The sequence below is a fragment of the Pseudoalteromonas luteoviolacea DSM 6061 genome, assembly GCF_001625655.1.
GTDB classification, from domain to species: Bacteria; Pseudomonadota; Gammaproteobacteria; order Enterobacterales; family Alteromonadaceae; genus Pseudoalteromonas; species Pseudoalteromonas luteoviolacea.
On the sequence record NZ_AUYB01000125.1, the window covers coordinates 1 to 115,343 of the forward strand.

Below are 115,343 nucleotides of genomic sequence, written 5' to 3' on the forward strand. Positions count from 1 at the left end.
CGGTTTAATTAAAGCAGTTCACTTGGCAATAAGCTGCATTTAGACTTCCTATAATGGAATCTTGTTTAATAAAGGATTTGATAGTTTCTTTACCATTTGCCGTGACATAAAATGCTTTTAGTAATCCACTTTCTACCCAATATACATAGTCGCAGTTGTCTCCCTGATTAAATATTCGTGTACCTTTGTCAACCTGACACTGAGTACCATGTGATGCTATAAGCTTTTGAAGTTCCATAATTATTTTCGTTATTTTTGTGTTTAATACGCGTCTAACTGAGTTTTGGTTTCAATTACTCAATTAAGTTGCTCACCTTCAATGGCAATTTGCTTCCACCATTTCCTGACACTTTTAACATAGGTTAATGCGTCACTCGTTACCGCTGCGATAGATTAGCCACTACTTAATGAAATGGAGGCTAACTTTTGAATCTCAAAGACAAGATTATTGTAATAACTGGCGGCACATCTGGTGTCGGTCGTCAATTAGTTGCATCGCTATGCCAACATAACACGGTAATTGTGATTGCTCGACCTAGTCATAGATTAACGCAGCTAGCTAAAACTCATCACAACATCAATGTTTACTCTGCTGACTTAGCAGACCCTTGCCATTATCAACCCTTAGTTGCGAGCATAAAACAAGAGTTTCCTGCAATTGATATACTCATAAATAATGCAGCAATTCAACACACTGCTACTTTTACGGAGCCTAATTTTGATTATGACACTATCTCGCAAGAGATAAACGTCAACTTCAATGCTATTTGTTCACTTTCTTACCTTTTCATTCCGGTACTAGCGAAGGCTAAAGAAGGTGCTGCGATTTTAAATGTCAACTCTGGCCTTGCGTTAGTTCCTAAAAAAACATCCGCCGTTTATTGCGCTTCTAAAGCTGCAATGAATATATTTTCACAAAGCTTAAGTTATCAGCTTGAAGATACACAAATTGATGTATTACAAGCATTTCTTCCCTTAGTAAATACACCTATGACGCAAGGCCGACAATCATCAAAACTGACCCCAGAACAAGCCGCAGAAAAGATCATTGATGGCCTGAAGCGCAGAGTTCCCATAAATAACATCGGAAAAATTAAACTGCTTCGAGCTGTAAATGCATTTGTTCCCGGTTTAGCAAAAAATCTCTTGAAAAGGTCTTAACTATGAAAAACAAAATACGCTACTCAACATTCGCAGGAGTTATGCTAACTATGGCAAACACAGTACACGCTCATTCTATTGAAGTGAAAATAAACGGTATTGATACTGAACGCTCAGGGCAAATCATGGTGATGTTATTTGCGCAAGAAGGGTTCCCCATTAAACATGATAAAGCGATTCAAACGCGCTACCTAACGCCCGATACGCCAAGTCATCAAGTCACATTTACAAGACCTAAGACCAATTTTGCTGTTAAAGTGCTTCATGACGAAGACAACTCCGGTAAAACATCAAAAAACTGGACTGGGATAATTCCTTCGGAGGGGCTTGGTTTTTCTAATGGCGTCACCATATCTTGGCGCGGCGCCCCAAAATTCTCAGACGCAAAAATCCACCCTGACTCTGTCTCAGAACCAATAGAAATTACCATTCGCTATCCATAACTTAGGCAAGGAAAGTCAAATGAAATCAATTTTAAAGCTGATGTTGGTGCTGGCTTGTTTTTTTGCGAGTACGTTCATAGTCCTAAAACTGACTGGCATACTTAGTATTGAAGCCATCGAAAGCTGGTTGCAATTTGCTCAGTCACTGAATACGTTTCTCGTCGCATTAGTTGTCATAACGTTGTTGTTTTTAGATTTATTTGTCGCGGTTCCAACTCTTACACTTGCCTTACTTGCAGGTTATTTTCTCGGCCCTTTAGCAGGGTCATTCAGTGCGATCATAGGGATGTTGCTGGCAGGCTTAGCTGGCTACTGGATAAGTTTCTATTTTGGCGATGGGCTATTAAACAAACTGCTTAAAACTCAAACTGAGCGTGCGTCTGCTGTTTCGACCTTTAAAGCTCGTGGCCCCGTTATAATCTTATTATCTCGAGCGTCTCCCATTTTACCTGAAGTATCAGCGTGTATGGCTGGTTTGACGAAGATGCCATTCAAAGCATTTATACTCTATTGGTTATTAAGTATTGTTCCGTATGCAATCATTGCCGCCTATGCTGGCTCGGCAAGTACACTCGAAAACCCAAAACCGGCAATATATGCAGCGATTGGGTTAGCGGGATTTTTCTGGACAAGCTGGTGGATATTTAGAAGAACCACGTCAAAAAAGATAAAAACACTGTCTATGTGATTTACATTTAGTTGCGACGATTTAGAGTAAAAAAGCTGGTCAATATTGACCAGCCTTTAAATAATTTTTGAGATACCGCGTAGATTTAAAAAGTTAAACTTGAGTACCAAAAATTTTATCACCCGCATCTCCAAGCCCAGGTACAATATAGCCCTGCTCGTTTAAGTGACTATCCAATGCGGCCGTATAAACATCAACATCTGGATGAGCTTTCTCTACCGCAGCGACCCCTTCTGGCGCAGCGACTAGAACGATTGCTGTGATGTTTTTGCAGCCAGACTTCTTGAGTAAGTCGATAGTCGCGATTAAAGAACCGCCTGTTGCAAGCATCGGATCTATCACTAATGCTCTTCTAGACTCAAGGTTGCCGACTAACTTTTCAAAATAAGACACTGGCTCTAGAGTTTCTTCGTTACGTTGCAAACCGACAACACTTATTTTTGCAGCCGGTAGTAATTGCATAACCCCATCTAGCATACCAAGACCAGCTCTTAAAATTGGAACTAGGGTTATCTTCTTCCCTTTGATTTCTTGCACATCCAAGTCTTCGCCTGTCCAGCTTTTAATGGTCGTTGTCTCAGTAGGCAGCTGCCTTGTTGCTTCATAAGTCAATAAATTGCCAACTTCTGAGACTAGCTCTCTGAACTTTTTAGTCGAAATACCATGCTCTCGCAAAAGACCAATTTTATGCTGTAATAAAGGGTGTTCAACAACATGAAGTGCCATAAGTTGCCTCTGTATTATAATTCTGTGAAAAATGAAGAAGGTTCATGACGAACGGGTTTAGTACACTGTACAATCGGCGTTCCTAAGTATAAATATCCGACTATTTCATCTTTTTCGTTGAGGCCTAACTCTCTTTTTACGGTGCCACTTTGCGCGAAAAAGCCAGTTCTCCAAACACCAGATAAATGCTGTGCAAAGGCTGCTTGTTGCATTGCAAAACACGCACATCCAGCACTTTCAATTTGCTCGATTCTAGGAACTTTTGGGTGCTCTTGGTATGGTGACACTGCGATGATCATCATTGGTGCACGATGTGGTAACTCTTTGGCTCGTGAAATCGTGCGCTCGTCTTGGTTTTCTTCGACCGCTGCTTTGTAGTAGATCTCCCCAAGTTTATCGCGCGCATCTTCATTAACAACAATAAACTTCCAAGGTGCTAGTCCACCATGATCAGGCACTTTCAATGCCGCTTTTTTTATTATCTCTAATTGGGACTCTGTAGGACCAGGAAAAGACAATTTGCTATCTGATTGTCGAGTCAGCAATAGCTCTATTGCATCCATTTGAAATTCCTTACTAATAAACAAACACTTGCTATTCTAACGTGAAGTAAAAGGGAAAGTTTAGTCCTTTCCCTTATATTTTTCAGCTATCGTTACTTGCTTTCCTAGCAAACCAGTAATCTAGGCTGAAGAAACGTCCACCCCCAGTGAAGAAGAGACTGAGTAACATCGCAAAATAAATTGCGGCAAATTCAATACCATTATTTAAAATCACAATATTCCCTTTCTCATACAAATATTCGGGAAAACCATGCTTACTAACAATCGATTTGATGCGCTCCAATCGCTCGGCCACTTCAAGACTATTTTCTAAGCTCTTTTGCGCAGTATCACTACCCATCCATGCAAATACTTGAGCAGCACTCGTATCTGGGTTTGCAGGTGCAACTGAGAACCAACCATTGTGCCAATGTACCTGAGTCGCAGCTACAAACATAGTAACCATAAGGGGTACAGACACCAGCCTAGTCAACAGGCCAAGCAATATTAACCAGCCTCCTAAAAACTCTGTCCATCCAGCTAGGAATGCCAACAAGTCGGGAAAAGGTAAACCAAGCCCCCAATCAGCATTGCCAAACCAAGCAACTACATTTTCATCTGCCAAAAGGCTTTCGAAAAACCCAACGCCCTCTTTACTCAGGTTAAGCTTGTTGTAACCTGCAATAATCATAACAGGCGCAATGATTAATCTGAGCAGTAAAGGTGCTAAGCCGCTCATTACTTCAGTTTTTTCTATGCTAGTTTGATAAATAGATTGGATTTTTTTAATCATATGGAGATCTACACATTTTAGGATATTCATAGAGTGTAGACCGAACCACATTAAGTTTTATTGCAGGATAAAAAAATCGGCATTTAACTACCGATTTTTTATTACTTGTATGTTTAAATTTTACGCGCTACTTGAAGCGCTTCAAAAATAGCCCTTTTAGCATCAATTGCGCTGGCAAGTAAAGCACCTCCAATTACGTGGTGGTTTTCTGGCAGCTGTGCTTTGTCAAAAAGGTCTTCGTTTGAAGTTTGCCCAATGCACGCTATCACAGTATCCACATCGAGCATTTGCTCTTTCCCATCGATGCGCACTACTAGCCCAGCATTAGAAAACGACACGTACTCGCAGCCTGCTATCTGCTCAACTTGGTGATGTTTAGCTACCGCGCGATGTATCCAGCCCGTCGTTTTACCCAGACCCGAACCAAATCGTCCTGCGCTACGTTTAAGCATGTAGAGTTTGCGCTTTTCTGTCGATGGCGTAACGTCCTGCTCGATCCCCCATTGACTCTTAAAATCATCAATGGATTGATTTTCAGGTTCAGTCAAAAAAGCCACCATATCGAACCCAATTCCGCCAGCACCTAAAATCGCGATCTTATCTCCGACTTCAACTTCTTTACGGATAACCTCGTCATACGCTAACACCCGTTTGCCATCGCTACATTCAATATTTGATAAACGCGGGCTAACACCGGTTGCAAACACCACATCGTCATATTTTGCGCCGAGCTCATCGGTGTATTCACATCCTAAATCCAAATTGACACCAAGGCGCTCTACTTCGTTTAAAAAGTACTTAAGCGCAAGCTTAAAGTCTTCTTTACCTGGGATACGCATTGCTAAGTTAAACTGACCACCAGGGTGTTCATTTTTATCAATTAAAGTAACGTTGTGACCTTTTTGCGCAAGGTAACAACTGGCCGACAAACCAGCCGGGCCCGCACCAACTACCAGTACACTTTTTACTTTGGTAGTCTTTTCTAATGGATAGTCTAGTTCGAAACCAGCTTGGGGATTAACTAAACACGTTGCACGCTTGCCCTTAAACACGTGATCAAGACAACCTTGGTTGCACCCAATGCAGATATTAATCTGTTCAGACTTATTCTGTGCATACTTATTGAAAAACGCAGGGTCAGCTAATAACGGCCTAGCCATTGAAATTAGATCTGCCTCACCACTGTCTAAAATATTGTTAGCAAGGTCTGGAGTATTGATACGGTTAACTGCAACAACGGGCACATCCACGACGTCTTTGAGCCGCTTTGACGCTTCTCTAAACGCTCCTGGAGGCACCATACTTGCAATAGTTGGAACTCGCGCTTCATGCCAACCAATACCCGTATTTAATATATCTACTCCAGCGGCCTCTAACGCCTTAGCTTGAACTGTAACTTCTTCGGACGTCGAACCGTTTGGCACTAGATCCATTACAGACAATCTAAACACAATTATGAATTTATCGGACACCCTAGCTCTAACAGCCTTTACAATATCAACGGCCAAACGCATGCGGTTTTCTAAAGAGCCACCATACTCGTCTTCACGATGATTTGTGTGTGGAGCCATAAACTCATTAATTAGGTACCCTTCGGAGCCCATAATTTCTACACCATCATACCCAGCTTTTTCTGCCATGTAGGCTGATTTCGCAAAATCTTTTATGGTGTTTTTAATCATACCCAATGACATTGATTTGGGTGTGTATGGGTTAATTGGCGCCTTAATAGGGCTTGGTCCAACATTAAATGGATGATATGCATACCTACCAGCATGTAATAACTGCAAACAGATTTTTCCGTTATGTTGGTGTACTACATCCGTATAGGCACGATGTTTAATTACATCGTATCGGCTGTTAAAAGATGATGAGATTGGCGTAAGTTTGCCACGTATATTAGGGCTATATCCGCCCGTAATGATGAGTCCAACACCACCTTTAGCTCGCTCTTCATAAAAAGCTCTTAGCCTTTTTCGGTTGTGCCACCCCTCTTCTAATCCTGTATGCATTGATCCCATGACCAAGCGATTACGCAGCTCAGAATTTTTAAGTTGTAGTTTTTGTTCTAACATTGCTCGCCCCAATGTAACTGGTCTTACCTGTGAACATTAACCTTTTTCAAAATTTTGGCAAGTAAAAAGCCAAAATTATTTATTCAAAGCACTAGGAAATTTAAATCTTTGATCAATTATTCAAATATGTACGTAAATTAATACTTCGTTACGTTTTAGATGTAACACTCCGCTCACAACTAAGTTATGATATTAAATGAGAGTATTTAGGTACTATATTTAGAGGAATCACATTGAAGTTGATCGCAAAACTATTTAAAGGTATCTGGCACGCGCTGAATTTTTCACGCAGGCTGATAGTAAACTTGGTCTTTATCGCCCTTATTGTTGTTTTTGTAGCAGCGATAGTATCATCTGATGAAGAGGTTTTAGTGCCGCAAGATAGCGTGCTTAGGCTAAACTTGTCTGGTGTTTTAGTCGAACAGTTAACTTACGTCGACCCGCTAGATGCTGCATTGGACGACGCTATGGGTTCGAAGGAAATGCCCACAGAAATCTTGGTAGATGATGTCGTCCGCGTGATTAATGCTGCGTCACAAGATGCACGTATTCGTGCACTTAACCTTGACCTTAGACACCTTCATCATGGTCATTTAGACAAACTTCGTGACATTACAGATGCCATTGAAGCATTCAAAGAAACAGGAAAGCCTGTTTATGCACACAGCCCATACTTTACTCAAACACAGTATTACTTGGCTGCCACTGCAAATGAAATATCCATGCACCCATATGGGGCTGTAAGCTTAAGTGGTTTTGGTACATACCCTATGTACTTCAAAGATGCGTTAGACAAGCTCAAAGTAACACAGCACATATTTCGTGTTGGGACATATAAGTCCGCAGTTGAACCTTTTATAAGAAATGACATGTCAGATGCCGCAAAAGAGGCTAATAAATTGTGGTTAGACAGTCTATGGATGCAATATAAAGAGGACGTTGCCGCAAAACGACCTTTTGACACCCAAAACTTTGATGAAACACTTGCTCAGCTTGGCGATAAAATGGCAACAGTTTCTGGAGACTCAGGCCAGTTTGCTCTTAAGTATGGCTGGGTAGATAAATTAGAAACGGATCAAGAGTTCAACAGCAAGTTGGTTGAAATTGTCGGGACGCAAGATAAAGGCAATGCATATAGACAAGTTAAATATAGCGATTATTTAGCTTCAATATCCGGTTTGAACAACTTCCCAAACCCTATTACTGATAAAGTAGCAGTCGTTGTAGCTAAAGGTCATATCGTAGACGGAAAACGCAAAGCAGGTGTGATTGGTGGCGATTCAACAGCTGCACTCCTGCGCAAAGCCCGATTAGATGATAAAGTGAAAGCGGTAGTACTTCGTATTGATTCAGGTGGCGGTAGCATGTTTGCCTCAGAAAAGATCCGCAACGAAGTACTTGCTATAAAAGCTGCAGGAAAACCAATTATCGCTTCGATGGGCTCTGTTGCCGCTTCAGGCGGTTACTGGATTGCTGCATCTGCAAATGAAATTTGGGCTTCTCCAAGCACCATCACGGGCTCTATCGGTATTTTTGGAACCATCTTTACATTTGAAAACTCACTTAAAGAACTAGGTGTGTATTCTGATGGTGTTGCTACAACAGAGCTCAAATCTTCATCAGTAGCTCGAGGCTTAGACCCGGAGTATGCTGACATCATACAAATGAGCATTGAAGACGCATATGATAAATTTTTATCAATGATTTCTGAGGCTAGAAACCTGAGCAAAGATGCAGTAAATGAAGTTGCACAAGGTCGCGTATGGCTGGCACCTCAAGCATTAGAGTTTGGCCTAATCGATAAACTTGGCACTAAACAACAAGCAATCGAAGCCGCTGCAAGCCTTGCTAGTCTTGAACACTATGATGTCATTACTGTTGAGCAAACTCTGTCAGAAAAAGAACTGCTAATGCAACAAATCTTTGGTGCTGAGCTAGTTCAATCATTCATTGAGAGTGAAGTTCAAACAACTGACCCTCTTCAGGTCATTACCAAACAAGGTGTGAACCAGTTACTGGAGCAAGTGCAAAAAAGTGCAAAAATGATTGAACTATATAACGACCCTAACAGTATATATAGCGTGTGCACGATGTGTAACGTCACACCATAGTGTATTGCACTTAAGGTTAATGAATAAACTGCAATGTGATGCTGCAGTTGATATACTAAGCCCAGAAAAATTTCTGGGCTTTTTTATGAAAAGAAAAAAAATCTATATTGCCTACACTGGCGGTACAATTGGTATGAAACAATCCAGCAAAGGCTATGTGCCGGTTGCAGGTTACCTGACAGAAACAGTGAAAAATAACGCCGAATTCACACGAGAGGAAATGCCGTTATTTGATATTCACGAATATTGCCCACTTATTGATTCTTCGGATATGTCACCTAAACACTGGCAGCTTATCGCAGAGGACATCAAATCTAAATACAACGATTACGACGGCTTTGTTGTGCTTCATGGCACAGATACGATGGCATACACCGCCTCTGCCCTTTCTTTTATGTTTGAAAATTTAACGAAGCCTGTGATTGTGACTGGTTCGCAAATTCCGCTATCTCAATTAAGGTCTGATGGTCAAGTTAACTTGCTTAATGCAATGTACCTCGCAGCCAACTATCCAATAGCTGAAGTCAGTCTCTTTTTTAACAACAAACTTTTCAGAGGAAATCGCGCCTTAAAAGCCCATGCCGACGGTTTTGACGCATTTGCTTCACCGAACTTGCCACCACTTGCACAAGTGGGGATCAACATTCAACTACAAGAGGGTAAGCTAAGCCCTTATGTTGACCAAGACTTAGATGTGACCTCGATTCAATCTCAACCAATTGCCGTGTTACACCTTTACCCGGGCATAAGTGCAGCAATGGTCGAAAATGTGCTATCCAGTGACGTTAAAGCGCTTATCTTATTGAGCTTTGGAGTGGGTAATGCTCCTCAGCAAGAAAGCATATTGAACGCCTTAAAAGCAGCTTCTGACCGTGGGGTTGTAATCGTTAATCTGACACAATGCTTGCAAGGACAGGTAAATATGGGTGGCTATGCAACGGGTAATGCACTTCTAAACTGCGGTGTGATCAGCGGTTATGATATGACACTAGAAGCCTGTTTAACAAAATTACACTATTTGTTTAGTCAGGATCTAGAACTTGAAACAATCCGTCATTTAATGCAAGACAACTTGCGTGGGGAATTGACTCGTTAACGACGCTTAGCTATTGATTGTATTACTCTCTCCTAAATAAGTTTGAAAAGTATTAATACTATTTAGGCCGGGTCAGAGCAAAATAAAAAGGCCACTTCATGTGGCCTTTTTACTCAACTGCGTTATCTAACTTTCTCAGGTAGATCAACTAAGTCTGTTAGATGAGATGTCTCACCGCTGTGAGTCTTAATGCCATGCTCTCCAAAGTAGTCTCGCTGAGCTTGCACTAAGTGTCCATTACTAGGCGTACTCAATGTTGCAATATACGTTTGGGTTGACGCCAATACTGGAAACGCTAAACCCGTTTGAATTGCCTGACCTGTAATGCTTCTCAAAGCATTCGCTTCATGCTCTAAGGTATCAATAAAATCAACACCTTTTGCTATATCATCCAAGTAATCAGCACGGATAATACAACCAGCTCTCCACGTTTGTAGTGTTTTGGCAAGATCTACTTTCCATTGATGTGAACGAGAAGCACCTTTAATTAGTGCTAGACCTTGGCGGTAGCATAACAAACTTGCAAAATAGAACGCTGATTTAAGCTCGTCTAGGTCAATATCAACTTTGTTGGTTTGCTTAGCCTGATACGTCATTTCTTTAGCAGCTAGCGTGCTAATTGTATTTGTTAAATGGCGTGCTTGAACCGCTGCAACAAGTGAAGGTACAGCGATACCCAATTCTAATGCATTTTGAGCAGTCCACAAACCTGTGCCTTTTGCACCTACTTTGTTGTCAATAAGGTCAACCAATGGTGTCTGTTCATTATCCTCTAAGCTCAAAATATGACGAGAGATAGATAACAAATAGCTATTCAATTCGCCTTCTGACCATGACTCAAATACAGCTGCCACTTCTTTTGGCGAGCGCCCAGTACCAATTCTTAGTAAGTGATAGATTTCTGCAATTAGCTGCATCAAAGCGTATTCAATGCCATTGTGGACCATTTTTACAAAATGACCGCTAGCAGACTGGCCAACACGTGCAAAACAAGATTCATCATTGTAACTTGCTGCAACTTTTTCAAACCATGGAACTAAACGTTCCCATCCACCTTCTGAACCACTGGCCATCATTGCAGGGCCGTGGCGTGCGCCTTCAGCTCCACCTGAAATGCCCATAGTCGCAAACTCAAATTTATTTTGATATTTAAGTTTGCGAGCAATACCGTCTTTGTAGTTACTGTTACCACAATCAACAATGATATCGCCTTTTGACACGCCGGCTTCAATCAATTCATTACATACGGTATCAACCAACTCACCAGCTGGTACTAACAATAATACTGAACGAGGAGGCTCAAGCCTTTTAACCATATCACCGAGATCCGATACGATATGGAGACGCTCTTCTACACCCAACGCCTGCGCACAGCTGATAAGTTCAGCACCAGCGTCTGGATTTTTATCATAGGCGACTAACGTCATACCTTTCTCAATTAAGTTAAGTGCGAGGTTTTTACCCATCACACCTAAACCAACTAATGCAACTTGCATTAAGTTTCCTCCTCGGTAACAACCACACTTTAATTCGTTCACACGATGTCGAGTACATTATACCTGAGCTACATTCAATGTGCTGCTCTGGCCACTCTTAATTACTAAGCTGTTCAAAGTTTAGTACTAATTCACTGATAACACGCCTCAGCTCAAGCAAAAAATTTTGCCTTACACACTGGCTGAATGCATTATAAGTCAGAGTGTTAATAAAAATCTTATATAACTCTTAGATTGACGACTCCTGACACCGGTGTCATAATCACGTCATACAGATCATATAATTTAATTTGTGTATGAAAAAGGGTTAATAGGCAAAACTTTACAGAAAAGCGCGAATATATGACATTATTTAGTTAAACACGCTTTAAATGCCTATTTTTCAACCTACTTTTCGAAAAAGATGTTAGCAAGAACAGCCTACAGGAGAATCTGATGCTTAGACGCACAAAAATAGTTGCCACATTGGGACCAGCTACAGATAGAGATAATAATTTAGAAAAAATCATACGCGCCGGTGCTAATGTAGTACGACTAAACTTTTCCCACGGGGTGGCGCAAGATCACAAAGACAGAGCCGAAGCTGTTCGAGAAATTGCGAAAAGATTAGACAAGCATGTTGCTATTCTTGCAGATTTGCAAGGGCCGAAAATACGAGTTTCTACCTTCGCAGAAGGTAAAGTTAATTTAGAAGTGGGTGCTAAGTTTACACTAGACGCCGAGCTGGGTTTAGGTGAAGGCACCGTTGAGTCTGTTGGTATTGATTACAAAGAGCTACCACAGGATGTACAAACAGGAGATTTACTACTTCTAAATGACGGCCTTATTCAGCTTACGGTTGAAGATGTTGTTGGACAAAAAGTAAATTGTACTGTAACCGTTGGTGGCGTTTTATCTAACAACAAAGGAATTAACCGCTTGGGCGGTGGTTTGACAGCTCCGGCGTTTACAGATAAAGACAAGCAAGATCTAATCACAGCAACTGAGATTGGTGTTGATTACATTGCGGTTTCGTTCCCTCGTAGTGGTGACGATATGCGTTATGTGCGCAGTCTTGCTGAGAGAGCAGGTTCAAACGCACAGCTTTTATCAAAAATTGAACGTGCTGAAGCTGTTGAAACAATTGAAGCGATTGATGACATTGTTTTAGCATCAGACGCTGTTATGGTTGCACGTGGTGACTTAGGTGTTGAAATTGGTGATGCTGCACTAGTTGGTAAGCAAAAGCAAATTATTAGCCGAGCGCGTTCTTTAAATAGAACTGTTATTACAGCGACGCAGATGATGGAATCAATGATTGACAATCCAATGCCAACACGTGCAGAGGTCATGGACGTTGCTAACGCAGTGTTAGATGGTACAGATGCAGTAATGCTATCCGCAGAAACAGCCGCTGGTGATTACCCAGAAGAAACGGTAGCAACAATGGCACGTGTTTGCCTTGGTGCAGAGTCGCAACCTGAAACGCATATTTCTAAACACCGACTAGATAGCATGTTCTCTGATACATCAGAAACATTGGCACTTTCTGCGATGTACGCAGCAAACCACTTAGACTCAGTAAAAGCAATTGTCGCTCTGACAGAGTCTGGTAATACTTCTAAGCTTATGTCTAGAATCAGTTCTGGCTTGCCTATCTTCTCACTTTCTCGTCATCGTTCAACACTTGGACAAACTGCGCTCTATCGTGGTGTTTATCCAGTATACTTTGACTCAACAAGCTGTACTGCTGAGTCTCTTGTTCGTGACGCGCTAAATACACTAGTTGAAAGTGGTTCGCTAGAGAAAGGCGATACAGTGATTCTTACGCACGGTGACTTAATGGAAACAATTGGCGCTACCAATACAATGAAAATCGTCACCGTTTAAGCGCATATTTTAGTACAAATAAATACAGCCCAACATAAGTGTTGGGCTTTTTTGTAGCCAGACTAAAATACGTTAAAGACTAAATTTAGCTAGCCAATGCAGACTTAACCTTGTCTCGGTAACTGCGGCTAACTTTTAATTCTTGGCCGTTATCTAGAACCAATAAATATTCACCGCTACTTTGTGTAACTAGCTTGCTTATCTGCCCAGTATTAACAATCGCCGAACGGTGAACTCGAACAAATAGCTTCGGATCGAGTTCTTGTTCAAGTTCTTTCATCGTTTTTCTTAGAATGTGAGTTTGGCCATCTGCGCAATGAAGACACATGTAATCGCCAGCAGCATCAATCCATTGAATCGTTGCTGTAGACACTCTGATAATTTCACCCTGCTCTTTCACCGCTAGCGATTCTGGAAATTTTTTATCTTCAATCACGTCGCCAGTTGCTAGTTTCTTGAGTATCTCTTCGCAGTTATTGCCAGTGATCCCTGCGACAAAGCTCGCAAGCTTTTTCTTATGGGCATTATCTTGTTGGGTTTTTAGATAGCTCTGCACTTTTTCAATCGCCTGTTTTAGTCTGTTGTCATCTACTGGTTTGAGAATGTAATCCAGAGCGTGAATTTCAAACGCCTTTACAGCGTAGTGGTCGAAAGCCGTAACAAAAACTATCGCCGGTAGGGGTTTAACACTTTCACTCAAGGTTCTAGCGACCTCAAAGCCATTCATGCCAGGCATTTGGATATCTAAAAAGACCAAATCAATATCTTGCTGTTGGCATAATTCAATGGCTTTTTGTCCACCATTACAAAGCTCAATTACTTCTATTTCTTCAAAATCTTTTAGTCTGACGGCCAACCCTTTTCTGGCTAACGGCTCATCATCAACAATTAGCGTTTTAATCTTGCTCATTACTTCACTTCTCGGCCTTTTCAAACGGAACTCGTATATTAGCCTTCAACCCTGAAGGCGTATTATTTGACAGCACAAACGAAAAATTATTTTCGTACAGTGTTTTTAATCTATCTTGTGTATTTGCGATACCAACGCCACCAGCACTCCTCAACTGCCCATTGTTTAATTCTGCACCGGGCCCATTGTCTCCAACTTCTAACAATAGCTCATTGGCAAATACTTGTGCTTTAATTTCTATCTTGCCGCCCTCATCCATATGCGCAATAGCATATTTAATCGAGTTTTCTATAAGCGGCTGTAATATTAAGCTTGGTACTAATGCTTCTTTGGCTTGCTCAGTGATATCTAGATCTATCGCCAAACGCTCATCAAATCTAACTTTCTCTATTTCTAGATACAATTTTAATGCATGAAGTTCCTGCTCAAGTGGCACTTTCTTAATCGGATCGGTATTTAATGTATAACGTAAGAAATCACTTAGCCTTGACACCATTTGATTGGCATCTTTGTTTTCTTCAACTAAAACGAGTGTCGAAATTGCATTCAAAGTGTTAAACAAAAAATGTGGATTAAGCTGATAGCGCAACATTTTTAGCTGTGCCTCATGCGCCATGGTATTTGCCTTTAGCGCTTTTTGGCGCTCACTTTGTAACAATTGATAATACTTAATACCAAAGTACAACCCACTCCAACATAAAACAATATAAACTGAATCTAAACCTTGTTGCAGGTAGTAAAACCACTCGTCTGGACGATACCCATGCCGGTAAATTTCCCATAGGTTGTATTTTTGAACAACAGACCAAAGCGTACCTGTGATGTAGGACACACTAAAGACAACAAAAATAAGTATCCAAGGTTTCGCATTCCAAACCCGACGATACAAGTACCTAAGTGGCACTGTCATTAAACAACCAGCGTAAGCATTGAGTACTATCACAAACACGTAGATATCACGCATTTCAAATACTTTGGAACCAATATAATTTACCAGCGCGTAACCAATCCACCCTGATATTTGCAGTACCCAAAAAAATCTTTGTCTATTATCGACGAGAGCTTGCCAGTTCAAATTCACATATACCTCTTGTAACCTACCTCGATTATATCCCATAGGGTTTGAGATAGGCACTACCAATAGTCTTGTATTTCCTCCGGTTAACCGCAAATTCGCACTTGCAGTTTAATCATTAAGAGCTGCTTTAAAGGGCAATTACAGATTGGCTTTTATTGAATTCTATGCCGCCTTCAAAAGCGACTTAGCGACTAACTATAAAAACCAAAGTACCCATATAAGTACATTTGTAAACAGTAAAAACAGGGTTATGTTACTGATATTTATAAAGTAATAACAAACTGTATATAGACAAAAAACAGTCAATTTAATTATTGATAATAGTTCTCACTTTCAATATCATTTGCGCAATAATTCTAATTAGGGAATAACATGCGCTCATTTAACAAAAAATATCCAACTCTTCTTTCAGCTGTCGCAATCGCTTTATCAAGCAATGCGCTAGCTGACGAAAATAAAAATAAAGATCTAGAAGTCATCGAAGTTAGCCCTAAGGGCTTAATTTCTTATGTCAGTGCAAGTGCATCAAAATCAGATGTACCAATTACTAAGACACCTGTATCGGTATCTGTTTTAACTGCACAACGTATTTCGGACCTAGGAGCCGAAACTCTTCAAGATGCGATAGGTTACGTTGCAGGTGTTTACAATGGCCCTTACGGTGTAGATACGCGCGGCGATTGGTCGAAAATTCGCGGTGTTGACCCACTTGTATACGTAGATGGTCTACAAATGCAATTTGGCCATTATAACAACACACGTGTAAACCCATACACTTTAGAGCGTGTAGAAATACTGAAGGGTCCATCTTCAGTGTTGTACGGTCAGGGTTCCACTGGTGGCATAGTTAACTCTGTTTCGAAACGCCCGCATGAAGAAACACAAGGCGAACTTTGGGCCCAAGTTGGAAATTACGATAGGGTTCAAGTTGCTGGAGATTACAATACAGCATTTGGTGAAAATGATAGATTTCAAACACGCGTTGTAGGTGTTTACCGAGACAGTGGAACACAAACTGACTTCGTAGATGACAACACGCTAGTTTTTGCACCAAGTTTTGCATGGGATATCAGTGACGATACTCGTCTGACTGTACTCGCTAATTTACAAAGAAATGAGTCTGGTTCATCCACTCAGTTCTTTCCACATGAGGGTACAATCAAACCTGCGCAATATGGGCAGATCCCAAGCGAAAGATTTGTCAGTGAACCAGGTTGGGACCGTTATGACACAGAGCAATTTGCGTTAACTGCCATTTTAGAACACAGTATTTCTGACAATACGCACATCAGTTGGTCCACTCGATTCAGTGATAGTACTTCAGAATACCGCACAATTTTTTCTTGGCCGCCCAAATTTCAGCAAGACAAGCGATCAATCAGTCGTATCTATAGTATGACAGACGGTGATGCCACTAGCTTGCTAAGTGATATTCAAGTACATCAATATCTTGATTTTGGAAATCTAGAAATCAATTTGGTTGCGGGAATTGACTATCAAGATGCTAAAACTGATGCTGACACTCAACGCGGTGCAGTGAGCAGCCTCCTAGACTTATACAACCCAGTTTATGGTAAAGCAGAACCACTGCCCACGAAAGTGACCATTGATGCGCCAAATAAAGTCGACACGCAACTTGGTGGATATATCCAAGCAACATTTGAATATGGCGGATTTGTCGTCAATACGGCACTACGTCATGACAGCGTAGATACTGAAACTTCAGGAAAATCTGATAGCCAAAGTGCCACTACTGGCCGTATAGGTGCATTATATCTGTTTGAAAATGGACTATCACCTTACGCTAGTTATTCGGAGTCATTCCAACCTTTATACGACTTAAAACCACAAGGTGGCGCGTATAAGCCAAAAGAAGGTGAGCAATTTGAATATGGTGTTAAATATCAGCCGGCCGGTACTGAGCACCTAATTACCGCTAGTGTGTTCCACATTAAAGACAAAAACCATATTCGTCGCGTATCTCCTACATTGCACTTGCAAGATGGCGAAGTTTCGATTGATGGGTTTGAGTTAGAAGCTCAGTTAGAGTGGGAACATTTTGATGTATATGCGTCTTATGCTTATACAACAACTGAAAATGACACCACGCCAGAGTCTCCTGAGGCTATATTAGGAAGCGCTTTTGCTATTCAAGATCCTGAGCTAAGAGCAGCTGCCCTTCAAGGTGCTGTGGGCACAATTGCAACTGATGACGCTCCTCTTTCTGCAACACCTGAACATTTGGCTTCAGTATGGGCTACGTATCGTGCAGACAACCTTGTTGAAGGTCTTAAATTTGGTGCAGGCATTCGCTATGTTGGTAAAACCTTTGATGGCAGTCGTTCGGTCACCGTAGGTGGGATCGATTACCATAAAGCACTTACGACGGAGAACTTCACACTTTACGATATGATGATCGGCTATGATTTTGGTGACTATGAGTTAAGTCTAAACATCGACAATTTGACTGACAAGACAGTAATTACAAGTTGCTTAGTGCGTGGTGATTGCTTCTATGGACAGCGCCGTACTGTGACAGCTAACTTGAAGTATCGCTTTTAAACTAGGCTTAAGTAGTGGTGCCCAGTTATATGGGTGGCGTTCAAAACCTGGTAATTAAAAATCAAAAGAACAGCCAATAAAAAAGGCGACACGCTAGTGTCGCCTTTAGCTCTACATCTCAATCATACAATAAGGAAATTATTGACACAGTCCCAAGTTGGTCCAAACTTTCCAGTCGTTACCAACATTTGAGTTTTGAGCTGGGTTAGCACCTCTATTCCACCAGTTACTGCGGTACTCTCGACCTTCGTAAGAAACTCTAGTACCCGCTACATATACTTTTGAAGCAGACCAGCTTTCAAGACCTGAACACCCACCTTGGTTTACACCATCGGTAACCTGAACTGACTGGGTCACACTATGTGTCGCGCCGCCATCATCTGTCACTGTGACAGACACTTGATATGTGCCAGCGTTAGAGAAAGCGTGTGATACTTTAGAACCTGTTGTGTTAAATCCACCGATATTCCAGTCATAACTTACGATTCGACCATCAACGTCTGTACTAGATGTTGCGTCGAAACTACATGCTAAGTCGCTACAATTTGCTGTAAATTTTGCTACTGGAGCTTGGTTCTCTTGTGCACCGCTACAACCGTTAGTTGTAATATAGTCAGACGCCGCCTTCGCTTGAACTAGGCCGAAACCATATTCATCATCACGACCAGCAGCTCCTAAATCAATTGCAGTAGCATTAAGTGCATTTCGAATATCAACATTCGAACAGCTTGGATGCTGGCTCCATACCAACGCAGCAACACCTGCAACATGTGGGCTAGCCATTGAAGTACCTGACTTTTCGGCATAGTCTAAAATTGCTTCTAATTGAACTTCAACTGTTGAACCAACTGAAGCTTTAAGTGCATTCCCCTGCTCTTGCGATAAAGAGATAACAGGAATTGTCACACCGTGCACACCATCACCAAGAGTACCACTAAATGAACCTGACGCATTGTTGTAAACAATCGCAGCTACACCGCCACCCGCTTGACAATTTGCAGCTTTGTCTTTGAAAGACGCCCCACCGCGCTCGATTAAACAAATACTCTGTGTAGCAGCACATGCCGTTAAGCCTTGACCACAGTCACTTAGCTCGGCACTCACTTTGCCTTCAACAGAGTTTGTCATACCACTGCCTTCAACAAACACACCACCTGCTGTTACACCTGCAAGGACACCAGTTCCTCTTGGAACTGTCGACAACACATCAGTACCAGGCGCTGCAATCTCTACTTGTACATTGTATTGAGAAGATGGGTTTTTAACGCGGTTTTCATCTATATTAGCAACTGAAACAACCGTATCGTAGCTCGCTGGATAGCTCATTGTTGCATTGCCATCGTTACCTGCGGCTGCAATAAGTAATACGCCTTTATCATATGCTGCTTGAAGTCGTTCTTGGAAGTATTGGCTAGGGCTGCCACCACCTAAACTCATATTGATAACTTTAGCGCCGTTCTCTACACAATTGTCTACAGCACGCGCTATACGTGAAGTTAAACCCTGCTTTCCATCATTATCGAAGACACGAACATTGTGGATACCAACTTTGTCATTAGGTAATACCCCAACAACGCCTGTACCATTTTTCAGCGCAACAATGGTACCTGCTACATGAGTGCCATGGCCTGAACCATCTTGATACCAAGTTAATCCGCCTGGTAGATCGGTAAACCCAGTCGCATTCTGTGGTAAGTCTGGATGACCTAAATCATAACCTGAGTCGATAACACATACTTTAAACAAATCTGCATTGGTATCTTGAAGCAAAGGCGCTTGAACTTCTGCCAACCCATAAGGTGAGACTTCACCAGCAGATGTTGCGTTAAAAGGCACATATTCGAAATCTTCCTCGATATACTGATATTGCCCTGAGGCTTTCAACATCGCTACCTGTTCAGGTGTTAATTCCATTGTAACCACAGTACCAGAACCATCATTCGAGAGTGTTTCCGCAGCTGGCTCTGCACCAAAATCTAGTGCAATATTCGCTCTGGAAAAACGACTCGTTTCAGGTGCAAAAATACTTAAGTCACTTTGCTTCAAGATATACTGTTTTGTTTCATTCGCGTTCACCGCTGTTGATGTTAGTGCAGATAAAGCGAGTGCTAATGAGGTTAGCTTGAATGTATTTTTCATGTTAATTCCTTAGTGGATAGTTATTGTTGTTGTCGCATCCACTGCGATAATTTTCCTACTTGCTGTTGTTTTGTACCCTTTTAACGAACAAAGGTATACATAACCGCCCCCTCTTGCAACCCTTTATTAAATTTTTTTACAAAAATATTTCAATGAATTCTTTAAAACCCCAGTGCCTGAAAATCATGACAAAAGGGCCAAACAGAAAGAGCGAGTGTATAAAATTCACTTTTATTACAAACTGACAACACCGTTAAAAATAACAGTTACATTAAAAAATAATTCATGCTCCGGCTCTTTGCCCTGCAGTTCCTCGAGTAAACCATGTTGATTTTGTTACACAACTTGCTCTAATCACTTATTGCGAGACCCCTTCGTATTAAAAAATGAATAAAAATCGATAGCGCTTTGATGTAGACAAAACAAATTCCGTTTTTAGGTATTTACCAATTTACTAATGCGGTACGTTGCAGGATAATGATAATAATTTCTATTCAAGGAGTAACATCAATGAACAACTTGACCAAATTTGCAGTTGCAGCATTTGCTTTTTCAGCTTTCCATACCAATGCCAACGAGTGCGAACTGTCCATTGAATCTAATGATATGATGCAGTTTTCCAAAAAAACTATGTCCGTGCCAAGTAAGTGTGAGGAAGTAAAACTTACGCTAATTCATACCGGAAAACTGCCAGCTACCGCGATGGGGCATAACTGGGTATTGACCGAAAAGAAAAACGTGAAAGCGGTAGCATCAGATGGTATGCGCGCCGGTGTTAAAAATAGTTACGTAAAACCAGGTGACGAGCGAGTTTTCGCATTTACTCAAGTTATAGGTGGTGGAGAGTCCACTTCAATAACTTTTTCAACAAAAGGCTTAAGCAAAAATGGGGAATATAATTTCTTTTGCTCATTTCCTGGTCACTTTGCAATCATGAAAGGCACATTCAAAATAGTATAAGCCTCTCTCAACTTAGCAACCAGCCCCAAAAGACTCTGGTTGCTATGCTTTACATAGCAATTTTAGATATGAGAGGCACTTAACCCTGCTATCAAAATAAAAGACAGCCAATATATGGTTCGCGCACATTTAAGTGAAGATGACAACCAGCCGCTGACAGAAAAGATAAATGACACTATCATAATGGAAGTTTCTTTCGTTGGCGTCTCGCCAAACGAAAGCACAAAAATTAATGCCGCAAACCCGAACCAACAAGCTGTTGAGAAATGCCACAAGCCTTTAAGAACTCTACGCGTACAAAACCTACCGAATAAGCGCTTGGGCTCAATTTTATCCAATGCTTTTTTGGTTAAGATTAGTTTGTAGCCAATATAGTGATGTAACATGCCAATTAGACAAATCAAAACAAATACAGATACTGGCATTACTTCCCTTTACATACTTCAGTCTAACGTCCAAGGCACAGCCCATTAGATAAAGTGCCCTATTTCACAATTATATCTTTCTAAGATATTAATCTTTGCATTAATTCATTTTAAACAATGAATGTTTTTAATGTTCACTGCAATCCATGTTTACTTTATAGGCATTTTTCTTTAGTACGGACGACCCCTAGAATTTTCTTTCTCTATGACAACACAGCAAACCGATATGATGTACAGCTTCGTGGCCATAAAACGCACAGTATGCTAGTCAGTCTGCTAAAATATTTTCAGTTAGTTTCTTAAATAAAGCCCTGAAAACAATATCACCCAGTCATTATTGTCGGCTCTAGCACGCCAAACTTGGTGCACAGTGCCCCCTTGCTGTTTTTGCCATGTAATTTCATGTTTTTTTTCAGTTCCGTCTTTTTCTAATGTGACACCTCTTAGTATCATTTTTTGGCCTTCAATGCCTCCTTTGAGGATCAACATTCCACCTTTGTTATCCATCCATGTTTGATGCCATATACCGGACTCTGTACTGTAAGTGTTAAGACTCTTACCAGCAAAACCGGATGTTGTTTGATACTCTTCTAAGATGACGCACCCATCTAGTATTTTACTTATCTTGCTTGTTGCGACGTATTTTTCGTTTGATTTCACCTTCCAATCTCCAAGCCAAAAATCAAAACTCTTATATTCTTGGCTGCTACATGGACTTGCTTGTAATTGCATAGATATCATGGATATTACCAACCAAAATGTTCGCATTATGATTACCCCTTTTTTGTTAAACTCGTAGCACTTCTTATTTAGCTTTTTCAATACTGAGAATGAAGTTTCCTGTCCTAATTAACCTTAGCTAACTTTTTGGTAATGGCTATTAGAGAACATTAGTGGCCATGGTATTAAAACAAAACAATCTATGAATGATGCGTAAATGTCTTCCCTGGCAAAATTAAATCCATCAACGTCCTCGGCTTTTGTATTTAAACAATCCAAAACCTAACTACACCGTTGTTTTTTATCGTCATTTTTTTTGCACCAAACCCTCTAGAGTAAATTATTTGATAAAAAGTTAGATATTTTCCTGTTGATTGTTATTTTTTTTTAAAACTAAGGTTTTTATTTCAGGAACAACAAAAAATAACCTTAGGGAAAAAGATATGAAAAAGTCTATCTTGGCTAGTGTTTTAGCACTTACATTCGGTTCTCAAGCTTTTGCTAGTAACTACGCTTTACTTTCTGAAACAAGAGATCAAATCCAATACCCAGAATACACCCAGCAGGAAAAGCTAACTGTTGTTAACCAAGCAAAGCAATTGCTTGAAGGTCTTTATGTACACCGCTATGCAAAAGACATCTATTATGGAATTTCACCAACAGGGCATGTAAACCCAGTTGATGCTATCAATGAAGTAATTGCAGACCTTGATTCTTTGAATTCTCAACAATTGAACGAGCGTTTAACTAAAATCTTTAAAGCTCAGCGTGACCTTCATTTAGTCTATGTTCACCCTGTTCCAGTCAGAAACTTCGCATCAATTCTTCCTTTTGAGTTTGATAAAACAGCTGATGTACTGGGTAATCCAGAAGTACGTGTTTCTAATTTACTTGAAGGGCTTATCCCATACGTAGGCGGCGTGAGACTTCCGGAAGTTGGTGATAAGGTCGTTTCTTATAATGGCGTTTCGATTTACGACGTCGTACAACAAAACCTAAATACTGGTTTTGGCGCAAACCCTGATGCAGGCTTTGTACGCGCTCTCGAAGCAATTACCTATAAAGGCCACGCAATCTCTCTAGTTCCAGAAGAAAATGAAGTAACTATTGAGTTTGTATCTCATGCAACCGGCGAAACATATACAACGGTTGTACCTTGGGTTGCTAGATTGCCTCGCACTTCGGCTGCTTCAGGAAATGCACAAGCTCTAACCGAGTCTGTTAGTGACAGTACTAACCTAGAAGCGCAAATGTTCGCTGATGTTAAAGCTGAACTTGGCGAAGATAATGCGTCACCATTTACAACAACTCCAACTGCTGATAGCGAAATCTCTTGGGCTATTCGCAATGTTGACGGACAAAACGTTGGCTATATCCAGTTAGATAGCTTCTCACCAAGCACTACAAAAGAAGACGCAGTTTGGATTGTTAGCAGCCTAATGCAAAACGAGCTTGCCAATACAGACGCGCTTGTATTTGACGTAAGAAATAACCCCGGTGGTAATATCATTTATGCAGATGAGTTAGTTCAACTTTTCTCAGCTGAACAAACGCGCCCTACTGAACTTCGTTTCATTAACTCAGACATCAACCATCACTTGATGAACGAAACAATTTTCTCCACAATCGGTGAAAACTGGGTAAATGTATTGGCTGACGTTGCTGGAACAAACGCACAATATACTGCAACTTCAACTTATGTTACTAAGGCTCAAAACAACAACTTTGGTCAGTCTTATTACAAACCAGTTGGTGTTTGGTCAAATGCCAAAACTTACTCATCAGGTGATGTTTTTACTTGTGCAGTACAAGACAATGGTGCCGCAAAAGTTTACGGTGAAAACCTACGCACAGGTGCTGGCGGCGCGAATGTTCTAAGACACTCAGTATTTGCTCGCTACGCAGGTGCTCCTAAGTTTGAATTCCTACCTTACAATCAAGAAATGACTGTTTCTTGGAGACAAATGGTACGTCACAGCCACAACCAAAACGCATTAATTGAAGACTATGGTTGTGTTGCAAGCCAAGTAGTTCCTAGAACGTTAAACAGTATTTTAGACAGTGATGCAGAAAACTTTGATACTATCGCTCGTGACCTATTGAGCCAACCTCAAGCAGCATCGACTGTTAACTTCTTGCAGCCACGAGTATCTGAGCTTGCAGAAACTCAGGGGGTATTCTCTCTTGAAGTTAAAAATACTGAACACGTTGATGTATACGTAAACAATGTAAAGGTTGAGCGTATCAATGTTTACGCATATGGTGAGCAAGCTAAGGTTGTTGAGTTCGCGCTGCCACAAGGTACTACTCAAGGCAATGTACAATTCATCGGCTTAGACGCTGGTAAGAAACAACTTTGGAATGGTAGACGCTACTTCTTCTAAACTCTCTTAAGCATTCCTTTGAGATCAAGTGGCAGAGTCAAATCTGCCACTTTTTTTGGCTACATTGCTATATATACACTGATAGTCATCTGTCCCTGTTTGATGATTTCCTGTTATGTGCAATGACAGTTTTAGAAACCTCTACCCGAGATCTCTCATTAAAATTTCATATTCTTCATTAGCATCTGCGATTAAATGAGACAACTCTCTCGCATCTCGCTCTTTTAATATAACCTGCCATGTGACAGCGCCTTCTTTGCCAGTCAAAGCAATATCAGCGCCGTTATGTTCATATTTTATGTTATTGAACTCAGTTGTATGATGTTCATGGAGCTCAACAATATCTACATCCAATGTACCCGTTGGATAAACCTCTACATGCGCGTGTAGGTTCTTGTCGCCCGATAAACAATACTCTCTGTGCACAGAAATCATCACTGCCTCCTTAACTGTTAGTATCAACCATGGATAAGTGTAGAACAGTATTTTCGAGCTCGAATTTTTATTATGCGTGCAGCAATAGTTTAAGTGGTATATGGCATTAAATTCGATGAAAAAATCACATATTAAATTTTTATGACTATTTCAATCCGCACGTAAAACTCATTGGAAAAAATAGAAGCGTTCAAGAATTTTAAAGTAGTAGGTCTGAATGGAAAGGATTTAATTAGGGGGCAGGTATAGTATTGCCCCCTGTATCAGCTGTTTACTTGAAGCCGTTTAGCATTTTCTCACATACCACTGGTGTTGGACGATGGTTGTCATCCACAGCCACAAAAGTAAAGTTACCTGAAATAGCCAAGTGTTTATCATCTTTGTGCATGGTTTCTAAAAATATTTGCACTTCAACCTTAAGACTAGTATTACCAACATGCACAACTTTAGATACTAACTCAGCAAAAGTTCCGGCTGGGATTGCTTCTTTAAAGTCAACACGATCCGACGAAATTGTCACCAAAGGTTTGCGGCAAAATCTAGTCGCAGCAATAAATGCAACTTCATCCATCCAAGCTAATGCATCACCGCCAAATAACGTGTTATGGTGGTTCGTTCTACCTGGGAAAACGGTCTTAGTAACTGAAGTCGTGGAGTCCTTAATGCGTTTTTCAATAATCGCATCTCTTTCTAAATCTGTCATTATTTACTGCTTTTTACTATTTGCTAATTTATCAATCATAAGAAGTTCAGGGTCTAACCGCTCCCCAAACCAATTAAAACGCCAATCTAAATGTGGACCTGTAACACGGCCAGTCGCACCGATATCACCAATCAACTCACCCGTATTAACTCTATCGCCTACTTTTACATGAAGCTTGCTCATGTGGATATAAGTAGACGTAATACCGTATCCATGATCAAGAATTAGTGTACCACCGCTGTAATACAGATCGGGTTCAGCTAAAACGACTTTGCCAGACAAAGGTGCCCAAATAGGCGTTCCTGTTTTATTAGCAATGTCTAATCCAAAATGAGGTCTTCTTGGCTCGCCATTGAAATAGCGTTGGCTGCCATAAACTCCGGAGATTCTGCCTTTAGCAGGTCTATAAACCGGTTCATCAAAATACTCAAGGGTACTTGCTTTCGCCCTCGCGGCGCTTACTTTGGCTGCATCGCTGCGAATTCGCTTAAGCACTTCCTTAGGGGGTGAAACGTATTTTTTGGCTACTCCGGTAATTCGGTCGATATCATAATCACGGCTAGTAATGAGCAACTGTTTAGAGTGCTTATTACCATTTGGACCAACCCAAGAAAGAGTATGCTCAGACTTTGCATCACGCCCGAATCCGAACACAAACTTGCCGTTTGATGTTAACTGTAATGGCTTTCCGTTGAAGGACACTGATTTTGCCCCCTCAATACTGCCCGTTACCATACCGCCCTGTGTAAGATGCCCTTTTAGCTCCACTGCTTGCGCACTTAGTGCCAAGCAAGCCCCAAGCACGAGAAACAGTTTATGCATAAGCAATTGCTCCTTTACCCACGCCTTCGTATGCGCGCACTTTAACTTGTTTGTTTGGGTATGACTTTTTAATTTCAGTTGCGAGGTAATCTGCAATACACTCTACTGTTGTATCACAGGGTAAAATCTCGCACCTTTGCTGACTAATGCTCATCTCGAAGTAACCTTGAGTTGACTCGTACGCAAAAGCGTAGTCTCCTTCGTTAGCTGTCACGTACTTTAATTGAGCATGCTCAATTAAATCTTCTTGAGTGCCTAAATAAATGTCTTCCCATTTTTGAGACCATTCTTTTTGCAATCTAGGCATACTCACGCCATCGAAGAAAATACCAATCAAAGAGCGATGGCCGTGAATAATGCGTTGGCAATTTCCATCGTGCTTTTTCAAACCATGGCTGTAATGATAGTAAAAGCTACTAGTTTCTTCAGGGCGTAAGGCAATTTCTATATCCTTCACGTTGTCGGGCATTTGAGGCAGTATTTGAGCTTTTAAAAAAGCAATAACAGACTGCTCGTCTATCTTGCTCCCTTCCACCATGCACACCGCTTCATCTGGTGCGCTCATAGCTAAATGGTGACCATTGAATTCATAATCGAACGTTACTCTGCCGTCGTTTTGCGCAAACTGACAATTTAGCTCTGAAGGAATAGCTAATTTATGATCTATTGTATTATCGATGATGCTTTTGATCTGCTTTTTTACTTTGGCAAAGTCTAAAACCATAGACTCTTCATTAAGCTGACCGTGCAAAGTCATATCCACAATCCAACTTTCACCAACCGCTCCACGTTTGGCACATAAGTAAGAAAAATCTATTACCGTCAAGGCATCTACAAAAAGGATCATAAACTTCCATTAAATTACTAACAAAACAATCTGATTATAAAGTTTTTTCAATCAAAAATCGCGTTTATCGTAAAGAGAATTAACTTTAATCTTTTTGACGACTATTCTAAGTAAAAATTTAACTGTTCAGAGTTGTTTAGCGTACAAGTGTACGCTAGAGTACCCGCAATTAATAAATATAGAATGAATACTATGGAACCTAAAAATAGCTATACAAAAGAAGAACTAATCCTTTGTGCTGAAGGAAAGATGTTTGGTGAATACAATTGCCGTCTACCTATCGACAATATGTTGATGATGGACCGTATTGTAGAAATCAACGAAGACGGTGGTGAATATGGTAAAGGCCAAATCGTTGCTGAGCTAGACATCAACCCTGACCTATGGTTCTTCGACTGCCACTTCCGTGGTGACCCGGTAATGCCTGGTTGTTTAGGACTGGACGCGATGTGGCAAATTGTTGGCTTTTTCCTAGGTTGGTCAGGTGGCCCTGGTTTAGGTCGCGCTTTGGGTGTAGGTGAAGTTAAATTCACAGGCCAAATCCTACCAACAGCTAAAAAAGTGACTTACCGCGTTGATATGAAGCGTGTGATCAAGCGTAAATTATTTATGGGATTAGCAGATGGCGTTGTCGAAGTTGATGGCCGTGTTATCTATGAAGCTAAAGACCTAAAAGTAGGACTTTTCCAAGATACAAGCGCATTCTAAAAGTATTTTGTTGAAAAAATTAAGCCCCTTGTTTAAGGGGCTTTTTTATTACTCAAATTTGATGACGGTGTTGTTTTACGTTTTAAACATGTTGCGATTGTCTATGGCCTCTCGCCAGCCACCTAACCATTCTGATCTGTGCTCAATTTGCTGATATGGACATAAATCTTTGGACCGCCCTGCTAAACCTGCTTTAAATCCTTGCGAGTGTGCTCTCTCTAAACGGTCTCTTTTCTGTCTCTTCATAGGTAAATTCCTCACCTTCAATTTTTGATTGCTTTAGTCTTATGACATCCACATTTAATAAATAGTTAACGCAACCGTAATTTTCAACTTCTTTGAGCTTTATACTCTGCTTTGTTAAGAATTATCTCTTTAAATTTCGATGCCAGCTTGTGAGAAAAAACTCAGTTGCACAGTTCACCGTTAAACTATCTAGGATAGAATCAAAATTAGTTTTGCAATAATGGTAACAATAAGCACCCCGCCCGCAGCAGAAAATGTGCGCGCATTGCTTATTCAGTAGGAATGGCCAAACCTCAAGACTCAATTAATCATAGATTACGATCACATGCAATATTTAAACGGTGAGAACTTTATTAGAATTTTTGATAGAGAATGAGTAAGCTAAATTTCAGCTAAATATAAATATTCAATGCAACTTATTAGTAAATTTAAGAATATCCACACTCCTTATGGCGTAAAAAAACATTCATTATTTTGTCATAAAAAAGGCCGCTAGATAGCGGCCTGATATCAATAACTTGGAAAAGTTACTTTAATACTTCTAAGCCACCCATGTATGGCTTAAGTGCTTCTGGTACGATAATAGAACCATCTTCTTGTTGATAATTTTCTAATATTGCAACCAGAGTACGGCCCACTGCAAGACCAGAACCATTCAGTGTATGAAGTAGTTCAGGCTTTTTCTCTCCTGCTCGACGAAAACGCGCTTGCATTCTTCGAGCCTGGAAGTCCTGCATATTAGAGCAAGAAGAAATTTCACGGTACGTGTTCTGAGCTGGGAGCCATACTTCAAGATCATATGTTTTTGCTGCACCGAAGCCCATATCACCTGTACACAGTACAACTTTACGATAAGGTAATTCTAGCGCTTGTAGAATTGCTTCTGCATGGCCTGTTAGCTCTTCAAGCGCATTCATTGAGTCTTCTGGCTTTACAAGCTGTACTAATTCAACTTTGTCGAATTGATGCTGTCTGATTAGTCCACGCGTATCTCGGCCATAGCTACCGGCTTCACTTCTGAAACATGGTGTATGTGCAGTCATGCGGATTGGTAACTCTTTCTCATCGTAGATTTCATCACGCGCACAGTTGGTCAGTGGGACTTCCGCGGTTGGAATTAGGCTATAGCCGTCTTGATCTTCTTCCAGTACTTCTGTGTGGAACAAATCAGCAGCAAACTTCGGAAGTTGGCCTGTACCAAACAAACTTGCCTTATTCACTAGGTATGGTACGTACATCTCTGTGTAGCCGTTCTTGTCTGTGTGCGTATCGAGCATCAACTGTACAAGAGCACGGTGCATTCTTGCTACACCACCACGCATTACAGTAAAGCGTGAACCGCTTAACTTAACACCAGTCTCAAAATCTAAGCCTTTATCCAGTGCTTCACCCAAATCTACATGATCTTTAACCTCAAAATCATATTGCTTTGGTTCACCCCATTTAGACACTTCAACATTGTCATCTTCGTCAGCACCTGCAGGTACGTCTTCAGCAGGTAAATTAGGTAGTGTTAGAGCGATATCTTGTAATTCAGCAAGCACTTTATCTTGTTCTGCTTTTGCCGCAGATAATTGGTCGCCTAAATCAGCAACTGCATCCAAAAGAGGTTGAACATCTTCGCCCTTCGCTTTAGCCTGACCAATTGCTTTGGAACGACTGTTGCGCTCACTCTGTAATTCTTGAGTTCTTGTTTGTAGAGTTTTACGCTGCTCTTCAAGCGCGTTAATTGCAGCAACGTCTAATTCAAAGCCACGTTTTTTCAAGCGCGTCGCAGCTTCTTCAATATCTTGTCTTAAAAACTTTGGATCTAACATGTTTGTTCTTTTAACCTTTTTGCATGACTAAGCAAAGACCTATCCAGGCCATAAAAATACATATAACAACATTCAACGTAATATTCAGTGCCATTTTCAAAATGTGTCCTTGCTGCAACAGCAACAAGCTATCCATTGAGAATGTCGAAAATGTCGTCAAAGCACCTAAAAACCCTATTCCCACCAGCGCCTTAGCTGGCGATACAGCGATTATCTGCTTTTCGATTAATCCGTAGAGAATGCCCATCAACAGTGAACCAAGAATATTAACGGTCAATGTCCCAAAAGGGAATCCCTTACCACCGAGTTTTAGCACAATATCACTAATAAAAAACCGTAGGCAGGCACCAAACGCACCACCTACGGCTATCATTAAATAGGTTTTAATCATTTCCATCTAGGATTTATCCGGCATTTTTCCATATCTTTGTTGACCACTACTCCCATCAAGAGACTTGAGATAGTCTAGCTTTTCACCAATTTGTTTCTCAAGCCCACGATCTGTAGGAAAGTAATATTGCCTATCAGAGATGGCTTCAGGAAAGTAATTTTCACCAGCGGCATACGCTCCACTTTCATCGTGTGCATAACGATATGCTTCGCCAAACCCCATTTCTTTCATCAATTTTGTTGGCGCATTTCTCAAGTGTTCTGGTACAGGTAAATCTGGGTCCGACATCGCATCGCGCTTTGCCTGTTTAAACGCAGTATAAACAGCATTGCTTTTTGCCGCGCTGGCAAGGTAAATTGTCGCTTGTGCAATTGCCCTTTCTCCTTCAGCAGGACCTACTCTATGGTAAATATCCCAAGCGTTTAACGCCACCTGCATGGCTCTGGGGTCCGCATTACCAATATCTTCAGTAGCGATAGCTAAAAGCCGTCGAGCCACATATAAAGGGTCACCGCCACCAGCTAATATTCGACAATACCAATAAAGTGCAGCATCAGGGGAACTACCTCTCACCGATTTATGAAAAGCTGAGATCAGATCGTAATAAATATCTCCGCCCTTGTCATACTTTGCTAAATGACTGGGCAAAACCTGTTCAAGAACCTCACTACCAACCTCAACTGACTCACCAACTTGCTTCCCTAAATCAACGGCTTGCTCCAGTAGGTTAAGCGCTTTTCGTGTATCCCCATCCGCTGCCTTTGCAATGGCATTAAGTGCCAAGTCCGAGATAGTGATATTTAGTTTGCTCAGTTGTTGGTCTTCTTTAAGCGCTCTAATTAGCGCCGCAACGAGCTCATCTAAAGATAAAGGCTTAAGAGTGTATACGCGTGCTCTTGATAAAATCGCGTTATTGAGTGCAAATGACGGGTTTTCAGTGGTTGCCCCAATAAATACAAAAGTGCCATCTTCAATATGTGGCAAAAATGCATCTTGTTGTGACTTATTAAAGCGGTGTACTTCATCAACAAAAAGTAAGGTTCTGCGCCCAGACTGAGAAAGCCTGCTCTTGGCTTCTAACACAACTTCTCTAATCTCTTTAACACCTGCTGTCACTGCCGACAACTTGGCTAATTCTGCATTCGCATGGTTTGCTATGATTTCTGCCAGGGTCGTTTTGCCAACCCCGGGAGGCCCCCAGAGGATTAAGCTATGGCATTTACCCTGCTCAATAGCACGATAAAGAACAGACCCTTCAGTAAGGATGTGCGTTTGGCCGATATAGCCCTGTAACGACTTTGGCCGCATTCTAGCGGCCAAAGGTCTTACATCAGGTGCAAAGTCAAATCCTAAATTAGTCACTTTCTGTTTGGTCGTCTATGACCACTCCATGAGGGATTTTAAAGGTAAAGGATGCGTCTTCTAACTGTATGTTTGTTTTGGCATTTAGAAATTTAAAGGTCGACGTTTGACCTGATGCATCCTTTATTTTTAGAGCATTAATCTCTACTCCTTTTTGCTTAAATATAATGTCCAGTAACTCAACTTGAGATTCTACGTTTTGCTTTGGAGATACTCGATATCCGTCTTCAATTTTTACAACTTGGTATTTTTCCCATTGTGCTTTATCTTGTGTGGTTAATAATACAAATGGCGTTGTGTCAATCAAACCTGCCGTTTTCATCACTGTGACTTGTTCTGCAAAACTATCAAAGTAAAAGGTTTTTTTACCATCAGACACAAGTAGAGTTTCATCCGGTTCTGTTTGTTGCCAACGTATCTTAGATGGATATTTCAACGCAATATTACCCACACCGTCTTGCAACAATGCTCCTTCTTCATCTTTCACTTGCTGTGTGAAATCAGCTTGAAATGTATTTAATGCTTTTAATTTTAACTTTAATGCTTCGGCGTCACTCGCCATTGCTTGTGACATAGCACCAATTGTTACACCTAGTACTAAGGCGATTGTTCTAAACTTCATCTTAATTTGCTCCACCTTTCGGTACTAATACTTCTCTTGCGCCATTGTGCCCTGGTGCGCTTACCACACCTGACATTTCCATCTGTTCAACCAGACGGGCAGCTCTGTTGTAGCCTACTCGCAACTTACGCTGAACGCTCGAGACTGATACTTTACCTGTTTCAATTACAAATGCGACTGCTTCGTCATAAAGAGGATCTGACTCTTCATCAGCGCCTTCTGCTTGCTCTCCTGGCAGTAATATTTCTTCTGTCGCTTCACCACACAAGATGTCTTCAATGTAGTTTGGCTTGCCTCTGGCTTTCCAATCATTTACAACAGCATGCACTTCATGGTCGTCGACAAAAGCGCCGTGTACACGTATCGGGACGCTTGTACCTGGCGGTAAATAAAGCATATCACCCATACCAAGCAGGTTTTCAGCACCTTGCTGATCCAAAATGGTTCTCGAATCTATTTTACTAGAAACCTGAAATGCCATTCTGGTAGGAATGTTTGCCTTTATCAAACCAGTAATAACATCAACAGAGGGCCTTTGAGTTGCCAAAACTAAGTGAATCCCTGCTGCACGTGCTTTTTGTGCAATACGTGCGATAAGCTCTTCAACCTTTTTACCAACAATCATCATCATGTCGGCAAATTCATCAATTACAACAACAATGCTGGGTAGCTTATCTAGCTCTTCTGGGCCATCAGCCATACCATCAGTGTCTTTAAATAATGGGTCCAAGATTGGGTGACCAGCTTCTTTAGCAGCCATCACTTTTTGGTTATAACCTTTAAGGTTTCTAACCCCTAATGCAGACATAAGCTTGTAACGGCGCTCCATTTCACCTACACACCAACGCAATGCATTGGCAGCCTCTTTCATGTCAGTTACCACTTCACACAATAAATGAGGTATTCCTTCATATACGGATAATTCCAACATTTTAGGGTCGATCATTATCATACGTACATCTTCAGGCGGTGATTTATACAACAAGCTTAATATCATTACATTAACGCCAACTGACTTACCTGAACCAGTAGTACCTGCAACGAGCAAGTGAGGCATTTTAGCTAAGTCAGCGACGACCGGCTCACCAGCAATATCTTTACCCAATACCATGGTAAGTGGTGATGCATTTTGTTCAAACTTTGGCGCATTAATGACTTCAGATAAGCGAACAATCTCACGGTTTTTATTTGGCAGCTCAAGACCCACATATGTCTTGCCAGGGATAACCTCAACAACTCGTACACTAACCGCCGATAAAGAACGCGCTAAATCTTTTGCTAATCCGGTAATCTTGGCAACCTTAATACCTGGAGCAAGATCTAATTCAAAACGCGTTACAACTGGCCCTGGGTAAACCCCAACTACAGCTGCTTGAATATTGAAATCGAGTAACTTTGCTTCAACTAAACGAGATACAGTTTCTAATTCTTCTTTAGTGATTGGATTTTTAGCTTTGTCAGGTCTGTCTAACAAGTCTAAAGACGGCAATGGATCCGTAGGCGGCTCTGCCTCGAGTAATGCTTCAAACTGCTCTTTTGCAGAAGGTGGGGGCTGATACGCAGGCTTATGTGAACTTTTTTCTTCCTTTGCCTTGTTAATTGGACGAGCGGGAGAAACAACGGTTGTAGTAGGTTCTTCTTTTACCGCTGCGTCATCTAATGCATTGAGCGCAGCAACTGTATCTAAAGACTCATCATCAATTGCTGAGAAATTTATTTCCTGCTCTAAAATGTGATCTAACTCATCAAACACATCAGATGAAACTGGCGCACCAATCTCTTGGCTATCTTCATTAAAGCTAGGTTCGATAATAGTTCCTAGCTGTGGTTCAGGCTTTTTCCCGACCGCAGAAAACAGCTTATCTTTTAACTTAAGTGGCTTGCTTGCATTGTCCACTTCTTTCGGGGCATTTTGTAAGCCCTCTTCCAGCTCAGTAACTTGGTTGCTCTCAACAGAATTGTGAGCGCGCTCAATTTCAGTATCAACAACCTCCTCGGTGCGCTCCACACTAGGCTCATTCGCTACCGAGTTTTCTGGTACTTCAATTATTTCAGACTCATAGATAGGTTGCTTTGCTTGTTCGGTGCTGTGTTTGCGTTGTTTGAATTTCGCAATCAGGTATTTTATGAAATTAACAACTTTTTCACCTAAATAATCCACAGCCTCAACCCAGGAAACGCCCGTTAAAAGCGTAATTCCGGCAAAGAAAAAGCAAAGGAGTAAAATAGATGTTCCGGTAAAGTTAAACGCAGGCATCATCGCACCAGCAACAATGTCCCCTACTACCCCACCAGATGAAAATGTATAAATATCGTCGAAGTTTATACTGCTAATTGCGCTTGCAGATGCAATAAACAAGGTTGCACCAATTAATCTCAGTCCGAGTGTGGTGTAATCCAACTGCAGCAATTTGTGGGGCTTCTTAAATATCAAATACCCAAACAACTGCATTGCAGCAGGTACCAAAAATGCCAACCAGCCAAAACTCAATAGCAATATGTCGGCAACCCACGCTCCAGCAGCTCCCGTAATATTATTGACCTTCACAAACTCCCCAGCTTGTGTCCAAGCAGGATCTGCTGGGTCAAATGATATCAAGGCGCAAAGCGTAAAAATTGCTGCTGCTGTGCTGACTATGAGACCTGTTTCAAGAAGGCGCTGAACACCATTTAAGCGCATTAAACTCAACCTGTATTATCTTTTGTTATAAACTTCTATTATAGAGTACACCATATCAAGAAATTCTTTAAGGTGCACAAGGTTTTATAACCTCACCTTGCTCCCCTTTTACCTCTTCCATAACTACATAGGTACGACTTTCATTGATATTAGGTAGTTTAAGAAGGATTTCCCCTAATACTCCTCTGTACTCGGACATATCAGTAACACGGGTTTTGAGTAAAAAATCAAAGTTACCTGACACAAGGTGGCATTCTATAATTTCATCGTGTTGTTTTACAGCTTCATTAAAGCGCTCAAAAACATCCGGTGAGTTCTTATTGATCGTTACTTCAACAAATACCAAAAGTCCTTGACCAAGTTTCACTGGGTCAACAACTGCTTTATATCCTTTTATAAACCCTTCCCGCTCTAGTTTTTTTACCCTTTCCAAACAAGGTGTAGCACTGAGGCCAATTCGTTTGGCTAATTCAACATTGGATATTCGGCCGTCTTTTTGTAATTCAACTAAAATCTTTCTATCAGTTCTATCAAGCTGAGTATGCATGAAAAGTGTTTTATCCTACATTTTTTAATTTAAAAGTTTTATCACCTTTAAATTAGCACAAAAAAGGTAGGACACACTAGCTTTGCATAATTATAATAGTCGAAAATGTTATCCGTTCTTAATTGAGGCGATTTATTATGATTATTGGTGTACCTAAAGAGATTAAAAACCACGAATACCGTGTTGGTATGGTTCCAGCTAGCGTTCGTGAACTAATTAACCACGGCCACCAGGTTATCGTTGAAACAAATGCAGGTATTGGCATTGGTTTCACAGACGAAGATTACATTCAAGCTGGTGCAGAGATACTTCCTACTGCAGCAGATGTTTTTGCTAAAGCAGAAATGATCGTAAAGGTAAAAGAGCCGCAAGCTGTTGAGCGTGCGATGCTCCGTGAAGACCAAATCCTTTTCACATACCTTCACTTAGCCCCAGACCTTCCACAAACTGAAGACCTAATCAAGAGCGGTGCTATTTGTATCGCATATGAAACGGTTACAGACACTCGTGGTGGCCTACCTCTTCTTGCTCCAATGTCAGAAGTTGCTGGTCGTATGTCAATTCAAGCGGGTGCTCAAGCTTTAGAAAAGTCAAACGAAGGCCGCGGCATGCTACTAGGTGGTGTACCTGGTGTTGAGCCAGCTAAAGTTGTTGTTATCGGTGGCGGCATGGTTGGCCGTAACGCTGCACAAATGGCTGTAGGCATGGGTGCTGACGTAACTATTCTAGACCGTAACATTGACGTACTTCGTAGCCTAAACGCACAGTTTGGTAGCCAAGCTAAAGTTATCTACTCTACTGTGGACGCGCTTGAAAAGCATGTTCTTGAAGCTGACTTAGTTATTGGTGGTGTACTAATCCCTGGTGCAGCAGCGCCTAAACTTGTAACTGAAGAACACATCAAATCAATGAAGCCTGGCTCTGCTATCGTTGACGTTGCGATTGACCAAGGTGGTTGTATTGCAACTTCAAAAGCAACAACACATGCAGAACCTACTTACATCGTTGATGACGTTGTACACTACTGTGTAGCTAACATGCCAGGTGCAGTACCGCGCACATCTACGTTTGCACTAAATAATGCAACGTTGCCGTACATCATCAAGTTAGCTAACCAAGGTTACAAAGAAGCTCTACTTTCAGACCAGCACTTCTTAAATGGTCTAAACGTGATCAAAGGTCAAGTAACATGTAAAGAAGTGGCTGAAGGCTTCAACATGGAATACGTAGACCCACGTTCAGCGATTGAAAACGCATAATGTAACTCTACATTATTTAGGCCAGCAATAGCTGGCCTTTTTTATGCTCGCCGTAGAGTGAATTATCTGCTTATCCTGTTTGGCTATTTTTTACTATTCTTAAACTAGTATAAGATGCAGTGAGCGAAGTTATGGCCATATCTTTAACCCAACAAGAAAAACAAATTCTACGCACTATCTCTATCCCTCCAAGGCCTGAAGCGCTCGTTCAATTTTCTCAAGAAACTAAGTCTGCTGAACCAGATATAGGAAAAATAACCACGATACTGCAAGGAGACGTCGCGATCAGTGCTGCGGTCCTTCAGGTTGTTAACTCTGCAGCATTTCGACGCTCAAGAGAGATTGAATCTTTAGAGCAAGCCATAATGATTTTAGGCTTAAAGCGCTTAATTCCCTTAGTAAAAGCCGTTGCTGTCAAAGCAACGGTCGAAACCCCTAAATCTCTAGAAAACTTTTGGGTAGAACAAAGTGACATTGCCCAGCTCTGTTCAACGCTATGTAACAAGCTCAAAAAGCCTGCATTAGCAAACCACGCCTATATGCTAGGTCTTTTCCATACTGTGGGTATTCCATTACTGTGTGTGCATTTTGAAGACTATGAGGAAGTACTCGACACAGCAAAAAATGAAGGGTGGACCAAAGCTGCGGCCTTTGAGTTTGATAAATATAACACCAGTCATGCAACCATAGGCGCATTACTTGCGCAGCAATGGAAGCTGCCAAAGCCAATGATCAACGTTATTTATTACCAACATGATGTAAGTGGCATCTTTCAATCAGGTGAATTAGACACTATTAGCCTCGAGTTATTGTCAATTTTAAAACTCGCTCGTCATGGCAACTTTATTACTCAAAATGCTGGGACAATTGTATCCGATGAGGAATGGATCGCGGTAAGTGATGAGGTAATAGATTTTGTAGGTCTCTCGGAAGAAGAGCTGGAAGAGTTATATTCAGAGCTTGAATCGGACTAAACCACTACTTTTTAGCTTTTTTGTATCTTATTTGTAAATAAACACTTTAAATTCTAAGAATTTATTGCAACTATTGGCTTATGATTTACCTTTAATAATAAGCTCATTCATGGGAGACGTTCAGTGAAGTTCAAGTTTAAAGTAGTCGCCGTTTCTGCCTGTGTCTTAGTGCTTGCTCTATTTATGCTCTCACTAAAACAGTATTACCTTCTTAAAGATAATTTAGAACAACAAGTCACCAATAGTATGGAAGAGGTGATCCAAGGGATCAGCAATACTGTTACTGCACAAATGCAAGGGTCTATGAATCTTGCAGCACTTTCTACCGGTTTAGTTGAGCAAGTTGATTCATTGCAAGATGCTTATCCAATGATCTCTCAGTCAAAGCTGACATCGGAGTTTATCTTAATTGGCTATGGAGAAGAGAGCTCAGGAAAATATGTGGCCAGTGACCCCAACTGGGATCCGGGCTCTACATGGGACCCCAGAGTTAGACCTTGGTATAAAGATGCAAAAGCTGCTGGTACTTTAGTCGTCACAGAACCTTATGCCGATGCGGTAAGTGGAGAGATTGTCGTTTCTATAGGAGCACCAGTTAAAAAGAATGGCCAGTTCCATGGCGCCATTTTCTATGATGTAAGTTTAGCCAAACTTGGTCAGATGATTAATTCATTCAATCTTTTTGATGCGGGATTCGCGTTTATGGTCAGTTCTGGCGGTGACACGATTTCTCATCCGAATGTTTCATTTAACGGCCAACCCGCAAAGAATTTCTTGGGAAACACCGTTGTCAGAGAATCATCTCAAGAAATAGAGATTAATGGCGTTGAGTACCTAGTAATGTTTAAAGCGGTTGAAGGTTATGATTGGTTTGTTGGTGTGGCACTCGAAAAGCAAAAAGTGTTCGCTGCGATGAATACACTTGCCTACGACGCGACTTTAGTCACCATCATTGCAGTGGTAGCAAGCTTTTTGGTACTTTCATATGTCATTAATATTCTTCTCAAACCGCTTGAAACGATTAATACTGCGATGTCTAACATAGCACGAGGCAACGCAGATTTGACTGTGCGCCTCCAAGCATCTAATGAACCTGAGTTTTCTGCGTTAGCTGAAAACTTTAACCTCTTTACTTCGCGGCTTCAGAATATCATCGCAGAAATACAAACGCTTGGACATGAAGTGCTTGACGACGCAAAACAAACATCTGCCGGTGCTAACCACGCAACACAAGCAATTCAAAGGCAATTAGAGTCGTTAAATTCGCTTGTAGATGCGACTGCTAACATGTCTAACACAGAGCAACAGGTTGCTAATACAGCACAACAAGCAGCTGAAGCCATTAAAACCACTGACGGCCTAGCATCAGACGGCGAAGGCATCGTAGTTCAATCTACAACTTCAATTACAGAGCTTTCTTCTCAAATTGAGCGTGCGGTTGATGTAGTAAATGAGCTGGAAGTTTCATCCTCTGGAATTGAACAGATTCTCTCTGTAATTAATGGCATTGCCGAGCAGACTAATTTGCTCGCACTCAACGCTGCAATTGAAGCAGCCAGAGCTGGCGAATCTGGACGAGGTTTTGCGGTAGTTGCCGACGAGGTTAGAACGCTAGCCCAAAGAACACAAGAAGCAACGACTGAAATTAAATCTATGATAGACCAATTACAGTCCGGTGCAGAGAATGCTGTTGGTGTTATGAAGCAAAGTCAAACCATCGTTGAAAAAACAGTAGTAAAAGCACAGGAAACGAAAGATGCACTGCATGCGATCCGAGATTCTATCAACCATATTGTGGAGTTAAATGTCAACATAGCCAGTATGCTTGAAGAGCAAAGAGCTGTTGTTGAAGCGGTTGATCACAACGCGTCTGAGATAAGAAATCTATCCAATACTGTTGTAGATGAAGCAAAAGTCGTCGATCACACAATGCAATCGCAAGTAGATAAAATTGCGAAACAAGAAGAAATGTTGGAGCAATTTAAAGTATAAGGCGCTAACATCTTGATTTAACGGGCTAGAGTGGAGAGAATAAAACAATCGCTAATCTAGCCCAATAACATTGGCAAATAAATGCAAACAGAATTAAAAGACAATTTTCAACAGTATTTTCAAATTGACGAAACAAACCAAATTAATTTGTTTCCTGTCGAAGCCAATATGGTGCCTAAGAATTCAGCTCAACTAGAAGCCGCAATCCCACCCTTGTTTAAATTAGCCAATGAAATAAATGAGCTTGATTTGAACGCACTGAGACCATTGCGAAACCTAGGTGATATTGCAAGCGACTTGGCTGCATATTTGCAGGCTCAGTCGAGAAAAATAGACCTTATCATGAGCCACATACTGGCAAATGAACAGCCAGAAGATGACACATCTTATTGTGATAGCTATGGTGGTGGCGGTATCAAAGTCACTTCAGACGAACGATTTACAATTGGCCAAAACTTCCGTACTAAAATCTTTCTCCAACACGAGGCAAGTGCCATATTTTGCTACAGTCAGATCATAGAGATAAACCAAAAAGAAGAAGAGCAATTTCAATATACCCTCGCCTTCACCCAAATAAGAGACTCTGATCAAGAACTTTTAGTACGTGCAAGCCTCCATGCGCAAACTAGGCAATTAAAAAAACGCCAATCAGACAGCGAATCTGATACAAAATAGTGACACTGCGTAAAGCAGTGATACACTTAGCGCCTAGCAATTTAAAATTACAATCGTCATGAGTTTTACATTATTACCAGAATGGTCAGCGCAAGACGCTGTTATGCTCACATGGCCACATAAAGACACTGACTGGGTCGAAATTCTTGATCGAGTAGAACCTGTTTATGTCGCGCTTTGCCAGCATATTTCTCAAGTTCAACAAGTCGTTATCGTTTCACATAACTCGGATTTAAAAGCTCATATTGTAGAGTTATTGAATAAAGCCGATGTTGATATGGCAAAAATACAGTTCGTAGATGCTCAGTGTAACGATACATGGGCAAGAGATCATGGGCCACTCACAACTGCGAATGCTGATGGTCAGCTTTGCATTAAAGATTTTATATTCAATGGCTGGGGCAATAAATACAGCAGCGAGTTAGATACAAAAATAAACTCTGCCCTGTGTGAGCAACTGGCCAACCCAAATAACCGAGTACGCAAAGTGGACCTTGTTCTCGAAGGCGGTGGTGTCGAAATCAATGAACACGGTGTGTTGCTTACAACCACTGAATGTTTACTTAATCCAAATCGCAATCCTCATTTGAATAAATCACAATTAGAGGAACTACTTAAAAACGAATTGGGTGTGAGCGATTTCCTTTGGCTTGACCATGGTTATTTGGCAGGTGACGATACAGATAGCCATATCGATACTTTAGTCAGATTTGCTCCTAATAATACATTGGTATATGTACAATGCGACGATAAAGAAGATGAGCATTACACTGCTTTGCAGGCCATGGAATCTCAACTAAAAACTTTTTGCACATCAAATGGAGAGGCTTTCCAACTCATCCCATTGCCTTGGCCAAGCGCCAAATACAATGCAGATGGAGATAGGCTACCAGCAACTTATGCAAACTATCTAATCATTAACGACACGGTTTTGTTACCTATATATGGCGACGAAAAAGATGCGCTTGCTTTAACCCAATTGCAAAAAGCACATCCAGAAAGAACTGTTATAGGCATTGATTGCCTGCCACTTATTCATCAATTTGGCAGCTTACACTGCATCACTATGCAATTACCTCAAGGCTTTTTAAAGTAGGAGTCCAAATGAGCAACAATAATTTGAAGGTCGCGCTAGTACAACATAGCAACAGCGACAACCTTGAAGATAACTTTGAAAAGTCGCTATCTGGTATCAGACAAGCCGCGACACAAGGGGCTAAACTTGTTGTTTTGCAAGAACTACACCGCAGCTTATATTTTTGCCAAACAGAAAATACCGACTTATTCGATTTGGCCGAGGTAATACCTGGGCCAAGTACCAATGAATTAGGTGAACTTGCTAAAGAACTCAATATTGTGATCGTCGCATCTTTGTTCGAAAAGCGTGCAACGGGCCTCTATCACAACACAGCTGTTGTTATAGAATCTGATGGCTCTATTGCCGGAAAATATAGAAAAATGCATATCCCAGACGATCCAGGGTTTTATGAGAAGTTTTACTTTACTCCTGGAGATCTCGGGTTTGAACCGATTCAAACTTCGGTAGGCAAACTTGGTGTGCTGGTATGCTGGGACCAATGGTTCCCTGAAGGTGCAAGACTTATGGCAATGGCTGGCGCAGAATTACTCATTTATCCGACTGCAATTGGATGGGATCCCAGAGATGATAAAGATGAACAAATTCGTCAAAGAGATGCATGGATGATCGCACAACGAGCTCATGCCGTATCTAATGGCGTTCCGGTCATTAGCGTCAATCGCGTTGGCCACGAATCAGACCCAAGCAATCAAAGCGAAGGCATCCAATTTTGGGGTAACTCTTTCGTAGCTGGCCCACAAGGCGAATTGCTGGCACATGGTTCAGAAGAACAAGAAGAGATTTTGGTTGTTGAAATAGACCAAAACCGCAGTGAGTCTGTACGTCGTATTTGGCCATATTTACGAGATAGACGTATAGATCATTACCAAGACCTATGTAAAATATACCGAGATTAAGTAGTTAGGAGTAAATAATGGCGTTAGTGCAGTGGAATGAGCTACCTTGGATAAAGTCACAAAAAGACAAAATCCATTGGGGACAACTCCTTGGTAGTAGTTTGGCAATCACCATTAGTGAGGGAATAAAGCAAAACCAGTCCCTCGTGGTCTTAGTTACGCCAGACACACCCAGCGCGCTGCGCCTTGAGACAGAGTTGGGTTATCTTATTGGGGAAGACAAAGTGATGGTTTTCCCTGATTGGGAGACCCTTCCCTACGATCACTTTTCTCCACACCAAGATATTATTTCACAGCGTTTAGCCAGTTTGAATGCATTAAGAAAAAAACAGCAAGGGGTATTACTCATACCCGTGTCTACGCTTATGCTTAGAACGGCTCCGCCAGAGTTTATATATGGTAATGCTTTGCAGTTTAAAGCTGGAGATACGTTAGACGCCACGGGCTTGAAAGATACATTGACTCAGGCTGGCTATCGCCATGTACAACAAGTAATGGAACACGGGGAGTTTGCTGTACGAGGTTCAATCATTGATTTATACCCGATGGGTAGCGAGCGTCCATTTAGGCTCGATTTCTTTGATGATGAATTGGACAGTATTCGTCTTTTCGATATTGAGTCTCAGCGTTCAAGCGAAACTATCGATGCAATAGATTTACTACCAGCTCATGAATTTCCAACAAACGATGAAGACATTGAAAGGTTCAGAATTAAGTACCGTGAAACTTTTGGGGCAAGTTCAGAACAAGACTCAATTTACATGCAGGTTACCCGTGGCAACTGGCCTGCTGGTATTGAATACTATCTTCCACTTTTTTACGACAAGCTAGCAACTATATTCGATTACTTGCCCAAAGATGCTGTCTTTATGCATCTTGGAGATGTGGAGCATGCGGCAAACGATTTTTGGATGGATGTATGCAAGCGTTATGAGAGCAGACGCGTTGACCCTCTTCGCCCATTGCTTGAACCTAAAGCGCTTTACTTAAACGTCGAATCATTGTTTGAAGGGTTTTCCCACTACCCTCGAATTCGACTCAGCGAAGCAAAACTTGGAACGAAAGCAGGACATACTAATTTAAATGCTAAGGCGGTTGATGAAGTAAGAATTGACCACAAGCAGTCTGATCCCTACAAAGCTGTTATCGACTATATTGCTGCGCAGAAAAAGCTCAAGGGCAAGATCCTATTTAGTGTAGAGTCAGACGGACGCCGTGAATCACTCATTTCTCTGCTTAAACCAACCGGGTTAAAACTCAAGGAGTTTGAGTCCTTTGATAAGTTCATCAGTGGCAGATCTGATGTCGGGCTCATAGTGAGCCCCTTGGAATCTTCAGTCGTTCTTGCTGGTGAAAAGCCGTTATCCGTTATTACCGAGCAAGAGTTGCTTGGTATAAAGGTATCGCAAAGGCGTCGCCGCAAACATAAATATGAGCAGGGGCAAGATGCGCTGATCCGTAATTTGGCTGAGCTAAAAGAAGGCCAGCCCATTGTACATTTAGACCATGGTGTCGGCCGCTATTTGGGTTTGCAAACCATAGATGCTGCCGGCGTAGCAACCGAGTTTGTAACGATTACTTATGCCGGAGATGCCAAGCTATACGTGCCGGTATCGTCGCTACACATGTTAAGTCGCTACTCAGGCGGAGAAGAAGCTTCAGCACCGCTACATAAACTCGGCTCCGACGTCTGGGAAAAAGCCAAAAGGAAAGCCGCTGAAAAAGTCAGAGATGTGGCGGCTGAACTCTTAGATATTTATGCCAAGAGACAAAGTAAGCCCGGTCATCAATTCAAACTTGAAGGTGGCGCATATCGAGAGTTTAGTGATAGCTTCCCATTTGAAGAAACAGACGACCAACGCAACGCGATTGAAGCTGTTATAGGAGATATGCAAACCAATCAGGCGATGGACAGGCTTGTTTGTGGTGATGTCGGATTTGGTAAAACCGAGGTTGCTATGAGAGCCGCATTTGTTGCGATTAACGATAATAAACAAGTTGCCGTATTGGTTCCTACTACCCTACTCGCGCAGCAACATTTTGAAAATTTCAAAGACCGTTTCGCAGATCTACCTATCGAGGTAGGCGTATTGTCCAGATTTAATAGCACCAAGGAGCAAAAAGAAACGCTGGCCGCCCTAGAATCTGGAAAAATTGACATTGTTATTGGTACCCACAAGTTAATCCAAGAAAATATTTTGTTTAAAGATCTGGGTTTGCTCATTGTGGATGAAGAACACCGCTTTGGCGTTAGACAAAAAGAAAAGATTAAAAAGCTCCGAGCCGATGTTGATATATTAACGCTGACTGCAACACCAATACCGCGTACACTCAATATGGCAATGAGTGGCATGCGAGATCTTTCAATCATCGCTACACCACCAGCTAAGCGTTTAGCGGTTAAAACCTTTGTGCGTGAACGCAATGATGAGCTCATACGTGAAGCTGTTTTACGTGAAATCAAGCGTGGCGGACAAGTTTATTTTTTACATAATAATGTAGAAACCATAGAAAAAACAGCAGCCGACATATCAGAACTGGTGCCCGAGGCAAACATTGCAGTGGCACATGGTCAAATGCGTGAGCGCGAATTGGAGCAGTTGATGGGTGATTTTTATCACCAAAAACACAATGTACTCGTTTGCACCACTATTATCGAAACAGGTATCGATATTCCATCTGCCAATACCATTATTATGGACAGAGCAGATAAACTTGGCCTTGCACAATTACACCAACTTCGTGGCCGAGTTGGCCGAAGTCACCACCAAGCTTACGCTTATTTACTCACTAGAAATAGCCAAGCACTGACAAAAGACGCTGTAAAACGACTTCAAGCAATCGAGTCATTAGAAGATTTAGGTGCAGGTTTTGCGCTTGCAACACATGACTTAGAGATCCGTGGTGCTGGAGAATTACTGGGTGATGATCAAAGTGGTCAAATACAAACTGTTGGCTTCACACTGTATATGGAAATGCTAGAACAAGCAGTTCAAGCTCTCAAAGATGGAAAAGAACCGACTCTGGAAAACCTTCTTCAACAGCAAAGTGAAGTAGACTTAAAAGTGCCAGCCCTGTTACCTGACGACTACATTCACGACGTAAACATTCGTTTGAGTATGTATAAACGCATCGCAAGCATGAATAGCGAGCCCGAATTAGATGAACTAAAGGTCGAGTTGATTGATCGCTTTGGACTGCTCCCCGATGCAACCAAGCACCTATTTAACATTCAGTTATTAAAGTGCAAAGCACAACAGCTAGGTATCAAGAAAATTGAGGCGAACCCTAAGGGCGGCTATTTTGAGTTTAACAACAACACTAACGTTAACCCGACATTCATTATTGGCTTGATACAAAGCAACCCAGCTATATATAGAATGGAAGGCGCAAGTAAGTTACGCTTTAATATAGAAGAAAAAAATGGCCAAGAGCGACTAAAACTCGTTAACGCTATGATGGATGATTTTCAGAAAAAGGCGGTTGCATGAAGCAATTTGTACTAAAAGCGATTTTCTTGGGGACGATAAGCAGCGCTGCAATGCCAGCGTTTGCGGTGCGCTGGTTTGAAGTGGAGTTAATAGCCTTCTCTCAAAAAGCAGGTACTGAAATTCGAGAAGACTTTTCGATTGAAACAGACCCTCTTCCTCAAGAAAAACGACTTGATTTACTAACCGAGGGGTTCAATAACGTTGGGCATCAAGCTTGTTTGTCTGGTGATGCGAAGTATGACCCTCGCTCAGTGATGGAACAGTTTACTAAACAACAGAGCTCTTGGTACTGCGATGACGCCGTAAATTACGTTGAACAATTTGAAAAACTGCCAACGATTCCTTATAGCGAGCCGTTAGAACACATGCAATCGATGTATTTGCTAGCACCCGAGCAACTTAGGTTTGAGTCAATTAGAAAAAAGCTAGAGAGGCAAGGGAAAAATCCTATCCTGCATACCGGATGGCGATTTCCCGATCAAAGTAAAAAGCGGGCACCAAATGTTGTCGTATTTGGAGGCATGAAGTTCGAGCAACCTGCTAGCTATAAATACATAGATAATGTACAAAGTGATAATTTTGTCAGCTTACTTAACACTGCTCCGAAACGGGCTGTCAAAACACAAGGTGAAGATTTATGGGAACTGGACGGAACGATGAAAATCCATATCCGGCATTACCTATATGTCACAAGTAACTTTGACTATCGCTATTTGACTGACGAAGGCGAATTAGAAACAGCTAGGATGTCTCAATTTACACGCGTGTATAGCGGAGATATCCATTATCTAGATCACCCAAAAATGGGCATTATTTTCCAAATTAGGAAATATAAACATTAATAGGATAACCTAAATGAAAAAACTCTTAACGATTGCTGCGTTGCTGAGCCTAAGCGCTTGTTCAAAGGTGACTATAGAAAATTATGAAAAGATTTCTGTTGGCATGGAAAAAACGGCACTTGAGCAAGTACTGGGCTCTGCGGATTCTTGTGAAGAAAAGACTTTACATACAAACTGCGTTTGGGGCAACGAAAGTAAAAATATCACTGTTACTCTGGTATCTGACCGCGTAACGCTGTTTAGCAAAAAAGGCTTCTAATTCCCAGAAACCAATTTGCTTTTAGATTTATTTAGGCATAGCTGATATTCACTATGCCGTATTTCAAAGCCCAAATGAGATAACAAATTTACACTACGTGTATTATGCGGCGATACTTTTGCACTCACCTGCTCGACCAAAGCTTTTGGTAATATCACTTCCAAGGCGTTGAGCAAACAAGTGGCTGCCTCTCTCATATACCCTTGCTGCCAATGTTTTGGCTCAAGTTCATACCCCAAGTAAATTTTTGCAGTATCCTCACAATAATCAAATAGACCAATTGAGCCTATTTGAATACCATCTTTAACCAACATCATACGCACACCAATTCCTTGGTAAAACAACTCTAAATCACTTTGGATCATCGCTTTGATATCTTGCATTGTCAGATCTGTACCATAGTCATTGAAGTAACTAACTTGGGGGTCATTCAGTATTTCAAGCAATGCGCGGCTATCACGATAATTGACCAAGCGTAATATTAGCCTTTGGGTATGTAATTCCATCTCATCAATATGGTCGATTTTTTATTATTTTGGTATAAACTACCCCATCCTATTAGAAAGTCCAGTGAAGATAAAAAGATGACTGAAAATAATACTGAATTTGTAGTTATTCCACCAACAACAAAGGTACTGTGTAAAGAAAAAGGCGAAGGTTGGACTCTTACTGGAATTACAGGCATCGAAGAACACACATCGGTAATGTTTAATGGTGTTCGCTACACAATACCAGCCAAAGTTATCGTTGAAGAGTTACTTCCTAACTACTTGGAATCACAGAAAAACACCTAACCTCCAAATTTTTTAATCCATTTGTAGTAATTTATTGTTGCATTTTTGTTCATGAGAGAGAATAATAGAATGAGATTGCAAAGATAATAATGGAAGCGCCTGTCTCAAAGGATTAAGAGTTCACATCCCACATTGGAAGTCGATGTGTCATTACTTTGTGTTGTGTTAGCTAAATTAGGATAACCCGACCAGAGTTTGTTACCATGCTAAAAACTTCACTCACTTTATTAACTTTAGTAACAGCGTCTTTTTCTCCGCTAAGTGTTGCCAATACATGTAGCGGTGAATTGTACGGTATCAATGCCGGACGAGGAGATGTAGGTATTCTCTTTGGCCTCAATGAGCAAACAGACACTGCATTTGCGCAAACGCTCGCAGAGTTTAGCTCTTCTGCACTTGCTTATGATAATAACAGTAAGCGCATGTATTATATTTCTGCACCTCGCCCTATTGAGTATGAAGTGGATACCAGCCATTTAAGCCTTTCAGCGGAGCAAAAAGAACACCTTCCTATCATGGGCAACCGTTTTAAATACATCCGTCTGGCCTACTATGACTTTAATACAGATACACATACCATTGTTGGACGCACTACCCAAGTACTTAGTCTGGTTTACGATGCGCAGCGTGATGCTTTAATTGGAACTGATTTCAAAAAACTTTACCAAATCGATAAAAACTCTGGCACCACAATTGAGCTAGCGTCTTTAGGTTCACTGAAAGGCAAGTTTAGGGGTGACTTGGTCATACAAGATGGCAATTGGTATTTGATAACAAGTCGAGCGGTCTATCAAATAGACAAAACAACTTATGCAGTGACTAAAAAAGCTAATCATTCACTAACAGCAGCAACTGGCGCAGCACTTAATCAGAGTGGAGAAATTGTAGTAAGTAGAACACTGATAAATGACTATGGTCACGTCAATAAATCTAAACTATATAAGCTTAATCCTCACTCGGGCAATACCTGCTTACTGGCTACCGTGCCAGTACGTATAAACGATTTAGCATCAAACACAGACAAAGAAGTCGCTTGCTACACAACTCCAACCTGTGAAACAGATCCATTACCGTCGTTTACACTAGAAGCAATTACAGACTCTGCTTTAGAAGCTGGTCAATTAGAGTATCAGGTTAATTTGAGTAATAGTTATTACCAAGATGTCACGATTGACCTCAGTATTACAGATGGAACAACGGACAGCAGTGACTACAGCTTGGCTCAGACCACTTTGACAATACCCAGTGGAGAAACATCAGGCAGTATTATTATCAGTGCATTAGATGACCAAAACCATGAGGGCGATGAGACCTTTACTCTTAACGCAAACGCAGATCAAAATGTAACAGGTTCGGCATCTGCGCTGGGAACAATTATTGATAATGACCCTGCATGTACTCCTGATAACTACACGCGTATCAATTATCAATTTATCAGTGAGAGTGCTGCTTATAACAATGACTGGGGTGTAACAGTTAACGGCAGTTACGTGAAGTTATTAGACGAATATGGCGCCTCTGGCAGTTATGATGTATTACAAGGTACGAGTTATAACTATGTTCTGGCAGTCAATGGTAACGCTAATCAGTTAACGGGTAACTATACCGTTTATGGCGACAAGCAATACTGGGAAGATCAAAACGATGGAGATTATAACGACTTCGTCGTGAGAGTATGGACAACAACAGTGCAAAAAGGCTGTGAATAATAATTAAAACACTTTTCGCGATATGCCGCTTAACTGGCCTTAACGGCATATCGCATTTTTCATTCACTTACCCCAAAAAATATAATTAATATGCTGGGCACTGGCTTCTTTTGCCCGTGTACTAACTGAATGATACTGGTCGAACGTCACAGTATTAAAAAGTAAGCCCCTGTTATACTTGTATTTAATCTGTTCATCAGGTGTCAAAAGTGAGTAAATCTTACCCACATGCTCCGCTTGCTCTAAACTATTGTCTTGCATCAATGATTTATCAAACTGAGTCCTCGTATAACTAGACACACTCACAGATTGCACTTCTGGAACGACAATCCTATCGCTAAAATCTAAGTGCTTTTCAAACGCAAAAGCCGAAGAAGTAACACAAGTTAATAACCAAATCAGTTTCATAATTTATATTCCTTTCATTTTGCTTTTGTAATCAATATAGCCCAATAGAGGTACAATTAGCCAGTACAAATACTATGTATCACCGCTCCTTCTGTAGCTCCACTACCTAACTCATGACCATCATACGCATATGAAGCACTAATTTTTTGTTCTGTGGGTTAGTAATGAAAATATTGCGTTTAGAGCATGACTAGACATACTTATAAATCAGCGTCTGCGAATTACGATTTTATAGTCGATTAACTGAAGCGATCTGCCATGAAAAAGTTTACTGTTTTACTCGTCGAAGATAACCCAATTTACGCTAAACTCGTCATGCTCCTGTGCGAAGACAAAGCACACGTAACCTGGTGCACTAATCTAAAAGACGCCGAGTCAGCCGTGCAAACACAGCTATTTGATATTTATTTATTAGATCTATATCTACCCGATGGAGATAGCATAGAATTTTGCCGTCTTATAAACACACCTAAAAAGGAAGAAACTATCACCGTTTTTTTAAGTGGTGAGACTGACTTAGAGTGGCGACTAAGAGCATTTGAGGCCGGAGCTGAAAACTACATCGCCAAAGATATTCCCCAACAGCTTCTAAAGCTTAAAGTTGACAGCTTATTAGACTATCAAGCTAAAAGACTGCGAGCACTAAAACATGCGAAGAAAGACTCGCAGCTGCAAACGGATCGCTCTTTTCGTACCCAGCTCGATAATAACGCCCTTATTCACTTCTATCGACAGTGTCTAAATTTAAATGACATTTCAAAATTCTCAGATTATCTGTCTTCATTAATGGAAAGTTGGGAACTGGATTATATTGCAAGATTAAAACTAACTGATGGTACCGAATACCATTTTAAAAACAATGATGAAGATATTTGCGAGATGGAGCTTGAGCTTTTTGATGAGCTCGAAGTCAATGCAGCCAACGTTCAATCTTTTGGGCAATCAACATTCTTTAAGTACCAACAAGCCGAACTGATTGTCAAAAATATGCCAACTGATAGTTACAGTAAAGGGTCTTTAATTGATATCTTCCATTACGTGGTAGAAGCAATCGATATTCGCCTGAACGAAATTGCGAAATTACATCATATGGATACAATCATTCAAGAAATAAGAGAGCAAACCAGTGCCCACCAAGATGACAAAAGTATGTCATTACTCAATGAGTTGGTAGATGATTTGGCGGCAATTCGGGAAGAAAAAGACCTAAGCGACGACAGTGACGACTTAGTCTTTTTTTGAACAAGCAGTCGTTGTTCAATATTACAGGTATTAACTACAAACGAATCACATTACTTAACTAACTTTCACTTTCTTGCTGTTAAAGTGTATCTCAAACTAGCCGCTTTCCCCTTTCGCATTTATTTAACTAAACAAAACAACTAGCTGTAGAGCTTCAGTTGCATCCTCCTAAACATTGAAACATACCCTACTCACTATTCTATTGAGAATGATGGTTCCAATATTCCAAAAAAATATACACATATATAAAAACAATTAAAAAACAGGCTAAAAATAAATAAATCATGCAGTTACGCATACATTTTTACCGATTTTAGATAATTATGAATTAAATTCATCTTTACAATTATTGCATACAATATACATTGATTTCAGAGGGCTGTTTAAAACCGACATGAATTTGAAGAACTTTTTATGACAATACAGCCTTTTTACCATGAGATAATTGTCCAGTTTTTGGACATGTTTACTCACAATCTTGGAGAACATGTAAAGTGAAAATTAAATCTACAAAAAAGATGCTATTGATGGGGTCCTGCCTAGTACCAAGTGTACTCGCAAGCACCCATTTACTAGCGAATAATGATATTAACCTACAAAATACAAATTATTGCCAAAGTTCAGGTGGTGGAAACTATGAGCACATTGCAGGGGTTTCTACCTCAGGGATCAATAACCTTTCATCGGGACAATCTCCCTACACTGATTTTACGCACTTAACCGCACAATTGAGTGTTGGTCAAAATCAAATAACGCTGACCCCTGGGTTTGTCAACAACGCGTACACTGAATACTGGAGCGTCTTTATTGACTTAAATAACGATGGGGATTTCAGTGATATTGACGAACTCGTTGGTTCTGGTAGTAGCCGGACCGCACTCACCACCTCATTGGATATACCCGCTTCGGCTGAGGGGATTACCTCTAGAATGCGTATTGCCATGAAATACAACTCACCTGTTGCAAACGCATGCGAAAACTTTAATGCAGGGGAAGTTGAGGACTACTCTGTTCACATCAAAAAACGCGATACTTCTCAACTTGAAGACATGTGTTTAAGCCAAGCACCCACAGAGCAATCAGCATTAGCTGATAGCATACCTGTGTGTGTTAAATCTTCTTCTCAGTTTCAGAGTTTCTCAGTGCCTGGCGCAGACTCCGCAGGAAGTGTCGCAATTACAACGTCTTATGGTCAAGGCAACCTTACATTAGAGGCTCGTAATGGCGAAGGAGGCTACCCAAGACCCGGTGATGATAGTATCCGCTCAAAGCATGTAGGTAACACAGAGTGCGTGGTTATCACTAACCCCACCAAGTACTGGACCAACATTGTGATGCGCGGTTTATTCAAAGGAGCAACCATAGTTGCTGATTTAGGCGCAACGAGTTGTCGAAAAGAGCCAGGGGCAATAGATCCTGGAAACGTCGCCTACGAGTACCCGCATGTAAACGTTATTATTTTTCCATTTAGTTTTAGCGATACGCCTTTGACGTGGACGACTGATCAAATTATTGCAGATATGGAGACTGTAAAACAATATTATGCTGAACAGTCTTATGGACGATTTAATGTCACATGGGAAATTAAACCTCAAATAGTGATTAATGAACCTAAATCCAAGTATGACGCTGATACAAAGGGATGGCACCAACTATACGCTGACAAAATTGCGGAAGCTGGCGTTGATATGAATTTCCCTGGTGAAGCCAATCTTGTCATGATGGCCGCTCCTCAAGTTTCGACCATTAACTCTCAAGCTGGTCCTCCATTTATTCAATTATACCATCACAAACCGGGTACAATTGCACACGAAATGGGACATGCCATGGGTCTTCGTCACTCAATGTCTGTAGAAGGTGGTAACCACGTAATTAACTCAGGCAACGATTCTATACGGAACTATGGCAACCCTCATGCAATGATGGGGATGGGCGCACATACCCTAGAAGAATATAATTTGATGTATAAAAGCTATTTTAAGGGATGGCTAAACGATCAAGAAGTTCCACTCATAAGTTCGTCTGGTACTTATCGCATATACGCATTTGACCACGGGTCATCAAATGGCACAAATGCACCTGGAAGTATAGGTTTACGCTTAAAGTCAGGTAATGGAAATTATACATATTGGCTTGAATACCGTACGACAAATGATAGATACAATACAAATACCAAAAACGGCGTTTTGGTAAACATAAAAGGCTATATGGAGAATGAATCCCAACCTTCATTTTGGAACCATAGATCTGCACTACTCGATATGACACCAAACTCAAAAGACAACTCACGTTGGGCCCAAGAAGATGAAACAGATGCAGAACTTGCCATAGGCAAAAGTTTTATCGACCCTTGGAATGGTTTTAAGATTACGCCGATTGCCAAAGGTGGACAAGAAGACACCGCAAATGCTTGGATTGAAGTTAAAGTAGAAATGCTTTAAAAATTCTTTGTATTATGTACTTCTACTCAATAGCATGGCTTTAAGGTCATGCTATTTGTTTAGCAACATAAAAAAAGCTCCGTTCACTGCTGGCTCAACCGCATTAAGTAAAGTATCAATCAAAAATTTTGTACCGAGCGCTTACAGCTATATGTATCAACTCCAAACCACGCTCAGAAGCTCTAACTATGAAATAGCAACCGCTCTAACGAGAATCCAGTCTCATACTTCATGATAAACAGTGCTTAATCAGTGACTTTTTATATGATAATAGTTATCATTACAAGCTAAAAATACTAAATAACCCACATGAAATTACCGATGAAATTTATAACTACACTCGCAGCAATTGCGTCAATAGTGTCTATGCAAGGGTGCAGTATCACTGAGCAAAGTGAACAGCAAGGCATTGAAATCTCAACTATGTACGACTATGTCTTGCATGATTCAAAAAGCAAACTCCCCACTTCAATCGAACAAATTAGCGAAAACCTCAAAGATATTGATGTGATTTTTATTGGTGAATACCACTCTCATAGTGCTTCACATAAATTACAAGCTGACTTATTAACTGCATTGTATCTTCGCAACAAAAGATTAGTTCTTACGATGGAGCAATTTAGTCGTGATAAGCAACAAGTGCTCGACCAATATTTAGATAATGAAATTGGCGAGCAAACCCTCATAAATGAAGGCGATGCATGGGAAAACTATCGAAGTGACTACCGCCCTCTTATAGAGTTTGCTAAAAGCAATCAACTCCCTGTATTTGCCGCCAATACCCCCCTTAGTATCGTTAGGTGTGTTGCGCGTAAGGGTCCTGAATTTATAAAAACTTTAGACAGTGAAAAGGAACTTTGGGTCGCTACGGATATCACAACCAGTACTTCTGCATATCAAGATAAATTTACCAGTGCAATGATGCACCATAAAACAAATAAATCACCCAATTCTAAAGTAACTCTAAATAATAGTTTTTACGCTCAATTAGCGCGTGACAATACGATGGCTGAATCTATTTATAATGCGCATGTTAAATATCCAAAAAGTCAAATAGTACACTTTAATGGCGCTTTTCATAGCAATCATTACCTTGGTACTGTTGACGCTTTAACACGCATAGCGCCTAATCTAAACATTGCCATTATTAGCCCTAACTTTCTAGATGAAGAAGTCGACTGGACAAAAGGCGATTACATCTACAAATTAAAACCGTTACCAGCTAGATATATAAAAAATGAAAATAAAGAAAAGTCTATTGTTAAAATGATCAATTCAAGAAGTAAGAGAAAGTGTGAACTGTAAATAGCCATGAACTTTAATATAGAAATTTAAGCTTTTACAAGTAGAGGAGTAAGCCTCCTCTACTAAACATGATGACGGTTAAAAAATTCTATATGTACTCTTAAGTCGAGCGTGGTTTTAATTCGAACAAAGTTAAGTATCTATAAGTATAAAAGCGCTTTCACACTAACTAATTTAGACTTCATGCTGTCAGGTGCCAAATAGGTGTCGTTAGAAAACGCATACATAGATTTAATTTCACTCAAGTTTCATCACACTGGCAATCTCGTAAAAGATACAGTTTACAATAACGTGATTCCGTACCTTCAAAAATAGAGACAGCATTAAATAACAAAACTGAAAGAGAAATAATTATTGAGACATAGCTTTTATAAAACCATCAAATGTCATTACTAGACTGTCTCTCAATAAATTCAAACGCATTGCTAGGTTGGTATGTACTGCTCTGTGAAATGCGCTGATATACACTCTCATGAAGCGACTCATTTGTTCTTTGAGCCGTTCCAAGTTGTCTAATCTTTTCTGAAAACTTATAGATCCAACTCATCGAATCTCGATATTCGTCAAGGTGATGCGGCCTATAGTACGCTAAAAATTTTTCATTGAATATTAAGCCATGTCGTTTCGCACAGTCTTTTAACCAGTGCAATGAGATGTTTGCAAGACCATCTTTTGAATAACCACCGCCAACGTTACTATGGCTACCAGCAAACCATTTTTGCTCTAATGTTTGAGTAGAACCTGTAGGTAAAGTCCAAATGGCTGGTTTAAACGGGCCACGTTTCTCATCGATAGCCAAAGCATGATATGCATGTTGAATATTCTCTGTAAGACTCACATCATGAAATCGATATCGACTATTTATTAGCTCAAATTTAAAAGGAACTCCCAGTGCGCCAACGGTATCCCAAACACCGACAAACTTAATGGAAACATCTACGCAATTGTGCTCTTTTTTAAATTTTGCGACTTCTGCATCTGAAGCATTATTTCGGTATAGACGATAGGCTTCTGGCATATAGAAAGCGTGATCTTTAGGTAGCAAGCCTATTTTGTTGATTAGGCCTATCGCACTGCGAATTGTGTAGGCTCCTCGGCTAAAACCAAAGCCAAAGATTTCATCACCTGGCTGGTAATTCAATACTAAAAATTGATACGCCTTAAGCACATTTTCAGATAAGCCTACACCAAAGCCTCCACCTAATATTTTGTCTATTCCCCAATGCGTCCCTACACCCTCGCTATAGTAAACTACTTGGTGAATGCCATCGTGACATACAGGCTCGATCCCTCTGGCCAACTTAACGACATTAGTTGGTTTTCTTTTTCCGCGATCATATTGTGCAGGCTTGTTCCACGTACCATCCATACACAACACTAGTCTTTTCATTGTACTTCCCTTCAACTAATTGAATTACTTAAATAACGTTGGCTAAGATACAATTAAATAAGCTGATAATGAAGGGCAATATTTTCCTTCTTAATGTAAAACTACTGTAATCGTATAAAAGGGTTACTCACAATTTCATGTGACGACATCATAGCTGCGAATAATTGTTGCTTCTTTAACCGATGGCGTAAAGTATTGCGCCTTGATTGCTAAATACCTTTCATCTTGAAAAAACGCTTGCATGATTTCTTTGTTTGGAAATTGGATAGTAAACAAACGGTTTATTCCGTGTTCTACCTCTTTCTTTAACACTTTCTGTACCTGAAAGTCATAAACGAAGCCTCCACCCATCTCATGTAAAATTGGTTTCATTGCTGCACGATAATCAGCATACAAAGATTCATTTTGTACTTCTATACCGACTAGTATTTCAAATTTAGTCATGAGTAATATCCTTTTTGGTTTAGAGACTATATCTTGCAATAAAGAGTTTGTACCTACAATCTTAATTCCAACATTTCTATGGAGTTAAATGATTAAGCATCTTTCCTTCACAATTGCTCCTCATTGTTCTTTTATATGTTATGACAGTTGCAATTATTTGGATAAAATAATGATCAAACCTTTGTTCAATCAAAATACTGAAATCAATGACATCACATTAAATGTCATTGCACATATGCCGACTACGAGTTTATCTACATTGATTTCTTGTGAGTTTTCTGAGCACCTGCAGGATAAAGACTTTATGCGCATAGCGGTATTGTTAGCTCAAAAAAGCCGCGACGAGGGTGGTTGCCCAATAGGTGCGGTAATCGTCGACAATGATACAAAGCAAATTGTTGGTAAAGGGCACAATACACTTGTACAAGAATCTCACCCATATAATCATGGTGAAACAAGCGCCATAAGAGACGCAGGCAGGATTGATTTTTCTAAAACAACGCTATACACCAGTTTAAGCCCGTGCGATGTATGTGCAACTTTGCTGTATATGCGAGGGTTTAATCGCGTGGTCGTTGGAGATGTCACTAATGCGAGTGGAAATGAGCCTTTACTCATTGAAAAAGGTATACAAGTCAATATTCTCGAGGATCAAGTTGGCATTAAACAGTACGCTGACTTTAGAAAAGAAAAACCCGAACAGGATTTAGAAGACTGGCAAGGTCTAGCGGCTTTAAAGTGACGAAATAGGCCTTGTAACATCAAGGCCTATTCTTTGTTAAAGCTTAATACCTTCAATATGCAATTCTAGGGTTACATGAGTAGACGCAGGACCAAGGTTGTAGTCAATTCCGAAATCTTTCAATTTAATCGATGTTTCTCCCGAGAAACCTGCGCGGTACCCGCCCCAAGGATCTTTCCCTTCACCAATTTTTTCAACCGGAAACGTGATTGTACGTTTCACACCATGGAGCTCTAATATTCCTGTCAACTTGCCTTCGTTGTCGTTCAATTGCTCGTATTTAGTACTCTCGAAAGTCGCTTTAGGGAATTTTTTTACATTTAGAAAATCTTTTCCACGCAGATGCTTGTCTCGCTCAGCATGATTTGAGTCGATGCTAGCAGTGTTGATCACAACATTAATTTTTGACGCGTTTGGATTCGATTTGTCATAGGTAAATTTACCATCAAAATCATTGAATCGACCTGTAAGCCAACTATAGCCTAAATGCTTAATCTTAAAATTGATAAAAGCATGCGCACCAGCTTTATCGATTTTGTATTCGGCTGCCTCTGCCATGCCTGATATCGCTAAACCAGCAGCTACAATCGCTGATAACATACGTTTTTTCATATATTCCTCTCAAGATACTGTAATTAGTTTTCTTTATTCACTTTTAACATGCGGACCAAACCGCCATCTTTATTTATAAATTGATGCTTTAAAGCAGCACCAATATGCCCTGCAACAGATACCATTAATGCCCATGCCAACCAAAAGTGGATTTCACCAACGATATCCTCTTGATTGTCGAAAGACCAAGGCAGCGCGGGAACATTAACCAGTTCAAATACAGCTATAGGTCGGCCATCTGCAGTGGAGATTAAATAACCGCTCACCATAATTAATAACATCAACGCATAAAGCACAAAATGCCCTATTCTCGCGGCGGTCTGTTCTAATTTAGAGCCAGGCAAATCATTTGGCTTCACATTGATTTGTCGCCATATCAACCTAATCACCAAAAAAGCAATAAGCAGCATTCCGATGGATTTGTGCAAATCTAATGAGCCTCGATACCAAGGGTCATAATATGTTAACTCCACCATATACAGGCCAAGTCCAAACATAAAAAATATCGAGATAGCCATCACCCAATGAATGAGAATGGCAACTACACCAAAACTTTTTTCTGTATTCTTTAGCACCGTGCTTCCTACCTCGTCAGATACTTGAGCCTAGATTACCGATTTAAATTACTCATAAGTAGTGCATAATTCACAAAACTGTTGTGCAAAAAAGTATATACTAATAACTTAGACGAATTGGAATAACTTATCTTCAATGCAAAAGTTAAATTGGGATGACTTTAGAGTTGCGCATATTGTGGCAAAAGCAGGTTCTTTGGCCAAAGCAGCAGCACTGTTACAGTGTAATCACACTACCGTTTTACGCCATATCAACCGCTTAGAAGAAGCGCTGAACGTTAAACTGTTTATTCGCCACCAAAGAGGCTACAAACTCACTGATGCAGGAGTCATCATGAGCGAGGTCCTGCCAGAAATCGATTCACAATTTTTGTCCCTAGAAGATAAGTTGCAGAGTATCCAACAAGACTTTAGCGGCAAAATTAGAATAACAACTGTTACCTCTTACTCTGCACTCTTAGCGCCAGCCCTGCAAGCATTTAGACGACAATACCCTAAGGTAAGAGTAGAGTTGCTCGCAACCGACGAGGTCATTCCAGCGCAAAGTGGTGCTGTACATGTTGCGCTGCGAGCCGGTCCTAAGCCTCAAGATCCAGATATTATTGTACGTCACGTTGCTTCAATTACCATGGCGTATTATGCATCTCAAAGTTATGTAGACGAGTTTGGGTTACCGAATGATGTGTCACAGATGAATGAACATCAGTGGCTCATGCCAGACAAGAGTAAGCACCATATACCATTTATTAATGAAGTTATAAAAAGGCTATGTAATGACAGCGTCGTATATTCGAGCAATCAATTTTTAGACATTCAATCTGCGGTGCTTTGCGGAATGGGGATTGGGCCAGTTTCAGAATTGGAGGCGAGCAAGCATAAACATCTAGTAAAGCTCAATAGTAGTGACTTGTTTGCAACTGACTTTGTCGGCTCGCTTTGGTATACCTATCATAAAGACTTAAAAGATAACGCAAAAGTCAAAGCTCTCTATGAGTTTTTTCTCAACCATACGCGCCATTTGTCAGCATAATGTCACTGTATTGGTTTGCTGCATAAACGCGCAAACCAACCTTATCAATCACTGCTTTTTAACTGTTATTGCTTTGCCTTTTTCCCCCGCATAAAAAACAATGATCCTCACGTCTTCTTCCCCAAGTGCTTTCCCTGTGTGGACTTGATTAACCAGCTCCACTATCGGATCGCCAGCATTGAGCATCAGTACTTCTCCACTAGGTTTAGTCACTTTAAGTTGCCCTTTAATTACCACTCCTGCGTTTATAACAGGATGGATGTGAAGTGGCAATGTCGTACCAGCGGGTATATTGATATCCAAAATTGTAATTTCTGGCGTACCGCTTGGATAAGCTGGCAATGATGAGCCATCCCAGCTATTAGTTGTCTTAACGAGCGTATTTACGCTGACATTGCCTTGTTGAGCAACAGAGTAAAAGCTAGAAAGTGTAGATGCAAAAGCAATGGCTGTGAGGTATTTTTTCATACTAACTCGGTTTCCGTGTGAATTTGGAAACTACCTTAATCAAGAGCAATAGCCTTTACCATAGGAAATGATAAAAATGAGCCGAAAATATTAAATTGGTCTTACGAAGTCCTCTATTTATATCAAAAAGCCCGCTTTTAGCGGGCTTTTATAGACAATCAAAATATCTTTTATGCGAGCTTATCTGAAGCGACTTTATATTTCGGATCTTCTATCACATTGACTTCCACTAAATCACATGCCTTATCCAATAATTGTTTACAATCTTGGCTAAGGTGGCGCAGATGTAGCTTCTTACCAGCTTTAGTATACTTGTCTGCTAGTGCATCAATTGCTTCAATAGCACTATGATCTGCCACTCGGCTATGCTTAAATTCTACAATCACATCATCAGGATCGTTTGCAACATCAAATAGCTCAGCAAAGTTTTTCACAGAACCAAAGAACAACGGACCATGTAACTCGTATACTTTTGAACCTTCTTCGTCTATGTAGTTACTCGTATAGATATGCTTCGCATGCTCCCAAGCAAAAACCAGCGCAGAAACGATAACACCCACACAAACTGCAATTGCAAGATCAGTTACTACCGTTACACCAGATACAAGCACAATTACAAATGCATCACTCTTTGGAATACGCTTCATTAGACGGAAGCTTGACCACTCAAATGTGCCCAATACAACCATGAACATAACACCGACAAGGGCCGCCAATGGAATCATTTCGATTAAACCAGCTGCAAATAAAATAAAGCCCAATAATAGTAAAGCAGCAGTAATACCAGACAATCTACTTCGGCCGCCTGAGTTAATATTGATCATTGACTGACCAATCATTGCACAACCACCCATAGCACCAAACACACCGCACGTTACGTTTGCTGCGCCTTGACCGACACATTCACGGTTACTATTACCGCGAGTTTCAGTGATTTCATCGATAAGCGTCAAGGTTAGTAGTGATTCAATCAGACCAATTGCTGCCAAAATAAGTGCATAAGGGAAAATAATTTTGAATGTTTCTAAGTTCCAAGGTACATCTGGAATATGAAACGCAGGGAAACCACCAGCAATCGTTGCATCTGCATTACCACTCATATCTTTAAGGTAATCCAATACATTTCGTGCATCTAAATCAAATCCAATCACAATTCCCGTTACAACGAGGATTGCCGCAAGACTTGATGGAATAGCCGTGGTTAATTTTGGTAAGAAATGAATAATACCCATGGTTAAAGCAACAAGACCCGCCATGATGTATAGCTCAGAGCCTTGCATCCATTGAAGCGTTCCAGAGTCATCCATCACTTTGAATTGGCCAAGTTGTGCTAGGAAAATAACTATCGCAAGACCATTAACAAACCCCAGCATTACCGGGTGCGGTACCATCCTGATAAATTTACCAAGTTTAAATATACCAGCAAGGATCTGAAGAATACCCATCAATAGAACCGTGGCAAAAAGATATTCCACTCCATGTTCAACCACAAGGCTTACCATAACTACTGCAAGTGCACCAGTCGCACCTGAAATCATGCCTGGACGTCCACCAAAAATTGATGTGATAAGTCCAACGATGAACGCTGCATAAAGACCAACAAGTGGGTCCACTTGTGCAACAAACGCGAATGCGACCGCTTCAGGAACCAGTGCCAACGCAACGGTTAAACCTGACAGCACGTCGTTCTTAGCAGAGCTCGGCGCTTTGCCTATAAGATTAAACATTTATATCCCCAGTGTTTTTTACTACGACAGAAAAGCGCTGGATCCTAACAAAATCCAGCGCTTTTAACAAACATGATACATTATAGTGTTAAATTGAGATGTCTGTGTGACACTAAATGATTGGCAACGCAGTAGAGCGCTTAACGCATGTCATGGTTACATTAGAGTGAACCTCTTGAACGTACTCGAGGTTTAAGAGATTGTCTCGAACAAATAATTCGTACCCTTCAATCCCTTTAGAAATGATGCGTAACATGAAATCCATGGTACCGGCCATAGTGTAACACTCTGTTACTTCATCATAGCTCATTATCAGCTTTTCAAATTCAGCAAGATTGTTACGCCCATGATTGGATAGCTTTACATGAGCATAAACCAGCATATCAAAACCAAGCTGCTTTTCATCCAAAAGTGCAACTTTCCCTTTGATAAACCCATCTTGCTCCAATTTAGCTATTCGTCTCCAACAGGGTGATTGTGACAATCCAACTTTGTCTGCAATTTCTGCTGTAGACAGGCTGGCATCCTGCTGTAACAACGCTAATATCTGACGATCAACTTGATTTAATGACATATTTATCTTTATATTTTAGTGTTAAACATTACGCTATTCACGCAGTTATTATCCGAAGCGGCCACTCATAAATGGATTGTGGCGCTTCTCATACCCTATACTGGTATCTTCTCCGTGACCGCTCATGACTCTGGTTTCATCATCAAGCGTAAAAAGCTTAGTTTCTATAGCGTGCTTAAGTTGTGCGGCGTCTCCCTTTGGAAAATCAGTACGCCCCACAGAGCCCTTAAACAATACATCTCCAACAAGCACCGACGCACTTTTAGGCTCATGAAAAACAACGTGTCCTGGGGTATGTCCAGGGCAGTGCTTAACTGTCAATCTAAGTTCACCTAACTCCACCACATCACCTTCGTCTAACCATTTATGTGGATAGAATCCAGATTGAGGCTCAAACCCAAACATTTGAGCTTGCATAGGCAAACCGTCTAACCAAAACTTATCTTCTATATGAGGGCCAATAATCTCTACATTAAGAGACTTAGCCAGCTCGGTACTTGCACCCACATGATCCAAGTGACCATGCGTTAGAAGTATAAACTCTATTGTTAATTCGTTACTGTTAATAACCGATAAAATCTTGTCTGCGTCACCACCAGGATCCACTATGGCAGCTTTACCCGTTACATCGCAAGCAATAACCCTGCAGTTTTGCATAAAAGGGGTTACTGGTATGGTAATAACCTTCATACTAATTACTCTGATACGACATTAAAATCGGATATTTCAAATACGCTTGGTCGTAATATGGAGTTTTCTCATACAACCATTCAAGCCTCTGCTCATCACTTTTTGCAAAAGCACTGTCTTCACTAATTCGCTTATCGAATGCTAGTGCAAGCTTAGGACTCTCTTTTAACATTTTTCTAGCATATGGCTCAAGTGCATAATTTTCAACATATTCTGTACGTTGAAAAATACTTAAGAAGTCTCCCCACGCAAAAAATGAATCTGGCGCCAATGGGTGCAGTAAATGTGTGGCGAGTTCAGAGTATGGTTGTTGAGTCGAAACTTCATACCAGCCCTCTGCTACCGGAGACTCTTTTAATTTTTGCTCCTCAAACTCTGCATTCACGCGAAAACGACCTTCAAATGGCTTTTTAGCAAACTCATAATTCGTTACTTTTAATTGCGTTAAAGCTTTTAACTCTAAAGGTTCTGAGAGCTTTGTTACTTCAATACCATGAAGTGATAGCTTTTCTACAATCGAGCCATACTGAGGCGGTATATAAAATGCCTGAGGTACCTGAACTTTAGTTTTTATCTCTTTTTGCCAAAATACAGGGAGTTTGTCGTATTCCACAGGCTCTCCCAAATATTTTACTTCTTGGTGACCCGACAGTGCGCTATCAAACTGCTTATACTTGATGCCCTTAAAACTTATCAAGTCAGGTTTTTTACTATAACTTCTTTCTAAAACCAATTCTGAAGGATAAAAATGCCTTTCTGTTTCTATGGCTTTATGTAGAGCTTTATGTTGTTGAGACAACGCATCAATCACCCCATCAATGAATACATAAGTTCCTAGTACGCGTTGTTTGTATGGTTTTAAAGAGTGATTTTCTACAAGAATTGTAGGAAGGCCTTTAATGTCTCCCCAGCCATTAGAAAACCGTGGTGAAGCCACCCACCCTGCCAAACCTTGCTTTAAATTCCGCTTGTTCATCACGAATACTAACGGGCCTGGTATATGACCTTGTTTTGTTAGTTTGTCATTGATAATTGGTGAAAACTGTTCTTCAAGTACCTTTGCAATCGCTGGTGCGTCACTTGCAAAACTAGGGTTAAATCCATAGGTAATATCATATTGATAGTCAGCACCATCAGTGACATGAACATCTACATACAAAGATGGATCAAAATCCTTAATTACTTGTAATACTGCTCTTACGCCAGGTGTGTCTAGCTTAGTGTAATCCCTGTTTAGATTTAAATTCTTAGTATTTGTTCTAAAGCCCATTTTGAGCGGGCCGCGCTGATTAATACGGTTAAACTCACTACGCCTTTCATGCCCATCAACATTTAAAATTGGGATAAACAGGATGTTGACTTTACTTAGGATATCGCGCCTTTTTCCCGTCGCAATGTCTCTAAGTAACATAAACATCGCGTCTTTACCGTCAATCTCACCCGAATGAATACCCGCTTGAATAAGCACTGTTGGTTTGTTGTTATTCTTCATCATTGCAGCAGAGAACTGGCTATCTTCCACCGCCAACAGCATATTAATATCTCTGCCCTGATCACTTTCGCCTATTTTTATAGATTGGAACTGTGTCGGGTTTGCCGCAACTAAGCGTTTAATGAAAGCATTGGTTTGCTCATAATTGGGTGACTCTTCTCCTGCACTCAGCTCAAAGTCAGTCGTCAACAGCCCATCTTTTTGTAGAAGGCTTAAACTTTCGCCTTGCCAAGGCTGCAATGGGGGTAGATGACTATTCAAATTAAGCGTTGCAGAAAGCAGAACAATACCTAAACTCATAAACATTCTTTGTGTCTTTTTTGTATAAAGTTGATTATATCAATATTTTATATTACGGCTTACAATGTGCGGTGATTCAACAAAAATTCACAGTTAAACGCACTAATGCGCAGCATAACTAAGGAAAATTTAACTAAACCAATGAGTAAAAGCATATTAATTACAGGCTGTTCAACAGGAATTGGGTTATATTGTGCTAAAACACTGCATAAAGATGGGTACAAAGTAATTGCGTCAGTCCGCAACCCTGAACACTTAAATCAGTTTGAAGCGCTAGGTATTCCATGTATTTTGTTAGATTTAGCTGATGAGCAATCAATACGGGAAGGGTTTGATCAAGCTTTATCATTATGCAATGGCAAACTTGACGTTTTATTTAACAATGGTGCTTACGGGCAGCCCGGTGCGGTAGAAGATCTACCAACAGAAGTACTGCGACAACAATTTGAAATCAATTTCTTTGGCTGGCATACCTTGACCAACTTAGCTGTCAAACACATGCGAAATAGAGGGCAAGGAAGAATCATTCAGAATTCTTCTGTTTTAGGCTTAGTTGCTCTACCCTATCGGGGAGCTTATAACGCCAGTAAATTTGCGTTAGAAGGACTAACCGATACTCTAAGAATGGAGTTAGCCGGTACCAACATCCAGATCAGCTTAATCGAACCGGGTCCTATTTTATCTGAGTTTAGGAAAAATGCTCGTATCGCTTTTGAAAAGCATATAAATATCAATGACAGTTATCATAAGTCAGAATATCAAGCCCAATTGAACAGGCTCAAAGCACAAACTGCACCGCAGAAATTTACGCTTGGCCCAGAGGCCGTTTATGATAAGTTGTTTCACGCTATTAATGCGCCAAAAGCCAAAGCAAGATATTACGTGACATTCCCCACATACTTTATGGGCTACCTCAAACGTGTGCTAAGCACAGCGGTTTTAGATAAGATCTTATTGAAAAACAAATAGTGATTCGGTAGTAAGTTGATCAGCAGGATTTGTTGAGACAGGAAAACTAAAAAAGGAGCCAAAGGCTCCTTTTTACATCGCTTAAACTTAATTTAAAAAATTAAGCTGCAAGACCTTCTTTTGCTTTCTCTACTAGAGCAGTGAAAGCTACTTGGTCATATACTGCGATATCAGCTAGGATCTTACGATCGATTTCGATTGACGACTTTTTAAGGCCGTTAATGAAGCGGCTGTAAGATAGGCCGTTTTGACGTGCTGCAGCGTTGATACGTGCAATCCATAGTTGACGGAAAGTACGTTTCTTAGCGCGACGGTCACGGTATGCATATTGACCAGCTTTAGTTACAGCTTGGAACGCTACGCGGTAAACACGTGAACGTGCTCCGTAGTAACCTTTAGCTTGCTTTAATACTTTTTTGTGACGTGCACGTGCGATAACACCGCGTTTAACTCTTGCCATTTCTGATATCCTCTATTAAGCGAATGGTAACATACGATCGATAAGGCCTAGGTCATTCTTATGAACCATAGACTTAGCACGTAGGTGTAGTTTACGCTTAGAAGACTTCTTAGTCAGAATGTGACGAAGATGCGACTGTTTACGCTTGTAACCGCCTGAAGCAGTCTTTTTGAAGCGCTTTGCAGCACCTCTGTGTGTTTTTAGCTTATAAGCCATTGCAATAACTCCAAATGATATTGCTTTTAATATATGTAAGTAGGCGGATGAGAACATCACTTTTTTGGCCCAGCTTACACCCTTATTCCGGCGAAACTAATTGAAATCAAAAAGTTTACTTAAAGCCGGTCAACACAGGTGACAGTGACAAAAGCCAAAGTACTTTATATACCTGTGTTAAATTCTTTAAAAATCGGCGCGTATTATGCCTGACTTATGCTTTTTTGGCAATAGGTGCCATCATCATAACCATTTGACGACCTTCAACACGATTCGGGAAAGATTCCACTTGTGCAATCTCTTCCAAATCAGCTTTCAAACGGTTAAGCATGTCAATAGCGATTTCTTGGTGAGCCATTTCACGACCACGGAAGCGGATGGTGATTTTAGCTTTATCACCACCTTCTAAAAACTTACGCAAGTTACGAAGTTTAACTTGATAGTCACCTTCATCAGTTCCTGGACGGAACTTAATTTCTTTAACTTGGATCTGTTTTTGCTTTTTCTTTTGTTCTTTTTGTAATTTTGCTTTTTCAAAAACGAACTTACCATAGTCCATTACTTTACACACTGGTGGTTCAGCGTTTGGACTGATTTCAACGAGGTCTAAACCTGCATTTTCTGCTTGCGCCAGTGCATCTCGTAACGAGACGATGCCCGCTTGCTCACCTTCAGCATCGATTAAGCGAACTTCTTTCGCTGTGATTTCATCATTGATACGATTCTTCTGAGCAGTAGTTTGCCCTTTTTTGCCGCCTCTAATGGTACGTTCCTCCAAAAAATCCAAAATTAAACGTGCGGTATTGATGTCTATTTGTATACCGCACGGGTTCTAGTTATATATTACTAAATTAAACTCTGTTTTTGATTTCTTCGCTAATTTTAGCAACAAAATCGTCTACAGAGAATTTGCCAAGGTCTTCACCTTTGCGCGTTCTTACTGCTAGCTCTTGTTGTTCGACTTCTTTATCACCAACAACAAGCAAATAAGGTATACGTTTTAAAGTATGCTCGCGGATTTTAAAGCCTATCTTCTCATTTCTCAAGTCAGCACAGGCTCTTATTCCAAGTTTATTCAGTTTTTGTACAACTTCTTGGACATAATCTGCTTGTTTGTCTGTAATATTCATTATTACAACTTGCTTAGGCGCTAACCAAGTTGGGAAGAATCCAGCATATTCTTCAGTCAGAATACCAATGAAACGTTCAATTGAACCCAAAATCGCGCGGTGGATCATTACAGGAGTCTTACGTTCGTTATTTTCAGCAACATAAGTCGCACCTAAACGACCCGGTAGAGCAAAGTCTAGCTGCACTGTGCCACATTGCCAAGCTCGTTCTAGGCAATCGTACAAAGTGAATTCAATTTTCGGACCGTAGAACGCACCTTCGCCAGGTAAATAGTCAAATTCAATGTCGTTGGTTTGTAACGCTTCAGCAAGTGCTGCTTCGGCTTTATCCCACATCTCGTCTTCACCGATACGCTTCTCCGGGCGTGTCGATAACTTAACAACGATTTTTTCAAAACCAAAAGTTTCATATGTGTCATAAACCATTTTTATGCATGATGACACTTCGTCCATAATCTGTTCTTCAGTACAGAATACATGAGCATCATCTTGCGTAAATCCGCGTACACGCATTAACCCATGCAAAGCACCAGACGGTTCATTTCGGTGACAACAACCAAATTCAGCCATACGAAGTGGCAAGTCGCGGTAAGATTTAAGTCCTTGGTTAAAAATTTGTACGTGGCCAGGACAGTTCATTGGTTTGATAGCGTACTCGCGCTTTTCAGATTCTGTCGTGAACATCGCGTCAGAGTATTTATCCCAGTGACCAGACTTTTCCCACAAGCCTCTGTCCATCATTAATGGACCTTTTACTTCTTCGTAGTCATACTCACGTAGTTTTTCACGAACAAAGTCTTCTAGCTCTCGGTATATGCTCCAGCCATCATTGTGCCAAAACACCATGCCAGGAGCTTCTTCTTGCCAGTGCCATAAATCAAGTGCTTTACCAATTTTACGGTGGTCGCGTTTTTCAGCTTCTTCAAGGCGTTTAAGATATGCTTTTAGCTGTTTTTTATCTGCCCAAGCTGTACCGTAGATACGCTGGAGCATTTTATTATCAGCATTGCCGCGCCAGTACGCACCTGCAACCTTCATAATCTTGAAGTGTTGGCAGAACTTCATATTAGGTACGTGTGGACCACGACACATGTCAATATATTCTTCATGGTGATACAGACCTGGACGGTCATCCTTAGCGACGTTTTCGTCAAGGATTTCCATTTTGTATGTTTCACCGCGCGCTTCAAACGTATCTCTCGCTTCTTGCCAGCTTACTTTCTTTTTCACAACATCGTAATTGGTTTTCGCCAATTGCAACATGCGCTTTTCGATTGCTTCAAGATCTTCTTGAGTTAACGAATGCTCCATGTCGATATCGTAGTAGAAGCCATTGTCGATAGTAGGACCTATCGCCATTTTTGCTTCAGGGAAAAGTTGCTTAACTGCATGGCCAATCAAATGCGCACAAGAGTGACGAATAATTTCAAGTCCGTCTTCATCTTTTGCGGTGATGATTTCAAGGCTAGCATCTTGCTCAATGATGTCACAAGCGTCAACGCGCTCGCCATTTACACGGCCTGCAATCGTTGCTTTTGCAAGACCAGGGCCAATGTCTTTGGCTACATCTAGAGTGGAAACTGGGTTTTCGAAAATACGCTGACTGCCGTCAGGAAGGGTAATTACTGGCATTTTTAATCCTATTTACAGTGGTGACACCTACGCCGCGTCACATGTATTTAATTTATCTTAGTGTAATGTGTGCCCATCAACGCTTTTACGAATAAGCATTGGTTATTCAGTGGTATGCTAAATTTGACTGGGGTCTTACAGTCCTGACGGTATTGTGACCTGATGCGTGACGAGTTGCAAGGAAAAGACTAAGATTAAGTAGTCGATATTGATTAAAAAATGAGGGAAATACATGGTGCGACAGAAATCTATAAAATTTGCGTCTTTTAACTTATTAAATTTCGCGGCACCCCCTTATGCTTTTTATCAACCTGAAGAAACCTATAACGAAACTCAATGGGTTACCAAAACGCAGTTTATAACTGGGCTGATACAGCACATTGACCCATCCGTTATTGTTTTTCAAGAAGTCTTTAACCCTGATATTCTCGCTTCTCTTTGTGATGAGCTAGGCTTGAAATACTTTGCCACTGTAGACACTCCAACTCAGGACCCTGTTTATGCCAATGTTTTATTCAACCCTGTCGTGGCTATTGCGTCAAAGATCCCATTTAAGCAATGTAAACCCCTTGAACCTAGTCATGAGTTACTAGAGTATTTGAATAACTTGGCACAATTCAAATTCAATCGAACGCCAATAAAGTGTACTTTTGAAATAGATGGATTTGGGCCTTTGACCATTTACGCCGTACATTTTAAGTCTCAGCGAGTTCATTCCATGGCTCATATTCTCGGAGAACCCGACCAAGAAGACCCTTTTTTAACACTACTCAATCAAACAGTCGGCACAATGCAATCACAAATATCTCGCTCCCTTGAAGCTTCAATTGTCTATTATGATGCGTTAAAAACTCAGCGCGAAAAGTCGTCTGCTACACTCGTAATGGGTGACTTTAACGCACACATTTCAAGTCCTGCACTGTCATTCATGACCGAGCAATTTCCAATTGATAATGAGCCTTCTAAATTTGATAGTGTCGGGTTATTCGAAAGCTTTTCGATTTCAGATAATCAATTTGAATTTGACCAAAAGCCGCCTACCCATTACTTTCATGGCGAAGGCAACGTTCTAGATTATATTCTCGCATCCAAAGAGTTTTCGCCTACACACCCAAACAGCAAAGTAGAGTCACTGACTTATTATAATTACGCCAGTCATTTAGACCCCAAAAGAGACGATGAGGACATTCGTTATTCGGATCATGCCGCTATTGCAATAGAAATTACGATTTAATGAAAAAGCTATGCTATGATCGCAGCCATTAGCTATAAATTGGGAAACACAATGAGAACACTTGGCGTAGAAATCACTGGCAGCGAAGCGATGCTTTGTCTTTTAACTAAAGAAAACGACGTCTTTGATATTCGTGACATTCGACAAACACGCTTTACATTACCGAATATTGGCCAAGATCAAGAAGCCATGCGCAAGTTTCACTTTGACTTGTCAAAACTTGTCGAAGATTACCAAATTGACACGATAGCGATTCGTCAGCGTGCACACAAAGGTAAATTCGCAGGAAGCGCTGCTGGCTTTAAAATGGAAGCCGCATTTCAGCTTATAGACAACGCAGAAGTTCACTTATTAAATGCGACTGAAGTAAAAGAACAGATAAAACGTAACCCAGTGCCAGTAGATTATGCTGATACAGGTTTAAGAAAATACCAAGAACAGGCATTTACCAATGCATATGTTTTGATCATGCGTAAAACGTATGGCCATGACGTAGAAGAACAAGCGTAATCTGCGATTCGATACTAGGTGAGCCTCCCCGCTCACCTGTTACCCTCCTTAAAAAATCGTAAACTCTTGTAGCCAATAGACACTTTATTCATTTTTTAAGCTGCCAAATGACGAAAAAATAGATATGTTTGTATAAACGGATCTTTTTTAATCAAAATTGGCATGTATAAACTCTTTGAAAAAATTACCCAGCCCTTTCCAGCTAAAGACGCAGAGCAACCACCTAGTTCCCTTTATGCTTTTTGCCGCTTTTACACTAAAGGGATGGAAAAGCCTTTAGTTGTAATGTCTATTTGTGCTGCACTGCTGGCAGTACTTGAAGTTACGCTGTTTAGCTTTATGGGTACACTGGTAGATTGGATGCAAGCAATGACACCAGCACAATTGTTCGAAGAGAAGTCAAGTGAGCTCACTATAATGGCTCTTATCACTGTCATTGGAATACCAATTTTAGTTTTTCTACATAGCGCACTACTACACCAAAGTTTGCTTGGTAATTACCCTATGGCTATAAGATGGTTGTCCCATCGCTATCTTCTCAAACAAAGTATGGAATTTTACCAAGATGAATTTGCTGGCCGTATCGCTACTAAGGTAATGCAGACCTCTTTAGCTATACGAGAGGCGGTAATGAAGTTACTAGATGTATTGGTTTACATCGCCGTTTATTTTGGTGCCACATTAATTCTAATTGGCAGTAGTGACCCTAGACTACTCGCACCTCTATTAATTTGGTTAGCTTTTTATATTATTTTGCAAATATATTTTGTGCCAAGACTTAAATCGGTTGCATCAGAGCAAGCCGATGCGCGCTCAGAAATGACAGGACGCATAGTAGATAGCTACACCAATATATCAACAGTAAAACTATTCTCTTATACAAGGCGTGAAGAGGATTACGCAAAAAGCAGTATGAACTTGTTTATGACTCCTGTTTACAAACAAATGCGTTTGGTTACCAGTCTCAATGTAAGCATTCAAACCATTAACTACATGCTGGTATTTTTAATTGCAGGCCTTTCACTATACTTGTGGGCCGATTCAGCGATTACCACAGGTGCCATTGCTGTTGCAGTCAGTCTTTCATTGCGACTAAATGGCATGTCGCAATGGATTATGTGGGAAATCAGTAGTCTATTTGAGAATATTGGCACAGTCGCTGATGGCATGAATACCCTGTCTAAACCGGTTTCAGTAAAAGATCCAACAACCACAAATGAACTGCAAGTTACTTCAGGTGCTATACATTTTGATAATCTGGACTTCGCTTACAAAAAGCAGGACCAAAATACATCAACGTCAATATTTGAAGACCTAACACTCAAAATTAAAAGTGGCGAGAAGATTGGTTTAGTAGGTCGCTCTGGGGCTGGAAAATCAACCTTGGTGAATTTATTGCTACGCTTTTACGATTTAGACAATGGCAAAATTACCATCGATGGACAAGACATTAGCCATGTCACTCAAGAGAGCCTTAGAAGACACATTGCCATGGTTACGCAAGACACCGCTCTACTGCACCGCAGTGTACGAGACAATGTTTTATACGGCAGACCAGAGGCAAGTGATGAGGATCTTCTAGAGGCGATAAAACAAGCGCAAGCGCTAGATTTTATCAACGAACTTGAGGACAGTTATGGCAATACTGGCTTAGATGCGAAGGTTGGAGAACGGGGTGTAAAATTATCGGGGGGGCAAAGACAGAGAATCGCCATCGCGAGGGTTTTGTTAAAAAATGCGCCTATATTGATTCTAGATGAGGCTACTTCAGCGCTAGATTCAGAGTCTGAAATCGCAATACAAAAAAGTCTGAATAACCTAATGAAGAATAAAACGGTTATCGCAATAGCCCATAGGCTGTCGACTATTGCGAAAATGGACCGGCTAGTAGTCATTGACCAAGGCAAAATCGTTGAGCAAGGTACTCACCAAGAGTTGCTCAACAAACAAGGGATCTATGCCAAGCTTTGGGCACATCAAACTGGCGGTTTTATTGGCGTGGATTAACACCATTACAAAAAAGCTTACATGCCTGGGAAATAAAGTCAGACAATTGCTGCTCATCGATGGGGGGTTGCCAGCGTATGGCCATCTCCCAAAACGTTAGCCGTTTTAGGCCTCCCCAGAAAAATGCGGCTGCAAAATGCGCTTCGCAATCACCTAAGCAGCCAGCTAGTGCTGCTTCTTCAAACCATACCACCATAGATTTTTCACAGTGGCTAAACTTTTCATTTAAGCGTTTTGCTTGCTCTTCACTGCGCATTGATTCAATCATTACGATTCGAGAAAGCCTAATATAGTCTGGATCGCTCAGTAGGCCAACCGCACTATTTGCTAAATGCTTCAGCTGCACCTCAAAGTCATAGTTAGGAATAAACTGAATAGCAGATAAAGGCTGAATTCTTTCAATAAGCGAAATTACCACAGCATCAAACAAAGCTTCCTTATTTGGATAATGCTTGTATAGAGTGCGCTTTGATACTTCTGCTTTTTGACATATCGCCTCCATCGTCGTCGCTTGCAACCCCATTAATGCAAACTGTTCGATTGCAGCACTCACTATTGCTTGTTGCTTTGCTGACAATTGTGTCATCAATTTCTCTCTTACTTATCAATTAACATAAGTTTAACCAATATTAGGGACAATAAAAAGTAAACGCCAACGTTTATTAATAAAATAAAAAAGTACACGACATCGTTTACCTTTTCACATAACAAGTATACACTAGCGTTTACTTGTATAATTGTCGACTAATTAACCTTTACTTTGGTGTGAGGAAGGTATGAAATGACAATGTGCCCACTAAATCACGCTCAGTGAACTAGTTTATACAAGGCAGTACGCTAAACTGAACGAAGGCGCGTCGTCTTCTGCTGTTTAGTTTAGAAAGCACGATATAAAATAGGATTTGGAGTGTTCATGTATCCAGCATCATTAAAACGCAGACTTAAACACCTTTCACTTGCATTGCTGTCAGCTGGCATAATCAGTGCTTGCTCGGAAGCACCTCAACAGCAAGCTGGGTTTGGTATGCAGCCAGCTAAAGTAAGCGTCACTAATGTGACGACACAAAGCGTACCTTTTAATATTGAGTTACCGGCCACATTACTGGGTGACAAAGAGGTAGAGATCAGGGCCAGAGTATCTGGACTAATAGAATCTAGAAATTTTGACGAAGGTCAATATATCACAGCCGGTCAGTCTCTTTTTACTATTGAATTAAAACCTTTCCAGCTTGAGTTAGAAAAAGCCCAGGCCGATCTACACGCAGCAGAAGCCAATGTAAAACAAGCCAAACGAGAAAGAGACCGATTAGAAAAACTTAAAGATGAACGTTCCGTTTCAAAGCGCGACTTTGATAATGCGGTATCAGCTTATGACATTGCGCTGGCTAATCTAGAGTCTGCCAAAGTTGCTCTAAATGAAGCACAATTAGATTTAGAGTACGCACAAGTAAAAGCGCCAGTATCAGGCATTATTGGTCGAGAACGCGAGTCTCAAGGTAGTTATGTTTCAGGACCAACTGTTTTGCTTACAGAATTAACCGATACGAGCAACATGCGCGCACGATTTGGTTTCTCAGAACGCGAACAGTTGGCTATGCGTAAAGATGTTGAATCCGGAACACTCACCCTACCCGCCAACAACTACTTTGACGCAACCATTATTTTACAAGATGGTTCTGTGTACTCTGAAAAAGGTAAAGTTGATTTCTCGGATATAAGAGTAAACCGTTTCACGGGAACTTCTGAACTTCAAGCTAGAATTACTAACCCAAATGGTGAATTAAGACCAGGTCAGTTTGTTCGTATTCGACTTAGTGGTGCTGTACGAAACCAAGCTATCGTGGTGCCTCAACGTGCAGTATTAGACAACGGTACAGGCAAGTTTGTCTACGTTGCAACTAAAAATGAAAAAGGCATGATGGTTGCGTTACCAGCCCCTGTTCAAGTCGGTGAATGGGTCAAGCTTAACGGAGAAAACATGTGGGTAATACGTTCAGGCTTACAACCACAGCAACCAGTCATTGTTGAAGGAATGGCGCGAATTTTCTTTCCCGGTATGCCAGTTAACGTAGCAGCTGAAGGAGAATAAGCTCTATGTTCTCTAAATACTTTATAGATAGGCCTATTTTTGCCTTTGTAATCTCAATTGTGATTGTACTGGCGGGCTTAGCAGCAATGCGTACCCTGCCCGTTGCTCAGTACCCAGAAATTTCACCGCCACAAGTACAAGTTACGGCTGTGTATCCTGGTGCATCAGCCGATGTATTAGAGCAAACGGTTGCCGCGCCGATTGAAAACGCCATCACAGGTGTTGAAGGCATGATGTATATGGAGTCCATAAGCAGCAGCTCTGGTGCGACAACGATTACGGTAACTTTCGAAATTGGCACTGATGTAGATCAGGCTGCCGTGGATGTAAATAATCGTGTTAAGCAGGTCGAGGCTAGGTTACCAGAAGAAACGCGTAGACAAGGCGTCATTGTTGCCAAAGGCTCTTCAAGCTTTTTGCAGGTACATGCTTTTTATTCGCCAGATAACAGCCGCTCCAGTTTATGGACTTCCAATTACGTAACCATGAATATTCTTGATAATATCAAGCGTATACCTGGTACAACTAATGTCCAGATATTTGGTGCGAGAGACTACGCAATGCGGATCTGGCTTCGTCCAGATATCATGAGTCAGTTACAAGTAACTGTGGAAGAAGTTACCAGCTCAATTCGTGAGCAAAACTCACAATATGCCGCGGGTAGCATTGGCGCTACACCGACTTCTTCAAGCCCACAAGAATTAGTATATAGCGTAACAGCACAGGGGCGCTTATCAACGCCAGAAGAGTTTGAAAATATCATCATTCGTGCTAATACAGATGGCTCTACTTTAAGGCTTAAAGATATCGCACGCGTTGAGCTAGGTTCAAAAGATTACAACTTCAACGGTACAATTAATGGTAAGGACGCTGTACTGCTTGGTATATTCCTCCAACCTGGTGCAAATGCGCTGGATGTAGCCAAAGAAGTAGAAGCTGAAATAGCAACGCTTAAAACACAATTCCCACAGGGATTAGCTCACTTAAATTCTTATGATACAACGCGATTTGTAGAAGTTTCGATTAGAGAAGTACTAATCACACTCGGCGAGGCAATGGTGCTCGTATTCCTCGTTGTGTATTTGTTTTTGCAAAATTGGCGTGCAACCCTTATTCCCACACTAGCCGTTCCGGTCTCTCTGCTAGGCACGTTTGCTGGGCTATATATGCTTGGGTATTCCATCAACACTTTAACCCTCTTCGGTATGGTTTTATCCATTGGTATTGTTGTCGATGATGCCATCGTTGTACTAGAAAACGTCGAGCGCATAATGCATGAGCAGCACGTCAGTGCACGAGAAGCTGCATATAAAGCCATGGAAGAAGTCAGCGGCCCAGTTGTCGCGATTGTGCTTGTTCTGTGTTCAGTGTTTATTCCAATTGCCTTTTTAGGCGGGCTAACAGGCGAGCTATTTCGTCAATTTGCAATCACAATTTCTATCTCTGTGAGCCTATCAGGTGTGGTTGCACTGACAATGACACCCGCTTTGTGTGTACTGATCTTGAAACATGAAGACAAACAAACTGCTCGCTTTTTCTTATGGTTCAATGACTGGTTCACTAGAGTAACTGGCAAGTATGTTGGTTCAGTAAGCTTCATGATCCGTCGTGGTGCTCTTGGCTTTATTCTGATGTCAGCAATGATTGGTGCTACGGTTTTCCTATGGCAAAAAACACCTGGCTCTCTCGTTCCAGATGAAGACCAAGGTTTTTATATCAGTGCTGTATTTCTACCTGATGGAACTTCTTTAGAAAGAACAACGGAAGTCACAAAGCAAGTTGTAGAAGCTGCACAATCCAATCCAGCCAACGAAAACGTTGTGGCGTTTACTGGTTTCGACTTTTTGGGTGGTGGCTATAAAAACAACGCCGCAACATTATTTATCACACAAACTCACTGGGATGAGCGTGAAGTAGATACCAAGTCTTTGGTAGGCGAGCTGTTTATGAAAACAGCCCATATTAATGAAGCTTTAGTATTAGCATTTAACCCTCCGGCAATATTTGGTTTAGGCACCACAGGTGGCTTTGAATTCTATTTGCAGAGCAAAACAGGTGCCGATCCTGAAAAACTCAAGCAAGGTATGCAACTAATGATGAACGCAGCTCAACAGAGCCCAGTTTTAGGCGGATTGCAAACCCTTTGGCGACCGGATGCTCCGCAACTTGAAGTTCACATGGACAGAGAGCAAGCACGCGCTATGGGGGTCAACATTAATTCTGCATTTAATGCGTTAGCAGCTAATTTGGGGAACTACTACGTCAACGACTTCAATAAGTTTGGTCGCTCGTGGCAAGTTATTTTATCTGCCGAAGCTCAGTTCAGAATGACACCCCAAGATGTTGGCCGTATTTATGTGAAGAACAATCAAGGAGACATGGTACCTATTTCAGCCTTTACAGACATAGAGTTTGCAAGAGGACCCGAAAGTTTGCACCGCTACAATAACTTGTCGGCAGTTAAGCTGATGGGCAATGCAGCGCCAGGCTATAGCTCTGGTCAAGCGATTGCGGAGATTGAACGTATTGCTGCAGAAGTATTACCACCTGATATGACCTTTGAATGGACTGCGTCAGCATTCCAAGAAAAGCGCAGCACCGGCACTACAGGTTTAGCGCTTGGGCTTGCTGTTGTGATGGTATTTTTAATTCTCGCAGCACTTTACGAGCGTTGGTCACTCCCTATTTCGGTATTACTGGCTCTGCCGTTTGGTACTTTTGGTGCTTTGGTTTCCATTTGGGTAGCTGGGCTTACCAACGATGTTTACTTTCAAATTGGACTTGTTACATTACTTGGATTAGCAAGTAAAAATGCAATATTAATCGTTGAGTATGCCCTGATGAAGCATCAACAAGGCTGGAGTGCTAGCACTGCTGCGCTTGAAGCTGCACGATTGAGATTTAGACCGATCATTATGACTTCTCTTGCGTTTATTCTTGGTGTTGTACCACTAGTGCTAAGCTCCGGCGCAGGCGCCGGTGCAAGGCACAGTGTGGGCACAGGTGTTATGGGTGGTATGATGGCTGCAACGTTCCTTGCAGTATTCTTCGTTCCCCTGTTTTTCTATTGGCTTACAACACGTAAATTCACTGAAAAGCGCTCCAAGCAAGAACTCGCTAAAGAGATTGCGGATCATCACAGAAAAGATCAGACAGACACTCAAGAAGATCTTGTCTAAACCATATTAAAAAACGCCAGCCCTGCTGGCGTTTTTTCAGCACCTTCTCGGTTACAAATCATAACAACTAATTGGCTGTAAAATCGACTGCCTATTATGTTATTATGTGCAATTATTTACTCTTTAGGTTTGAGTTTTTTGCGCATTTTAGTTGTCCTATTGCTTTTCCTTAGCATGCCTTTTCTCATCTCAGCTTCAGTAACAACAGGAAGTAACTGGCAACAGGTTTATGATAAGTTGCGTGCAGAAGACACACAATTGGCTTTCCAGTTTTTACAACAGCAAGTTGATTCTCTTCCTCCAAGTTCTGAACGCATCTATGTGGGCGCAACATTGGCAAGAACTTCAATTGCTTTAAAGCAAAGTGCATCGTTACAACACACACTTCATTATTCTGACAACTTGTACGATCAGGTATTACAGCATATCGCTTCTGGGCTTATCGTTGCTCATGAAAACCTTTATAACGAAACAATGAGTGAATTTAAACAAGCAATAGCCAAGGCCTATGAACTGGAAGAGCCAGCGGTGATTGCAACTGTTGAGCTGTTCTACATTAACGTTAAAATCTCCCTAGCCAACTATGTTCAGCTTGACCATCATATTAAAGAAGTAGAGCGCAACGTACAGCAAATGACAATGCCATTTTGGGGTGCCAACTCTTTACACAACGTAAAGGCGCTCAATGCCAATTTTAATGGCGACCACGCATTGGCCATTGAAATGTATCAAAAAGCCATAGCTAACACACTATATGAAGCTAATAAAGCACCATATTACAATAATTTAGCTTTAACATACCTAGATTTGGGGAACTATACTGACGCAACAAAGTACTTAAAAAAATCACTACTTTTAAGAAGGCAACAAAGCAATCAATATAAAGTAGCGTTAACGATGCTTAATCTGGGAATCGTTGCAAACCGTGCGCATCATTATGACGATGCACTCAATTGGCTTAATCAGGCCTATGATGTGTATGTTAAGTTCGACAACGCCTACCGTAAGGCATATACATTAGTACAAAAAGCTAAGGTCTATACCAATTTAAAGCAAACAACAAAAGCAACTGATGCGATTAATTCTGCCCTATCACTGATCAGTGTGACTGATAATATAAACCTGATTACAGACATTCGAATTCATGCTGCCGAGAATATGCAAGCCCTTGGGGAAATTGAGAACGCGCTAATTCAGGCGAAAATCGCCCATGATTTAGCCTCTAGCGTAAATGACAAAGCGCACCTTATTCGCAGCCTAGAGTTGATGTCGGAACTTACTGCGAAACAAGATAACTTCAAGCAAGCCTATCAATACAGTACCCAGCTAATTTCTGAAAAAGAGCAGCTTAACTCGCAAAAAAGCATGCAAGCAATGATCGCATTAGAAACTGAACTAGAAGTAACAGCACAGCAACTAAAAAACGTTAGACTAGAAAAAAGCAACCACTTGCAACAGCAACGTATTTCACGTTTAGAAGAAAGACAACACTACCATGCTATTATTATTGTTTTTTCTCTTATACTGTTGTTTTTAAGTTTAAGGGGTTACAACAAACATAAGTATCGAGCGCAACATGATAGCTTAACAGGCGCATTAAATCGCAGTGCTTTTGTCAATCGGGTAACTCGAGCATTAGCACCTACCCTTGGGAAAAAGCATGGCTTAGTACTGTTCGATTTAGACCATTTTAAACAAGTAAATGATCTCTACGGTCACCCTACAGGTGATCTTGTTTTGGAAAAAACAGCCGAATTAGTCAGTCAATTTTTTTCAAACTCCACGTTATTTGCTAGATTTGGAGGTGAAGAGTTTATGTTATTTGTTCCCAATATATGTGATGGCGAACTTTATAATCAGGTGAACGAATTCCGTGAAAGCCTCAGTGCGCTTGCTATTACAAGTGACGATGGTAAAACTTTGCAAGTCACAGCCAGCTTTTCGATACTTACCTACCAAAATCATCTGAATAACTTGGATAAAATCTACAGCAGATTGGATGTCGCACTTTATCAAGCAAAAAATAGTGGAAGGAATTGTGTCGTAAAGGCTTGATTGAAGCGGCTATTAATTTATGAGGGCCAGTCAGATTGAAACTCGCTGGCCCGGTTAAAGCGATTTACAAACCGAAAACCACTTTTTCACTTTTCAGCATTCTACTACTCAACGCAGCAAAAATAGCAAATAAACCAAGCGTACTAAATGAAGACAATAAAACCTGCAACAACGGCAGCTCATTACCTTTAATGACTTCTATCATTGCGTATTGCTGAGCAGCTATTGGGATCCACTGTACATAATCGGTCCCAATGTCATAAGTGGTCATCATGCTTAGCCCAATCGGGACAAAAAGTACAAATGCAACATAAGACTGCGCTTCTTTAAAAGACTTGGCCATAAACGAAACGAATACCAATAAACTGGCAGACATAAGCGCAATCGGCAGACCAATTAACGTGCAAAATAATATAAACATTATATCAATATTGATACTAAACCCAAGTTGCTCCCATGGCACCATACCATACGCAAACTTGGAGACCACCAGCACAAGGACTAGTCCAATCATTGAGTAGCTGGCAATGGCGGCAACTTTCGCCAAAACAATCTGCGTACTACTAAGTGGGTGACTTAATAATAAAGCCAGCGAGTTACGCTCTCTTTCTCCAGCACTTGTATCAATTGCAAGATTCATAGCAGAATAAAAGAGAGCAATGATAATAGAAAGTGTCGCTATCCCTAAAAACATACCACCTTTTGAGTCAGGTGTTGCCTGATCTTGGGTTTGAACACTAACAGCTCGCATAATACTTGGATCTATACCTCTTGAGATTAAACGTAAGCCTGCGACTTCCGAATTATATCGTGCAAGTGCTGCTTCAAGTCGACGCACTGACTTGATCAGCTTATTGTCAGACTTATCTGCAATAATGATTACCTCTGCACTTTTGCCCTCAGACATATGAACCGGATACTGCTCACTGATAACGAGCGTTATCGCCTTAACACCACTCGATTCACCATGGCTAATGTCCTGCCCCTCTAAATACCTAACTAGGTTCGGCGCTCCATTTGCGTTTTCAATGGTAATCTCCAGCGCCTCAGGGGAGCTCAATTGCTTTAGCAGCACCGTAAACAACAAACACATGACGATAGGAGCGCCAATGGCATAGTACAACCCAGCCATAACAGAGCGCTTATCTCGACTTGCGTCTAGCATTTCTTTTTTATAGAGAATTCTGATTAAGTTCATCATGCAGCCAATCCTTCATCAGATCCGATCAAAGTAATAAATGCTTCTTCCAGCGAGTCTTTTTGAGTCTTGTCACAGAGCTCCTGTGGAGACCCTTCGGCAACAACCTTGCCTTTTACCATAACCACAACGTGATCACACAGAGCCGCAACTTCTTGCATAACATGGCTTGAGAATAAAACGCAGTGACCCTGCTCCTTTAACATCAGTAATAAGTCTCTTAAAATTCTTGTGCTCATCACGTCTAGTCCACGAGTCGGCTCGTCCAAAATAATATTTGTTGGCTTGTGTACAATTGCTTGGGCAAGCGCTGTTTTCATTCTCTGCCCTTGCGAAAAGCCTTGGCACTTTCGGTCTGCAATATCATTCATTTGCAGTTTATTCAGCACGTTTTGTGTTGCTGATTTGGCATCTTGAACACTCATTCCACTTAACTGGGCAAAAAACTGAACATACTCTCTTGGTGTAAGGCGTTCATACAATCCGCACGGATCAGGGAATAAACCCAGCTGCTGTTTTGCCGACATAGGATCGACTGCTACATTCACATCATCTATTTTGGCTTCCCCACTGTCGGCTTGAAGCAAGCCAAATACAGTTCGCAAACACGTCGTTTTACCAGCGCCATTAGGACCGAGTAAGCCGGTAATCTTGCCATTTTCAGCTTTAAAGCTAAGGCCATTCAAGGCTTGAACATTAGCGATGGTTTTTCTCAGTTCAGTAACTTCTATCATCACAGCTCCTCGCTACTACTTTGGCTTACCACAGGGCCATTTATGTTCATGAAATACTGCTTTGTGTTGTCTTTGTTAAGGCACTCAGCATTAAGTTCTTCAACACTAGCTGAATCAATAAACTGACCAATTATTTTATTTGCACAGGTCTGCGATGCAACACCATGTGTGGCTGTGGGAGCCACTAAGTGTTTTGCATTGCCCATAGCTACCATTGCAAGTTCAGCCCAACTTGGTGGTGTTGCTGGATCTAACCCTCCTGACAAGAGTAAGACTGGAGTATCTGTTTTGAGAGGTTGGTAAAAAGCTGGATCTACAGGCTTAACTTGCCACAGGGGGCAACTTGCATCCAACGACTCAATCATCAGTCGCCCAAAGTATGATTGGCTAAATTCTTGTCTATTTTCTTTACTTAAATTCGGCCAATCTTCACCGCACGTAATCGCGCTGTGCATTCCCATAGCAATGGCCCCGAAGGTATTTTCATTCCCCAACAAACCAACCAAGGGGATATAATTACCCTTGTATGCAGAGTCAATCACCAAAGGAACAAGCGCTCTGCTCGTATGGCCATACAAAGCCATGCGAATAACGCCACGCAATTTGCTCTCAGTAAGCGTAAGATCTATTGCTTCAAAAGTACGTGGATGCCTTACGGATACCTTTACAGGTGATTCTTGTAGCTTATTAATTAGCTCATGATAGTCACTCGATAAGCTAGGGTATTGTAATTTACAGGTTGTATCTTCAGCACATCGTTGAAATAACGCGTCGAGAGAATCATCAATTGCCTCTCCAATTGCCACTAAACTTTGCTGCATTGGCACAACACCGTCTAATACTGCCGTTGCTACGGAGTTTGGGTATTGACGCATATACTCTTGAGCGATGCGAGTACCATAAGAGGCACCGTACAGATGAAGTGTCTCATAACCCAATGCAATTCTTACCGCTTCAAAATCACTGGCCGCAGCAACAGTTGTAAAATGGGATAAATCTATCTTAAGTTTGCGTTTGCAGGCTTCTGTTTCTTCTTCTGCCAGTTTAAAAAGCGAGACAGCCTGATCATTGAAAGCAAACTGCTCTTCTAAACTGTCTGCGTCGCATTGAAGTAACTGAGATTTACCCGTCCCCCTTTGGTCTACCAAGATAATATCTCGATTCTCTCTCGCATAACGAAGGTTACGTGCGAATATTGCTGCGACTTCAATTGCAGATTGACCGGGGCCACCAGCAAAAGCAAGTACAGCCTCAGTTGGCTTTGTTTCTTTGATTGCAGGGATCACTGCAAAATGAATTTCGATTGATTCATTGTTTTCTTTTTTTGACAGTGGTTGCTCTATAGAGCCACACATTAGCCTGTCTTCGAGGCCGTCAACATAACAAGGTGTGAGTAAGTTATTGTTTTGTTTTGCATTCGAGAGGCCGGAACACGCGATGGCAAGTGGAATTAAGCCAAACCGAATCAGCTTAAAGAGCGGGTTGCCGTACTTATTCATTAATGGTTTCCTTATTAAAATCAACAGCTTTTATTAAATTAAAGCTGCAGATACATGAGTGTATTACTCAAGTAATACAATGGTCGTTAGAATAGAGCCGGAGGATTTGCGTGTCAACAATAAGCGTCCCCGTATAAACTACATTTGTATTGCGCCTGCAAAGCGGAAATACACTATCGGATATGCTTGAAGTTAAACAGGTTTCACGGAAGAGAATAAAAATCAAATGTGAGTGTAATGATTGAGTACGACAATAATACTACAAAATAAAAAGGCCAGCTAATGCTGGCCCTTGATGCTATTTTTTACGCTTTTTCTCTTCTTCGACCCATTTTCCTTCAACGTATGTTGCCTTCCAGCCTGTAGCCTTGCCGTCAACTTCCGTCATGACATATTGAGATTTAGTTTTGCGAGAATATCTCACTACTGCCAAATTACCATCGCTGTCTTTTTCTGGAGCGTCTGCTAAGTAATAAAACTTAGGAGAAATGCGATCTCTAAATCGTTTCAACTCTGCAACTTTTGGCGCCCTTGTCTCTCGAGATTTAGGGAACGTGTGTGCAGCTAAGAAAATTCCAGAGGCACCATCTCTTAATACAAAGTGTGCTTCTGATTTTTCACACTCTAATTCAGGAAGTGGAACCGGGTCCTCTTTCGGTGGCGCAGGCTCACCACTTTTCAGTAGCTTACGGGTATTCTTACAATCTTCATTAGTACACCCAAAATATTTACCAAAGCGGCCAGATTTAAGCTGCATGTCAGAACTACATTTATCACACTCAATAACTGGGCCATCATAGCCTTTAATCTTAAATGTGCCCTGCTCAACAATGTATCCGTCACATGCTGGGTTGTTACCACAAACATGTATTTTGCGAGTTTCGTCAATCAAGTACGAATCCATGGCGGTTTCACACTTAGGACAACGCTTCTTCTGTCTTAGACTTTCCGTCTCTGCATCTTCAGCATCCGTATCAATAGCTTCATCACCAGAGATTAAGTTCATGGTTGTAGTACAGCGCTCTTTCGGAGGGAGACTATATCCAGTACAACCAAGGAAAACGCCAGTCGATGCTGTACGAATGCCCATTTTTCTGCCACACGTTGTACAGTCAATATCTGTTTCGACCATCACGTTTTGGCGCATCCCACCATCGGCTTCTTCTTTTCCAGCTAACTCTAGTTGCCCAGAGAAATCTGCATAAAACTTATCTAAAACTTGAGTCCACTCGCGCTCGCCCTCAGCGATATCATCAAGGCGGCCTTCCATCTTAGCGGTAAAATCAAAGTTCATCAGGTCATTGAAGTTCTCAACAAGCCTATCTGTAACGATTTCTCCCATTTTCTCGGCAAAGAAACGTCTATTCTCTACTCGAACGTAGCCACGTTCCTGAATCGTAGAAATAATTGCAGCATAAGTTGAAGGGCGACCGATGCCACGCTTTTCTAATTCTTTTACTAAGCTAGCTTCGCTGAACCTTGCTGGTGGCTTGGTAAAGTGTTGTTTAGGATCTAAAGTCACCAAATCAACATTATCACCAACCGACACGGCTGGTAGCGCTTGCTCTTCTTCACTCTTCTTACGCACAGCTGGTTGCACTTTAGTCCAACCATCGAAGCGTAATACACGACCACGTGCTTTGAGGGTGTAATCATTCGCGCCAACAGTAATATTGGTCAAATCATATTCTGCTGGTGTCATTTGACACGCAACAAACTGACGCCAAATTAGCTCATATAGCTTCTTCGCATCAGCATCAACCCCTTCAACGTGACCTGAAAGAACATTTACATCAGAGGGTCTGATTGCTTCGTGCGCTTCTTGAGCATTGCCCTTAGCGCTATACTTGATAGGCGCTTCAGGCAAGTACTTGTCACCAAAATTACCTTGAATGTAGTCTCTACACATTTCAACCGCATCATTTGATAAATTGGTTGAATCTGTACGCATATAAGTGATGTAACCAGCTTCATATAGGCGCTGTGCGAGCATCATTGTCTTCTTCACGCCATAGCCAAGTCGCGTACTTGCAGCTTGTTGCATCGTTGACGTAATAAAAGGAGCACTTGGCTTGCTTTTACTCGGCTTCTCTTCAACTTTAACAACTGAGAGACTTGCCTTTTCGATATCTGCAACCGCCTGCAAAGCTTGCTGTTCGTTAACAGGCTTAAATGCTTGGCCTTGATATTTAGTAACGGCAAAGCGCACATCTGTCGTTGCTAGCTTAGTGTCTGCGTGAATGTCCCAAAACTCTTCAGGGATAAATGCTTTGATTTCTCTTTCACGTTCAACTAACAGCCTCACAGCTACGGATTGCACACGACCTGCCGACAAACCTCTTGCGACTTTTTGCCACAATAATGGTGATACCATAAAGCCAACAACACGGTCTAGGAATCGTCTAGCTTGCTGCGCATACACCATATCAGTATTTAACTGGCCCGGTGCCTCAAACGCTTGGGTGATCGCATTTTTGGTTATCTCGTTAAAGACTACACGTTTATACTTTGATGCATCGCCGCCAATGATCTCTTCAAGGTGCCATGCAATTGCTTCTCCCTCTCTATCCAAATCGGTTGCGAGATAGATATGATCTGCATCTTGCGCTAGCTTAGTCAGCTCTTGAACAACTTTTTCTTTACCTGGTAGCACTTCATAATGTGGCTCCCACCCTTTTTCCGGGTCGATCCCCATTCTTGCAACTAAATTGGCGTAGTCTTTTTGCTTACGATATGCCGCTTTTTCTTCTGGCGACATTTTGCGAACTTCAGCCGGAGATTTGGTTGCAACGCCTTTGGTTTTACCAGCCCCTGACGTTGGTAGATCACGAACATGACCTACACTGGATTTAACAATGTAGTCTTTTCCCAAATACTTATTAATAGTTTTGGCCTTTGCGGGAGACTCTACGATTACTAGCGATTTGCCCATATTTGCCTATTTTGACTAATTCTGTCTGTTGTGCCCTATTGGGCGTTATTATTTATAGGTATATCCACAAACACCTATTGTTACAAGCTTTTCATTCCAACTTTTATCTGAACAGTGATTAATTAAGCAATTTTTGCTCTAAATTTATTCAACTGCTTATCTGGACTTGTTAAAAAGGCGAATATAGCGGATATGTGAGGAAATTCAAGCGTTAATAAAAAAGGGCCCTAAAAAAGGCCCTTTTGTTTATTCAAATTTAACCATTATCTCGAATAGTTATAGTCTTTGTCCGCACAATCGTTTCCCCATCATTCAATGGATCTGGGATTGTAAACGTTACAATTAAGTTTCCTTCAGTAAGGTTGTTAGCAGCGTTTTCTGGCGTGACACGAACGACGGCTTTCCCTCTCTCGACACCGCCACTTGCGTACACCGTGCCAACTAACTCCTGAACAGTAGTCAAGCCATTTTCAGTCGTGATATTGACTGTTGTGCCTTCTGGCAAACTATTTCCATACAGATCTGAATAATAAATCTCAACAGTTACTTGCTCTGTTTCATTGTTGCCATCACCATCAAAATCGCTCAGTACAATTTCATTGATATCACAATAGTCTGCACTTTCTGTTGCCTCTAATCCAAGCAACCCTGCAACAGGCATCAAAACATTGTTTCCGTCTACAACACCAGGCGGGTTAACGCAATCAGCACCAGAAATGTGCGATTTATTTACGACAAATCGCGCATATACAACATCACTTGATGCGACAATTTCGAACTGTTTGCGAATATCAACTAAATCCTTACTACACGCACCAGCTGTCTCTGCTGCTTCTCCACAAAGTAACCCGTTGTATATCCCAGTGGTTGGATCAGCAGGAACCCCATCATATAACCCATTGTTATTTGCATCTAAGAAAGTTTCGTTGTGTCCACCATTACTTAGCGTTGGTTCACAAGGGTCATTTTCAACACCATTGCTGGCATCACATTCTACAGAGTCAAAAACCCCGTTTTGGTTGAAATCAATAAAGGCTTCTGGCAAATCGTCATTAAGCGGCTGGAACTCACCAATATCAAAAATACCGTTTGTTCTAGTTACTGTGTCAGATGAAGGTTTATCGTGGAAGTTCTCCTGACCTTTGGTCGAAGCCAAAATTGTCACACGTGCCCCTCTTACAACTGTTCGAGTACCACCACCAGGTAAATCTACTTGAGTGGGGAAATCGCCAATACATGGTACTGGTTGACCTTGGTAAGTGTCGCAAACATCACTTATCTTGTTTTCCCACTTATCTTCGGTAAATGGCAAAGTACCTTGTGCACGCCATTGCACCTGACACACACCACGTTCTGCAAAACATTGATAAGTTTCCGCGCCACCAGTGCCATCGATGTTACCAACAACGCCACTCTCTGCCAGCACGTTTGCAGCAAGGTCATCTCTTGTTAATTGATTAAACTGATCGCCAAAAAAGACGCTAATATTAGTAAATACACCAACATAGTTTTGTGCATTAAGAATTGTCGTAGCGGGCGCGGCATCAAAACTATCTTGATCAGGTACGCCAGACGATAAAATTACGCCAGACGAAACAGCATTTACTTGTTCATCACCAGGAATTAAGGAGAAACTGGTAATACCATCAGGTAACTCACAGAATTTCAACGTTGGATCAGCTGCACATTGCGTGATTTTAGACTGCCAACACGTAGGGAACTGATTATTCAGCGCCGCTTCCGCTATTTTATCGTCTGGCAGATAACACGCTTCTACAACTAACGCACCAGGTATAACTCCTCCTTCAATGAGTGTCTTAACTTGACCATCACCATCGGTGTTACCTTTATACGTGGTTAAATCTGCTCTGCCGGTTAAATCTGCAAACCTAAATTCCACCTGTTTTTGCATTAACGGTCGGTTATCAGTGTCTATCAACTCAAACGTAATTTCAGAGGTCACTGCAACGCTACCCGTTGCAGGAGGTAAACCTATAAAACGGTTGCTTGCGCTGACATATTTTAAAGATTGCACCGGAGCATCATTTACGAAGAAATTATAAGAGGCAGGATCGGCAGCTGAAATACTCGCCGTAATCGTATCACTGCCTTTACAGCCGCTCGCCCTGTATGTTGAACTTGCAACACCTCTTTGAGTACGTACAGGGTTATCCAGCGAAGCTAATGGGTCACTAGGCTGTTGACTTACACAAACAGAGGAAAAACCAACATCAACAGGTTGTGTATAAAGTGAACTTTCTGCGAAATCACTTTGGGTGAAAACTTTAGCTGTAATAATGAAACTGTCGCCTGACTCTAACTCAGGTAGTGTCTGACCTGGCGTGGTCGACGCGGGTAAATTGGCAGTCAATTGAAGGTACAGTTCTTGGATACCCACCGTAAAGTTTTCTGCAGCGGTTTCACCATCAAACGAGACAGTGACAGTACCAGCACCATCGCTATCTCCAGGTTGCAGCTTTAACAAAGCAATGCCATTTACATCCGTGAGAACTTTACCTGAATTAGGTAAAACCTGACCTTTATCGCTCACTACTTCAATTATTTGATTATCTATTTCTTTGCCATCGCTGGTGATTTTTCCTAGTTTAATAAACAATTCAGGGATCACACTTGAATCAACGCTGGTCACTTCTGTACACCCACCAGCAACAGGATCAATTTCATTCTCAGGGTCATTTCTGACAGCATCCCATCCCTCATTACAGCCAGTAAGCAGTCGAATATCAAAGCTATAATTACCATCGTTAACGACGGCATCACCTACTGAGTGGAATATCACGTCATTCGTACGCAAGCCCTCATATTCGGCATAAACTTGTCCAACACCACTTACCGTTGTAGCCAAAAGCCCTACTTGAGCTTGACCTAATGCATTTGTTTCAGCGCGCCCACTTTGAGGATTCATCGTTGCAACATTGTCAACTGTGAATGTAACTAATGCATTTGGTACCGGCGAGCCATCTTGTGTCAGCGACGCAATTACGGTTCCAGGATTTGTCCTAGAAATTTGGTTGTTTACATTAATATCGTTATTTGATTGATCTTTTATCGAGTCAATTACTAATAACAAACCACCGTCGCCAGCACTTTCAAAATTAAAGTTTCGAGAAACAGTTTCACCACTAGAGGAAGTAAATGTTGCTGTAATGGTACCAGCTCCTTTTACAGAGTTATCTCGCAAAATAATAGTGGCTACGCCTTGCGCATTAGTGAGCACTGAACCCGATGTGGGATCGAGTGTGCCGAAAGAGTTTACAGTGAATTGCACTCTCTGATTACTAAATGCCAAACCGTTTTGAAGTAAAGTCGCTTCTATAGTTAAAGGCGAGTTACCTGAGAGTTCATTTGTTTCTACACCACTTGAATTCTTACCTGAAATCGTTAATCCAAATGCTGATGGAGTGTAGTCAGGGTCACCATCAGTATGGTAAATGTAGCTCTGGGATACCGTCGCACCCGTTGTTGGGTCTGTGAATGTCGCCATGATTTCAGCCAAACCAGTCGCCTGAATAGCAATAAGATCTAATTTAGCCTTACCGTCAGCCTGCGTCTCCACTTCCCCATCAGATGGAACAGTAACCGCCTTTCCACCATTGGTTACCTTAACTATACCGTTGGCAACTGGGTTGTTATTGTTTGTTACTGTTATCTCAACTCGTCCAGGTTTATCTGCATCGATTGGGTTGTCAATGCTGATTGCATTATCTGAATCATCCTTAACGGTCAGCGTCATTTGTAGTCCGCCATCACCTGCACTGTTAAACGTGAAGGTTCGACTTAACTCTTGATCATTATCGGTCGTATAGTTCGCTGTGACACTGCCGGTTCCAGAAATATTATTCTCTAACAAAGCGACGGTTACGGTGCCTTCGCTATTCGTTTTTAGTACGTTTGTAGTAGAGCTCAGCAATGCCTTATCAACTTCAAACGTCAATGGAGCATCTGCGACTGCTTTGCCATTTAGCGTTAAAGAGGCTCTGATAGATATAGGGGTATTAAACGAAAGTTCACTTGTTTCTTGTCCTTGTGCATTGAACCCTAATACCAATAATTCGTATACCTCTAGACCAAAGAATTCGTACCCATCGGACACGTACGCTAGGGTTTGAGTCGTCTCTTCATATTGTGCAGTAATATCGCCTGCGCCAGTCTGCTGTGTCGCATTGACTGTAAAGCTTGCTTGCCCGTTATTATTGGTGACAATTTTACCGTTACTGCTTGTGCTTAGAAGCTCATCGAAAGTAAACGTAATGATTTTATCAGAGATAGGTTGCCCATTGTCTGTCAACGTCGCCATTACTGTTGCAGGTAGTTCACCTGCAAGCGGGTTTTGAGTATTGATATCATTGCCAGAGCTGTCCTTCATCGTGAGAGCAATTTGAATCCCGCCATCACCAGCAGCTGCATATTCAATGCTTTTTGATATAGTTTCACCGTTCACATCTATAGAGGCCTGTATAGTACCAGCACCTGCATTACTATTTGCCACTATACCAACTACCGCAATACCTTGACTGTTGGTCAAAGCAGACTCTGCGCCATTAAATTCAGAGAACTCATCTCCAACAAATTTAACGAGTTTATCTACTTGAATTTGGCCGTCTTTGGTTACTTTGGCTTGAACTTGAATTGGGTTGCTGACACTCAGCTCGGATGTACCACTTTGAGATTCTAGGCTCAATTCCAATGCATAATCATCAGTGTTATCGCCACCGCCATCTCCGGAAGAGTCTCGGTCTATCGAACCTCCACCACCACAGGCGGTTAGAAGGAATATCATAAATATGGTGCTAAACCAACGCATTGAAAACATCCGTAGTTCTCCCTCGCACAATTTTAAATTAGAGTTATTTGCATAATGTTAACCCAAAGCTTGGCAAAAAATCACAATTTTTTCGTAGTGTTGCGCATTTTTTTTTGTTCATTTCGACCCAGCCTGTTAGGCTATAACCATTTTAACAACAAGAAGTTTTAGGGCGTCTCCAAAACTATGACTGATAATAATAAAATTAGCCTAACAACCCGCATCATGTTTGCCATGCTCGCGGGTATCGGTGTGGGCTTTGCATTTCAAGGTATACTCGGTGGTGAGCCCGAGTTTTTAATTCCGCTTGGCTTATTTGATTTACCAATTAGAGGCTTGTTTGTTGACGGCCTATTTCATGTAGGCGGGCAGATATTTATTGCTAGTTTAAAAATGTTGGTGGTGCCACTCGTTTTCATTTCACTAGTATGTGGTACATGTAGTCTAAGCGACCCCAAAAAGCTCGGTCGATTAGGTGGTAAGTCAATCTTGCTTTATTTAACAACCACTGCCATTGCTATCACTGTTGCTATTTCATTAGCGCTATTAGTAAGTCCTGGTGCGGGTGTAGATATGCCAACGACAGCTAGCTTCGATGCCAAGGAAGCACCGACATTAGCACAAGTAATCATTGGTATGTTCCCAACTAACCCAATCGATGCAATGGCTAATGGCAATATGTTACAGGTAATTGTATTTGCACTATTATTTGGCATTGCAATGGCGCTTAGCGGAGATGCTGGTAAACGCGTTGCCCTTGTCTTTGATGACTTGAACACTGTCATTTTGAAGCTTGTAACACTACTTATGAATCTAGCGCCTTACGGTGTATTTTGTTTGATGGCAAAATTATTTACCGATATTGAAATGCGTTTAATAGTTGAGCTTGGTAAATATTTCTTAGTAGTTGTCGCAGCTCTTTTCTTCCACGCACTAGTCAACTACTCAATTATGCTAAAAGTTTTAACGGGTCTAAGTCCTGTCAAATTCCTAGCTAAAATGAAAGATGCATGTATGTTCGCGTTCAGTACATCAAGTTCTAGTGCAACTATGCCTGTCACATTAGAAACGGCTACAAAGAAGCTGGGTGCTAATAATACAGTAGCCTCTTTCACTGTTCCGCTTGGTGCGACGATTAATATGGATGGCACAGCTATTATGCAAGGTGTTGCCACTGTTTTCATCGCACAAGTATTTGCAGTTGACCTGACACTGAGCGATTACTTAATGGTCATTTTAACAGCAACTTTAGCATCTGTTGGCACGGCAGGTGTTCCCGGTGTCGGTTTGATTATGCTCGCAATGGTCCCCAACCAAGTGGGTCTGCCTGTTGAAGGTATTGCCATCATTATGGGTGTAGACAGACTACTAGACATGACCCGTACTGCGGTTAACGTTACGGGAGATTGTATGGTGACCTGTGTTGTAGCGAAATCCGAAAATGAATTGAATTACAACGTATTTAATGACCCAAATGCAGCGAAGGACCTTGAAGAAAACTTATCTGCTTCAAACTCTGCTTAACCTAGTCTCTTCGGGCAGTAACAGTCAACGTTACTGCCCTTTTCTTCATTTTATCAACGCCTCGTAATATTTTTGCTACAAAAATATTTTTCATAAGATACAATCATCTGCACTAAGAGCAATTGGATTGTTAAGCATGACATCAAGCACAAAAAATGTAGCATTTATCGGTTTAGGTGTAATGGGCTTCCCTATGGCCGGGCACCTTGCAAACGCAGGTCACAATGTAACTGTTTATAATCGTACTTCAAGCAAATCAGCGTTGTGGATGAAGTCTTACAATGGAAAATCGGCAACAACCCCAGCATTGGCAGCGCAAGATGCTGATGTAGTATTTATTTGTGTTGGTAATGACGACGATCTTCGCCAAGTAACCACAGGGGAAGAAGGCGTCCTAAAAACGATGAAATCTGGAACCACACTCGTTGATCACACAACGGCATCTGCTGACGTCGCCAGAGAGCTATTTGCAATATGTGAAACTCAACAGGTTGGGTTTATAGATGCCCCCGTTTCTGGTGGGGAAGCTGGTGCAGTCAATGGCCAATTAACAATCATGTGTGGTGGCAATGTAGATGTATACGCAGCAATTGAGCCTATTATGGCTGCCTATGCAAGGTTCTCAAAGTTATTAGGTGATGTAGGCTCTGGGCAAGTCGCTAAAATGATGAATCAAATCTGTATTGCAGGCGTCGTTCAAGGCTTAGCAGAAGCACTTCAGTTTGGCAAAAATGCCGGAATCGATTGTGAATCAGTCGTCGAAGTTATCTCAAAAGGCGCAGCCGGAAGCTGGCAAATGGAAAATCGACATAAAACCATGCTTGATGACCATTATGAGCACGGCTTTGCTGTAGATTGGATGCGTAAAGACCTTGCAATAGCGTTGGACGAAGCAAAGAAAAATGGCTCCACTTTGCCGCTAACGGCGCTTGTTGACCAATTTTATGCTGATGTGCAAAAAATGGGAGGAAACCGCTGGGACACTTCTAGTTTATTAAAACGCTTAGTCTAGTCTAATCCCCTCTTTTAAACATTGGGTCCATAAAACTGGTACCCAATGTTCCCAATATTATTTCAATTCGACAACAATATTTAACTTTGATTAAATTTAAACCTGTGCTGACATAAAATTGTCCTAAATGGCTGCTATGCTTGAACAATGGAGGGATTTTTACCTCATTAGCGATGAGGAGAGACCTTAAAGTTGAGCCCACATGAATAATATTAATAAAACTCGTTTTATGCACGGAGCCTTTCAATATGGATAATATTTACAGATACAGTGTTAAGTTACTTACAGGAGAAACGCTCTCTCTTAAGTCACTGCAAGACAGACCTGTACTGATCGTCAATATTGCTAGCAAGTGTAGCTTTACCCCACAGTTAGCCGCACTAGAAAAAATGTATCGCAAATATAAGCACAGCGGTTTAGAGATTATCGCTTTTCCATGTAATCAATTTGGCAAAAATGAACCTTTGGAAAATGAGATGCTGCGAGAGTTCTATCAGTCACACTTCAGCTTAAGCTTTAAGGTCTCAGAAAAAGTACTTGTGAATGGGCCAGATGCTCACCCCCTATTTAACTATTTAAAGTCACATACGCGTGGTATAGCACAAAACCGTGCTGTAAAGTGGAACTATACTAAATTTCTTATCGGGCGAAATGGAGAGCTCTTATCTCGTTACGCACCGCGCACTAAGCCTGAATCCTTGAAGCAGATTATTGAGGGCCAGTTACACCATGAAAGTAGCACTATTCAGTTCGCAAAAGTATGAAAAACCATTTTTCAATGACGCCGTTAGCGCCTATCCAAATCTAGATATTGCGCATTTTGAACATGCGTTAAGCATGGAAACTGTTTCTCTCGCTTCAGGTTATGATGCGATATGTGTGTTCGTAAATGATGATGTAAATGCTTGCGTATTAGCAGAGTTAGCCGAGTTAGGTGTCAAATTTGTAGCTTTACGATGTGCAGGCTATAACAATGTAGATATAGAAGCGGCCCATGCACTTGGTATTCAAGTAGTACGCGTACCAGCCTATAGCCCAGAGGCCGTTGCTGAGCATTGTATCGCACTGATGCTGACATTAGCCCGCAAGACTCACAAAGCCTACAATAGAGTAAGAGAAGAGAACTTCGATTTGAACGGGTTACTCGGCTTTAATATTCACAACAAAACGGTAGGTATCATTGGCTGCGGTAAAATAGGCCAATCCTTAGTTTCAATTTTGAATGGGTTTGGTGCTCACACATTGGTTTTTGACCCAAATATTGGAGAAGGTTCTTACACTAAAGTCTCTTTGCAAATGCTATTTGAGCAAAGTGACATTATCTCCTTACATTGCCCGTTGACAGATGCCACTCATCATCTGCTAAATGACGAAGCCTTTGACATAATGAAACCAGGCGTAATGGTAATAAATACAAGCCGAGGTGCACTGATAGATACGCAAGCCTGTATTAAAGCCTTAAAGTCTAAGAAGATAGGATACTTGGGTTTAGACGTATATGAACAAGAATCAGAGCTATTTTTCAAAGATCGAAGTGAAGATATCATACAAGATGATGATTTTATTCGTTTAAGTGGCTTTCCTAATGTATTAATTACTGGACACCAAGGTTTTTTTACCAAAGAGGCGCTTGTTGAAATTGCTTCAACAACAGTGGAAAACTTAAATATGCTCGACTGTGGTGAAGAATCACCGAATAGTGTTTAAAAAACAGCCATAAAAAAGCGCAGCCTCAAAGTCTGCGCTTTTTTTGTCTCTATATATTTAGCCTTTACTTATTGAAAACAACGTTTACAAATACGGCTGTCATTAATATGGGGCAAACAAACTTCAAATACTGTGCAAACCAGTACTGTTTACCGCCTGTTGCTAAAAGTAGCTGATTACCTCGTCGCCACATCCAACCAACTGTCAAGAAGTAGAAAAGCCCCATTAGCGGTAGTTGATAACGAGTAAATACATTAATCACCAAACCGAATAACCATTCGAAGTTCAAGATAATTAAACTCGAACATACTAGAATCACCAAAGTAACAATCCAAGTGGCTGATTTACGTTTCATCCCATGGTTTTCAACTAGGAAAGATACAGGTATTTCAGTAGATGAAATAGTTGATGTTAAAGAGGCGATTGACATCAGGACAAAGAATGTGAGACCAACCCAAATACCAATTTGCCCCATGCTTGCAAATAACTCTGGTAAAATAGCGAAGATAAGTCGACCTTCACCTACCAGCTTGCCATCTTGGAAAACTTCAACACCATTTTGTTGAGCAACGAAAATGGCGGGAATAATGAGTAACCCTGCTAAAAATGCGACACCAGTATCAAGCATTGCTACGCTAAAAGTCAGCTTAGGCAGATTTTCATTGGGTTTGAGGTAAGAGCCATAAATCATCATACAACCCACACCCAAAGACAGTGAAAAGAAAGCTTGCCCCATCGCCGCAATGATCAGATCCGGATCAGTAATTTTACTAAAATCAGGTATTAAGTAGGCTTTAAATCCTTCGCTTGCGCCTTCAAGCGTTGCCATGTAAGCAATCAAACATACTAAAAGTAATAATAGAACAGGCATCAAACGGCGAGACCAAATTTCAATGCCAGACTTAACCCCTTTCAATATAATTGCAGCTGTCAGCAGTAACATCAGAGGCGTAAATACAAAGTTGCGCATCATGGAGTCACCAGTTAGAAACTGACTTACTGCATCTAAGCCCATAAAGGTTGTCACAGGCTCAATAGAATGAGCCAACATCCACCCAGCAACAATAGAATAAAAACTCAGCATGACAATGGCGCCACCGAGGCCCAAGTAACCTGCCCCAGCACCTACTTTTGGGTTTCTCTCTTGCCATGCCATTTTAAGTGCTTTAACAGGGTTAGCCTGTGCTTGGTGACCAAGGTATAACTCTGTATACAACGCGGGTAATGCGAGTAAGAAGATGACGATAAAATATGCAAGCAAAAATGCTCCACCACCATGATTGGCAGCTTGTGTGGGAAAACCCCAAATATTTCCTAACCCAACAGCGGCGCCCGCTGCTGCAAGAACAAAACCAAGTCGGCTTTGAAAACCATCACGTACCTGAGCCATAATTTAACGCTAATATAATTATTGTTTTAGGTCCGCGATTATACCCTGTTAAACGAAAAATGCGAGTATACAGGTTCCGATATTAGAACCTTCTAAACCACGTTATTACACAAATCGCAATAGTTAGAAGCTCGAACCTGGCTGCTGTAAAAACTCTATCTCTTCGTCAGTTGATATTCTTCCCAAGATTTCATTTCGATGTGGATATCTGCCAAACCGATCAATAATCTTTTTATGAGCTAATTCAAATTCATAGTTCGGAAGGTCACGAAACAATTTCTCAGCTTGGAGGTGAATGTATCGACTCTCGCTGTGCATAAAAGGCATATACAAAAAGCCAACTTCAGTGTCATTGAGCTCTTTATCATAGCCTTTCTCTATCGCATGCTGCGCCAGACACAATGCCAATGTATCACTTGAAAACGCGTTTGGTGTATCACGAAACATATTTCTAGAAAACTGATCTAGAATGATAATTTCACATAACGCGCCTACCGGACTTTGACGCCAAGTAGCTAATTCTCCATTGAGTGCTTTGGTATGTAACGTAGAGAATTCTTGAGACACTTTTTGATCAAATGCTGCTGACTTTTGCCACCAGTCACTTTCAGAACAGGTAACAAACCAAAATTCATATACTTGCTGATACTGCATTGCCCTCTTCCTTACTCGAATTGGTCTACGTTCTAGATTGCCACCAGACTAAATTTATTGCAACTTTATCACTAATTTTTGTTATAAATTTATGTACTAGCTCTTATGGTTGGGGGCTGACCAAGCACTAAGGGATTGTGCCTGGTCGAATAGGAGTGAGTTAGGACTCTAAGCTGCTTCAAGCAATTTTTGATGTATAGACTGCACGACCAAATCTGACTTATTTTGTTCGACCAAGAAGCATAAGTTATGACGACTTGCACCATGGCAAATCAATCGAATATCAAACTCTGAAAGCACATCAACTAAGCAATCTTCTCCGCCTTGTAATTGAATCTCAGAGCCAATCATAGCAACCAGAGTTAAATTATTTTCTACTGTCACATGACAAAAAGCGCCGAGCTCATCCAAGCATGCTTGATCAAGCTCTGGTCGCGTAGCATTTGGCGCGTTGTCTAGAGTGAGTGCCACACTAATTTCAGACGTCGTAACAAGATCGACTGAAATATTATAGTTGCTCAGTATTGTAAATATCTTCGCTAAAAAGCCACTAGCCAGAAGCATTTCGGGGCTTTTTAAAGTCAGTAAGATTTGGTTTTTACGCTGTGTTACTGCTCTAATACCTGATTGAGATGTCGTTTCTTTTTCGATCCACGTGCCACCCTGCTCCGGTGCTTTACTCGAACCTACAAATACCGAAATACCCTTACGGCTGGCTGGGAGAATAGTAGCTGGATGCAAGACCTTCGCACCAAATGTTGCCATCTCTGCGGCTTCATCAAAGCTAAGTCTTGGAATTGGCTTTGCTTTGTTACAAAGCCTAGGGTCAGTGCTAAAAATACCTACCACATCAGTCCAAATATGCACACTTTTAGCACCAATAGCTTCTGCAATTAGAGCAGCGCTGTAGTCTGATCCACCACGACCTAATGTGGTGGTTTGTCCATATTTATCACTGCCTATAAAGCCTTGCGTGACAACGACGTTATCATCCAGTAACGGAACAAGTAAATCCGATGCGGCTTTCTCTGTGGCAGCCACATCAGGCGTTGCTTTTGAAAAGTTGCTGTCAGTTTTTAACACTTCTCGTACATCAAAACGTTGAGTACTCACGCCTAAATCGCGTAAAACCTGAGAAAATATATAAGACGAGAATCGCTCTCCAAAGCTTAAAATTTCATCACACTGTTGTTGATCTAGTGCTGGTAGTTGAGCAAGTTGTTTAAACTGTTCGGCTGTAGTGTTAAACCCTTCTTGCAAATCTTCATCAAGTGTTAGATGCGCTAGGATATTGCCTTGAATTTGCATCACTGACTCAACAAGCTCGAGTCTTTGTGCTTCGTTAGACTTTTGCTGTACAAGCGTAACAAGATGATTAGTTACGCCAGCACTAGCACTAACAACAACAACTCTAACACTTGGATCGTCATTGATTATTTGCGCGCAACGATGCATGGCTGTAAAGTCGGCCACACTGGTACCACCAAACTTTGCAACAACATACTGGGAATTCATTTTATCTCCTTTCGACAGTCAATGAGACTATCTTTCAAAATAAGGAGAACTAACTTGGCAAGAGGAAGAAATGTTTAATTGTAAGACCACTGCCAGAAGCTCTCCACCAAAAACGGTGACAGTTCAGAGGATTCAACCTCTAAAACCGAAAAGTCATTGCCACGACCAATTACTTTCCTCGGCGAATACTACCCTCGCTTGTTGTCTTCGGATGTCGTGTCCTCAAACAAGCTACCTCAGCATCGCACCTCTTCTGTTTATTTTGCTTGTTCAAACATGAACATAAACAAAATAAAAACCTGCTACAAAGAGCAGGCTTTTAAAAACTATCTTTTAGACGTCTAGGTGTCAAGTATTTTTGTATCCTAAACTTCAAAAAGATTTAAATCATCTGGCCCATGTAAAATGAGCCTGCATAGCCAATGGTATATGCAACCAACAAATACAGCGCCATTTTCAAATAGCTTGTAAAAGTGAGCGCTTTTACCTTACTCATAGCAATGATCCCCGCAGCAGAGCCAATGATTAGCATTGACCCCCCTACGCCCGTTGCATAGGTAAAGGTTAACCATTGTTGTGGTGTCATTTCTATCTGCGCTTTTAACAGTGCTGCTGTTAAAGGCACGTTGTCAACAGCTGCGCTTAGTAGCCCGACCAAGTAATTTGCATACTCTGGCGCTAAATATTGGTAAAGCTCAGTAAACATGTTCAGCACACCGACTTCTTTCAGAGCGCCTACCAACAGCAACACACCTACAAAAAACAAAAGCGTGTCATATTCTATCTCTCTGATATAGTCGATTATCTTTTTATTGACGTCCTTTTTACGCATTAAAAACTGTGCAACTAAAAACATCAAAGACAGACCAAATAAAAACGTGAGCATAGGCGGCACTTGATACTGCACACTCAGGTATAAAGTGGCTAGTACTGTGGACATAAAGATTACGGCAATTGTGATGTCTGTTTTCTCAATACGACGCAACTCTTGTTTGGTAAAATTGAGTTGCTCATTCATACCTATTGACAACATTGCAGCCAGCGCAAAAACGCTCACCATTGCAGGCACAACCAACAATAGTAAGTCAGGAATGGTAACTTTACCCGCTAAGAAAATCATCAGTGTTGTAACATCACCCGTGATTAGGGAAACCCCGCCCGAGTTAACGCTAAAGATAATAAGTGTGGCATACTTAACAAGCTTCTTTGTATCCAATTTCAAAGACATGACCACAGCTAACGAAATTAGCGTTGCGGTAATATTGTCAGAAATCGAAGAAAATACAAAAGCAAAAGCGCCAACTAGAAACATCAGCTTTCGCTCGCTTATTTGCTCGGGCATGATCCTATGCACTATATTTTGTATAAATCCTTTCGAGTTCAAATACGCGACAAATGTCATAGCTGCCATCAAAAATAGCCACAAGGTGGCGATTTCTAGAATGTTATGATCTAGCTGGTGTTGTATAGTTTCTGAGCTTTCGCCATGAATTGGAGATATAAAAGCGATAATCCAACATAAAGTGCCAAAAAAAAGGGTCGTTTTGGCCTTGTTTACATGGATAATATCCTCTATAACGATAAGCACAAAAGCTAACGCTATCAGGGTTAGGATTATGGAAGTGACCATACGCGTAAACAACCTGTAATCAAATGTAATTTTTGTAAAGGGTGGTGTAAATCGGCGCGGAGTCTAACACTATGAGCGAGTGACTGCTATCAGTAATTACACTTTATTGCAAAATTGTGATGGCAGCCTGTCACAAAAATGATACAAACTGGAAAGTTATGATCCCAGCTAAAAAAGTACTGAGTACGCTAAATGAGCACTGGAGCGTTTTAGAGCTGCTATTTAAGCGCTTTAAAATGGCTGATTTCAGTATAAAAGATGTACAAAACATTATAAAAATTAGAAACCCGAACTGGTCAAGTGAACGGGTTTTTAGAGAAACAAATCGATTATTAAATCAAGAGATAATCATTCCACTTGCTAAATCATCACAGCTTGAGATTAATCGAGCAGTCGCTGATTTTGCTAGCTTTTTATTACAAGAAGAGCACCTAGGTCTTGCTGAAGAGATCACCGTATTAGTTAAAGATTTGCAACGTTTGGGAGAAAGGTTGTCTCAAGCTGGTAATGAAGGCGACCACAGTGAACTGAGACGATTCAGCAGGATCATGGATGAAAGAGTCAGAAAAATTGTAAAGCTATACCAACACAATGAAAGTGCGATTCTTAACCTTGTTGAGCAAGCAAAGTCAGATCATAGCAATTTATCACTTAAGCGACGCTATCAGGCGGTTATAGAAGCATTCGATGAATACATTGAACCTATGCTCGAGATGGTGGACATTCATGGGCCATTTCACGCTTGTTTTAGTAACATAGAGGCGTCAATTAGCGAGCAAATAGATCAAATTGAACAGCTGGGCCGGGGCGCACAAGACAAGCGCATGCTTGAGCAATTGAGAACACGTATTCTAGATATGCACTTAATTGGCCGTGAAAGCTTAGGTAAGAGCGCTGATATGCTTATGCCACTGCGTGAAGAGTTAAGAAGAAATACGCTTATTACAAGGCAAGCCGCCAAGGTATTAGGCCTCATTCGTAAAAATGGCGTAGACTCCATGTTAAGCCCTGTTCAGCCTGACTTCGTTTCAGACATTCAGCGTTTTAATTTAGGTCAAAAAAGGCATATGGTTGCATATATGGCAAGTTTGGCTGAATTTGAACATGAAGAATATCAATTACCAGATCACCAAGATATACCAGCATATCAAAGCCCTAACATTCCGGATTATAGCGATGTCAGAATGTCATTTGCGTCAAGTGGCAAAAAGCGCACCGCATTGCTAGGGTTCTTAAGTGATGCCTACCCTAGTTTAGAAGCAGATGAAATGCTGTTTCTGTATCAAAAACTGATTAGCGATCCTGAATTAACGGTCTCTCAGTCTGATGCACAGGAAACTATGCAACTAGCAAACGCTAAAATCAAACTTTACCCGTTCAGTGCAACAAACTCTGAACAACCTAAAGAATAAGCACGAAATACATGACGAATATTAACCTTAATGAACTCACACAGCTGCAAGCTATAAACAAAAAGCTTGCCAGTGGTTACCATATTAGCGAACAAGATACGACACTGTGGCAAGAACTCGATCAACACATTGAATCTTATCAAGCTCTATTTGCAGCGTTAGGACATGACTTGCAACACGATGGACGTGGTTTTTATTATCTTGCAAGTGACGAAAGTACCCCGAATATGGGTAAGATCAGTCGAGCTATAGCCCTTACCGTATTCATTTTAATTGAGTATTACGCTAACCAAGGTAAAGACCCGCTTCGCGCACTCTTTGACGAGAATATTGACCTTGAGTTAATGCAAACCCTAATTCAGTTAAACAAACACTTGTTTGATCAGTTAGAAATATTTTCAGGGTCAGACCTACGTAAGGATGTATTTCTGCGCATGCTTCGATTAGGTCTGTGCAAAGAAGCTGAGCAAGGCTTTTTACTTCTAGCCCCAATCTATAGATACATCGACGCTTTGATGGAAGTAAATGAAGACAATTTTGATGCGCTAGAGGAAGAAGTATGAGCGAACTGTATGGTTTAAGTAAACTTGCACTATTAAACACGGCAGGTTACGCAAAGTGCGTAATTCCACTGGACAAAAGTGCTTCAATCTGTGCTCCAAACAACACCGGTAAAAGCTCAGTTATAAATGCGCTTCAATTTCCTTTGGTAAATGACTTACGCCTAACAGAATGGGATGGTCACGATCTTGAAGAAACGCGCAAGTTTTACTTCTCAAGTGATCAGTCATATATCCTGCTTGAAGCCAACTTACCTCATGGAGATGTGGTAATTGGTGTCGCCGGCCTTGGCAAAATTGCCGGCTATGCCCATCAGTTTTTCTGCTACAACGGCAAACTAAATTTGGATGACTTTACTGAGGGTAAAAGCATCATCAAATACACTAAGCTGTTTAATCACCTCGATAGCAAAGGCTACAAAGCAATTGAATTAAAAGCGGCCGAACTCAATGCTTTGCTTACAGGCGGCGCAACACCATATGACGGTGACATTAACTTAAAAATGATTCCGTTAAACAATGTGCAAGATGCTGCCATTTATAAAGAGATATTTAGGCGAATTCTAAACTTACACAAACTTGGCGCCCATGACGTAAAACGCTTTATGCTTCGAGTATTTGAGCGACATATGTCAAACTCAAAAGTAGACTTTTATGAAGTTTGGCGACGTGCTTTCGACAAAGTAAACCGTTCAAAACGCGAGCTTAGCGCACTTGAATCAATGCAAGAGCCTATTGGTGCTCTTGAGCAGATGATCGAAAGTGAGGCGACAATAAAAGGGAAATTGGCCGCGTACGCACCAAAAATTGACCAAGCTATTATCGCATTTGATGAATACCAAACTTCGCAAATAGATGAATTAAACGAACAGCTAGAAAACATTGAGCACGAAAAGCGCGAATTTGAGCAAAAGCAACAGCTATTTGTGCAACAATCGCGTGATATAGAACGCAAGCAAACACAAATTGAACAATGGTTTATCGACTACAACGCACTTAAGTCCGAATTTGAGTTAACTAATCATGCAACGCTGAAAACTAATTTAACACTGCTTAAAAAAGAGTATGAACAGCTATCTTTCTCAATCAATAGCGCGCAAGGTCAAAGTTTACATACGCTTGATTACAGAATCGGAGAAACTCAAAAGCAAATTAAGAGCTTAAAGCTTCAACTTAAGAATCTAGAGTTTAATCTATTTACTCGCATGCGTGAGGATCTATCTCTTAAAGAAGTGGAAGAGATCTCGAGGATCCTAAACCCAGATCTACTGTCATTCGCTACCACCTCACAAGGGGAGGTAAATATTCATGACGAAGACGTATTTGCTGACTTTTTAACTGCCCTTTCTAACGCTGTTAAAGGTGGTGAACTTCAATTACCAGGTGCAACTATCAAGTTGAAAAAGCTTGCACCGGTACAAATGCAAAGTGGCGAGAATAAATCTCAGCTACAGGCACAGTTAGAAGCATTACAACGCTCTTTAGGAGAGTTAAAGCAACAGCGCGAAGTAGCTGCAAATGTGGCCGATAAGCAGCAGGAACGTGATAGCCTTTATCAAGAGTTAATGGCTACAGAAGATGCTTTAAAACGTTTTGAACAGTTCCAAACAATGCAGCAGTCTGTTGAGGCACAAACGGCGCTCAAAGAACAGTTAGGTGCTGAACGTGAGCAGGTAGATGAATATTTGCAAGACGTGCAGCGCAACGCTGGATCTATTTCTGATCGTCGATCTATTATCAAGAGCAAGCAAGATCTAATTGTAAGACAGAGCGATAGACTTAAGCAGGTTAAATCTGAACGAATTGACCATACTCTGTCTATTTACGAAGGAAAGCAAACTCCGTATCCAATTGATGTCACCATTGACTTCGACAACTTATCTGAAATAGTTCATCAATTTAACAAAGATTGCCAAGAACTTAGAAACTTGGATGTTAATGTCCGTAATACTTATTTGCACATATACAACGCAGGTATTACTAAATTTGACAACGAAACAGACGAATCGACCAAGTACGCTAAATTAATCAGTGCCTACCACAACATCGACAATGAAAGAGACGCCGTAGAACGACAAGCTCGGGTAGCATTAACTGAAGTCGCAGCAACAATAAAGGGACTAAGAGAAGATTTAGACCGTTTACGCCGCGAAATGAACAGCTTTAATAGAGGGATTAGTCAACACCGAATATCCAATTTAAAAGCATTCAAGATTAATGTTATTCCTAGAAAGATGTTGGTAGAAAGTATCGACACCATTATCAGTACCTCGGAATTGTATGAACAAGGCGAAAGTTTCGACCTACTTAGTGATGCTCCAGCCGATGAGAAAGCTGTTAATGAAGCAAAAGATCACATTATCAAATTGGCCAGTGAAAAAGCGGGTCTGACCCTTACAGATCTATTTGATATTCGCTTCGAAGTCGTCAATCGCGCCGGCGATACAGAGCACTTTGATAAAATTGATTCTGCTGGCTCCAATGGTACGCGTATCACGATTAAGCTATTGTGCGGTATGTTATTCATTAGATACTTGCTTTCTGATCAAGAACAAGCGCTTTATCGTATACCAATCTATATTGATGAAGCAGCCGATATTGACCCTCAGAACCAAAAGGCGATAATCGAAACAGCACTAAGCTTTGGCTTTGTGCCAATATTTGCATCAGTTAAACCGCAGATCAGTTGCGACTACCTTGTCCCTATCCGCAGTGTAAACCAAGGAAGCCAAAACTGGGTGGACGAAAAAGACTGGATTGAAGTGGAACATTCTTAGTAAATTATGGTCTTACAGTTAGGGTCTGCTTTTTGTTAAATCAGTAATTACATTTAATAAAATCAGGCCCCAATTTGTTTTAAAAGGCAATACGCCTTCGTTAAGGAGTAAAAAATGACTCGCAACTTGCTTGTAGCTTTGAGTTTATTTGTTTTAACCGCTTGTACTAATACGCCCGATTGGGATTATGATAAATCCGTTGAATTTGCAAATTATAAGACATTTGCTTGGTCGCCTGAAACCGACTTTGATAAAGGCGCCGAAAATTATCAAATCAGCGAATTAATGGAAAAGCGTGTACGTAACGCAATCCAAAACGAGATGGGCCTGCATGGCTTTAAGTTAGTTGATGCGCAAAAGGCCGATGTCATGGTCAACTTTCATGCATCTGTAGACACCAAACTCGATGTTGATACTTTTAACACAAGCTACACGGCAAGATGGAATTACTGGGGTGTTGGTTGGCATACACAGACTCAAGCACGAGAATATGAAGTTGGCACGTTAGTCATAGATATTGTTGATCGTGCTTCAAATCAGCTTGTTTGGCGCGGAGCTAAAGAAGGCCGTTTAAGGAAGAATCAGTCACCTGAAAAACGTACTGAATCTGTAAACAACACAGTCAAAGATATCTTAGCCAATTTCCCACCCAAGCCACAGCACTAGATTCAAAAAGGCAGCCAAGGCTGCCTTTTTTGCATTTGTGCGGGCGTATTTTTTAGTACGGGGTTGCAAGGCCTCTACAATTAGGTAGAATTCTGCCGTTTATTGGCCTTGCAGAGCATACACATTGATTGAGCAACTTCGTAAAGATTTCCCTTTATTGCAAACACACATTGACGAGCAACCACTTTGTTATTTCGACTCTGCGGCAACGACACAAAAGCCTCAATGCGTTATTGATGCAGTAAACAAGTTTTATCGGCAAGACAACGCCAATGTGCACCGCGGAGCACATACACTCAGTGCAGCAGCGACTACTCAGTATGAATCTGTGAGAAATAAGCTTGCGCAGTTTTTAAATGTGAGTCAGCGAGAGATTGTTTGGACCAAAGGTGCCACAGAATCACTCAATCTCATTGCCTATGGTTTATCTGAAAAGTTAAACCAAAACGATGTGATTTTAATTTCTCCTTTAGAGCATCACGCTAATATCGTGCCTTGGCAACAAGTCGCACATAGAACCGGTGCCAAATTAGAATTATTGCCAGTTAGCAAGCAAGGAATATTGGACTTAGAGGCTTCTAAAACACTAATTAGTGCAAAGAAACCCAAAATACTCAGCATCTGCCATGCATCAAACGCACTTGGCAATATCCATGATATTGCCGCACTAATCCAAGTTGCAAAACAGTTCGACACCATAACGGTAATAGATGGTGCTCAATCACTACTTCACCTGAGGCCAGATCTAAGTGCTATGGGCTGCGATTTTTTTGTCTTCTCCGCACATAAAGCATTAGGGCCAACAGGTCTTGGCGGGCTTTTCGGACGATACGAGTTATTAAATAGCATGCCGGTCTACCAAACTGGTGGTGAAATGATCGAGCGCGTTAGCTTTTCAGGCACAACATTCAGAGAAGCCCCAGGTAAATTTGAACCTGGTACGCCAAATATCAGTGGTGTCATTGGGTTTGGCGCAGCTCTTGATTATTTAGATGCTATTGATGCGAATACCCTCGCTCACCACGAGGCAAGTTTGTATCACTACTTGGTAAATGCTTTAAAGAAAATCGATGGTATTTCCATTTGGGGAGATACTGAGCGCAATATTGGAGTTGTCAGCTTTACTTACAAAAACGAGCACCACTTTGACATAGCGACTTTTTTAAATACCTATGGTGTTGCAGTCAGAAGTGGACATCACTGTACTCAGCCCTTAATGGATCATTTATCTCTGCAAGGCACTGTCCGTATAAGCTTAGCATTTTATAACTCCTACCAAGACGTTGATATACTTATCGACGCATTGAAAAATACTATTGATATGTTGGAAGAATAATAATGGACATCAATCAAATCCAAACTCAGCTAAACAGCCTCAATGGATGGCAGGCGAAGTACCGAGAAATTATGCTACTTGGTAAAAAGCTCCCATCATTACCTGACGCACTAAAAACCCAAGATGCGCAAGTACAAGGGTGTGAAAGCAATGTTTGGTTGCATCTAGATTTAGATGAAAACCAAGAACGTCTAGTGATTATTGCCGATTCTGATACTCGAATAGTAAAAGGCCTTTTGGCTATCATACTCGCTTGCTACAACAATTTGTTGCCACAAGAAGCAAAACTCGTTGACGCGTATGCGTTATTTGAAGAAATGGGATTGATTCAACATTTGAGTCCTTCACGCGGAAATGGGGTTAAAGCCATCGTAGAGCGTATACAGACTCAAATCAGCGCATTTCAGTGAGGAACTGAAATGCGCGAGCACTAACTATTTCGTTCGCGCTTTTCCAAATATTTACGAATAGATTTCGCAGCTGCAAAAAAGCCAAAACTTCCAGTCACCATGGTTGCAGAACCAAATCCAGTTGCACAATCCATATTTTTGCTCCCATCAGCCTGCTGCTTCGCCTTACATACACTACCATCGTCAGTGGGATAAACTAACTGCTCTGTAGAATATACACAGTCGACTGCAAATTTACGCTTTGGGTTTGACGTAAAGTTATACTGTTTACGCAATAGATAACGTACTTTTGCAAGCAATGGGTCATGGGTTGTTTTAGCCACATCACCATAACAAATTTGGCTAGGGTCCGTTTGCCCGCCTGCTCCACCGGTCGTTATGACTGGTATTTTGTTGCGTTTGCAGTGTGCTATTAAAGCTGCCTTTTCTTTGACTGCGTCAATACAATCAATGACATAATCAAAGCCTTGGATATAATCTTTGATATTCTCAAGTGTGATAAAGTCATCAACGACAGTCACTTTGCAAGCCGGATTAATATTTTCTAGACGCGCTTTCATTGCTTCTGCTTTGATTTCACCAATGGTATCTGTAACTGCATGCAATTGACGATTAATATTAGTCACACAAATATCATCTAAGTCGATAAGTGTAATATGTCCGATACCTGTTCGAGCCAGAGCTTCCGCTGCCCAGCTACCTACCCCGCCAATACCAATCACACAAAAATGGGCTTCACTTAACCATGCAAGCTGCTCACTACCATACAGCCTCCCAATACCACCAAAACGAAGCGATGTATCTTGCTCTGTCATATTACCACTCTAACTGCTCGGGCTGTTGCCACGAATTATAAATATCATGTGTTACTAATTGCGCAAAATGCTCACCCTCTTTAGGCTTCGCACTAAAGCTTAAATATTCACCATTCCACTCAAATGCAAGGTAAAAAGCATGCAAATAAACTCTATCTGCTGACTTTCCACCATAGTTTACATCACCTAATATAGGTGCTGATAGACTTTTTAGCGCGACCCGTAATTGATGCGTTTTACCGCTGAAAGGTTTCATTAAACAAGCTCGAACGCCTGCCGCCACACTTACTGAGTAAAATCTTGTTATTGCTGGGTTTTCTTGGCTTTTAAGAAGTTTATATGTACCTCTTCTGGATTTCGCCATATCCCCTTTTACCCAGCCTTGTTTCTTCTTAGGCTTATCAGTTACTAGCGCAAAGTAAAACTTGTTTACCTGTCTTTGAGTAAACAAAGTTGTTAATGCAGCCGCAGCTTCACTTGAAGTCGCAAGTACTATCAGGCCTGAAGTAGGTTTATCCAAACGATGAACGGGAAATAAGCTCATATTAAGTTGTTGCTCAAGTAAAGCGACAAACCCTGCTTCTGATTCACTGTGAAAGCTCACTCCACAAGGTTTATAGGCAACAACAAAATCTTGATGCTGGGCAATAATGCCGAATTTACCCATTGAGGTACTCAATAACACGCGCTAGGTCTTCTGGTGTGTCGACTCCAGCATGAACTGGCTTATTTGCCTTTGTTATTTTAATTGGGTAGCCATGATAAAGCACTCTTAGCTGCTCCAATGACTCTTGCACTTCAAGCGGCGAAACGCTCAACTGAAGATATGTTTTTATAAACCCTGCACGATAAGCGTATATTCCAACATGTCGTTTAAAATGCGATAGCGGTATTTTGCTCTCATCTAACTCCATCATGCTCTCTCGCTGAAACGGGATAGATGCACGTGAGAAGTAAAGCGCATTATTGTTGGCATCGCTAACAACTTTTACCGCATTCGGATTTAATACCTCTTCAACACTCTCAACATCCACACTCAGCGTTGCCATCGGCGCAGATGAAGCGAATAGCAAGTTCGCTACTTGCGTAATATTCTCAGGCTCGAGTAATGGTTCATCACCTTGAACGTTGACGATTAAAGTGTCGTCATCTAAGTTCAAAATATCGACTACTTCCGCTAGACGCTCTGTACCTGACTGGTGGTCTTCTCTAGTCATCAACACATTGTTGGTAAACTTTTTTACTTCGTCAAATACTAACTGGTGGTCTGTCGCCACATAAACCGCTTTCGCACCAGCTTTTTCAGCTTGTTCAAAGACGCGCTGGATCATGGTTTTACCGCAGATATCTACCAGCGGCTTACCAGGCAAACGCGTCGAAGCATAGCGTGCTGGAATAACGACTATGAATTCCACTTCTCTACCTCTTCAAGGCTTAACTCTCTTGCTTCATTTTCTAGCAATACCGGAATATCATCTCTCACAGGGTATGCCAATTTTGCTGCGGTGCTGATCAGCTCTTTGTTTTCTTTGTCATATGCCAGCTTGCCTTTACATACTGGGCAAGCGATGATTTCCAACAATTTTGTATCAAATGCCATGGCCAATAATCCCCTTCTTTTCTAATAAACAATGCAGCTTTTCAATAAGCGCTTCAGATGGAACGGCGTCTACACGCAAAAAGTACCAATTGTCTTTTGCAAAAGACTGGCACTTAACTGCGTCCTTTTCAGTCATAAACACCGGTTGTTTTGTATATGCTTCAAAATCTTGTTCGCTGTACATATGGTGGTCAGCGAAATGTTTATTCTGTGTAATTGTAACCCCATTTGCCTGTAAAGACTTTTCAAACCTAGAGGGGTTTCCAATTGCACTTACAGCAATACCTTTCGATGGGTACTCTTGAGCTCTTTGACCAGTTTTCACGCTGAAAAAGCCTGATGTGCACAATGAGTAACCATCCTCTTTTACCGAGCCATTATACACAGCCAGATCGACCGACTTTAAACGGCTAGGAAGCTCTCTCAAAGGTCCCGACGGGAGAAGTAGACCATTGCCAAACCGTCGTTCGTTATCAATAATGCAAATTTCAATGTCTCTTGCTAATTGATAATGCTGTAACCCGTCATCACTTACTATAATATCTGGTTCGTTGTGCTCAATTAGATATTCGATACTCGCTTGTCTATCGCCACCAATGACAATATCACAACCCAGCCGTTTAAAAATAAGTAGAGGCTCATCACCGGCTTGTGCAGCGCTGCTTTCTTCAGTGACATGATACGGTGTATGAGGAGGGTTTGAACCATAACCTCTACTTATGACAGCTACCTTTAAACCGAGCGATTGTAAATAAGGTACTAGCCACAATACGAATGGTGTTTTGCCATTCCCACCAATACCAATATTACCAACAATTAAAACTGGCGCTGGCGCTTTATAAGAAGATTTAATCCCCAGTTTAAACAGCACTTTTCTAACATTGCTAACTAGCCAAAAAAGGCCGCTCAAAGGTAACAAAGCAATATTCAAGAGGCCGATAGGTTTGTACCAGCTTTTCTCTATTTTATTCAATGTTATTCACCATATTGCATTTTGCACAGTGCTGCATAGGCACCATCTTTTGCTAGTAGTTCGTCATGTTTTCCTTGTTCTAAGACTTTTCCTTTATCAAGAACGTAAATCTGATCTGACTTTTCGATTGTTGAGAGCCTATGGGCAATAACGATTGAAGTTTTATTCACCATTAGTTTTTCTAACTCTTCTTGAATAAGCCGTTCCGACTCTGTATCCAATGCTGAAGTAGCTTCGTCTAGAATAAGAACCGGCGCATCTTTAACAATGGCTCTGGCAATTGCAATACGTTGCCTTTGACCACCAGACAACATAACGCCGTTTTCACCCACTTCTGTATTTAAGCCATCCGGTAAATCTTTGACGAACTCCCATACGTGGGCTTGTTTAGCAACTCTGATTAACGCTTCCTCTGACAAAGGCTCATCTAATCCATACATGATATTGTTAGCGATGGTGTCATTGAATAAAGTGACATGCTGTGAAACCAGTGCGAATTGTTTTCGTAACGAAGCCAATGAGTACTCTGTCAACTCAACGCCATCTAATGTTATTTTTCCAGCGTCTAAGTCATAAAACCTAGGCAACAAGTTTGACAATGTTGACTTACCTGACCCACTGCGCCCTACAAGAGCAATACTCTTGCCTGCTTGCACGTTTAAAGACAGGTTTTCAATAACGGGCTCATCCTTAGTGGGATATGTAAAGGTGACATGCTCAACACTAATTTCACCACGCACACTTTCAGCCTCATATGTTCCTGTGTCTTTTTCTTTTTTCTGATCAAGAACTTCAAAAATACTTTTCGCAGCCGCAATACCACGCTGAAAATCACTATTCACATTTGCTAACTGCTTGAGTGGGCGTAGCATCATGACCATTGCAGTGATCAAAGAAGCAACTACACCTGGCGTCAATGTTTCATGTACATCTGGCATTGCAATGATTGCTAAAACAACGGCCATCGCACTGGCTGCAATCAACTGGATCACTGACACACTCAACGCTCTAGTCGCATCCATTTTCACTCGCTGCTGTCTGTTATGATTATTGACAGTAGCAAAGTGCGCTATTTCTTTCTCTTGACCACCGAAACCATGAATTTCTTTATGACCAGACAACATTTGCTCTGAGCCTCTCGTTACAGCACCCATTGCATCTTGGATATTTTTAGAAATTTTTCTGAAACGTTTAGAAACAACGCTAACCACGATAGCAACGAAAGGGACGATAACCAGAAATAGCAACGACAATTTCCAACTTATTGCAAACATGCCCCAAAGCAAGAAAACGACGAATGCGCCTTCTCTGATTGCAACTTGTAATGCTCTAGTTACAGCCTGCTGTACCTGTTCAGTGTCAAACGTTATTTTTGAAACCAATTCACCGTTGGAGTGCTTATCATGAAAGGAAACGGGCATAAAGAGCATATGCTCATATAACTGCTGACGCAATTTGCGCACAACTTGAGAACCGACATAGCTCAAGCAGTATGAGGACATGTAATTAAATATCCCCCTTCCCAGTACTAGAAAAATCACCACGATAGGCGCCATTGCTAGTACATCTTGATTGCCTTGGGTTAATCCATCATCCATAAATGGTTTCATCAGTTGAATGAAAAGCGCATCCATAGCGGCATATCCCAACATACCAAAGATCGCAAAAAACGCTGCAATTTTAAATTCGTAAGTGTAAGTCAAAAGCCTTTTATAAATTTGCTTTCCAGACTGTTGCATAGTATTACTCTAAAACTTCAAAACCCCTATATTGTATCTGCCATCAGCCAAAAACTGAATGCATTATCTTAAAAACCATAGATTTTTCGCTTCTCTGGCCATGAAAACTTGATAACGGCTAGAAAATATACGAATTTGAATGTGGCCATTTAAAGCTGTATCAAGCATTTGATATCCTGCGTTGTCATACCTAGCTATCACATCTCGATGAGGCAGTTTCCAAGGGGAATGATAACCCCTTGAAAAAATTACTAACTCAGCATCCACGGCTTCTATAAATTCAACTCTAGACGATGTGTTGCTACCATGGTGTGGCGCGAGCAATATCGTAGATTGCAAAGCTGTACTATTTTCATTTACGAGCTTTAATTCAGAACGAGATTCAATGTCACCGGGCAACAAGAGTCTATTGTGTCCATCACTAATAACAATAACACATGAATTATTATTGTCGTTATTCTGCAATTCTTGCGGCCACAGCACCTCAACAAATAACCCTTCAAAGTTCAGCGTTTGTTTTAGACAGGGTTGTTGATACGTGAGCCCATGAAATGTATGCAAGCTACTGCCAAATCCATTTTCGATTAGATCATTTAACCCTCCGGCATGATCGCCATCATCATGGCTTATTACCGTATGGACAAGGGTAATGTTGTTTGCTTTGATAAAAGGCAATATTACGTTTTCAAATATAGAATACGAGCCAAAGTAATTTGCGCCTAGATCATAAAGTAAACCCTTGCCTTCTTTTGAGACTAAAACCGCAGTTCCATGCCCCACATCAAACACATCTACCTGCCAATTAGGTGGCTGCCAATAATACCAACGAGTTATAAGCAAAATAACAGGAATTGAGGCATAGCGAAGCGTGGGTTTAACCAACAATAATGCAATAGACAGCAACATCAAGCCCAAATCAGGTACACCTAACTGTCCGATTCCTAACCAATTGAACTTCAAATCTTTCAGTAGAAGATAAGACTCATTTAAAACCCAGTCTAATGGACTAATTAACGGTATATTTATAAAAAGAGAAACTAGGCTCTGTAAAATAATGGCCGGAAAAATGATCAGCCCCAGCAGGGGAATTACTATTAAGTTAACAATTAACCCTGAGATACTCACTCCTTGAAATGCAAATACACTCCAAGGTAGTAAAAACAAAAATACCACAAACTGTATTTTTATTAATAGCTTAGCTTTATATGCAAGGTTGTTACTAGTTAAGTTAAAGTTTTGACGCTTAGATAACACCCACAATATGGCTACCACGGCACTAAAAGAGAAATATAGCCCTATGTTTAATAGTGAAAATGGTTCAAAAACAACGACTAATGTTAAAGCATAAAGAACTATTCTAGTTAAGCCTATTCGCAACCCAAAACCATAACAAACCACGCCTAAAGCCGCCATTAGCCAAGCTCTTTGCGCAGATACCTGCATGCCACTCAAGATGACATATACACCTGCGATTATGAGTGCACCACACATACAACCTAAATTGACATTTATGGCCTGACTCAAACGACTGTAAATTAAGAATGCGCTGCATTTGAATACAATAAAACTCAATGAAAATAGGATACCTATATGCAACCCAGAAATCGCCATTACATGACTTAACCCCAAATTTCTAAATTCACTTTTTTGCTCCTTTGTTATCTTTGTTCGATCGCCACTGAGCAGCACATAGTATAGCCACCCCAATTCAAACTCATTGAAAACACTCGCCATATAACGCTGATACGCTTTTTTAAATTGCGCTTTTCTTGAAATAATTTCATCAATCTCCATTCGTCCTTTAAAATGAATGTGATTTCTAAACGCATATAGTTCAGTATCAAATACGTCAAAATTTTTCCTCGAACGAAAAAGCCGTATTTTTCCAAAGCCTGACACCTCATCTCCTTCTTTCAGAGCTTGAGGGCTTTTTGTGACTGACAGATTTGCATAGATGGTTTTTACTGGTGATACATGAAACTTATCAAGCTTTACCACATCTAACTTGATGTATGTGTAGCTACTTCGATTGATAATTTTGGATACATGGCCATGTATTTTGACCGGCTTATCTACAACTTCATTTTTCCAACTTACATGATAGAAAGTGAAGTAATGAAAAACTGTAACAAAAATACCTAAAATAAAACCTGCCAAAACATTCGA

Annotated in this window: 97 protein-coding genes and 1 riboswitch (1 of these 98 running past the window's edge); of the genes, 44 read left to right on the forward strand and 53 right to left on the reverse strand. The window is 41.1% G+C overall.

Features of this window, described 5'->3' with window-relative positions; translation table 11 throughout:
- Positions 1 to 4 precede the first annotated feature (4 nt).
- Complete coding sequence (locus N475_RS17965; protein ID WP_063365735.1) at positions 5 to 238, reverse strand: Crp/Fnr family transcriptional regulator; 234 nt, start codon at positions 236 to 238, stop codon at positions 5 to 7.
- Between the two features lie 188 nt (positions 239 to 426).
- Here N475_RS17965 and N475_RS17970 point away from each other — a divergent pair, with 188 nt between their 5' ends.
- The 3 genes from N475_RS17970 to N475_RS25235 are packed head-to-tail and all read left to right on the forward strand — an operon-like array spanning position 427 to position 2,292.
- Positions 427 to 1,161 carry an SDR family oxidoreductase gene (locus N475_RS17970; protein WP_063365736.1) on the forward strand — a complete coding sequence of 245 codons (735 nt, stop codon included), beginning with the start codon at positions 427 to 429 and terminating at the stop codon, positions 1,159 to 1,161.
- A 2-nt stretch (positions 1,162 to 1,163) separates the two neighbouring features.
- Complete coding sequence (locus N475_RS17975; RefSeq protein ID WP_063365737.1) at positions 1,164 to 1,604, forward strand: DUF2141 domain-containing protein; 441 nt, start codon at positions 1,164 to 1,166, stop codon at positions 1,602 to 1,604.
- Between the two features lie 19 nt (positions 1,605 to 1,623).
- On the forward strand, positions 1,624 to 2,292 hold the full coding sequence (locus tag N475_RS25235; protein ID WP_081216005.1) for a TVP38/TMEM64 family protein: 669 nt from the start codon (positions 1,624 to 1,626) through the stop codon (positions 2,290 to 2,292).
- A 93-nt stretch (positions 2,293 to 2,385) separates the two neighbouring features.
- On the opposite strand, the gene upp is transcribed toward N475_RS25235, so the two are convergent.
- The 4 genes from upp to N475_RS18000 form a co-directional block, all read right to left on the reverse strand.
- Positions 2,386 to 3,018: a uracil phosphoribosyltransferase gene (upp, locus tag N475_RS17985; protein ID WP_063358150.1), complete on the reverse strand. Its 633-nt coding sequence runs from the start codon at positions 3,016 to 3,018 to the stop codon at positions 2,386 to 2,388.
- 14 nt (positions 3,019 to 3,032) lie between these two features.
- Positions 3,033 to 3,581: an NAD(P)H nitroreductase gene (locus N475_RS17990; protein WP_063358151.1), complete on the reverse strand. Its 549-nt coding sequence runs from the start codon at positions 3,579 to 3,581 to the stop codon at positions 3,033 to 3,035.
- A gap of 82 nt (positions 3,582 to 3,663) precedes the next feature.
- Complete coding sequence (locus tag N475_RS17995; protein ID WP_063365738.1) at positions 3,664 to 4,353, reverse strand: HvfX family Cu-binding RiPP maturation protein; 690 nt, start codon at positions 4,351 to 4,353, stop codon at positions 3,664 to 3,666.
- A 113-nt stretch (positions 4,354 to 4,466) separates the two neighbouring features.
- A complete protein-coding gene (locus N475_RS18000) occupies positions 4,467 to 6,428 on the reverse strand; it encodes an FAD-dependent oxidoreductase (RefSeq protein WP_063358153.1) in 1,962 nt (653 codons plus the stop codon).
- A 239-nt stretch (positions 6,429 to 6,667) separates the two neighbouring features.
- Here N475_RS18000 and sppA point away from each other — a divergent pair, with 239 nt between their 5' ends.
- The gene (sppA, locus tag N475_RS18005) at positions 6,668 to 8,539 is read left to right on the forward strand and encodes a signal peptide peptidase SppA (protein ID WP_063365773.1); all 1,872 of its coding nucleotides are present in this window, start codon (positions 6,668 to 6,670) and stop codon (positions 8,537 to 8,539) included.
- An 85-nt stretch (positions 8,540 to 8,624) separates the two neighbouring features.
- Complete coding sequence (ansA, locus tag N475_RS18010; protein WP_063358193.1) at positions 8,625 to 9,635, forward strand: asparaginase; 1,011 nt, start codon at positions 8,625 to 8,627, stop codon at positions 9,633 to 9,635.
- Positions 9,636 to 9,757: 122 nt separating this feature from the next.
- On the opposite strand, the gene gndA is transcribed toward ansA, so the two are convergent.
- The gene (gene gndA / locus N475_RS18015) at positions 9,758 to 11,131 is read right to left on the reverse strand and encodes an NADP-dependent phosphogluconate dehydrogenase (RefSeq protein ID WP_063358154.1); all 1,374 of its coding nucleotides are present in this window, start codon (positions 11,129 to 11,131) and stop codon (positions 9,758 to 9,760) included.
- Positions 11,132 to 11,566: 435 nt separating this feature from the next.
- On the opposite strand from gndA, the gene pyk reads away from it, so the two are divergent.
- On the forward strand, positions 11,567 to 13,000 hold the full coding sequence (gene pyk / locus N475_RS18020) for a pyruvate kinase (protein WP_063365739.1): 1,434 nt from the start codon (positions 11,567 to 11,569) through the stop codon (positions 12,998 to 13,000).
- 85 nt (positions 13,001 to 13,085) lie between these two features.
- On the opposite strand, the gene N475_RS18025 is transcribed toward pyk, so the two are convergent.
- Positions 13,086 to 13,910, reverse strand: a complete 825-nt coding sequence (locus N475_RS18025; protein WP_063358156.1) for a LytR/AlgR family response regulator transcription factor — start codon at positions 13,908 to 13,910, stop codon at positions 13,086 to 13,088.
- Between the two features lie 4 nt (positions 13,911 to 13,914).
- Positions 13,915 to 14,985: a sensor histidine kinase gene (locus N475_RS18030; protein WP_063358194.1), complete on the reverse strand. Its 1,071-nt coding sequence runs from the start codon at positions 14,983 to 14,985 to the stop codon at positions 13,915 to 13,917.
- 375 nt (positions 14,986 to 15,360) lie between these two features.
- Between N475_RS18030 and N475_RS18035 the strand changes: the two genes are divergently transcribed.
- A complete protein-coding gene (locus N475_RS18035) occupies positions 15,361 to 17,550 on the forward strand; it encodes a TonB-dependent siderophore receptor (RefSeq protein WP_063365740.1) in 2,190 nt (729 codons plus the stop codon).
- A gap of 138 nt (positions 17,551 to 17,688) precedes the next feature.
- Here the strand turns inward: N475_RS18035 and N475_RS26220 are convergent, their stop codons facing one another.
- Positions 17,689 to 19,689, reverse strand: a complete 2,001-nt coding sequence (locus tag N475_RS26220) for a S8 family serine peptidase (RefSeq protein ID WP_063365741.1) — start codon at positions 19,687 to 19,689, stop codon at positions 17,689 to 17,691.
- Between the two features lie 510 nt (positions 19,690 to 20,199).
- On the opposite strand from N475_RS26220, the gene azu reads away from it, so the two are divergent.
- Positions 20,200 to 20,649 (forward strand): azurin, encoded by a 450-nt coding sequence (gene azu / locus N475_RS18045; protein WP_063365742.1) that lies wholly within the window; start codon positions 20,200 to 20,202, stop codon positions 20,647 to 20,649.
- Positions 20,650 to 20,763: 114 nt separating this feature from the next.
- The gene (locus N475_RS25565; protein ID WP_155732602.1) at positions 20,764 to 21,015 is read left to right on the forward strand and encodes a hypothetical protein; all 252 of its coding nucleotides are present in this window, start codon (positions 20,764 to 20,766) and stop codon (positions 21,013 to 21,015) included.
- 350 nt (positions 21,016 to 21,365) lie between these two features.
- On the opposite strand, the gene N475_RS18055 is transcribed toward N475_RS25565, so the two are convergent.
- Positions 21,366 to 21,842, reverse strand: a complete 477-nt coding sequence (locus N475_RS18055) for a hypothetical protein (protein ID WP_063365744.1) — start codon at positions 21,840 to 21,842, stop codon at positions 21,366 to 21,368.
- Positions 21,843 to 22,237: 395 nt separating this feature from the next.
- Between N475_RS18055 and N475_RS18060 the strand changes: the two genes are divergently transcribed.
- Positions 22,238 to 24,178, forward strand: coding sequence for a S41 family peptidase (locus tag N475_RS18060; protein WP_063358162.1), 1,941 nt, complete (start codon positions 22,238 to 22,240; stop codon positions 24,176 to 24,178).
- Positions 24,179 to 24,319: 141 nt separating this feature from the next.
- On the opposite strand, the gene N475_RS18065 is transcribed toward N475_RS18060, so the two are convergent.
- The 4 genes from N475_RS18065 to N475_RS18080 form a co-directional block, all read right to left on the reverse strand.
- The gene (locus N475_RS18065; RefSeq protein ID WP_063358163.1) at positions 24,320 to 24,613 is read right to left on the reverse strand and encodes a hypothetical protein; all 294 of its coding nucleotides are present in this window, start codon (positions 24,611 to 24,613) and stop codon (positions 24,320 to 24,322) included.
- A gap of 271 nt (positions 24,614 to 24,884) precedes the next feature.
- Positions 24,885 to 25,316: an acyl-CoA thioesterase gene (locus tag N475_RS18070; protein ID WP_063358164.1), complete on the reverse strand. Its 432-nt coding sequence runs from the start codon at positions 25,314 to 25,316 to the stop codon at positions 24,885 to 24,887.
- 3 nt (positions 25,317 to 25,319) lie between these two features.
- Positions 25,320 to 26,138: a M23 family metallopeptidase gene (locus N475_RS18075; protein WP_063365745.1), complete on the reverse strand. Its 819-nt coding sequence runs from the start codon at positions 26,136 to 26,138 to the stop codon at positions 25,320 to 25,322.
- The gene (locus N475_RS18080) at positions 26,131 to 26,985 is read right to left on the reverse strand and encodes a 6-carboxytetrahydropterin synthase (protein ID WP_063358166.1); all 855 of its coding nucleotides are present in this window, start codon (positions 26,983 to 26,985) and stop codon (positions 26,131 to 26,133) included. Before N475_RS18080 ends, N475_RS18075 begins: the two co-directional genes overlap by 8 nt.
- A gap of 192 nt (positions 26,986 to 27,177) precedes the next feature.
- Between N475_RS18080 and fabA the strand changes: the two genes are divergently transcribed.
- On the forward strand, positions 27,178 to 27,693 hold the full coding sequence (fabA, locus tag N475_RS18085; protein WP_063365746.1) for a bifunctional 3-hydroxydecanoyl-ACP dehydratase/trans-2-decenoyl-ACP isomerase: 516 nt from the start codon (positions 27,178 to 27,180) through the stop codon (positions 27,691 to 27,693).
- Between the two features lie 75 nt (positions 27,694 to 27,768).
- On the opposite strand, the gene rmf is transcribed toward fabA, so the two are convergent.
- The 7 genes from rmf to lrp form a co-directional block, all read right to left on the reverse strand.
- Positions 27,769 to 27,939 (reverse strand): ribosome modulation factor, encoded by a 171-nt coding sequence (rmf, locus tag N475_RS18090; RefSeq protein ID WP_023398857.1) that lies wholly within the window; start codon positions 27,937 to 27,939, stop codon positions 27,769 to 27,771.
- A 527-nt stretch (positions 27,940 to 28,466) separates the two neighbouring features.
- Positions 28,467 to 29,756: a serine--tRNA ligase gene (gene serS / locus N475_RS18095; protein ID WP_063358168.1), complete on the reverse strand. Its 1,290-nt coding sequence runs from the start codon at positions 29,754 to 29,756 to the stop codon at positions 28,467 to 28,469.
- Positions 29,757 to 29,766: 10 nt separating this feature from the next.
- Positions 29,767 to 30,147, reverse strand: a complete 381-nt coding sequence (gene crcB / locus N475_RS18100; RefSeq protein ID WP_063358195.1) for a fluoride efflux transporter CrcB — start codon at positions 30,145 to 30,147, stop codon at positions 29,767 to 29,769.
- Between the two features lie 6 nt (positions 30,148 to 30,153).
- Complete coding sequence (locus N475_RS18105; protein ID WP_063358169.1) at positions 30,154 to 31,509, reverse strand: replication-associated recombination protein A; 1,356 nt, start codon at positions 31,507 to 31,509, stop codon at positions 30,154 to 30,156.
- On the reverse strand, positions 31,502 to 32,131 hold the full coding sequence (gene lolA / locus N475_RS18110) for an outer membrane lipoprotein periplasmic chaperone LolA (protein ID WP_063358170.1): 630 nt from the start codon (positions 32,129 to 32,131) through the stop codon (positions 31,502 to 31,504). The genes N475_RS18105 and lolA overlap by 8 nt, the downstream gene beginning before the upstream one ends.
- A 1-nt stretch (position 32,132) precedes the next feature.
- The gene (locus tag N475_RS18115) at positions 32,133 to 34,811 is read right to left on the reverse strand and encodes a DNA translocase FtsK (RefSeq protein ID WP_063365747.1); all 2,679 of its coding nucleotides are present in this window, start codon (positions 34,809 to 34,811) and stop codon (positions 32,133 to 32,135) included.
- Positions 34,812 to 34,878: 67 nt separating this feature from the next.
- Entirely contained in the window at positions 34,879 to 35,358 is a 480-nt protein-coding gene (lrp, locus tag N475_RS18120; RefSeq protein WP_063358172.1) for a leucine-responsive transcriptional regulator Lrp, read from the reverse strand.
- A 137-nt stretch (positions 35,359 to 35,495) separates the two neighbouring features.
- Here lrp and ald point away from each other — a divergent pair, with 137 nt between their 5' ends.
- The 9 genes from ald to N475_RS18165 all read left to right on the forward strand — a co-directional run bounded on the left by ald (position 35,496) and on the right by N475_RS18165 (position 46,845).
- Entirely contained in the window at positions 35,496 to 36,617 is a 1,122-nt protein-coding gene (gene ald / locus N475_RS18125) for an alanine dehydrogenase (RefSeq protein ID WP_063358173.1), read from the forward strand.
- A gap of 131 nt (positions 36,618 to 36,748) precedes the next feature.
- Positions 36,749 to 37,591 carry an HDOD domain-containing protein gene (locus N475_RS18130; protein ID WP_063358174.1) on the forward strand — a complete coding sequence of 281 codons (843 nt, stop codon included), beginning with the start codon at positions 36,749 to 36,751 and terminating at the stop codon, positions 37,589 to 37,591.
- Between the two features lie 123 nt (positions 37,592 to 37,714).
- Entirely contained in the window at positions 37,715 to 39,583 is a 1,869-nt protein-coding gene (locus tag N475_RS18135) for a methyl-accepting chemotaxis protein (protein WP_063365748.1), read from the forward strand.
- Between the two features lie 81 nt (positions 39,584 to 39,664).
- Positions 39,665 to 40,258 carry a PilZ domain-containing protein gene (locus N475_RS18140; protein WP_063365749.1) on the forward strand — a complete coding sequence of 198 codons (594 nt, stop codon included), beginning with the start codon at positions 39,665 to 39,667 and terminating at the stop codon, positions 40,256 to 40,258.
- A gap of 58 nt (positions 40,259 to 40,316) precedes the next feature.
- Positions 40,317 to 41,354: an agmatine deiminase family protein gene (locus tag N475_RS18145; protein ID WP_063365750.1), complete on the forward strand. Its 1,038-nt coding sequence runs from the start codon at positions 40,317 to 40,319 to the stop codon at positions 41,352 to 41,354.
- An 8-nt stretch (positions 41,355 to 41,362) separates the two neighbouring features.
- Positions 41,363 to 42,253 carry a carbon-nitrogen hydrolase gene (locus N475_RS18150; RefSeq protein ID WP_063358178.1) on the forward strand — a complete coding sequence of 297 codons (891 nt, stop codon included), beginning with the start codon at positions 41,363 to 41,365 and terminating at the stop codon, positions 42,251 to 42,253.
- Between the two features lie 17 nt (positions 42,254 to 42,270).
- Positions 42,271 to 45,744, forward strand: coding sequence for a transcription-repair coupling factor (gene mfd / locus N475_RS18155; RefSeq protein WP_063358179.1), 3,474 nt, complete (start codon positions 42,271 to 42,273; stop codon positions 45,742 to 45,744).
- Positions 45,741 to 46,586 (forward strand): CsiV family protein, encoded by an 846-nt coding sequence (locus N475_RS18160; RefSeq protein ID WP_063358180.1) that lies wholly within the window; start codon positions 45,741 to 45,743, stop codon positions 46,584 to 46,586. The genes mfd and N475_RS18160 overlap by 4 nt, the downstream gene beginning before the upstream one ends.
- A 13-nt stretch (positions 46,587 to 46,599) precedes the next feature.
- Positions 46,600 to 46,845 carry a hypothetical protein gene (locus tag N475_RS18165; RefSeq protein ID WP_063358181.1) on the forward strand — a complete coding sequence of 82 codons (246 nt, stop codon included), beginning with the start codon at positions 46,600 to 46,602 and terminating at the stop codon, positions 46,843 to 46,845.
- On the opposite strand, the gene N475_RS18170 is transcribed toward N475_RS18165, so the two are convergent.
- Entirely contained in the window at positions 46,842 to 47,351 is a 510-nt protein-coding gene (locus tag N475_RS18170; protein ID WP_063358182.1) for a GNAT family N-acetyltransferase, read from the reverse strand. The genes N475_RS18165 and N475_RS18170 overlap by 4 nt on opposite strands.
- Before the next feature lie 78 nt (positions 47,352 to 47,429).
- On the opposite strand from N475_RS18170, the gene N475_RS18175 reads away from it, so the two are divergent.
- Both N475_RS18175 and N475_RS18180 read left to right on the forward strand, forming a co-directional pair.
- Positions 47,430 to 47,639: a hypothetical protein gene (locus N475_RS18175; RefSeq protein ID WP_063358196.1), complete on the forward strand. Its 210-nt coding sequence runs from the start codon at positions 47,430 to 47,432 to the stop codon at positions 47,637 to 47,639.
- Between the two features lie 203 nt (positions 47,640 to 47,842).
- Positions 47,843 to 49,348, forward strand: a complete 1,506-nt coding sequence (locus tag N475_RS18180; protein WP_063358183.1) for a Calx-beta domain-containing protein — start codon at positions 47,843 to 47,845, stop codon at positions 49,346 to 49,348.
- Between the two features lie 63 nt (positions 49,349 to 49,411).
- Here N475_RS18180 and N475_RS18185 read toward each other — a convergent pair whose 3' ends face one another.
- Complete coding sequence (locus tag N475_RS18185) at positions 49,412 to 49,756, reverse strand: hypothetical protein (RefSeq protein ID WP_063358184.1); 345 nt, start codon at positions 49,754 to 49,756, stop codon at positions 49,412 to 49,414.
- 258 nt (positions 49,757 to 50,014) lie between these two features.
- Here N475_RS18185 and N475_RS18190 point away from each other — a divergent pair, with 258 nt between their 5' ends.
- The 3 genes from N475_RS18190 to N475_RS18200 all read left to right on the forward strand — a co-directional run bounded on the left by N475_RS18190 (position 50,015) and on the right by N475_RS18200 (position 54,744).
- Positions 50,015 to 50,998: a response regulator gene (locus N475_RS18190; RefSeq protein ID WP_063358185.1), complete on the forward strand. Its 984-nt coding sequence runs from the start codon at positions 50,015 to 50,017 to the stop codon at positions 50,996 to 50,998.
- Between the two features lie 494 nt (positions 50,999 to 51,492).
- Positions 51,493 to 53,439 carry a GEVED domain-containing protein gene (locus N475_RS18195; protein WP_081232465.1) on the forward strand — a complete coding sequence of 649 codons (1,947 nt, stop codon included), beginning with the start codon at positions 51,493 to 51,495 and terminating at the stop codon, positions 53,437 to 53,439.
- A 321-nt stretch (positions 53,440 to 53,760) separates the two neighbouring features.
- Positions 53,761 to 54,744 carry a ChaN family lipoprotein gene (locus N475_RS18200; RefSeq protein ID WP_063365751.1) on the forward strand — a complete coding sequence of 328 codons (984 nt, stop codon included), beginning with the start codon at positions 53,761 to 53,763 and terminating at the stop codon, positions 54,742 to 54,744.
- 379 nt (positions 54,745 to 55,123) lie between these two features.
- Here the strand turns inward: N475_RS18200 and N475_RS18205 are convergent, their stop codons facing one another.
- Positions 55,124 to 56,134 (reverse strand): DUF2235 domain-containing protein, encoded by a 1,011-nt coding sequence (locus tag N475_RS18205; protein ID WP_063355942.1) that lies wholly within the window; start codon positions 56,132 to 56,134, stop codon positions 55,124 to 55,126.
- Between the two features lie 135 nt (positions 56,135 to 56,269).
- Positions 56,270 to 56,578 carry a DUF1330 domain-containing protein gene (locus N475_RS18210; RefSeq protein ID WP_063355943.1) on the reverse strand — a complete coding sequence of 103 codons (309 nt, stop codon included), beginning with the start codon at positions 56,576 to 56,578 and terminating at the stop codon, positions 56,270 to 56,272.
- Between the two features lie 169 nt (positions 56,579 to 56,747).
- Here N475_RS18210 and N475_RS18215 point away from each other — a divergent pair, with 169 nt between their 5' ends.
- Positions 56,748 to 57,320, forward strand: coding sequence for a nucleoside deaminase (locus tag N475_RS18215; RefSeq protein WP_063355944.1), 573 nt, complete (start codon positions 56,748 to 56,750; stop codon positions 57,318 to 57,320).
- Positions 57,321 to 57,356: 36 nt separating this feature from the next.
- Here the strand turns inward: N475_RS18215 and N475_RS18220 are convergent, their stop codons facing one another.
- Together N475_RS18220 and N475_RS18225 are read right to left on the reverse strand one after the other, a co-directional pair.
- Positions 57,357 to 57,932, reverse strand: coding sequence for a YceI family protein (locus N475_RS18220; RefSeq protein ID WP_063355945.1), 576 nt, complete (start codon positions 57,930 to 57,932; stop codon positions 57,357 to 57,359).
- A 23-nt stretch (positions 57,933 to 57,955) separates the two neighbouring features.
- The gene (locus N475_RS18225; RefSeq protein ID WP_063365752.1) at positions 57,956 to 58,507 is read right to left on the reverse strand and encodes a cytochrome b; all 552 of its coding nucleotides are present in this window, start codon (positions 58,505 to 58,507) and stop codon (positions 57,956 to 57,958) included.
- Positions 58,508 to 58,643: 136 nt separating this feature from the next.
- Between N475_RS18225 and N475_RS18230 the strand changes: the two genes are divergently transcribed.
- Positions 58,644 to 59,537, forward strand: coding sequence for a LysR family transcriptional regulator (locus N475_RS18230; RefSeq protein ID WP_063365753.1), 894 nt, complete (start codon positions 58,644 to 58,646; stop codon positions 59,535 to 59,537).
- 48 nt (positions 59,538 to 59,585) lie between these two features.
- Here N475_RS18230 and N475_RS18235 read toward each other — a convergent pair whose 3' ends face one another.
- From N475_RS18235 to N475_RS18255, 5 genes are all read right to left on the reverse strand, one after another.
- Positions 59,586 to 60,005, reverse strand: coding sequence for a cupin domain-containing protein (locus N475_RS18235; protein WP_063355948.1), 420 nt, complete (start codon positions 60,003 to 60,005; stop codon positions 59,586 to 59,588).
- Positions 60,006 to 60,175: 170 nt separating this feature from the next.
- Entirely contained in the window at positions 60,176 to 61,732 is a 1,557-nt protein-coding gene (locus N475_RS18240) for a SulP family inorganic anion transporter (protein ID WP_063355949.1), read from the reverse strand.
- Positions 61,733 to 61,844: 112 nt separating this feature from the next.
- A complete protein-coding gene (locus N475_RS18245) occupies positions 61,845 to 62,306 on the reverse strand; it encodes an Lrp/AsnC family transcriptional regulator (RefSeq protein ID WP_063355950.1) in 462 nt (153 codons plus the stop codon).
- Positions 62,307 to 62,354: 48 nt separating this feature from the next.
- Positions 62,355 to 62,996 (reverse strand): MBL fold metallo-hydrolase, encoded by a 642-nt coding sequence (locus N475_RS18250; protein ID WP_063355951.1) that lies wholly within the window; start codon positions 62,994 to 62,996, stop codon positions 62,355 to 62,357.
- Between the two features lies 1 nt (position 62,997).
- Positions 62,998 to 64,788, reverse strand: a complete 1,791-nt coding sequence (locus N475_RS18255; protein WP_405127401.1) for a M14 family metallopeptidase — start codon at positions 64,786 to 64,788, stop codon at positions 62,998 to 63,000.
- Between the two features lie 141 nt (positions 64,789 to 64,929).
- On the opposite strand from N475_RS18255, the gene N475_RS18260 reads away from it, so the two are divergent.
- Positions 64,930 to 65,757: an SDR family oxidoreductase gene (locus N475_RS18260; protein WP_063355953.1), complete on the forward strand. Its 828-nt coding sequence runs from the start codon at positions 64,930 to 64,932 to the stop codon at positions 65,755 to 65,757.
- Between the two features lie 100 nt (positions 65,758 to 65,857).
- Here N475_RS18260 and rplT read toward each other — a convergent pair whose 3' ends face one another.
- The 4 genes from rplT to thrS form a co-directional block, all read right to left on the reverse strand.
- Positions 65,858 to 66,217 (reverse strand): 50S ribosomal protein L20, encoded by a 360-nt coding sequence (gene rplT / locus N475_RS18265; RefSeq protein ID WP_023398349.1) that lies wholly within the window; start codon positions 66,215 to 66,217, stop codon positions 65,858 to 65,860.
- Between the two features lie 15 nt (positions 66,218 to 66,232).
- Positions 66,233 to 66,433 (reverse strand): 50S ribosomal protein L35, encoded by a 201-nt coding sequence (rpmI, locus tag N475_RS18270; protein WP_023398350.1) that lies wholly within the window; start codon positions 66,431 to 66,433, stop codon positions 66,233 to 66,235.
- A 214-nt stretch (positions 66,434 to 66,647) separates the two neighbouring features.
- Positions 66,648 to 67,211 carry a translation initiation factor IF-3 gene (gene infC, locus N475_RS18275; RefSeq protein ID WP_081215850.1) on the reverse strand — a complete coding sequence of 188 codons (564 nt, stop codon included), beginning with the start codon at positions 67,209 to 67,211 and terminating at the stop codon, positions 66,648 to 66,650.
- A gap of 73 nt (positions 67,212 to 67,284) precedes the next feature.
- Entirely contained in the window at positions 67,285 to 69,195 is a 1,911-nt protein-coding gene (gene thrS / locus N475_RS18280; protein WP_063355954.1) for a threonine--tRNA ligase, read from the reverse strand.
- Between the two features lie 232 nt (positions 69,196 to 69,427).
- Between thrS and N475_RS18285 the strand changes: the two genes are divergently transcribed.
- The 3 genes from N475_RS18285 to N475_RS18295 all read left to right on the forward strand — a co-directional run bounded on the left by N475_RS18285 (position 69,428) and on the right by N475_RS18295 (position 72,946).
- Positions 69,428 to 70,429, forward strand: a complete 1,002-nt coding sequence (locus N475_RS18285) for an endonuclease/exonuclease/phosphatase family protein (protein ID WP_227008412.1) — start codon at positions 69,428 to 69,430, stop codon at positions 70,427 to 70,429.
- 51 nt (positions 70,430 to 70,480) lie between these two features.
- The gene (locus tag N475_RS18290) at positions 70,481 to 70,939 is read left to right on the forward strand and encodes a DUF3010 family protein (RefSeq protein WP_063356005.1); all 459 of its coding nucleotides are present in this window, start codon (positions 70,481 to 70,483) and stop codon (positions 70,937 to 70,939) included.
- 162 nt (positions 70,940 to 71,101) lie between these two features.
- A complete protein-coding gene (locus N475_RS18295; RefSeq protein WP_063365755.1) occupies positions 71,102 to 72,946 on the forward strand; it encodes an ABC transporter ATP-binding protein in 1,845 nt (614 codons plus the stop codon).
- On the opposite strand, the gene N475_RS18300 is transcribed toward N475_RS18295, so the two are convergent.
- Positions 72,930 to 73,532 (reverse strand): TetR/AcrR family transcriptional regulator, encoded by a 603-nt coding sequence (locus N475_RS18300; protein ID WP_063355956.1) that lies wholly within the window; start codon positions 73,530 to 73,532, stop codon positions 72,930 to 72,932. The genes N475_RS18295 and N475_RS18300 overlap by 17 nt on opposite strands.
- Positions 73,533 to 73,859: 327 nt before the next feature.
- On the opposite strand from N475_RS18300, the gene N475_RS18305 reads away from it, so the two are divergent.
- From N475_RS18305 to N475_RS18315, 3 genes are all read left to right on the forward strand, one after another.
- Positions 73,860 to 75,035: an efflux RND transporter periplasmic adaptor subunit gene (locus N475_RS18305; RefSeq protein ID WP_063355957.1), complete on the forward strand. Its 1,176-nt coding sequence runs from the start codon at positions 73,860 to 73,862 to the stop codon at positions 75,033 to 75,035.
- A gap of 5 nt (positions 75,036 to 75,040) precedes the next feature.
- Complete coding sequence (locus N475_RS18310; protein ID WP_063355958.1) at positions 75,041 to 78,214, forward strand: efflux RND transporter permease subunit; 3,174 nt, start codon at positions 75,041 to 75,043, stop codon at positions 78,212 to 78,214.
- A 174-nt stretch (positions 78,215 to 78,388) separates the two neighbouring features.
- The gene (locus N475_RS18315; RefSeq protein ID WP_162269610.1) at positions 78,389 to 80,269 is read left to right on the forward strand and encodes a GGDEF domain-containing protein; all 1,881 of its coding nucleotides are present in this window, start codon (positions 78,389 to 78,391) and stop codon (positions 80,267 to 80,269) included.
- A gap of 64 nt (positions 80,270 to 80,333) precedes the next feature.
- On the opposite strand, the gene N475_RS18320 is transcribed toward N475_RS18315, so the two are convergent.
- The 5 genes from N475_RS18320 to N475_RS18340 form a co-directional block, all read right to left on the reverse strand.
- Positions 80,334 to 81,470 carry an ABC transporter permease gene (locus N475_RS18320; protein ID WP_063365756.1) on the reverse strand — a complete coding sequence of 379 codons (1,137 nt, stop codon included), beginning with the start codon at positions 81,468 to 81,470 and terminating at the stop codon, positions 80,334 to 80,336.
- The gene (locus tag N475_RS18325; protein ID WP_063355961.1) at positions 81,467 to 82,201 is read right to left on the reverse strand and encodes an ABC transporter ATP-binding protein; all 735 of its coding nucleotides are present in this window, start codon (positions 82,199 to 82,201) and stop codon (positions 81,467 to 81,469) included. Before N475_RS18325 ends, N475_RS18320 begins: the two co-directional genes overlap by 4 nt.
- The gene (locus N475_RS18330) at positions 82,201 to 83,700 is read right to left on the reverse strand and encodes an alpha/beta hydrolase (RefSeq protein ID WP_063355962.1); all 1,500 of its coding nucleotides are present in this window, start codon (positions 83,698 to 83,700) and stop codon (positions 82,201 to 82,203) included. The genes N475_RS18325 and N475_RS18330 overlap by 1 nt, the downstream gene beginning before the upstream one ends.
- Positions 83,701 to 83,998: 298 nt before the next feature.
- On the reverse strand, positions 83,999 to 86,632 hold the full coding sequence (gene topA, locus N475_RS18335; protein ID WP_063355963.1) for a type I DNA topoisomerase: 2,634 nt from the start codon (positions 86,630 to 86,632) through the stop codon (positions 83,999 to 84,001).
- A 256-nt stretch (positions 86,633 to 86,888) separates the two neighbouring features.
- On the reverse strand, positions 86,889 to 91,457 hold the full coding sequence (locus N475_RS18340) for an Ig-like domain-containing protein (protein WP_155732603.1): 4,569 nt from the start codon (positions 91,455 to 91,457) through the stop codon (positions 86,889 to 86,891).
- Between the two features lie 186 nt (positions 91,458 to 91,643).
- On the opposite strand from N475_RS18340, the gene N475_RS18345 reads away from it, so the two are divergent.
- The 4 genes from N475_RS18345 (at position 91,644) to N475_RS18360 (ending at position 95,700) form a co-directional block, all read left to right on the forward strand.
- Positions 91,644 to 92,981 carry a dicarboxylate/amino acid:cation symporter gene (locus tag N475_RS18345; protein WP_063365758.1) on the forward strand — a complete coding sequence of 446 codons (1,338 nt, stop codon included), beginning with the start codon at positions 91,644 to 91,646 and terminating at the stop codon, positions 92,979 to 92,981.
- A 136-nt stretch (positions 92,982 to 93,117) separates the two neighbouring features.
- A complete protein-coding gene (locus N475_RS18350; protein ID WP_063355966.1) occupies positions 93,118 to 93,993 on the forward strand; it encodes an NAD(P)-dependent oxidoreductase in 876 nt (291 codons plus the stop codon).
- Positions 93,994 to 94,241: 248 nt separating this feature from the next.
- Positions 94,242 to 94,757 (forward strand): glutathione peroxidase, encoded by a 516-nt coding sequence (locus N475_RS18355; protein ID WP_063355967.1) that lies wholly within the window; start codon positions 94,242 to 94,244, stop codon positions 94,755 to 94,757.
- Entirely contained in the window at positions 94,723 to 95,700 is a 978-nt protein-coding gene (locus tag N475_RS18360; RefSeq protein WP_063355968.1) for a 2-hydroxyacid dehydrogenase, read from the forward strand. The genes N475_RS18355 and N475_RS18360 overlap by 35 nt, the downstream gene beginning before the upstream one ends.
- 64 nt (positions 95,701 to 95,764) lie before the next feature.
- Here N475_RS18360 and N475_RS18365 read toward each other — a convergent pair whose 3' ends face one another.
- The 4 genes from N475_RS18365 to nhaD all read right to left on the reverse strand — a co-directional run bounded on the left by N475_RS18365 (position 95,765) and on the right by nhaD (position 100,889).
- Complete coding sequence (locus tag N475_RS18365; RefSeq protein ID WP_063365759.1) at positions 95,765 to 97,090, reverse strand: sodium-dependent transporter; 1,326 nt, start codon at positions 97,088 to 97,090, stop codon at positions 95,765 to 95,767.
- Positions 97,091 to 97,213: 123 nt separating this feature from the next.
- Positions 97,214 to 97,744, reverse strand: a complete 531-nt coding sequence (locus N475_RS18370) for a DUF924 family protein (RefSeq protein WP_063355970.1) — start codon at positions 97,742 to 97,744, stop codon at positions 97,214 to 97,216.
- A 168-nt stretch (positions 97,745 to 97,912) separates the two neighbouring features.
- Positions 97,913 to 99,259 (reverse strand): lysine-sensitive aspartokinase 3, encoded by a 1,347-nt coding sequence (lysC, locus tag N475_RS18375; RefSeq protein ID WP_063355971.1) that lies wholly within the window; start codon positions 99,257 to 99,259, stop codon positions 97,913 to 97,915.
- An 88-nt stretch (positions 99,260 to 99,347) separates the two neighbouring features.
- Positions 99,348 to 99,520: riboswitch (Lysine riboswitch) on the reverse strand.
- A 121-nt stretch (positions 99,521 to 99,641) separates the two neighbouring features.
- Positions 99,642 to 100,889 carry a sodium:proton antiporter NhaD gene (gene nhaD / locus N475_RS18380; protein ID WP_063355972.1) on the reverse strand — a complete coding sequence of 416 codons (1,248 nt, stop codon included), beginning with the start codon at positions 100,887 to 100,889 and terminating at the stop codon, positions 99,642 to 99,644.
- A 158-nt stretch (positions 100,890 to 101,047) separates the two neighbouring features.
- Here nhaD and N475_RS18385 point away from each other — a divergent pair, with 158 nt between their 5' ends.
- From N475_RS18385 to N475_RS18410, 6 genes are all read left to right on the forward strand, one after another.
- Positions 101,048 to 102,301, forward strand: coding sequence for a hypothetical protein (locus tag N475_RS18385; protein WP_063365775.1), 1,254 nt, complete (start codon positions 101,048 to 101,050; stop codon positions 102,299 to 102,301).
- Between the two features lie 11 nt (positions 102,302 to 102,312).
- A complete protein-coding gene (locus tag N475_RS18390) occupies positions 102,313 to 102,864 on the forward strand; it encodes a condensin complex protein MksE (RefSeq protein WP_063365760.1) in 552 nt (183 codons plus the stop codon).
- The gene (locus tag N475_RS18395) at positions 102,861 to 105,638 is read left to right on the forward strand and encodes a coiled-coil domain-containing protein (RefSeq protein ID WP_063355974.1); all 2,778 of its coding nucleotides are present in this window, start codon (positions 102,861 to 102,863) and stop codon (positions 105,636 to 105,638) included. The genes N475_RS18390 and N475_RS18395 overlap by 4 nt, the downstream gene beginning before the upstream one ends.
- 114 nt (positions 105,639 to 105,752) lie before the next feature.
- Positions 105,753 to 106,304, forward strand: coding sequence for a DUF4136 domain-containing protein (locus N475_RS18400; protein WP_063365761.1), 552 nt, complete (start codon positions 105,753 to 105,755; stop codon positions 106,302 to 106,304).
- A gap of 124 nt (positions 106,305 to 106,428) precedes the next feature.
- Positions 106,429 to 107,640, forward strand: a complete 1,212-nt coding sequence (locus N475_RS18405; RefSeq protein WP_063365762.1) for an aminotransferase class V-fold PLP-dependent enzyme — start codon at positions 106,429 to 106,431, stop codon at positions 107,638 to 107,640.
- A 2-nt stretch (positions 107,641 to 107,642) separates the two neighbouring features.
- Positions 107,643 to 108,050 (forward strand): SufE family protein, encoded by a 408-nt coding sequence (locus tag N475_RS18410; protein ID WP_063355977.1) that lies wholly within the window; start codon positions 107,643 to 107,645, stop codon positions 108,048 to 108,050.
- A gap of 20 nt (positions 108,051 to 108,070) precedes the next feature.
- On the opposite strand, the gene tcdA is transcribed toward N475_RS18410, so the two are convergent.
- The 7 genes from tcdA to N475_RS18445 form a co-directional block, all read right to left on the reverse strand.
- Positions 108,071 to 108,865: a tRNA cyclic N6-threonylcarbamoyladenosine(37) synthase TcdA gene (gene tcdA / locus N475_RS18415; RefSeq protein WP_063365763.1), complete on the reverse strand. Its 795-nt coding sequence runs from the start codon at positions 108,863 to 108,865 to the stop codon at positions 108,071 to 108,073.
- A 1-nt stretch (position 108,866) separates the two neighbouring features.
- On the reverse strand, positions 108,867 to 109,532 hold the full coding sequence (locus tag N475_RS18420; RefSeq protein WP_063355979.1) for a TIGR01621 family pseudouridine synthase: 666 nt from the start codon (positions 109,530 to 109,532) through the stop codon (positions 108,867 to 108,869).
- The gene (gene kdsB, locus N475_RS18425; protein ID WP_063355980.1) at positions 109,525 to 110,280 is read right to left on the reverse strand and encodes a 3-deoxy-manno-octulosonate cytidylyltransferase; all 756 of its coding nucleotides are present in this window, start codon (positions 110,278 to 110,280) and stop codon (positions 109,525 to 109,527) included. The genes N475_RS18420 and kdsB overlap by 8 nt, the downstream gene beginning before the upstream one ends.
- The gene (locus N475_RS18430) at positions 110,268 to 110,465 is read right to left on the reverse strand and encodes a Trm112 family protein (RefSeq protein WP_023399430.1); all 198 of its coding nucleotides are present in this window, start codon (positions 110,463 to 110,465) and stop codon (positions 110,268 to 110,270) included. Before N475_RS18430 ends, kdsB begins: the two co-directional genes overlap by 13 nt.
- Positions 110,455 to 111,438 (reverse strand): tetraacyldisaccharide 4'-kinase, encoded by a 984-nt coding sequence (gene lpxK / locus N475_RS18435; RefSeq protein WP_063355981.1) that lies wholly within the window; start codon positions 111,436 to 111,438, stop codon positions 110,455 to 110,457. Before lpxK ends, N475_RS18430 begins: the two co-directional genes overlap by 11 nt.
- Positions 111,439 to 111,440: 2 nt before the next feature.
- Entirely contained in the window at positions 111,441 to 113,177 is a 1,737-nt protein-coding gene (gene msbA, locus N475_RS18440; protein WP_063355982.1) for a lipid A export permease/ATP-binding protein MsbA, read from the reverse strand.
- Positions 113,178 to 113,240: 63 nt separating this feature from the next.
- Positions 113,241 to 115,343: the 3' portion of a DNA internalization-related competence protein ComEC/Rec2 gene (locus N475_RS18445; protein ID WP_081215851.1), read on the reverse strand. 162 nt of this gene lie beyond the right edge of the window; only the last 2,103 of its 2,265 coding nucleotides appear in the window; its start codon lies beyond the right edge, outside the window — the gene reads right to left on this strand; the stop codon is at positions 113,241 to 113,243.

Coding starts and splice junctions, on each gene's coding strand:
- N475_RS18075 (WP_063365745.1), bottom strand. CDS start 26,138: ATGCATAAACTGTTTCTCGTGCTTGGGGCTTGCTTGGCACTAAGTGCG.
- N475_RS17965 (WP_063365735.1), bottom strand. CDS start 238: ATGGAACTTCAAAAGCTTATAGCATCACATGGTACTCAGTGTCAGGTT.
- N475_RS18410 (WP_063355977.1), top strand. CDS start 107,643: ATGGACATCAATCAAATCCAAACTCAGCTAAACAGCCTCAATGGATGG.
- N475_RS25235 (WP_081216005.1), top strand. CDS start 1,624: ATGAAATCAATTTTAAAGCTGATGTTGGTGCTGGCTTGTTTTTTTGCG.
- N475_RS18315 (WP_162269610.1), top strand. CDS start 78,389: ATGCCTTTTCTCATCTCAGCTTCAGTAACAACAGGAAGTAACTGGCAA.
- N475_RS18060 (WP_063358162.1), top strand. CDS start 22,238: ATGAAAAAGTCTATCTTGGCTAGTGTTTTAGCACTTACATTCGGTTCT.
- N475_RS18420 (WP_063355979.1), bottom strand. CDS start 109,532: ATGGGTAAATTCGGCATTATTGCCCAGCATCAAGATTTTGTTGTTGCC.
- rpmI (WP_023398350.1), bottom strand. CDS start 66,433: ATGGCTTATAAGCTAAAAACACACAGAGGTGCTGCAAAGCGCTTCAAA.
- N475_RS18400 (WP_063365761.1), top strand. CDS start 105,753: ATGACTCGCAACTTGCTTGTAGCTTTGAGTTTATTTGTTTTAACCGCT.
- azu (WP_063365742.1), top strand. CDS start 20,200: ATGAACAACTTGACCAAATTTGCAGTTGCAGCATTTGCTTTTTCAGCT.
- N475_RS18000 (WP_063358153.1), bottom strand. CDS start 6,428: ATGTTAGAACAAAAACTACAACTTAAAAATTCTGAGCTGCGTAATCGC.
- nhaD (WP_063355972.1), bottom strand. CDS start 100,889: ATGGTCACTTCCATAATCCTAACCCTGATAGCGTTAGCTTTTGTGCTT.
- N475_RS18130 (WP_063358174.1), top strand. CDS start 36,749: ATGGCCATATCTTTAACCCAACAAGAAAAACAAATTCTACGCACTATC.
- N475_RS18385 (WP_063365775.1), top strand. CDS start 101,048: ATGATCCCAGCTAAAAAAGTACTGAGTACGCTAAATGAGCACTGGAGC.
- rmf (WP_023398857.1), bottom strand. CDS start 27,939: ATGAAGAGACAGAAAAGAGACCGTTTAGAGAGAGCACACTCGCAAGGA.
- N475_RS26220 (WP_063365741.1), bottom strand. CDS start 19,689: ATGAAAAATACATTCAAGCTAACCTCATTAGCACTCGCTTTATCTGCA.
- mfd (WP_063358179.1), top strand. CDS start 42,271: ATGGCGTTAGTGCAGTGGAATGAGCTACCTTGGATAAAGTCACAAAAA.
- N475_RS18185 (WP_063358184.1), bottom strand. CDS start 49,756: ATGAAACTGATTTGGTTATTAACTTGTGTTACTTCTTCGGCTTTTGCG.
- ald (WP_063358173.1), top strand. CDS start 35,496: ATGATTATTGGTGTACCTAAAGAGATTAAAAACCACGAATACCGTGTT.
- rplT (WP_023398349.1), bottom strand. CDS start 66,217: ATGGCAAGAGTTAAACGCGGTGTTATCGCACGTGCACGTCACAAAAAA.
- tcdA (WP_063365763.1), bottom strand. CDS start 108,865: ATGACAGAGCAAGATACATCGCTTCGTTTTGGTGGTATTGGGAGGCTG.
- fabA (WP_063365746.1), top strand. CDS start 27,178: ATGGAACCTAAAAATAGCTATACAAAAGAAGAACTAATCCTTTGTGCT.
- N475_RS18355 (WP_063355967.1), top strand. CDS start 94,242: ATGGATAATATTTACAGATACAGTGTTAAGTTACTTACAGGAGAAACG.
- topA (WP_063355963.1), bottom strand. CDS start 86,632: ATGGGCAAATCGCTAGTAATCGTAGAGTCTCCCGCAAAGGCCAAAACT.
- N475_RS18200 (WP_063365751.1), top strand. CDS start 53,761: ATGAAATTTATAACTACACTCGCAGCAATTGCGTCAATAGTGTCTATG.
- N475_RS18055 (WP_063365744.1), bottom strand. CDS start 21,842: ATGCGAACATTTTGGTTGGTAATATCCATGATATCTATGCAATTACAA.
- N475_RS18350 (WP_063355966.1), top strand. CDS start 93,118: ATGACATCAAGCACAAAAAATGTAGCATTTATCGGTTTAGGTGTAATG.
- N475_RS18245 (WP_063355950.1), bottom strand. CDS start 62,306: ATGTCATTAAATCAAGTTGATCGTCAGATATTAGCGTTGTTACAGCAG.
- lysC (WP_063355971.1), bottom strand. CDS start 99,259: ATGAATTCCCAGTATGTTGTTGCAAAGTTTGGTGGTACCAGTGTGGCC.
- N475_RS18070 (WP_063358164.1), bottom strand. CDS start 25,316: ATGACAGATTTAGAAAGAGATGCGATTATTGAAAAACGCATTAAGGAC.
- N475_RS18025 (WP_063358156.1), bottom strand. CDS start 13,910: ATGAGCAAGATTAAAACGCTAATTGTTGATGATGAGCCGTTAGCCAGA.
- N475_RS18365 (WP_063365759.1), bottom strand. CDS start 97,090: ATGGCTCAGGTACGTGATGGTTTTCAAAGCCGACTTGGTTTTGTTCTT.
- N475_RS18205 (WP_063355942.1), bottom strand. CDS start 56,134: ATGAAAAGACTAGTGTTGTGTATGGATGGTACGTGGAACAAGCCTGCA.
- N475_RS18430 (WP_023399430.1), bottom strand. CDS start 110,465: ATGGCATTTGATACAAAATTGTTGGAAATCATCGCTTGCCCAGTATGT.
- N475_RS18230 (WP_063365753.1), top strand. CDS start 58,644: ATGCAAAAGTTAAATTGGGATGACTTTAGAGTTGCGCATATTGTGGCA.
- N475_RS18320 (WP_063365756.1), bottom strand. CDS start 81,470: ATGATGAACTTAATCAGAATTCTCTATAAAAAAGAAATGCTAGACGCA.
- N475_RS18160 (WP_063358180.1), top strand. CDS start 45,741: ATGAAGCAATTTGTACTAAAAGCGATTTTCTTGGGGACGATAAGCAGC.
- N475_RS18285 (WP_227008412.1), top strand. CDS start 69,428: ATGGTGCGACAGAAATCTATAAAATTTGCGTCTTTTAACTTATTAAAT.
- crcB (WP_063358195.1), bottom strand. CDS start 30,147: ATGATTAAAACCTATTTAATGATAGCCGTAGGTGGTGCGTTTGGTGCC.
- lolA (WP_063358170.1), bottom strand. CDS start 32,131: ATGAAGTTTAGAACAATCGCCTTAGTACTAGGTGTAACAATTGGTGCT.
- N475_RS18140 (WP_063365749.1), top strand. CDS start 39,665: ATGCAAACAGAATTAAAAGACAATTTTCAACAGTATTTTCAAATTGAC.
- N475_RS18340 (WP_155732603.1), bottom strand. CDS start 91,457: ATGCGTTGGTTTAGCACCATATTTATGATATTCCTTCTAACCGCCTGT.
- N475_RS18295 (WP_063365755.1), top strand. CDS start 71,102: ATGTATAAACTCTTTGAAAAAATTACCCAGCCCTTTCCAGCTAAAGAC.
- N475_RS18310 (WP_063355958.1), top strand. CDS start 75,041: ATGTTCTCTAAATACTTTATAGATAGGCCTATTTTTGCCTTTGTAATC.
- N475_RS18220 (WP_063355945.1), bottom strand. CDS start 57,932: ATGAAAAAACGTATGTTATCAGCGATTGTAGCTGCTGGTTTAGCGATA.
- N475_RS18330 (WP_063355962.1), bottom strand. CDS start 83,700: ATGAATAAGTACGGCAACCCGCTCTTTAAGCTGATTCGGTTTGGCTTA.
- N475_RS18290 (WP_063356005.1), top strand. CDS start 70,481: ATGAGAACACTTGGCGTAGAAATCACTGGCAGCGAAGCGATGCTTTGT.
- N475_RS18035 (WP_063365740.1), top strand. CDS start 15,361: ATGCGCTCATTTAACAAAAAATATCCAACTCTTCTTTCAGCTGTCGCA.
- ansA (WP_063358193.1), top strand. CDS start 8,625: ATGAAAAGAAAAAAAATCTATATTGCCTACACTGGCGGTACAATTGGT.
- N475_RS18180 (WP_063358183.1), top strand. CDS start 47,843: ATGCTAAAAACTTCACTCACTTTATTAACTTTAGTAACAGCGTCTTTT.
- N475_RS18150 (WP_063358178.1), top strand. CDS start 41,363: ATGAGCAACAATAATTTGAAGGTCGCGCTAGTACAACATAGCAACAGC.
- N475_RS18395 (WP_063355974.1), top strand. CDS start 102,861: ATGAGCGAACTGTATGGTTTAAGTAAACTTGCACTATTAAACACGGCA.
- gndA (WP_063358154.1), bottom strand. CDS start 11,131: ATGCAAGTTGCATTAGTTGGTTTAGGTGTGATGGGTAAAAACCTCGCA.
- N475_RS18255 (WP_405127401.1), bottom strand. CDS start 64,788: ATGAGTTTAGGTATTGTTCTGCTTTCTGCAACGCTTAATTTGAATAGT.
- pyk (WP_063365739.1), top strand. CDS start 11,567: ATGCTTAGACGCACAAAAATAGTTGCCACATTGGGACCAGCTACAGAT.
- N475_RS17990 (WP_063358151.1), bottom strand. CDS start 3,581: ATGGATGCAATAGAGCTATTGCTGACTCGACAATCAGATAGCAAATTG.
- N475_RS18390 (WP_063365760.1), top strand. CDS start 102,313: ATGACGAATATTAACCTTAATGAACTCACACAGCTGCAAGCTATAAAC.
- N475_RS18115 (WP_063365747.1), bottom strand. CDS start 34,811: ATGCGCTTAAATGGTGTTCAGCGCCTTCTTGAAACAGGTCTCATAGTC.
- N475_RS18240 (WP_063355949.1), bottom strand. CDS start 61,732: ATGTTTAATCTTATAGGCAAAGCGCCGAGCTCTGCTAAGAACGACGTG.
- N475_RS17995 (WP_063365738.1), bottom strand. CDS start 4,353: ATGATTAAAAAAATCCAATCTATTTATCAAACTAGCATAGAAAAAACT.
- N475_RS18065 (WP_063358163.1), bottom strand. CDS start 24,613: ATGATTTCTGTGCACAGAGAGTATTGTTTATCGGGCGACAAGAACCTA.
- msbA (WP_063355982.1), bottom strand. CDS start 113,177: ATGCAACAGTCTGGAAAGCAAATTTATAAAAGGCTTTTGACTTACACT.
- N475_RS18370 (WP_063355970.1), bottom strand. CDS start 97,744: ATGCAGTATCAGCAAGTATATGAATTTTGGTTTGTTACCTGTTCTGAA.
- N475_RS18260 (WP_063355953.1), top strand. CDS start 64,930: ATGAGTAAAAGCATATTAATTACAGGCTGTTCAACAGGAATTGGGTTA.
- N475_RS18345 (WP_063365758.1), top strand. CDS start 91,644: ATGACTGATAATAATAAAATTAGCCTAACAACCCGCATCATGTTTGCC.
- upp (WP_063358150.1), bottom strand. CDS start 3,018: ATGGCACTTCATGTTGTTGAACACCCTTTATTACAGCATAAAATTGGT.
- N475_RS18215 (WP_063355944.1), top strand. CDS start 56,748: ATGATCAAACCTTTGTTCAATCAAAATACTGAAATCAATGACATCACA.
- lrp (WP_063358172.1), bottom strand. CDS start 35,358: ATGCATACTCAGCTTGATAGAACTGATAGAAAGATTTTAGTTGAATTA.
- serS (WP_063358168.1), bottom strand. CDS start 29,756: ATGTTAGATCCAAAGTTTTTAAGACAAGATATTGAAGAAGCTGCGACG.
- N475_RS18145 (WP_063365750.1), top strand. CDS start 40,317: ATGAGTTTTACATTATTACCAGAATGGTCAGCGCAAGACGCTGTTATG.
- thrS (WP_063355954.1), bottom strand. CDS start 69,195: ATGCCAGTAATTACCCTTCCTGACGGCAGTCAGCGTATTTTCGAAAAC.
- N475_RS18175 (WP_063358196.1), top strand. CDS start 47,430: ATGACTGAAAATAATACTGAATTTGTAGTTATTCCACCAACAACAAAG.
- N475_RS18235 (WP_063355948.1), bottom strand. CDS start 60,005: ATGAAAAAATACCTCACAGCCATTGCTTTTGCATCTACACTTTCTAGC.
- N475_RS17975 (WP_063365737.1), top strand. CDS start 1,164: ATGAAAAACAAAATACGCTACTCAACATTCGCAGGAGTTATGCTAACT.
- N475_RS18170 (WP_063358182.1), bottom strand. CDS start 47,351: ATGGAATTACATACCCAAAGGCTAATATTACGCTTGGTCAATTATCGT.
- N475_RS18305 (WP_063355957.1), top strand. CDS start 73,860: ATGTATCCAGCATCATTAAAACGCAGACTTAAACACCTTTCACTTGCA.
- N475_RS18210 (WP_063355943.1), bottom strand. CDS start 56,578: ATGACTAAATTTGAAATACTAGTCGGTATAGAAGTACAAAATGAATCT.
- N475_RS18165 (WP_063358181.1), top strand. CDS start 46,600: ATGAAAAAACTCTTAACGATTGCTGCGTTGCTGAGCCTAAGCGCTTGT.
- N475_RS18300 (WP_063355956.1), bottom strand. CDS start 73,532: ATGACACAATTGTCAGCAAAGCAACAAGCAATAGTGAGTGCTGCAATC.
- N475_RS18190 (WP_063358185.1), top strand. CDS start 50,015: ATGAAAAAGTTTACTGTTTTACTCGTCGAAGATAACCCAATTTACGCT.
- N475_RS18080 (WP_063358166.1), bottom strand. CDS start 26,985: ATGATCCTTTTTGTAGATGCCTTGACGGTAATAGATTTTTCTTACTTA.
- N475_RS18250 (WP_063355951.1), bottom strand. CDS start 62,996: ATGAAGGTTATTACCATACCAGTAACCCCTTTTATGCAAAACTGCAGG.
- N475_RS25565 (WP_155732602.1), top strand. CDS start 20,764: ATGGTTCGCGCACATTTAAGTGAAGATGACAACCAGCCGCTGACAGAA.
- N475_RS18360 (WP_063355968.1), top strand. CDS start 94,723: ATGAAAGTAGCACTATTCAGTTCGCAAAAGTATGAAAAACCATTTTTC.
- N475_RS18325 (WP_063355961.1), bottom strand. CDS start 82,201: ATGATAGAAGTTACTGAACTGAGAAAAACCATCGCTAATGTTCAAGCC.